This is a genomic window from Streptomyces sp. NPDC004539, assembly GCF_040610055.1.
Lineage (GTDB): Bacteria > Actinomycetota > Actinomycetes > Streptomycetales > Streptomycetaceae > Streptomyces.
Genome location: NZ_JBEXLS010000001.1, coordinates 399746 through 482787 on the forward strand (window position 1 = coordinate 399746; position 83042 = coordinate 482787).

Genomic DNA, 83042 nt, shown 5'->3' on the forward strand with positions numbered 1-83042 from the left:
AGAGCTTCGCGCAGCGCTCCAGGAGGCGGGAGTGCAGGTAGAAGACGTCACCCGGGTACGCCTCGCGGCCCGGCGGGCGGCGCAGCAGGAGGGAGACGGCACGGTAGGCGTCGGCCTGCTTCGACAGGTCGTCGAAGATGATGAGGACGTGCTTGCCCTCGTACATCCACTGCTGGCCGATGGCGGAACCGGTGTACGGCGCCAGGTACTTGAAGCCGGCCGGGTCGGACGCGGGGGCGGCGACGATGGTCGTGTACTCCAGCGCGCCGGCCTCTTCGAGGGCGCCACGCACGGAGGCGATGGTCGAGCCCTTCTGGCCGATGGCGACGTAGACGCAGCGGACCTGCTTCTTCGGGTCGCCGGAGCGCCAGTTGTCGCGCTGGTTGATGATCGTGTCGACGGCCAGGGCGGTCTTGCCGGTCTGGCGGTCGCCGATGATCAGCTGACGCTGGCCACGGCCGATCGGGGTCATCGCGTCGACGGCCTTGTAGCCGGTCTCCATCGGCTCGTGGACCGACTTACGGGCCATGACGCCGGGAGCCTGGAGCTCCAGCGCGCGGCGGCCCGAGGTCTCGATCTCGCCGAGGCCGTCGATCGGGTTGCCGAGCGGGTCGACGACGCGGCCGAGGTAGCCCTCGCCGACCGCGACGGAGAGGACCTCACCGGTGCGGTGCACCGGCTGCCCCTCCTCGACACCGCTGAACTCACCGAGGACGATGGCGCCGATCTCGCGCTCTTCCAGGTTCAGCGCGAGGCCGAGGGTGCCGTCCTCGAACTTCAGCAGTTCGTTGGCCATGGCCGAGGGAAGACCCTCGACCTTCGCGATGCCGTCGCCGGCAAGGGTGACCGTACCGACCTCCTCGCGCGAGGCCGCGTCCGGCTGGTACGACTGGACGAAGGTCTCCAGCGCGTCCCGGATCTCCTCCGGCCGGATCGTGAGCTCCGCCATCTGGGTTCCCTGCTCTCCTTGTTGGGCCCGAAGTTTCACTTTGGGGGGATGTCTCTACTTCGGACTCCCCCCTGAACGAGGTGAATCCTCTGCACGGCCCAACTCGGGCCGTATTTCTACGTCTTGTGTTACTGCTCAGCCGGCCATGCGGCGGGCGGCGTCCTCGATCCGGTCCGCGACCGAGCCGTTGATGACCTCGTCACCGACCTGCACCCGGATTCCGCCGACGACCTCGGGGTCGACGTCGAGGTTGAGGTGCATCCGGCGGCCGTAGAGCTTGGCGAGGGCGGCGCCGAGGCGCTGCTTCTGGCCGTCGCTCAGCGGGACCGCCGAGGTGACCACGGCGACGATCCGGTCCCGGCGCTCGGCGGCGAGCTTGGAGAGGGCCTCCAGGCCCGCTTCCAGGCTACGGCCGCGCGGCGCGGTCACCAGGCGGGTCACCAGTCGTTCGGTGGCCGCGTCCGCACGGCGCGAGAGCAGGCTGCGCAGCAGCTCGCCCTTGGCCGAGGCGGTGGCCTTCCGATCGGTCAGCGCGGCGCGCAGCTCGGTGCTGGAGGAGACGATCCGGCCGAAGCGGAACAGTTCGTCCTCGACGTCGTCGAGCGTGCCCGCCTGCTGGGCGGCCGTGAGGTCGGCGATGTCCGCCAGCTCCTCCAGCGCGTCCACCAGGTCGCGGGACTGGGACCAGCGGGCGCGGACGAGTCCGGCCACCAGGTCGGCGGCGGGGCCGCTGATCCGGTCGCCGAGCAGACGCGCGGCGAGCTGGGCCTTGGCCTCGCCGGACTGCGCCGGGTCGGTGAGGACCCGACGCAAGCTGACCTCGCGGTCGAGCAGTGCGGTCACGGACGCCAGCTCACCGGCGAGCGCACCCGCGTCGACCGACGTGGCGTCGGTCAGCGCGTCGAGGCGCTCCCGTGCGGCGGCCAGGGCCTCGCGGCTGGCTCCGTTCATCGCGATGCCTCGGCCTTCTCCTCGAGATCATCGAGGAAGCGGTCGATGACGCGGCTCTGCCGGGCGTGGTCCTCCAGGGACTCACCGACGAGCTTGCCGGCCAGTTCGGTGGCGAGCTTGCCGACGTCCTGGCGGAGCGCGGAAGAGGCGGCCTTGCGGTCGGCCTCGATCTGCGCGTGACCGGCGGCGACGATCTCCTCGCGCTGCCGCTGGCCTTCCGCGCGCATCTCGGCGATGAGCGTGGCGCCCTGCTCCTGCGCCTCCTGGCGCAGCCGGGCGGCCTCGTGGCGGGCCTCGGCGAGCTGGGCCTTGTACTGCTCCAGGACGCTCTGGGCTTCCTGCTGCATGGCCTGCGCGTCTTCGATACCGCCCTCGATGGCCTCGCGACGCTCTTCCAGAACCTTGTTGATGTTCGGAAGGAGCTTCTTGGCGAGGAAGCCGAAGACGATGACGAAGGCGATGAGGCCGATGACGAGCTCGGGGATCGGCGGGATGAGGGGGTTTTCGCCATCCCCAGCCGCCAGAACCAGAGGGCTCATATCAGTGCCTTTCGTCGAAAGGGGCGGTCCGACGGGTCAGGTCAGGCGCTCGGGTAAACGAACGGCATGACCAGACCGATCAGCGCGAGCGCCTCACAGAAGGCGAAGCCGAGGATCTGGTTGGCGCGGATGAGGCCGGCAGCTTCGGGCTGACGGGCGAGCGCCTGGGTGCCGTTACCGAAGATGATGCCGACGCCGACGCCCGGGCCGATGGCGGCGAGGCCGTAACCGATGGAGCCGAGGTTGCCCTTGATCTCGACGCCGGCGGCAAGGGTCTGGAGAGCGGACATGTCCGGTTCTTCCTTCTCTTTCAAGGACCGGTGGGGGTTGGCCACCGGGTGCTTTGGGGGGTGGTGCGCGAAGCGGGGTGTGCTCAGTGGTGCTCGGCGAGCGCGCCCTGGATGAAGCTGCATGTCAGCAGCACGAAGACGTACGCCTGGACCGCCTGGATGAAGAGCTCGAAGGCGGTCATGACGATGACCATCACGAAGGACACGCCGGAGTAGGCGATGCCGACGCCGTTGAGCATGTACCAGCTGGCGATGGTGAACAGCAGCAGCAGGGTGTGGCCGGCGAACATGTTCGCGAAGAGCCGGACCGCGTGCGTGAAGGGGCGCACGATCAGGTTCGAGAGCAGTTCGAGGGTCATGACCATCGGCAGGACCGCGCCGAGGGACTTGTCGTAGCCGCTGAAGTTCTTGAAGGCACCGACGAATCCGTGCCGCTTGAAGGTCAGGGAGACCCACAGGATGTACACCAGACCGGCGAGGCCGGCCGGGTACGCGATGATCGAGGTGACCGGGAACTGGGCGAGCGGAATGATCGACCAGAGGTTCATCACCCAGACGAAGAAGAAGAGGGAGACGACGAACGGTACGTACTTCTCGCCCTCCTTCTTGCCGATGGTCTCGTAGACCACGCCGCGCCGGATGAAGTCGTAGCCGGCTTCGGCGACCATCTGGAGCTTGCCCGGGACGACCTTCGGCCTGGCGAAGGCGGCCCAGAAGAAGCCGACGATGATGATCGAGCCGAGGAGCGCCAGCAGCATCGTCTTGTTGAAGTACAGGTTGCTGTCCGCGTCGCCGAAGAGCGGCTTGAACAGGAACGAGTGCAGGCCCGGAGCGACCGTGTCGAAGCCACACCCGTCGAACAGGTGACAACTCGTGTCGAAAGCGAGCGTCTGCGTCGGGTCAGCACTCACCGCGGGCTCCTTCGTCGTGGCGCATAGGTACGGCAACCTCGTTGTGTCGGCGCGGCACGGGGCCGCCGTTCGGCACGGGACTGGTGTTACGGATGTGGGGGCGGCTCAGGGGCATCTCGCCTCGCGATGGGACAGGCGTCAGCTCGAATGCCCGCGCCCGCGATGCCGCAGTTGGCACCGGACGATAGCAGGATCTCTCGTACGTCTTTATCCCACCCCTACCTCTCACGACGAGTGCCCCGATTTTTCGGGTTCGACGTAGAGGATCTTGGCTTTCATGTGGGCACGCGTCTGAGCCGCGATCCACGCGAGGGTGGCGACGACGAGCGTGATCGCGAAAGCCCGGGGGTTGAACAGGGTGGTGTTCTTGAACACGGCCATGAAGACGAAGAGCAGCAGGATCTGTGCCGCGTAGAGCATCAGGCCCATGGACTGGAACAGATGCGGAAGCGTTTTGGCCGTGCGCTGGAGCACGTAGAACCCGATCCCCATGAAGAGCGTGACCACGACTGTCGCGACGACCGCCCCGATGGCCCCCTTGCCGCCCGCGACGACACCGCTCACCACGGCGGCGATCGCACCGGCGGCGGCTGTGGGCACAGCGGCCTGGGCCAGAATCCGGACGTCGTTGGACGGCATGGCGGAACTCCGCTTTTCAAAAGGGGGGCAGGGTTGTCGTCATGGACGAGCGTAGACCCGGTTCGAGGGGGCGAGACCTCAGACCATCAGACCTGCGCACTGCGGTCCTTCGGCTCTGTCCGGGGTTCTCGTGAACCGTATCACAAACTATTTGATGAGCTCTTTACCTCGAAGGTGTGCTCACTGTCACACATGAGAGTGAACCTGCGCGTCTGAGCGAAATCCGGGGGAGTTTGTCTGGTATTGCCCCGTTCATACCCTCTAGCTTCCCCCACGACTTGGCAATGCTCTAGTCAGATTCTTACCTTGAAGCTCCGGGCCCCCGGAACGTTCTCACCTTCGGGGGACGCGCGTACGGTCCCCCAGAGCGGTGGCCCCGTTGACGCCGCCCGCCACTCCCGCCCCCACCGGAGTGCGCTCCTGCGTCTCCTCCGCGGGCGCCGAGGCCGCCGCCACCATGGCCTTGCGGCGCCGGTAGCGGGGCGGCAGGAAGGACTGGGCCCACAGCGGGGCGCGCGGGGTGAACCGGGGCAGCAGCAACAGGACGAGGCCGACCGCGCTGAGCGCCGCGACGCCGAGGACGATCCACATCGACGCCGAGTTGACGGAGTACGCCAGCGCCCCGAAGCCGATCAGCGCCGACCAGAAGTACATGATCAGGACGGCCCGGCTGTGCGAGTGCCCGACCTCCAGGAGCCGGTGGTGCAGATGCCCCCGGTCCGCGGCGAACGGCGACTGTCCCTTCCAGGTCCGGCGCACGATCGCGAGGATCAGGTCGGCGGCCGGGATCGCGATGATGGTCAGCGGCATCAGCAGCGGGATGTAGACCGGCACCATCTGGTGGACCGCGTTGCGCTCGGAACCGACGTACAGCTTCATCGCGTCCGGGTCGACCTGGCCCGTGATCGAGATCGCGCCGGCCGCCAGGATCAGGCCGATCAGCATCGACCCCGAGTCGCCCATGAAGATCCGCGCCGGGTGCATGTTGTGCGGCAGGAAGCCGAGGCACATCCCCATCAGGATCGCCGAGAACAGCGTCGCCGGGGCGGCGGCCTCGATGCCGTACGAGTACCAGATCCGGTAGGCGTACATGAAGAACGCGGCGGCGGCGATGCAGACCATGCCCGCCGCGAGCCCGTCGAGGCCGTCCACGAAGTTCACGGCGTTGATCGTGATGACGACCAGCGCGACCGTCAGCAGGGTCCCCTGCCACTGCGTCAACGCGACGGTTCCCACGAACGGGATCGGCAGCCAGAGGATCGTCAGCCCCTGGACGACCATCACACCGGCGGCGATCATCTGCGCGCCGAGCTTGATCAGCGCGTCGATCTCGAACTTGTCGTCCAGCACACCGATCAGCCAGATCAGCGCGGCCCCCGAGAGCAGGGCCCGAGGCTCGTTCGACTTCTCGAACACCTCGTTGAGGTTGGTCAGATGATCCGCGACGAGCAACCCGGCGCACAGCCCGAAGAACATCGCGATCCCACCGAGCCGCGGAGTCGGTTCCCGGTGCACGTCACGCGCCCGGATCTCCGGCATCGCCCCGGCCACGATCGCGAACTTCCGCACCGGCCCGGTCAGCAGATACGTCACCGCGGCCGTGATGCAGAGCGTCAGCAGGTATTCACGCACGGGCTTCCCCACAGGTCTCGCTGGCCATCTCAGCCCCACACCCTAGCGACGGGCGCATACGTGTGGAGACATCCGGGTAGCCACGATGGTTGCACGTCCGGCTGTGCGTCCTTCTGTACGAGTCTCCCCCGCGCCACGTTCAGTCGGGATACGGCGGACAATCCCGCACCAGCTCCATGACTTCCTCACGCCCTCTCCTCCCTGTCACCTCACCCCTCACCACCCCCGCGAGCAGCACGGCGATCCGCGCCATGGCCTCCTCCCGCATCCCCTGCGTGGTCACCGCGGCCGTCCCGAGCCGCAGCCCGCGCCCACCCGCCCCCGGCAGCGCGCAGCAGTCGAGAACCACCCCAACAGCCGCCAGCCGCCCTCGCGCGACGCGCCCTTCGACCCCCAGCGGCGACGGATCGACCACCACCAGATGCGTGTCCGTCCCCCCGGTCACCACCCGCATCCCCTCCGCCGCGAGCCCGGCCGCCAGTACCCGAGCATTGGCCACCACCTGCCGCGCGTACACAGCGAACCCGGGCGCAGCCGCCTCCCCGAACGCAACCGCCTTCGCGGCAACGGTGTGCATCTGAGCCCCACCCTGCGTGAACGGAAAAACAGCCCGGTCGACCCGTTCCGCCAGCTCCTCCCCGCACAGCACCATCCCGCCCCGCGGCCCCCGCAGCACCTTGTGCGTGGTGGCGCACACCACATCCGCGTAAGGCACCGGACTGGGCGCGACACCCCCGGCGACAAGGCCGATCGGATGAGCGGCATCGGCGATCAGATAAGCCCCGACCTCATCGGCGACCTCCCGGAAGAACCCATAGTCCAGATGCCGCGGATAGGCGATCGACCCGCACACGATCGCCTTGGGCCGACACTCCCGGGCCAGCTCCCGCACAGCCCCGTGATCGATCAGCCCACTCTCGGCATCCACCCCATAGGACACGAAAGAGAACCACCGCCCCGAGAAGTTGACGGGCGACCCATGCGTCAGATGCCCCCCGTCCCGCAACCCGAGCGCGAGCACCACATCCCCCGGCCGCAGCAGAGCCGCGTACGCGGCCAGCACCGCCGAGGACCCCGAATGCGGCTGCACATTCGCATGCCCGGCCCCGAACAGCGCCTTGGCCCGCTCCACGGCAACCCGCTCGGCGACGTCGACGATCTCGCACCCACCGTGATGCCGGGCCCCCGGATACCCCTCGGCGTACTTGTTGGCGAGCACAGACCCGAGCGCAGCCAGCACGGCCGGCGAGCAGAAATTCTCGGCAGCAACCAACTGCAACCCGGAAGCCTGCCGCCGCCTCTCCCCCAGCAGCACCTCAGCCATCTCAGGGTCCTGCCGCAACAGCACATCGGCCTCAAGCACAGGCAAGGAGACAGTCATAACGGGCTCCGGACGTCAAAGCGGACGTACCCCCAATGTAGGCCGCACCGAGGGAAACCCGCGAACGACGGGAACGGGGACCCCTGGCCCCCGCCCCACCCCCACCCCCTACATCCGCGCGGGCACCCCGGTCAAAGCGGTGACGACGGGATCGAGCGCCTGATGTATCTCATCCCCGATGGACCGGAAGAACGGCAACGGAGCCCCGTACGGATCATGCACCTCGTCCGCCTCGACGGTCGGCGCGAGAAGCCACCCACGCAGCGCGGCGGCGGCCCGCACCAGCGCCCGGGCCCGCATGACGACCCCTTCGTCCAGCGGCGGCAGGGTAGCCGGATCGATCGCTTTGACGAGCCGGGTGAACTCCTTCAACGTGAAGGTCCGAAGCCCGGCGGAGTGCCCCATCGAGATCACCTGAGCCCGATGATCCCGGGTGGCGGTCAGCACGAGATCGGCCCGGATGACATGCTCGTCAAGCAGCTCCCGCCCGGTGAACCCGGACGCGTCCGCCCCGAACTCCCCCAGCACAGCCTCCGCGTTGGCCTCCATGGGCGCCCCTTCGTGCCCCCACGTCCCCGCGCTCTCGACGATCAGCCCGCCCCCGAGCACCCCGAGCCGCTCGGCCACGAAATGCCGGGTCAACCGCTCGGTGATCGGCGACCGGCACACGTTCCCGGTACTGACATGCAGAATCCGAAAGCTGTCCCGGGGAAACCCGAACGTCGTCGTGATCTCGGCGGCCGTCTCCCCACCGCCTATGCCCGGCATGGGGTGACCCCCCGCCCGGCGACGACCGCCCGCACGGTCCCCGTCAATTCGCCACCTCAAGATCGGGTACGACCTTCCGCAACTCCTCCGCGGAGATCGCCCCCGCCCGCAGCAGCACCGGCACCTCACGCGTGACGTCGACGATGGACGAGGGCACGTTCCCGGGCGTCGGCCCCCCGTCGAGGTAGACGGAGACGGAGTCCCCGAGCATCCCCTGCGCCTCGTCACAGTTCTCCGGCGCCGGATGCCCGGTCAGGTTCGCCGACGACACCGCCATCGGCCCGACCTCGGTGAGCAGCTCGATCGCGACGGGGTGCAGCGGCATCCGGATCGCGACGGTCCCCCGCGTGTCCCCGAGGTCCCACTGGAGGGACGGCTGATGCCGGGCGACGATCGTGAGGGCCCCCGGCCAGAACGCGTCGACCAGCTCCCAGGCCAGCTCGGAGAAGTCCGTGACGAGCCCGTGCAGGGTGTTGGGCGAGCCGATGAGGACGGGCGTGGGCATGTTCCGGCCCCGCCCCTTCGCGTCGAGGAGTTCCGACACCGCCTCCGAGGAGAACGCGTCGGCGCCGATGCCGTACACCGTGTCCGTGGGCAGCACGACCAGCTCGCCCCGGCGCACGGCGGACGCGGCCTCACGCAGACCGGTCGTACGGTCGGTCGCGTCGTTGGTGTCGTATCGCCGTGCCATCAGCCGGCCTCCTGCTCGAATGCGTCGGAAATAGTCGTCACGTTCGTCACGGCATCGCCCTGCGGGCTGTCGCGAACCTCGGGCGGTTGTTGAGGTCGGGGTGGTCGGCGGCGTCCGCCCAGCCGAGTTCCTCGGTGAAGATCCACGGCACCTGCCCGCCCTGCGTGTCCGCGTGCTCGACGACGACGACACCGCCGGGCCGCAGCAGCCGGTGCGCGGTGCGCTCCAGGCCGCGGATCAGCGTGAGGCCGTCCTCCCCGGAGAACAGGGCCAGCTCGGGGTCGTAGTCGCGGGCCTCGGGGGCGACGTACTCCCACTCGGTGAGCGGGATGTACGGCGGATTGGTGATGACGAGGTCGACGTGGCCGTCGAGGTCGGGGAACGCGTCGAGGGCGTTGCCCTGGCGCAGGTCGACCCGGGAGCCGGCCATGTTCTTACGGGTCCACACGAGCGCGTCCTCGGACAGCTCGACGGCGTGCACCTTGGAGCGCGGCACCTCCTGCGCGAGGGCGAGGGCGATCGCGCCGGAGCCGGTGCACAGGTCGACGATGGTCGGCTCGACGACGTCCATCGCGCGCACGGCGTCTATGGCCCACCCGACGACCGACTCGGTCTCCGGGCGGGGCACGAACACCCCGGGCCCGACCTGGAGCTCCAGGTACCGGAAGTAGGCGCGCCCGGTAATGTGCTGGAGCGGCTCGCGCTGCTCGCGGCGGGCGATGGCCTCCCAGTAGCGGGCGTCGAAGTCGGAGTCCCGCACGGAGTGGAGTTCGCCGCGCTTCACCCCGTGCACGAACGCGGCGAGCTCCTCCGCGTCGGTGCGCGGCGAGGGCACACCGGCGTCGGCCAGCCGCTGGGTGGCCTGGGCCACCTCGGCGAGGAGCAGGTTCACGCGGGTCCTCCGGTTCTCGTACTGGGGGCGCTGGAGCTTACGCGGCGGCGAGCTTGGCCGCCGAGTCCGCGTCGACACACGCCTGGATCACCGCGTCGAGGTCGCCGTCCAGGACCTGGTCCAGGTTGTACGACTTGAATCCGACGCGGTGGTCGGAGATGCGGTTCTCCGGGAAGTTGTACGTACGGATCTTCTCGGAGCGGTCGACGGTGCGGACCTGGCTGCGCCGGGCGTCCGCGGCCTCCCGCTCCGCCTCCTCCTGCGCGGCGGCGAGCAGCCTGGAGCGCAGGATACGCATCGCCTGCTCCTTGTTCTGCAACTGGCTCTTCTCGTTCTGGCAGGAGGCCACGACGCCGGTCGGGAGGTGGGTGATGCGGACGGCGGAGTCGGTGGTGTTGACGGACTGGCCGCCGGGGCCGGACGACCGGTAGACGTCGATGCGCAGGTCGTTCGGGTTGATCTCGACGTCGACCTCCTCGGCCTCGGGCGTGACGAGCACACCGGCGGCGGAGGTGTGGATACGGCCCTGCGACTCGGTGGCCGGCACGCGCTGCACGCGGTGCACGCCGCCCTCGTACTTCAGCCGCGCCCAGACGCCCTGGCCGGGCTCGGTGGCGCCGTTGCCGCCCTTGGTCTTCACGGCGACCTGGACGTCCTTGTAGCCGCCCAGCTCGGACTCGGTGGCGTCGATGATCTCGGTCTTCCAGCCGACGCGCTCCGCGTACCGCAGGTACATGCGCAGCAGGTCGCCGGCGAACAGCGCGGACTCGTCGCCGCCCGCCCCCGCCTTGATCTCCAGGATGACGTCCTTGTCGTCGGACGGGTCCCTCGGCACGAGCAGCAGGCGGAGCTTCTCCGTCAGCTCCTCGCGCTGCTTCTCCAGCTCCTTGACCTCCGCCGCGAAGTCCGGGTCGTCGGCGGCGAACTCCTTCGCCGTGCCGATGTCGTCACCGGTCTGCTTCCAGGAGCGGTAGGTGCCGACGATGGGGGTCAGCTCGGCGTAGCGCTTGTTCAACCTGCGCGCGTTCGCCTGGTCGGCGAAGACCGCCGGATCGGCGAGCGTCTTCTCCAGGTCGGCGTGTTCCGTGACCAGTTCCTCGACGGCCTCGAACATCTCGGTGCTCCTGATTTTTACGACGGTGAAGTGGGCGGCGACCAAAAACGCCGGTCCCGGAGCGCCCCGGGCGGGGGCGCTGCCGTGGACCGGCGAAGTGGGGCTCGCTACTTCTTGGAGCCTGCGGCGGCCTTGCCGAAGCGGGCCTCGAAGCGGGCCACGCGGCCACCGGTGTCGAGGATCTTCTGCTTGCCCGTGTAGAACGGGTGGCACTCGGAGCAGACGTCGGCACGGATGGCGCCGGACTCGATCGTGCTGCGAGTCGTGAACGACGCGCCGCAGGTGCAGCTGACCTGCGTCTCGACGTACGCGGGGTGGATGTCGCGCTTCAAGGTGTCTCCTAGATCAACGGGAGGGCACCGGGTCGCTTCCGCGGACTGCGGGGCGTGAACCGGGGCCGACTAACCAGTCTGCCAGGACTGGTGCCATACGCCCAAACCGGGGGGTGGGGGGAACTATTCCCGGTGGACAGGTACGGGCCCGCCGTGGCCGTTCGCGCCCACGCGGCGGAGGCACGATCAGCCACAGCGAATCCGCAGCCGCAGTCTTTTAGGGGCGCGGGGAACTGCGCGAACGGCCACAGACGACCCGCACCCGGCAGCTACGAGGAAGCCACCACCCCATTGGCCTCCCCCGTCGCCGTCCCCACCGTCGCACTCTTCGGGATGACCTGGTCGTTCTTCAGCGCCGTCCAGACCTGCTGGGCCTTGGTCTCGGCGACAACCACCCTGTTCGGGTTCGCCGGGTCGTACTGGACGGGCATCGTGACCATCGTCATGTTCGACGAGCTGATGCCCTTCAAGCCGTTCGCGAAGGACATCAGGGAGTTGACCGAGCCGAGGTCGGAGTCGGTGGTGACCGCCTTCGTGGCCGTGTCCGCGAGGTCGTACAGCTTCGTGGGGCTCGTGAAGAGACCGACGGACTTGACCTGGTTGACGAGGGCCTTGATGAACGCCTGCTGGAGCTGGATGCGCCCGAGATCGGACCCGTCACCGACACCGTGCCGCGTACGGACGAGACCGAGCGCCTGCGAGCCGTCGAGCGTGTGCGTACCCGCCGCGAGATCGAGGTGACTGTCCTTGTCCTTGATCGCCTTGGTGGTCGTGACCCGCACACCCCCCAGCTCGTCGACCAGCTTCTCGAAGCCGGAGAAGTCGACCTCCAGGTAGTGGTCCATGCGAAGGTCCGTGAGCGACTCGACGGTCTTCACCGCACACGCGGCCCCACCGGTGGTGTACGCGGAGTTGAACATCACCCCGCTCGCCGCGTCGTGCGTCACCCCGGACGCGTCCGTGCAGGCGGGCCGGTCGACCAGCGTGTCCCGGGGTATGGAGACGACGCTCGCCTTCTTGTGCCCCTCGTAGACGTGCACGATCATCGCCGTGTCCGAGCGGGCGCTCCCGTCGTCGGTCCCCCCGCCGAGGCTCTTGTTGGCCCCGGACCGCGAGTCCGACCCGAGCACCAGGATGTTCTGGGAGCCGTTGTCCACCTTGGTGGGCCGGTCCGTACCGAGCGCCTGGTCGATGTCGACGCTCTTGATGTTGCCGTTCAGCTTGAAGTACAGATACCCCGCCCCGGTCCCGCCGAGGACCAGAACCCCTCCGGCGATCCAGGCCCCCACCACCAGCCCCCGCCGCCTCCTCGGCTTGCGGTGGGCGGGCCCGGGGCCCGGTATGTCAGGCGTGCTCTCGGCGGACATGTCTCCTCGACTCTCTGCTGCCTCGTCTCATCATCACTCCGCCAGATCAGACGGGGAAACTCCGGACAGGGTTGCACAAGTCGACACAGCCGACCAAAAACACAGGAAAAACAAAGAAAGCGGTCACTCCCCGTACATGGGGAATGACCGCTTCCTGGAACCCGAGGCTCCGTCGACGTCAGTCGTTGTTACCGGCCGCCGGCGTCGTCTTCTGGATCTGCATGAGGAACTCGGCGTTCGACTTCGTCTGCTTCATCTTGTCGAGGAGCAGCTCGATCGCCTGCTGCTGGTCGAGCGCGTGCAGCACCCGGCGCAGCTTCCACACGATGCCCAGCTCGTCGGAGCCGAGGAGGATCTCCTCCTTGCGGGTACCGGACGCGTCGACGTCGACGGCCGGGAAGATCCGCTTGTCGGCGAGCTTCCGGTCGAGCTTGAGCTCCATGTTGCCGGTGCCCTTGAACTCCTCGAAGATCACCTCGTCCATGCGGGACCCGGTGTCGACGAGCGCGGTCGCGAGGATGGTCAGCGAGCCGCCGTCCTCGATGTTGCGCGCGGCACCGAAGAAGCGCTTCGGCGGGTAGAGGGCCGTCGAGTCGACACCACCGGACAGGATGCGGCCGGAGGCCGGGGCGGCGAGGTTGTACGCACGGCCCAGACGGGTGATCGAGTCGAGCAGGACGACGACGTCGTGGCCCAGCTCCACCAGCCGCTTGGCGCGCTCGATGGCGAGCTCGGCGACCGTGGTGTGGTCCTCGGCGGGACGGTCGAAGGTCGAGGAGATGACCTCGCCCTTCACCGACCGCTGCATGTCGGTGACCTCTTCCGGACGCTCGTCGACCAGGACGACCATCAGGTGGCACTCGGGGTTGTTGTGCGTGATCGCGTTGGCGATGGCCTGCATGATCATGGTCTTGCCGGTCTTCGGCGGGGCCACGATCAGACCGCGCTGGCCCTTGCCGATCGGCGACACGAGGTCGATGATCCGCGTGGTCAGCACGCCCGGGTCGGTCTCCAGGCGGAGCCGGTCCTGCGGGTACAGCGGCGTCAGCTTGGTGAACTCCGGACGGCCGCGGCCCGAGTCGGGCGCCATGCCGTTGGTGGAGTCGAGCCGGACCAGCGCGTTGAACTTCTCGCGCCGCTCGCCGTCCTTCGGCTGCCGGACCGCACCGGTGACGTGGTCACCCTTGCGCAGGCCGTTCTTGCGGACCTGGGCGAGCGAGACGTACACGTCGTTCGGACCGGGGAGGTAGCCCGAGGTCCGGATGAAGGCGTAGTTGTCGAGGATGTCGAGGATGCCCGCGACCGGGATCAGGACGTCGTCGTCGGCCAACTGGGGCTCGGGGGCGCCCAGTTCGTCGCGTCCACGACGGCCGCGGCGGTCGCGGTAACGGCCCCGGCGGCCACGGCGGTCACCGAACTCGTCGTCCTCGTCGATACGGGGGCCGTTGTCGCGCTGGCGGTCCTGACGGCCGCCGCCCTGCTGCTCCTGGCGGTCCTGGCGCGGCTGGCGCTCCGGCCGGCCCTGGCCCTGCTGGTCCTCGCCCCGGCCACGGCGCTCACCGCGCTCACCGCGGTCACTGCGCTCACCGCGGTCGCGGTCCCGGCCGCGCTCACGGCGGCCCTGGCGGCGGCCCTCGCCCTCGGCGGCGTCGGCCTGCGGCTGCGCGGCGGAGGCGGCGGGCGTCTCGGCCTTGGGCTCGGTCCGCGCCTCGGCGGCGACCGTCTCGACGACGGCGGCGGGGGCGCCGGCCTCGGCGGTGGCGCGGCGGCGGCCACGGCGCTCGACGGGGGCGTCCTGACCGGCCGGCTGGCCGGGGATCTCGATCTGCTGCTGGGCCGTGGCCTGCTCGGCGGCGGGCGCCTCGGCCTTGGCGGCGGCCGGGGCCTCCTCGGCCGTCCGGACGCGGGAGGTGGCGCGGCGCTTCGGCTTGGTCTCGGCGGGGGCCTCGGCCTGCGGGGCGGCGGCGCCTCCCCCGGCCTGCGCCTCCTTGATGACCTCGATCAGCTGGCTCTTGCGCATCCGCGCGGTGCCCTTGATACCGAGGCCGGATGCGACCTGCTGAAGCTCTGCCAGCACCATGCCGTCGAGGCCGGTACCGCGGCGCCGCCGGGAGCCGGCACCGGCGGCAGGCGCGGAGGCGTCCGTGGCGGGCGCGGCAGCGGTCTCCTCGACACGCGCGCCCATCAGATCGGTGGTGTCGCTCACGAAGGGTCCTTCCCTGGAGCGGACGTCGGCCTGTCTGGCTCGGCGACCGGTTGTGCTGTCCGGTTCCTGTCCCTTTGGTGTGGACGGAGCCGGGGCGGTAATCCGCCGGAGCGGCGGAAGAGATTTCTGGTGATGGCGCTACCTCGACAGATCAGTCGATCCGTGGCACCCGGTGTCAGTGTCACGCGGCGAGGTCTCACCGGTTCCGGAGCGTGCCCTCTGGGCCACTCAGCGTCGATGCACAGCGCACTGCCCAGGTGCGTCGTACGGAACGCGGTGCGGCTTGGGGAGCTCCCGGAAGAATGTCTGTCCCGGACGGGGACGTGAAGCACCTCGCCATGGTGGGGTCGGGTGCAGACTTGAGGTTAACACTACCGCGTCCAACAAACATTCCCCCTCTCGAAATCCGGCGCCGATTCACGCGATGCCTATGCGTGGAGGTCGCCGGCGGGTGCGAGCGGCAGGACGCTCGCCCCCTGAAGGTCCAGGTCCAGCCGGTTGGCGGCCCAGTCCGCGCCCGCCAACGCCTCGACCTTGTCGGCCGATTCGGCGTCGGCCAGCGCCATCACGGTGGGTCCCGCGCCGGAGATCACCGCGGGGATGCCGACCGCGCGCAGCCGCTCGACCAGCGCCGCGCTCTCCGGCATCGCGGGGGCGCGGTACTCCTGGTGGAGACGGTCCTCGGTGGCGGGCAGCAGCAGCTCGGGGCGCCGGGTGAGGGCCTCGACGAGCAGGGCGGCACGGCCCGCGTTGGCGGCGGCGTCGACGTGCGGGACGGAGCGCGGGAGCAGTCCGCGCGCGGTCTCGGTGAGGACCGGCTTCCCGGGGACGAAAACCACCGGAACGATGGAATAGGCGGGCTCCATCCTGATCGCGCGGGCGGCGCCGCCGTCCATCCAGGAGAGCGTGAATCCGCCGAGCAGGCAGGCCGCGACGTTGTCGGGGTGGCCCTCGATCTCGGTGGCGAGTTCGAGGAGGGCCGCGCCGTCGAGCCGCGATTCGCCGCCTATGGTCACGGCGCGCGCGGCGACGATGCCGGCGCAGATCGCGGCGGACGAGGAGCCGAGGCCGCGGCCGTGCGGGATGCGGTTGGCGCAGACGATCTCCAGGCCGCGCGGCTGTCCGCCGAGGGCGTCGAAGGCGGTGCGCATCGCCCGTACCAGGAGGTGGCTCTCGTCGCGCGGGAGGGTTTCGCTGCCCTCGCCGGCGATGTCGACGTGCAGCCCGGAGTCGGCCACCCGGACGACGACGTCGTCGTAGAGCCCCAGCGAGAGGCCGAAGGCGTCGAAGCCCGGCCCGAGGTTGGCGCTGGTTGCGGGGACGCGCACCCGGACGGCGGCGGCGCGGAAGGCTGGACCGGCCATCGCTCGATGAACTCCTTGAGCTGCGGAACTGTCGAATGACATTCGATGACTGACGTGCGGTGAGACCCTCCGGGGCTGCGGCTACGGCGCGGCAGCCCGGGCATACGCGGTGCATATGCAGGAGGCGGGTTCGCCACAGCTTATCGAAGGAAGGTTCTGTGGCGACATAGGGCGCACAGGAGGCGCACGATGCGTGTCGTAAGCCCCCTGTGCACCCCTGATGGGGTTGCCCCTATGCGAGACCCAGCCGCTGGGCCGCCGTCACCGCGTCGACCGGGACGGTGACCGGCTGCGGTGCGCCGGCGATCGCCCAGTCGGGGTCCTTGAGGCCGTTGCCGGTGACCGTGCAGACGATGCGCTGGCCCGGGTCGACCTTGCCCTGTTCGGCGGCCTTCAGCAGACCGGCGACCGAGGCGGCCGACGCGGGCTCGACGAAGACGCCCTCCTGAGCGGCCAACAGCCGGTAGGCGCGCAGGATCTCACGGTCCGTCACCTCGTCGATGAACCCGCCCGACTCGTCGCGAGCGGCGATCGCGTAGTCCCAGGAGGCCGGGTTGCCGATGCGGATCGCGGTCGCGATGGTGGAGGGGTCCTTGACGACCTCGCCGCGCACGATCGGCGCCGAGCCGGACGCCTGGAAGCCCCACATGCGGGGCGTCTTCGCGGCGATGCCGTCGGCGGCGTACTCCTTGTAGCCCTTCCAGTAGGCCGTGATGTTGCCCGCGTTGCCGACCGGGAGGACGTGGATGTCGGGGGCGTCGCCGAGCATGTCGACGATCTCGAAGGCCGCCGTCTTCTGGCCCTCGATGCGCACCGGGTTCACCGAATTGACCAGCGCGACGGGGTAGTTGTCGCTGAGGTCGCGGGCGAGGGTGAGGCAGTCGTCGAAGTTGCCGTCGACCTGGAGGATCTTCGCGCCGTGCACGAGGGCCTGGCCCATCTTGCCGAGCGCGATCTTGCCGCGCGGCACGAGGACCGCGGAGACCATGCCCGCGCGGACGCCGTACGCGGCGGCGGAGGCCGACGTGTTGCCGGTGGAGGCGCAGATGACGGCCTGCGCGCCCTCCTCCTTGGCCTTCGAGATGGCCATGGTCATGCCGCGGTCCTTGAAGGACCCCGTCGGGTTCGCGCCCTCGACCTTGAGGTGGACCTCGCAGCCGGTGCGCTCGGAGAGCACCTGCGCGGGCACGAGCGGCGTGCCGCCCTCGCGGAGCGTCACGACCGGCGTGCTGTCGGAGACGGGCAGCCGGTCCCGGTACTCCTCGATGATTCCGCGCCACTGGTGGGTCATTGCTGGTTACTCTCCTTCAACCCGCATGATGCTGGCGACACCGCGGACAGTGTCGAGCTTGCGCAGCGCCTCGACGGTCCCGCTGAGTGCGGCGTCGGACGCGCGATGGGTGACGACGACGAGGCTGGCCTCGCCGTCCTTTCCCTGCTGACGGACGGTGTCGATCGACACCCCGTGCTCGGCGAACACCGTGGCGACCTGGGCGAGCACACCCGGCTTGTCGGCGACGTCGAGGCTGATGTGGTACCGCGTCACGACATCGCCCATGGGCGACACCGGCAGGGCCGCGTACGCCGACTCGCCTGGCCCCGTCGCCCCGCTGAGCCGGTTGCGGCAGACGGCGACGAGGTCGCCGAGCACGGCCGAGGCGGTGGGCGCGCCGCCCGCGCCGGGGCCGTAGAACATGAGCTGGCCGGCCGCGTCGGACTCGACGAAGACGGCGTTGTACGCGCCGCGCACGGAGGCGAGCGGGTGCGTGAGCGGGATCATCGCGGGGTGGACGCGCGCGGTGACGGAACCGCCGTCGGCGGCGCGCTCGCAGATCGCCAGCAGCTTGATGGTGCAGTTCATGTTCTTCGCCGAGGCGAAGTCCGCGGCCGTCACCTCGGACATGCCCTCGCGGTAGACGTCGTCGAGGCGCACCCGGGTGTGGAAGGCGATCCCGGCGAGGATCGCGGCCTTGGCGGCGGCGTCGAAGCCCTCGACGTCGGCGGTCGGGTCGGCCTCGGCGTACCCGAGGGCGGTCGCCTCGTCGAGCGCCTCCTGGTAGCCGGCGCCCGTCGAGTCCATCTTGTCGAGGATGAAGTTCGTCGTGCCGTTGACGATGCCGAGGACGCGGTTGACCTTGTCGCCGGCGAGCGACTCGCGCAGCGGGCGGATCAGCGGGATCGCCCCGGCGACGGCCGCCTCGTAGTAGAGGTCCTTGCCGTGCTCCTGAGCCGCCGCGTGCAGCGCCGCGCCGTCCTGCGCGAGCAGCGCCTTGTTCGCCGAGACGACCGAGGCGCCGTGCTCGAAGGCGGTCGTGATGAGCGTGCGGGCCGGTTCGATGCCGCCGATGACCTCGACGACGACGTCGATGTCCCCACGTTTGACCAGCGCGGTCGCGTCCGTCGTGACGAGGGCGGGGTCGATGCCGTCGCGGACCTTGCTCGGGCGGCGGACCGCGACCCCGGCCAGCTCCACGGGGGCGCCGATCCTCGCGGCGAGGTCGTCGGCGTGCGTCGTCATGATGCGCGCCACCTCTGAGCCGACTACCCCACAGCCCAGCAGCGCCACCTTCAGCGGACGCGTACGCATCATGCGACCTCGTTTCCTCATACGGTCTACGGTCTGACCAGTCTCACCCACCGGACCGCGGTTTCTGCCCCGGGTCCGGATCGTGAGACGTCTATTTCATTTTTCTGAACCTGCGGACAGGAGATTCTCCCGTGGCCGCTCCCGGATGTCACCCCACGTCGAGCCGGAGCAGGTCCTCCTCGGTCTCCCGGCGCACGATCACCTTCGCCTGCCCGTCCTTCACCGCGACCACCGGGGGCCTCGGGACGTGGTTGTAGTTGCTCGCCATCGAGCGGCAGTACGCGCCCGTCGCGGGGACCGCGAGGAGGTCACCCGGTGCCAGGTCGGCGGGGAGGAACGCGTCCTTCACGACGATGTCCCCGCTCTCGCAGTGCTTGCCGACGACGCGGGAGAGCATGGGCTCGGCGCCGGAGGTGCGCGAGACGAGGGAGACGCTGTACTCGGCGTCGTACAGCGCGGTGCGGATGTTGTCCGACATGCCGCCGTCGACGGAGACGTACGTGCGCAGGCCGTCGAGGGGCTTGAGCGTGCCGACCTCGTACAGCGTGAAGGCGGTCGGGCCGACGATCGCGCGGCCCGGCTCGACGGAGATGCGGGGCGTGCGCAGGGCCGCGGCCTCGCACTCGCGGGTGACGATCTCGTTGAGGGCCTTCGCGATCTCGTGGGGCTCGCGGGGGTCGTCGTCGCTGGTGTAGGCGATGCCGAGGCCGCCGCCGAGGTCGATCTCGGGGAGTTCGACGCCGTGCTCGTCGCGGACGGCCTTCAGGAGGCCGACGACCCGGCGGGCGGCCACCTCGAAGCCGGACATGTCGAAGATCTGCGAGCCGATGTGGGAGTGGACGCCGATCAGTTCCAGGCTGTCGAGCTGGAGCGCGCGGCGGACCGCCTCCGCGGCCTGGCCGCCGGCCAGCGGGATGCCGAACTTCTGGTCCTCGTGGGCCGTGGCGATGAACTCGTGCGTGTGGGCCTCGACGCCGACGGTGATCCTGATCTGCACCTTCTGGCGCCTGCCGAGGTCGCGTGCGATGTGGGCGACGCGGACGATCTCCTGGAAGGAGTCGAGGACGATGCGCCCCACGCCCGCCTCGATGGCCCGGCGGATCTCCGCGACGGACTTGTTGTTGCCGTGCAGCGCGATGCGTTCCGCGGGCATGCCGGCGGAGAGGGCGGTGGCGAGTTCCCCGCCCGAGCAGACGTCGAGGTTGAGGCCCTCCTCGTGCAGCCAGCGCACGACCGCGCGCGACAGGAACGCCTTGCCCGCGTAGAAGACGTCCGCGTCCTGGCCGAAGGCGGTGCGCCAGGCGCGGGCGCGGGCGCGGAAGTCGGTCTCGTCGAGGACGTAGACGGGGGTGCCGAACTCCTCGGCGAGGCGGGTCGCGGTGATGCCGCCGACGGTGAGTTCGCCGTACTCGTCCCGGGTGACGGTCTCCGACCAGACCTTCTTGTCGAGGGTGTTCAGGTCGGCGGGCGGGGCGCTGTAGTGGCCCTCCGGGAGGACGTCGGCGTGGCGGGGCCCGGCGGGGTGTGCGGAACGGCTCATCTTCGGTGTGGGCTTTCTAGAGGTGTTCGGGTGCGTCGATGCCGAGCAGGGACAGGCCGCCGGCCAGCACCGTCCCGGCGGCTTCGGCGAGCGCGAGCCGGGTGCGGTGGGCGGCCTCGGGTTTCTCCTCGCCGGTGGGGAGGGCGTACGGGAGGAGGGGGAGGAGCGCGTCCGCGATCGCCACGAGGTGGTGGGTGAGGCGGTGGGGGGTGTGGTGGGTGGCGGTGGTGGTGAGGATGCGGGGGTGGTCGGCGAGGAGGAGGTGCAGGGGGTGGGCGGGGGCCGGCTCCGGGGGGGTCTGGTGGGCCGGGGGGTTCCGGGGGCCCGGGGTGTCTCGGGGGTCCGGGGTCGTCGATGGGGTCGTCGGTCGGGTCGACGTGAAGCCCAGGGACGCGGCGTTGCGGGTGAGGGCTCGGGTGCGGGCGTGGGCGTAGCGGACGCGGAAGAGGGGGTTGCTCTCGCGTTGGACCAGGTGGTCGGGGGTGAGGTGGGCGTGGTCGTGCGGGGCGGGGTGGAGGAGGGCCCAGCGGGTGGCGTCCCTGCCGAGCGCGGGGAGGGGAAGGCGGGCCGGGAGCGGGCGGATGTGCACCGCGGGGTGCTCGGGGGTGCCGTACGTGTCGATCTCGACGCCCAGGGACGTCGTCCACTGCGAGGGCGGGCGGGAGTCGCAGGAGGTGCGGACGGGGGTGCCTTGGGTACGGAGCACCCGGGCGACGGTGTCCATGACGACGACGGCGCGCGGTTCGTCGGGGGCGTGGAGCCGCGTCAGCTCTGCGGTGGGGGCGTCGACGTGTCCGTACCGCGGGCCCGCCCGCAGGATCTCCTCGACGATCGAGGTGTCCTGGAGGGTGATGTTCAGGAAGCCGGGGCCTGTGACGACGACGTCCTTGACGCCGGGCGCGCTGCCCAGGTGGGGGCGGAGGATCTCGGCCACCCTCAGGGGGGGCTCGCCCGCCGGGCGGGCCAGCTTCAGGGCGATGCCGGTCGCGTAGTCCCCGCAGCCGCCCGGGCCGGGGGGTGTCACCGACACCCTCTCCGGCACATCCACCCGCAACTCCCCCGCGTCCACCGCACGCCGGACGGCGCACAGGACGGTACGGGAGAGCTCGACGGGGGTCACGGGGCAAGCGTAGGCGAGGAGGGGGGTGGGGAGGCGAGTCGACGGGGTGGGGGTCCCGGGATGTGGACAGGGGGTGTTGGTGCGACGGGCCGGGGTGTGGGGGTCGGCGTGGATGCGGGCGTGGGCATGGATGCAGGTGCCCTCGCCCCGGACCTCGGCCGGTCGGCTTGTCCGGCCTGGCCTACCGCGACCGACAGACGTCAGCTCCCGCTCTGCGCGGTCCGCTTCTCGTCGTCGAGCCCTCCCAGCTCACCGGGCCCTCCCAGTTCACCGGGTCCTCCCAGTTCACCGGGTCCTCCCAGCTCACCGGGCCCGTCCGGATCGCGGGGCCCGTGAGGTGCGGGGGTCGCGGCGGAGCCGTCGTCGCCCTGGCCCTGTCCCTGACGTACGAGTCGGCGTACGACGTCGATCAGCTCGGCCGGCTCGAACGGTTTCGGCAGGAACGCGTCGACCCCGGCGTCGATCCCCACCTCCACCTCGTACGGAGTGCAGGCGCTCACGATGGCCACCGGCAGATCCCGCGTACGCGGGTCCGCACGGAGCTGCGCCGCGGTCCGCAGCCCGTCGAGACGGGGCATGACGACGTCGAGGGTGACGGCGTCCGGCCGTACCTCGTGCACGACTTCCAGACACTCGGCACCGTCGCACGCGGTCACGACCTCGAAACCCTCCAGTTCGAGATTGACCCTGATCAGCTGCCGGATGACCTTGTTGTCGTCCACAACAAGCACCCGCCCCGACGCGCCTGGCACCCCTTGAGAGTAGGTCCGCACCGGCCACCGCGTCCGGCTTTTCCCCACTTCCACCCCCTACGTGCGACCCCCACCCCAAACCCGTTCGGGATCACCCCACCCGAGCTGGTAGTGTTCTGTCCGTCGCCGCGAGCAACACTTCGCCGACAAAGCCCCCGTAGCTCAGGGGATAGAGCAACGGCCTCCGGAGCCGTGTGCGCAGGTTCGAATCCTGCCGGGGGCACTCGCCGGTCAGAGACCTTAAACAAGGGTCTGACCAGGCAGAGTGCCGGTAGATGAGGGCGGGAGTCAGTCTCACTGACTCCCGCCCTTTCTCACTGTCTATTGCTGGTTGTGCGTGAGGAGTGCGTGAGCCACGCACAGCTCACGCGGCGCCCTCAGACCCCCATCCCATGCCCTTCTCGATCTTCTTGTTGTCCTCCTCCTCACTGTTGTCGATGAGGCCCGCATAGTGGCGGTCGATGACCTCTGGGGAGGTGCCCGCGCGGCGCGCTACTTCGGCGATCGGGACGCCCGCCTTGAGCCACTGCGTGATGGCGAACGCGCGGCCGGAGTACGGCTTCCGCGCCAGCGGGCTGTTCACCTTGTGCTCGGGGAACGCGTAGTGCCGCGCCTCCACCCACACCCGAAAGTAGGAAGTGGACCCCACCAACCCGCCCCGCTCGTTGTGGAAGACGCGACCGTCCTTGGCGGCGCCGAACTCCTTGAGGTGGTCCCGGAGCATCGCGACCAGCACCGGCGGGATAGGCACCGGACGATCCGCTTCGGGATCACGCATCTTCAACCCCCGCCTGTCGTGCCGCTCCCCCGTGTCGGTCCACTTCTTGCCCGCGACAGGGCGTGTCTTCCGGAGGGTGAGCAATCCCCAACCCGTGTCCGGCAATTCACAGTCCGACTTCCTCAGCGCGACGACTTCCGCCGGGCGCATCGCGGCGTACAGGATGCAGCCGAAGAACGCGACCAAACGCCTCCCCCGATTCCGGTGGACCGATCCCACGTACGACACAGCGGCGAGGAACTCCCGCGCCTGTACCGGGTTCATCAGAATGCGCGGGTCGATCGTCCCTTGCTGGGCAGTCGCGTGCCTCACCAACTCCCCAACCGGGTTTTCGTCGATGTAACCGCGCTTGATCGCGTATTCCATCGCCGCGTTGAAATTACGCCGACGCCGCTTGTAGGTGTCCTTTGCCGCCAACTTGCCGTCAAGCTTGTAGGCGAGCCGATAGTGGACGTCCTCAGCGACCGTGTGGTCCTTCAACGCCGACAAGGGGAGGGAGTTCTCCGTCAACCACGTACAGACCTCTTCCAGGTCCGACGGGGGTTCCTCCTTCTCGTGAGCCGGGACAACAACCCACCTCACGGCCCTACGAACCAAGCGGAGTTCCGGGGCGTCAGGCTTGTCCGCCATCATCCCCAAGGCCGCAGCAGCGAGGCTGTCAGCGAACCCCTCCCGCGTCTTTGCCGCCGCCGTACGCCAACGACGTTTCATGAACTCCCGCGAGAAATCCCACCACTTGGGATCGTTCTTCTTCTCGGCCTCAGCAGCCGCCGCCGCTTCCGCCTTCCGAATCTCCGACTCAGGGAGTCCGGATTCCACGTCGAACGCTTCACCTTTGCGCATCGCTTGACGCAGTTCAGAGCGCCGGTTCTCGGCAAGCGGGTAGGTGGCAAACGACGCATAGCACTTGTTCCCCGCGACCAGCCACCGGAGTTGATGCGGCGCGCTTTTACTCCTCACCTTGGATATTCCCCACAGGCGAACGTCGTTGGAGAATGCGCGTTCCTTGCCGCCCTCGGGGCACTCATTCCCGTGAGCGCCCCGAGGTGTACCAGTCGTGCCGTCGGTCACGCAGCGTCCTCCCGCTCCGTAAGCCAACGCTCGTATTCCGACCGGCGAATCCGAACGTCGCCGTTAGGGAGCTTGATGGAGCGGGGGCCCTTTCCGAGTTGACGCCACCGGTAGAAGGTCGACGGAGGAACCCTCAGATCCGCGATGACTTCTTTGATGGTCAGTTTCTCGTCCACCACGCGGGCACTCATGCCGCGTCCTCTCTTCTGTTGTGATGCGAAGCAGGTGGGGAGGGTTCGCTGCCCCCTCCCTCTGAGGTCCGCTACATCCGCTACTGGTGCTACCTCGCAGGTCAGGGGCCTGTTGGAGGTAGCGGGAAGGGGTATCGGTAGCGGACGGGTAGCGGGGCGGTAGCGGCCCCGGATACGGGTCGCCGCTACCGCGTTGCTGCTGGTCAGGCCGTGTTTTCGGTGCCGGGTAGCGGCGGTAGCGGACTTTCCCGGGGAGGGGGGCAGTAGCGCTGCCATGCGTCCCAGAGGTCGGTGGCGTAGTAGCCCTTGAGGACGCTTCCGGCGGTCTTGATGTTGCGGGACGCGATCGGCTCGTTGTCGCCGGTCATGTACTCCGCGAGCATCTTCGACAGGCGCCGACTGTCCAGCGGCTTGCCTTGCAGGTCCGCCCACGGCGCGTCATCAAGGGAGTTGAGGCGGTCCAGGACGGCGACGGTGGGGAGGCGGTCGATGCCGGTCAGGACGTGATCCCTCAGGTCGGTCAGGAGACGGACCCCGAGACTGCCCTTGTCGTTGGCCTTGGAGGCGGTCACGAGCGTCACGCACGCTTCCCGTGCGCGCTCGGGCCAGTCCCCGCCGGCGACGTCTGCGATAGCGAGGAGGGATTCCCACACGTCCGCCGGCCGGTCGGTGACCCCGTCGGGCATCTCCGGCCAGGCGCCCATCACGAACCCGCGCACGGCTTCCGCCCACTGGGCGAGGCGGTCACGGAGCGCGTGTCCCTCGGCTTCGTGGATGCGGGCCCGGAAGGCTTCGACGCTTTCGTTGCGCGCCCGCCGCCGCATCCGGATCACGATCGAGCGGGTCATGATCGTGTCCGGGAGGTTGCCGAGCCCCGCGACCGCAACGCCGCAGTACGAGGGGAACGCCTGAACACTCTGGTTGCCGCCGTCTCCGATACACCGGTAGGTGACGCCGGTGCGGCGGTGACCGGCGTTGAGGAACCCGCGCAACTCTTCGTTGTCGCCGGCCTTGGGGCCGAAGACGGTGTCGATCTCGTCGAAGAGGATCGTGGGGCGCCCGTTGGGGTTGGCGACGGAGCGGAACAGGGCGGCGGCCGACGCGTTGACCGCCGTCATCGGCGCGGGGACCAGGGTCTCGACGACTTCCAGGGCGCGGGACTTGCCCGAGCCGGGTTCCGGGGAGAGGAACGCGAGGCGCGGGGTGGAGTCGAAGCAGTCGAGAAGGTGCGCGTGCGCGTCCCACAGGGTGACGGCGACGTAGGCGGCTTCGGTGGGGAAGACGTTGAAGCGGCGGTGGAACGCTTCGACCTCGGTGAGCAGTGCGGCGCCGTCGATGGGCGTCGGAGTCATGCGGCGGCCCTCCTGTCGGGTTGTGCGGTGGGGGTGCCGGTGCAGGCGGTCTTGTGGGCGTCGTATGCCGTGACCAGGGCGGTGACGGCGCGCAGGCCGGTGGCGGTGGCGGAGTGTCCGCAGGCGCAGGCGTATGCGGCGGTGGGGGTGTCCCCGAGTCGTTTCGACCAGCGGGCGCCGTCTTTGGGGCGGCGGTAGACCGGCGGGGCGTAGATGCGGATGCCGGGCCGATCCGGCGTCGGGTCCGTGATGCCGTCGCCCGGGTGGTGGCCCGGGTGCGGGTCGGGGAGAAGAGCTGAAGGGACGCCCTCACGGGCGGCGACCTCCGGCCCGCCGACGGCCGCCGGGGGCACGGCCGGTGTGGCGTCCTGCGGACTGTCGGGGGTGGGGGTGAGGCTCTTCAGGGAGGGGCGGGGAGGGGTGTTCATGCCGTCTCCGGGCGCCGCTGGTTGTGGGTGATGGACCAGGTGAGGGCGGATCGGAGGGTGGAGCGGCACTCGGGCGCCGGCAGTCCGGCCGCCTCCCCCGCTTCCTGAAGAGCCTGTTCGACCACGTGCCGGGGGAGGTCGCCCCACGCGACGAAGCGTCCCAGGGCGCGCGCGGCCCGGAACAACGCTGTCTCCCGCCCGCCCGGTCGCGCGGCGGCGACGTTCGCGGTTTCACTGGCGAGCGCTACATCCGCATACCTGCCGGATTGCCCCTTCACGGCCACCGAGGGGGCCTGTGAGGGCTTGGGGGCGGGTCGCAGGATGCTCAGCAGCCATCCGGGCACCGGGGCCGCCTGAGGGCCGCTCAGCGCTTCGTACGCTCCGGCGGGGGTGCCCGATCCGGCGGCGACGACGTACCCGCCCCACGCACGGGTGTCGACCAACTCCCCCACCGTTCCCGCCGTGTTGGCGAGGCGGACCCTGGCGGGGGCGGTGAAGTACAGGTGCCGTCCGCCGGTCGCGGTCCGCACCCGGTAGGTGTCGGGGACGGGCTGACCGGCGCGCTCGCAGAGCGCCCCGAAGGTCGCCGCGCCGCAAGGCGCGTCCGAACTGCCCTTGTCTTCCTGACTCTTGGGCATGTCGAGGTCGACGACCAGCAGCCCGGAGGGGCCGCACGCGATCCCGACGTTGTACGGGGCGCGTGCCCATGCGGTGCGGATGCGAGCGGGGTCGGTGGTGGCGCGCTGCTCCCACTTCAGATGGCCCGTGGTGCAGGGGCCGGTGCGGGGACACGATGTCTCCCCGTGCAGGGCGGGGCGCTTCGTGCCGGGACGCAGGGGGAAGACGTGCCAGCCCCGGCCGGCGGCGTCCAGCGCCGCGTGCAGCAGGTGCGCGCTCATGCCGCCGTACCGCCGTCCGTCCACAGGTTGAGGACGCGGGCGCTGTAACCGTCCACCGCGGCACTGAAGGCGTCGTCGTCGCCAGTGACCAGCGCGTCAAGCAGTGCGGCGGCCTCCGAGTTGGGGCCGGGGGGCTCGATGCCGTCAAGGTCGCGGGTGAGGGTGTGGAGCAGGGCGCGGGTCAGGTACCGGTCGAGGAACATGCGGTGCTCGATCAGGACGAACGGGGACCCGGGGGTGAGCAGGACCAGGACGGTGCTGCCGTCGGGGCGGGGCTCGGTGCGGACCACGGTCACCTGTTCGGTGCCCTCGGGCACTCGCGGAACACAGGTCGGATCGGTCATGCTGGATGTCTCCAGATCTCTGCGAAGGGACTGGGTGGACAAGAGCGGCCCCGGTTCTTTGGAGAGATGCGGGGGCCGCTCTTGGCGTATCTACTGGCCGGTGCCGGGGGCCGGGTGGGTGTCCGGTCGGCCGGGGGCGAGGTGGCGGACGATGAGACCGGTGTTGGTCGGGATGCCGCCGTCGCGCTGCTCGGACAGTTCGAACCAGACGTCGTAGTCGCCGGGCGGGGTGGTGACGGTGCCCCACGGGACCCATTCCAGGCGGCCGACCTCGTCCTTCTGGGGCCGCAGCCACGCTTCGGCGGCGGCTTTCGCGGCGCACTCGTCGTTGGTGTAGCCGACGAGGTAGTCGGAGACGTTGCCGGGCTCGTACACCGCTTCCCAGGCGGGCAGGCTGGCGGCGGCGGACGCGGTGCGGCGGAGCAGGCTCGCGACGGCCGCGATGGTGGGGTAGTCCCACCCGGCGAGCCACTCCACGATCCGGTGGTCGTAGATGCCCAGTTCGACGCCGGCGTTGCCGAGTTCGGCGTACAGGGCCTCGCGCTGCGAGGACTCCGTCGCGTGGCCGAACGGGGCACGGTCGAGCGGGCCGTCCGATACGGGGTCGTTGGCGCGGTGTTGCATGAGTCCGTCAACTCCTTTGCTCAGAAAGGGGGTTCGTTGCTGTAGCCGCCGGGCGGGGTGCGGCGCAGGCGGCGGGGCAAGGGGAGGAGGATGCGGCGGTAGAGGTCGTTCCAACACGTGCAGGGCTCGAAGTCGCTGCCCTCGTACTCGCCGGTCTCGGGGTTGCCGTAGTCCCAGGTGTGCCCGCCGGTGCCGTGGCACAGCGGGCAGCCGGGGCGGGGGGTGTCGACGACGGCGACGGCATAACGGGGCCAGTCGACGACGCGCAGGCGCAGGCGGCGCACGACGCTCCTCAGCTCGGGCCGGAACCCGGTCCCCTTGGCCGGGGGACCGGGTACCGACGGGATGGTCAGCGGGAGATGACAACGGCGGTGGCGTCGTCGCGGTATCCGGTGTCGTCGGGGCGGGCGGCGGCGACCAGGGCGGCGGCGAGGGCTTGCGGGTCGTCGGCGTGTTCGCGGACCAGCGCGGTCAGTTCCGCCTCGGGTATCTGGTCGTGCACACCGTCCGAGGTGAGGATGACCAGCGGGTCTTTGATCCCGGCGGTGTAGACGGTGCCGATGCTGGCGCGCGCCAGGGAGGTACGGAGCCAGTTGTCGTGCGCGCGGGCGATGTTCAGGGCGACGCCGTTGGCACGGAGTTGCTTCCCGACGGTGTGGTCGTCGGTGTACAGCTCCAGCCGCTCGCCGTTCCAGCCGTACGCACGGCTGTCCCCGGTCCAGTTGACGACCATCACGTCGTCGTCGGGGAAGGCGCGCAGCGCGACGGCGACGGCGTCGGCTTCCGCGCCGTCGGCGCCGGCGTCCGCGATCAACTCGGAGGCGGTGAGGAGTCCGGCGATCGGGCCGCGCCGCGCGCTGATGCGGGCGGCGACTTCGGCGAGCAGCGGCACGGTGGCGGAGGTGTGGGGGCCGTGGCCGATACCGTCGACGACTGCGGCGCCGACCGTGCCGTTGGCGAGGCGGTAGACACGGGCGGCGTCGGCGTTGTCGAGAGCGGTGCCCTCGCGGGTGGCGAGTCCGGTACGGATCACAAGTGTTCCTTTGCTGGTCAGTGCTGGTTGTCGGTCTTGGCCCACACGCCGGCGGTCCGGCTGTGGATGGTGCGCTGGTCCTGGTGGACGGGCCCCTGGTAGTGGTGGTGGTGTGTGTCCGGGGTGGCCTCGGCGGCGCGGATGAAGAGGCGGGCGAGGGCGAGGACGGGTACGGCGACGGCGGCGGGGGCGGCGCAGATCATGCCGATGACGGTGGGGTCGGCCTGCCGGGAGGCGATCAGGATGCCGATCGCGATCAGGCCGGGCGGGACGGTGGCGAGGCCGGTGGTGAGGATGAGCCGGGACGCGTCCACCGCCCGCTGCGACATGGGCGGGATGCCGGGCTGGGGGACGGGCGGGGTGTCGCCGTGGGCGGGCAGGGGGCTGGTGTCGCGGTAGGCGGTCGGCACCGTGGGGGCGGGGCGGTAGGCGTCGGCGATGATCCGCGCGGCCTCGGCCTCAGCGGCGTCCTCGCTCATCCGAACGCCCGAGAGGGGCACCGCGGGCGTGGTCTCGTTCACTTGACCCCTCCAGCGAGGTAGGCACGGCCGGCAGCGGTCACCTTCACGGGGTCGGTGTATCCATCGCCGATGTCGATGAAGTCGTGGGCCGCGAGGGGGTGAAAAGTGCGGTCGTTGACGGTGAACGTGGTGCCGTCCATCTGCCAGCGACCACAAGGCGCCGAGACGAACGGAACCCCGTCGCCGGCGTCGTTGTCGGCGATGGTTCGAAGCAGCTTGAGCACGGAGCGGGAGAGCATGCGGAATCCCTTCCGAGGGTTCACGGACAGGCAGGGGCTTTGGGCGGGGTTGATCAGGGGGTGGGGATGGCGTGGACGACGGCGGTCGTGAGGTCGTTGATGGGTCCGGCGGCGCCGGTGGCGGCGAGGAAGAACCCGAACATCACGGCGACGAACGCGGCGCCGGGGGTGAGGCTGTGGCCGCGCAGGAGGAAGAACAGGACGAGTCCGAAGAGGACGACGAGGGAGAGGGTCACGGCCATGTGGGGAACTCCGGGTCGGTGTCGCGGGGGCGGGGACGGTGGGGGCGGGTGCCGTCGTGGTGGACGGCGCGGGAGGTGTTGAGGAGCCGGCGGCCGGTGCGCAGGCGGTAGCGGCGGCCGTGGCAGCGGCGGCACAGTTTGACCGTGCGGCGGGCCTGCCGGACGCCGGTACCGGAGCACTTCCGGCACGGGGCGAACGGCTGCACGAAACACAACGCTGCGTAACCGGCGGCGGTCAGGAAGACGGCGAGGCTAGCGAGAGCCACCATGGCTCAGATCCCCTCTCAGGGCAGTTTCGGGGTGTTTCCGCAGGTGGGCCGCTAGACGCTAGTGAGCTGATCAGCGGCCCTAAGGGGCGCTAGTAGGGCCGCTAGACCTAGCAGCGACGGCCGCTAGGTCTAGCAGCCTTGCTCGGGCTAGGCGGCGGCCCGGTCGGCGTTACGCCGTGTGATCGCGGTGGTGATGTCGGCGCGCTTGACGCCGCGCCGGTTGGCGCCCTCGCCGTCGTCGGTGGTGCCCCACACCTGTCCGGGTTTGATCCCCCAGGGCTTGAGGGCGGCGGTGACGTTCTCGCCCTGCCACCCGGCATAGGTGCCGGGGTCGGCGGCGGTGAGGCGGGCGGCGATGCGCTCGCACCACACGGCTTTCTCGTCGTCGGCGATGACGTCGAGGACGTCGGCGAGGATGTCGGAACCGGTGGTGGTGTTCTCGGGGCCCTTGCCGACGGCGTGGCCGGTGACGTTGCCGTACGCCTCGCGGGCGGTGCGGGCGCGGGCGACGATGCGTTCGGCGGCGACCGCGTCGACGAACGCGGACGCGACGATGCGGGGGTCGTCGCCCTCGCCGGCCATCCAGCAGATGCCCCGGTCGGAGCGGGAGAACATCGTCGCCCGGTACCCGGACTTGTACATCGACGTGCCGAGCACCATGTCGTTGGCGGGCTGGCCCATGACTTTCAGGCAGAACCTGAGGACGGCGTTCGCGCTGATGCCGGTGGGCAGGGACTTCGCGTCGGGGCGCTGGGTGCCGAACATGGCCACGATGCCCAGGGCGGGGCCGCGCTTGGTCAGGTCGGTGCAGATGGCTTCGATCTCTTTGCCGTGCTCCTCGTGCTCGAACGGCACCTGGCACTCGTCGAAGCCGACCACGATCGGGTGCAGTCCCAGGCTCTTGTCACCGGCGAGTTCCGGGGTGACCTTGGACTCCGGGCAGCGGGTGCGGGGCAGGGACTTGATGACCTTCGCGCGCCGCCGCAGCTCTTCCTTCAGCTCCCGCAGCGAATCGAGGACATAGGCGATGTCGTCGTCCTCCTCGCCGGCGCGGTAGCGGTGGCAGACGGGTTCCAGGGCGCCGAAGTCGCCGGTGCCCTTGAAGTCGAACGCGTAGATGTCGGCGCGCGGGTCGAGAGCGGCGATCAGCAGGAGCAGCCGCATCAGGAACGTCTTGCCCATGCGGGGGATCGAGCCGACGACGACGGACGCGAACATGAGGGTGACCGACACGTCGCGCATGCGCTGGTCGTTGCCGAACACCACCGGCCGAAACAGGTCGACCGTGCCCGACCTGGCCAGCGGCCAGGCGGGTTTGCTGGTCTCGTTCATCGGCTTGTCCCCCACCCACAGCACGAGCCGTCCTTCGTGCTGCTCGGGGTCGGGGGCGGGCCACACGCAGCCGGTCTTGCGCCGCAGACCGGACGCGAGCGGTTTGCGGGCCTCCATGATGTCCTCGGGCGTGACGCCGTAGGGGAGATCGAGGTCGGCGCGGTAGCCGGGCCCGTCACGGACGATCTCCGAGACGAACCGCAGCCCGTTCATGTCACCGCCCTTCTTGATCGCGGCGGTGACCTTCGGGTTCCCGATCGAGTCCAGACCGCGCAGGACGATCGAGCCGGTGAGCTTCTGAATCTCGGTCTTCAGGACCGCCGGGCCGACCACGGGGGCGTCGGGCTGCTGTCCGCCCATCCCGAGCAGCAGCACCCCGCCGGCCGCGAACGCGTACAGGAACTCGGGGGCCAGGACATACAGGTACAGGGCGAAACCGGCGCCGAACACGGCCGCGACCAGCACGACCAGACTCCGCAGCCGGATACGTCCGGACCGCAGCCGGGCCAGCCGCATGTACTCCTCAACGTCCTCGGTGCGCACCGCGAAGTCCCGCAAGGGCGCGGCCTCGCGGTCCCACACCCACCGGTTGGTGGACGCGACGAACCGGCACGCGCCCCGCGGTGACATCAGGGCGAGCCGTCCGGCATACACCGGGACCCGTACCCCGTGGTAGAGGGCGGAGTACCCGGCGTTCGCGCCCGCGTGGCGGGCGGTGGCGAGGAAGTCACGTCGGCTGGTGAGCCATCCGGCCAGCACCGGCTTGCGCTTCTCGCTACGCACGCCCGGTTCGGGCAACGCGGGGTTGTCCACCGGCACCGGCGGCGTGGGGGTGTCGTCGTCGGGGCGGGGGTCGGGCACGGGAACCAGGTGCGATCCCGTGGTGGTGTCCGTCATGCTGGGGGCTCCCTGCTGCTCACAAATCGGGGTGGCGGGATGGCCCGGGGGCGGTCTTGTTTCCTTGGCCGGGACGACCGCCCCCGGGGCGCTGCTACTTCTTGCCGTCGCGGCGGCGCGCGGCGGTCTTCTCGATGCGCTCCACGCGGCGCTTGAGGTCGGAGAGGTCGACGCCGTCACCGGCCAGGCCCCGCTTCGCCATCCGGGCCATGAGGCCGGCGAGGCGAACCTTCTCGCCGCGCGTGAAGTCGGAGAAGTTGAGGTCGTCGTTCATGGTCAGCAGTCCTCACAGTCGTCGTGCTCGGGAAGGCGGGAGTCCGGGGCGTGAGCGGCATCGGGGAAAGCGCAGGTCACGCAGGTTCCGAGGGTGGGCGGGATGACGTACCCGGCGTCACGCAGGCATCCGGGGCAGGTGCGGCGGGCCCGCATCATCGCGGCGTGCGCCCGCCACCTGCCCTCCGTCATCGGCCGCACCGGGCGGGCGAGGTCGACCCGGTACAGGTAGGCGACCAGTGGCGGGCGTCGGCGGCGCGGCCGTTCGAGCTGGGCGGCGACGTCCTGTCCGCCGGGCCGCAGACCGCGTGCGCGGAGCTGGCGGCGGGTGGCGAGCCCGTCGGGGGCCAGGCGCCAGCAGTAGACCGAAACCAGCGGGTTCGCAGATTCTGAAGGTCGACTGGAGGCGAACCCGCTGGAACGGCGGGTCTTTGAAAGGGCTGGGCACTCAGGTTCAGCGCTGCTTGAATGCCCCGGTGATTGAACTGGTAGTTGTTCTGGCTGCGGGAGGGCTGACGGCTTGGTTGCTTCGCCGCAGAGTGAAGCAACGGGCAGACAGTGCCGCTCAGGGAAATGTGATCAAGGTTCCCTGCCTGCTTCGACATCCTTCACTTGAAGACCGATGGCTTAGGGGGCGGCTGGTGATCGGCCCCGCCATAGTGGGCTGGGAGCCACGGACCAAGGCCGGTGCGTCAGTGTCACTCCCGGAGGGGTTGCGGCAGGTCGGCGTGCGTTCGCCGTCATTGCGCGAGGCGGTGAAGATCAATGGTGGGTCCAGAATTGTTGAGTGCACCTCTGCCGCGGGGGTTGTTCTTGTTGCGGTGATGCCGAATGAGTTGGATCACGTGCTCACGGCGTTGAACAGCGGCAGAGCAGAGTAGGCAGCGCCCCCGTCACGCGGCCAGCGCGTTCGTACGGCGCTGCTCCACGGCCCGGATGCGCTTGCGGCCCCATCCTTCGGTGAAGCCGAACTCACGGCCCAGTGCGGCGGGACCGATCGGCTGTCCGGCGGACACCGAGTCGGCGTACGCCTCTTCGGCCCGCTGCCGCGTACGCTCCAGTTCCGCTTCCTCGAACACGGCCGCGTCCGTACGCGGCACGGCCGTACGGGGGGACCGTACAGCCCGTGTGCGCTCCCCTGTACGGGGTGCGGCCGTACGGGGTGTGGCCTGCGCGTACGCGTCCTTCTCAGGGGGTGCCGTACGCACGGGTGTACGCGGTCGCGTGTTCCTGTCCGTGCGCTTCGCGTCGGGCGTACGGGCCTTGGCCAGCCGTACGGCCGAACGCTGCGCACGGCGTTCGAGATCGGGTGTCATGCCCGGTACGCACGGGCCGTGGACGACCTCCCACGCACGCGCCCACGCGTCCTCCGCGTGCAGCGCCCCGTACGGTGCGGCCGACACCAGACGGCCGGCGAGCCGGTGCACGGCACGGTGGTGCCGGCGCCGCCTTGCGGCATGCCGTCCCATGTCGCGGGCGGCGGGGTCCAGTCCGGCGAGGGTGGACACCCACTGACGGATCTCGAAGACCACCGGCCCCAGCAGGGTCACGGCCGCAAGGCCCCATCCGGCCGCGCGGGCATCCGCCGGGGACAGTCCTTCGAGGTGAAGGCCGTAGCCGTAGTTCACCCACGCTGCGAACCCCGCGCACAGCGCGACCAGGACCCGCAGCAGCCACCGCACCCACACCGGCGCCCGGCGGGCGTCCGCGTAGGCGACACCGGCCGCCATCACCCACGCCGCGCCTTCCAGGGCGAACGGCAGCGGCAGCAGCGCCACAGAGATCCCCGCGAAGTGCGCGACCTGCGCGGGCAGCGACGCCAGACCGGACGCCACGACCAGGGCGAGGGTGCCCCGCCGGTAGACGTGTTCCGGGGTCAGCGACCTCGCCCGCTCCGACCGGCGCGCACGGCGTTCCTCCCGCACCGCCGCCCGCTCGGCACGCGCCTGCCCGCGCAGCCGCTCCCGGCGCTCGTCGGCCTCACGCTGGCGCGCCGCCCGCCGTTCCTCGGCAGCCGCCGCGTCCCTGCGCCGCTCCTCCGCCGCCGTCTCCCGGTCCAGACGGAGTTCCTCACGGTAGGTCATCGGACCCCCTCCCTGCCGGTGGTGCCGGGCCGGCCGAACCGGCGGCCGTGGACCGTCGGCAGCACCGGCACCGTGGCGCCGTCGGGGACGATGCGCACGCCCCCGCCCTCGCGCTTGATCATGTACATGTGCTCGTCGGCCGCCCGCAGCAGCGCGGACAACTCCCCGCCACGCCCCGGGTGTTGGGCGACGCCGATCGACACGGACACGTCGACGGAACGGCCCTGGGACAGGACCGGCCGCTCGATGCCGCCGAACAGCTCCAGGACATGACCGCCCAGTCCCTCGCCCGCGTCGACGACGGCGGCGAACTCGTCCCCGCCCAGCCGTCCCGCGACCCCGCCGTGCCCGGCGGCCCACGCCCCGAGCCGCATGCCGGTCGCGCGGATCACCGCGTCACCGGCCGCATGCCCGTAGGTGTCGTTGATCTCCTTGAAGCCGTCCAGGTCCAGAAGGAGAACGGCCTTCTCCCCGCGCTTGGCCAGCAGCGAGGTGGCGCGGTCCTCGAACGCGTCGCGCGTCCATAGCCCGGTCAGCGGGTCACGCCGTGCCGCCTCGATCCGGCGGCCCAGCAACAGGGCGTGCACCGACCAGCCGGCCGCCAGCGGCAGACCGGCCGCAGCGGCGAACAGAACCTCACTCATGCCGCACCTCCGTCGACCGTGGGGGTGTCGGTGTGGTCGTTCCAGGGGGTGTAGGTGACCGGGCGCCGGGCCGTCCAGGCACGCAGCGTCCCGGTGGCGTTGGCCACCTCGTGACCCTCGTCGAGGACGAACGCGAGGATGATCCGCGCGTCCGCCGCACGCTGCCGCATCAGCGACGCGTGCGCGCGTTCGTCCGCGTCGGTCACCTCCGGGAGCGGGATGTCCAGCGCGTCATGGACCGCCCGCAGTAGCGCGCCCACCGGTTCGGGGAGCGAGGCGAGCCGTACGTCCGGGGTGTTCACAGCGCGCCCCCGATCCCGGCGAGGACGCCCGCCACGATCAGCAGCGCGCACCCGGTGAGGGTGACGTCGACCGCGCGGCGCAGGCACGTGAACTTCACGACCGCCAGCCGCGACAACCCGGCGACGTCCGCCGCCATGTCCCGCGTCGCGAGCGCGGACGTGATCTCCTCGCCGGTGAGGGTCGCCCACAGCGGGAACCCGTGACGGCCCTTGATGTTCGGGCGCGTCGACCGCAGCAGCAGACCCCCCGCCGCAACCAGCGCCGTGACGCCGAACCCGCCGACGATCCAGGCGGGGAGGGTGAGAGGGACGTCCTTGGCGACCGTCCACACACCCGCCAGCACCGCGCCCACGAACGCCAGCAACAGGCCCGTCTTCGTGTCCGTGCGCGTGATCTCCGCCTTGACCTCGGCGTGCGCGGCCTCAACCGCCTTCAGCGTCTCGCTCATGCCGCACCGCCCGGAACCGTCGTACCGACGGCGTTGTTGGCCAGTGCGACCCGCGCGGCGAGCGCCCGGTTGCGCGCCCGGCGGATACGCCGGACGTCCAGCTCGGACGGCGTGCGGTCCAGGGTCACGATGTACGCGTCCAACAGGTCGACGTCCGCGAGGATGACGGGCATCTCCCGCTCGATGGCGTCGAGTTCGGCGGCGGTCGGTTCGATCCAGTCCGCGAACGCCGTGACGGCGTCCGCAACGGTCACAATAGTGTTCATCGGGTCGTGTTCCTCACTGGGTTGAACGGCTCGAACAGCACCCCCGGAGGGCCAACTCCGGGGGTGCGCGCCGTTGGGGGAAGAGCCGCGAGAGATGCGCGGCTGGCCGGGCCGCTGAGCGGCGGCCGGAGTGCCCCGGGCGGGATTCGGTCCCGCGCCCTCGCGGCTGGATGCCGGGGCGGTGGATCAGCAGACGGTCAGGTCAGGTGCGGGTGCGGTCGCGGGGGACGGACGGGCAGCGGCGGCTTGGTCTTCTCGTGTTCGGAGTCGGCCATCACCGGCCGCCCCGGGCGCGGGCGTCGTCCTCGCTGCGCTTGTTCACTTCGGCGTTCCTGCGCGCCAGTTCGGCACGCTCTTCGTCTGTCAGACTGAGAACCACAGGTGGCCTCCAAGCAGGCGCCTGTACGCGGTCCCCCGGGTTGCGCCCCGTGGGGACCGCTCCTGTATTCGGAGTCAGGGATTCCGGCTCCTCTCAACCCCGTCCGTACGGGACCGCTCCGCAGAGCTCCGGACGGACAGGGCGAGCAACCGGCGCGGCGCTAGCCGCCGCGATTCGGTGGAAGGTGACCGGTCGTCCGCAGCGCATCAAGGCGCTCACGGACCAGGGATGGGACGGCGCCGCCATGTCGGTCGGTCACGGCCGCGCCTGTCGCTTTCGTCGGTTCACTGCCGCTCCTTCGAGGTCCCTGAACAGGGGATACACACTGCAAGGGGGACCTTGTCCCCACTCTCCGGCCGTTGCTCGCGGTCGCCGGGCCACCTCGCCAGTACGGGCCGAAACCCTGTTCTGCCTGGCCTTTAGCGGGATTGCAGCGTCCCCGCCCTCTGCTTCGGAACAGCCCAAAGAAGGGCCCTCCCTGCGCACCACCAGCGGGATGCGATCCCGCTTTCTGGTGCGCACCAGAAGGTTGACATCTGGTGCGCACCAGAGTCAAGGCGGTCTGCCGAATCAATCGGCGACCGTCCGTCTTGGCGCACCTTCAGGAAACAGCCAGAGATGGGTGTTTCGGCAGGTCACAGGGCTTAACCCTGGCCTTGTTAACCCCTGTTGACCTCCGTCGCCGTGAGGCACCATGGGAGGAGCGACGGCCGAACCAACACCGGGTGGTGAGTTGTGAGTTCAGGACTCAAGAGCGCGCGCACGGCGCGTGGCTGGTCTCAGGAGCGGTTGATCCGCGAGATCGAGCAGTGGGCCCGACATCACCTTGTCGACGTCGCGTCGACGGCGAGCCTGCGGGTGTACGTCTCCGAGTGGGAGAACGGCAAGCGCGCGCTCTCCGAGCGGTACGCGGAGATCCTGCGGAACGTCCTCGGGGCCACCGACGCCGAACTGAGAGGCGTCACGGTGGCCACGGCGATCCCGGCGGCAGACGGTTACGACGACTTGCTCAACAGGATCGATGCGGCAGGCAGCGTGGGTGAATCCATGGTCAGCGCCCTTGAGGCACAGACAGAGATCCTGCGCACGATGGATCGCCAGATGGGCGCGGCTGGTCTCATCGACCAGATGACCGGGCATCTCTCTGCCCTTGAGGACGCCCTGAACTTCGCGGTGCTACCGAATGCGCGCCGGCCGGTGGCGCTCGCGCTCGCAGGGGCGTCAACTCTCGCCGCATGGCAAGCAATCGACTGCGGAGCGGTTGAGCGAGCCTGGCGTCACTACGAACTCGCGAAGCGGGCCGCACGGGATGCCGAAGCCCCGATGTATCTCGCGCACGCCATGGGAGAACAGGCATTCGTCCTCTGTGAAGCCGGACGACCGGCCCTCGGGGTGGAATTGGTCCGCGAAGCACAGCGCACCCTTGGGCGCGACGGATCACCCCGGCTTTGGGCTTGGCTCTACGCCACGGAAGCAGAGTTGTGCGCGCAAGCCGAAATGACTGACGACAGTAGACGCGCGCTGGAAGCAGCGACGGAACGAATTCCCGAGGGGACCGACGCTCGCGACCCGGACATGCTGAGCATCTTCCTCAACGGATCGCACCTCACCCGATGGCGCGGCAACATCCTTGCTTTCCTCGGAGACATCGACGCATTGTCCAGTCTCTACGAAGCAGCAAAGGAAATGGACCCCACCTTTGTGAGAGCGCGAGCGGGAGTGCACACGGACTTGGCCCAAGCCCATGTGGCGCGCGCCGAGTACGACGTCGCGCGGAAGCATCTACAGCAGGCCCGAATGCTGGCGAGCCGCACCGGTTCGGTACGGCAGCGCCGTCGCGTCGACATGCTCAGTGAGCGGCTGTAATTCCTGGCCTGCCACGGCTCGCGAGGAGATGCAGCAATCCCACAAGGGTTCCGGAACCGAGCAGTTCCCCGCGCGCCATGAGTCCCGGAATGTCAGCGAGGGGAACCCACTCGATGTGTCCGGCCTCTTCAAGGTCCGTCGGGGCACCTACCTTTTCGGCACCGTGCGCAACAAAGATTTCATGGAGCGAATCCACCATGCCGACCATGGGCTGATAAACGGCGATGCGCTCAACGGAATTCGGGCGCCATCCCGTCTCTTCGACGACTTCTCGAAGCGCAGTCTCGGCGGCCTCTTCTCCGGCGTCGACAATTCCCCCGGGGAGTTCCCAACCGAATTGCTGCGGAACGAAGCGGTACCGCCAAAGCATGAGTACGCGGTCCTGGTCGTCGACAACCGCCGTAATCGCCACGTGGTTGAGCTTCACCACGTGATGCTCGAACCGCTCCATGCCGGGCGGTTCGACGTCCCAAAGCTGAAGCTTGACCCACTGGTTGTCATAGAGGTCACGCTCGCCGTGGATGCGCCACGGCTCAAGGCCCTCGGGCGTCTTCACACTGACCTCACCCGGGACACGGTACGAACTACGCCCGCGCACCTCCAACGCCCCCTCGGAGACCAGGCGCGCGAGCACCTGCCGAAGCGCCGTCCGGCCGATGCCGAGTTCCTCGCTCAGGGTCCTTTCCGATGGGAACTTCTCGCCGGCTTCGTACTGGCCTGAGGCGAGCCGCTCGCGAAGCGTCTCGTAGACCTTAGTCGTCTTCGGTCCCATGCCCGGAGCACTCCCCGTTCTGCCGTGGTGCGTACCAGGGTAGCGGGATCGGCTCAAGCTTCCTCCAGTCGATGCGGTGCCGCCGCGAGGGCGTCCGCTGCTCCCCCGAAGCGCGTTCCGGGGCCCCTGTGCGTGAGCAGTGCGTGAGCCACCGGTGTGCGTGATCAAGAAACGGTCGGGATGCAGGTCAGAGCCACAATGGGGCACGTAGGGTTCGCGGCCTCCGGAGCCGTGTGCGCAGGTTCGAATCCTGCCGGGGGCACTCGCTGGTTGCAGCGGATGCCGATGTGAAGAGGGTGGGAGTCAGGTTTCTGACTCCCACCCTCTTTTTGTTGTTCACCGGGTCCGGCCTTGTGTCCGGCGGGAGTTGAGGGGATCGGTCAGAGTGCGGTCCAGGTGAAGGCGACTGCGTCGCCCGGGTTCAGGGCGAACTGGCAGCCGCCTACGGGGGTGGGGGTGTTGTTGACCGAGATGTTCCAGTAGGCGGAGGGGCCTGCGGGGGTGGATTTGATCGAGTCGACGAGGAAGTCGTCGAAGGAGGGGTACCAGGTGCCGTCCCAGGTGAAGCCGTGGGTGCGGGCCGCGTCGTCGAGTGCCGCTGTAGGGGTCGGGACCGGGGAGGGGTGGGCGCCGGCGTTCGTGCCGTCGCAGGGGTGGGTGCCGCCTGTGGGGGTGGTCACGGGGTGGCCTTTCGTCCGGACCTTGCCCTTGAAGAGGGTGCCGTCCGGGCCTTGTACGGTCAGGGTGACCTTGATCGGCGTGTTCGACGGCGGGTGGCTCTCGGTGCGGGCCTGCGCTGTCGCCGGGGCGGCGAGGAGGGTGAGGGCGAGGACGGTCGTGCTGATCGCGGTGCGGCGCATCTCGGTGCCTTCCTTGACGGAGTACGGATCGACGGGGTGCGGATCAACGGCCGTAAGGAGTCTAGGTGTTGGGCGGGCCCTACCGCTTCTGTGACGCGAGGAGGAGCTCCGTCGCCCTCGCCTTCAGCGCGGCGTCCGCGCGGGTCGCGTCGCCCGCGTCGAACGGGGGCTGCGGGTCGTACTCGATGCCCAACTGGATGGCCTGCGCGGTGTGTTCGTCGGTGAGGCGGGCGGCGAGGTGGAGGGCCATGTCGATGCCGGCCGAGACGCCGGCGGCGGTGATGATCCGGCCCGACTCGACATACCTCCGGGGTAGGTAGGTGACGTCGTAGTTCGCCTCCAGGTACGCCGCGGAGCCCCAGTGCGTCGTCGCCTCGCGGCCGTCGAGGAGTCCGGTCGCCGCGAGGATCAGGCTGCCGGTGCAGACGGACGTCGTCCAGCGGGTACGGCGGTGGATCGCGCGAATCCAGTTCTGGAGGGCGGGGTCGGTCATCGCGCCGACCGTGCCGCGTTCGTCGCCGCCGGGGACGAGGAGGACGTCGAGGTGGTCGATCTCGGTGAACGCGCGGTCCGCGTGGACGGCCGTGGCGAGGGTGTCCGTGCGGACCGGGCCGCGGCGGGTGCCGATCATCGTGACCTCGGCGCCGGGGAGGCGGGAGAGGACCTCGGTGGGGCCGGTGGGGTCGAGGAGGCTGAAGCCGTCGTAGAGGTAGACGCCGATGCTGAGGGTGGGGGGAGAAGTGGGGGCGGAGGTGGGGGTATTAGGGGTATTACGGGTCGTGGGGGTCGGGGTTCGGGGGGTCGCTTCGGCTCGGGCCGTGCCGGTGGTGAGGGTGGTGGCGGCGAGGGCGGCTGCGGTGGTCGCGCCCAGGAGGGTGCGGCGGGTGAGAGGGTAAGTGGCGTCGGTTTGGGGGGTGTTGTCGCGGGGCGTGCCGGTGTGGTGGGTGTTCGTCATGGGACCGGAGTCTGGTCCGGTGGGGGCGGGAGTGGGGGCGGCGTGTCCGGCATCCTGCGAAAGGTGTCCCCCGTGACCCCGTAGTGGTCGAGGAACGCCTGTCTCAGGGTCTCCGCCGTCCGGAACCCGCAGCGCAGGGCGATCGCCGCGAGCGGTAGGGAGCTGGTGCGGGCGAGGTGCGCGGCGGCCTCCGTACGGGCCCGGCGGACCGCCCGCGCGGGTGTCGTACCGAGGTGGGCCGTGAAGAGGCGGGTCAGATGGCGGGTGCTGACGCCGGCCCTGGCCGCCAGCGCGGCGGGGGTGAGGTCGGCCGCGAGGTGCGCGTTGATGTGCGCGGCCAGGTCGCGGACGAGGCGGTCGCCCGGGGGCGGGGCCGCGAGGAACGTCGATATCTGGGCCTGGTCCGCCGGGCGGTGCAGGTGGGTGACCAGTTCGCGGGCGACCTCGCGGGCCAGGGTCGGGCCGTGGTCGTCCTCGATCAGGGAGAGCGTCAGGTCGAGCGCGCTGGTGACGCCGGCCGACGTGTACACGTTGCCGTCCCGGATGTAGAGGGGCCGCGAGTCGACGGCGATCTCGGGGTGCCGGCGCGCGAGCCGCTCGCCCCAGGCCCAGTGGGTCGTCGCCCGCCGCCCGTCCAGCAGCCCGGCCGCCGCGAGGACGTACGCCCCGGTGCAGACCGACGCGAGCCGCCGGGTGTGGGGCGCGAGCCGCCGTAACTGCGCGAGCAGCCGCTTGTCCGCCGCGGCCTCCTCGCACCCCGCGCCCCCTACGACCATCAGGGTGTCCACCGGCCCCGTCACCGTCGTGAGGTTGTGCGCGGCGGTGAGCAGGATGCCGGCCGAGGTACGGGTCAGGGGCGGGCCGGTGGTGGCGAGTTCGATGCGGTACGGGGGTTGCGCGCCGAAGCGGTTGGCGAGGTCGAGGGCGCTGCCGGGGCAGGCGATGTCGAGGATCTGGGCGTCGTCGTAGGCGATGAGGAGGACTCGGCGGGGGGAGGGGGTCATGGGTGGGGTGGGGTGGGGTCGGGGATGGGGTGGGTCGGGGGTGAGGCTGTGGCTCTCAGGTACTACGGGGCGTACGGGTACTACGGGTCGTACGGGTCACAGCTCGCCGGGCATCGCGGACGACCGCCCCGTCATCCCCCGTACGGTGCCGTACTCGCCCGGACGATCAGGTCGACCGGGATGACGGACGGGCGTGCCTCGGGGTCGGGGCCCGTTTCGATGCGGTGGAGGAGGGCGTGGAGGGAGCGCGTGCCGATCTCCTGGAAGTCCGTACGGATCGTCGTGAGCGGCGGGAGGTAGTGCGCGGCCTCGGGGACGTCGTCGTACCCCACGATGCTGACGTCCTCCGGTACCCGGCGGCCCGCCTCGTGCAGGGCGCGCAGGATGCCGAGGGCCATCTGGTCGTTGGACGCGAAGACGGCCGTGACCTCGGGGTTCTTGGCGAGTTGGCGGCCGAGTTCGTAGCCGGAGTCCGCGCTCCAGTCGCCGACGAGCGGTTCGGGGACGGGTGCCCCGGCCGCCTGGAGGGCCGCCGCCCAGCTCTCCGCGCGGCGGCTCGCGGAGGTCCAGCCGGTGGGGCCGGCGACGTGGTGGACGGTGGGGTGGCCGAGGGCGAGGAGGTACTCGGTGGCCTTGCGGGCGCCGGTGTGCGCGTCGGCGGTGATCATGGGGGTGCCGTCGCCGAGGTCGTTGTCCATCATGACGAGCGGCAGGTCGAGGTGGGCCTCGGCGAGGGCGGCGGCCATCCACAGCTGGGGGGCGATGGCGATGATGCCGTCCGCGCCCTCGGCCGAGAGCCGCTCGACGGCCTCGACGACGGTGTCGGGGTCGGCCGTGTCCAGCGCGATCGAGCTGACAAGGTAACCGGCTTCCTGCGCGGCCGTGTTGACGGCGGTGAGGGTGGAGGCGGGGCCGTAGCGGGCGGCGTCGAAGGAGATCACGCCGAGCATCCGGGTCCGTCCGCTGGCGAGGGAACGGGCGCTGCGGCTGGGGCGGTAGCCGAGCGTGCGCATCGCCGCGCGCACGGCCTCGCGGGTCTCCTCACGGACGGCCGGGTTCTCGTTCAGCACGCGTGACACCGTCTGCTTGCTGACTCCCGCCAGCCGTGCCACGTCCTCCATCACCGGCCGGTTCCCCGCGAAGTTCCGCCGGCTGCGACCGCCCCCCTTCGTCCCCGGGTTCCCGGCAGCGCCTCTCGTCATGGTGGGTGCTTCTTCCCTCGGCCGTCCCCCGGCCCACCCGATCCCGGGGCCTTGGGCCGCCGGCGCTGGGGTGGCCGACGGATTCACAGGATAGGACGGGGGTGGGGGGAGGGCGGGGGCGAGGTGAGGGGATGGTGGGGGTGGCTCTGGAGTACTACGGGGTGTACGGGTGGGGTGGGAGGGCCGGGAGGTGTGGCTCCGGAGTACTACGGGGTGTAGGGGTGGGGCAGGGTCGGCCCGGAGTACTACGGGTCCTACGAGCGACGTACACCTCAGTACCCCTCAGGTACCTCGCACCCTGCCCTGCCCCGTCCCTCAGCCCACCCTCCACACCCGGGCCGTCACCACCTCCGCGTCCCGTACCTCCGCCGCTCCCTCCCTCTCCACCGGCAGATACACCTGGGCCGTCGGGTCGGCGGGCAGTACCCGTACCGTCAGGGGTTCGCCCTCGGGGAGGAGGTCGAGTCCGATGTCCCAGGGGCGGCCGGAGTAGAACTGGTCGGCGACGAGCCGGCCCCCCGCGTAGGCGCGGGCGACGTCGCCGCGCCAGTGGAGCCGGAGGACACCGGCGTGGTCGTGCGGCGGGACCCGCACCTCGTGGACGGCGGCCGAGCGCTCGTACCACTCGTCCGCCGGCGCGCTCGCCCGCTGGAGGACGCCGGTCGTGGCCGGGGGCGGGTCCCCGGCGGGGCGGAGGAGTTCGACGGCCGGTACGGGTGCCGGGTCCGCCGAGCCGGACAGGGTGTACCGCGTGAACACGCCGTCCCGCGCCTCGGTCGTCCCCTCCCCCTTCGGCATCCGCTCCGGCGCGGGGAGGACGGCGAAGGAGACGCTCTCCCGGCTGCCCGGGGTACGCCCATGCAGCCGCACCTCGTCGCGGTGGGTGTCGAAGACGACGCCCTCGGTCGAGAGGACCAGCCGCTCCGTACCCCAGGCGTACCCCTTGTAGGCGGTGCGGGCGGTGGCGGCGTCGAGGACGAGGAGGTCGGTCCCCATACCGGTCCCGATGCGGGCGGCGGTGCCGGGACGGATGCCGGTGACGAGTACGCCGCTCCCGTCCTCGAACGCCGGTCCGGTCTCGGCGCCTTCCGGTACGGCGTTCACCTCGACGCCGGCGCCGAGCGCGACCTCGACCGGCACCCCCTCGGTCGCGGCCAGCACGAGGACCGTACGGTCGCCGTCCTGGACCGTGCAGACGGGCTGAGCCGTGGCCCACTCGACGCGCAGCCCGCCGAACTCCATCCTGAACGGCCAGCAGAAATAGGCGCCTTGGGGAACCGTGAACGGCTCACTGGGGAAGCTGAGCCCGCCGACGACGAACGTCGTGCCGGGATGCTCGGCCAACTCCCCGTGCGGCTGGTGGTTGTTGACGAACAGGAACCCGGACTCCCCGTCGGTCCGCACGGCCCACCGCAGCGTCTCCCCGTCGTGCTGCCCTGTCGGCAACTCCAGGGGAAGCACCGACTCCATCGGCGCGATGCGCTCCCCGAACTCCGCCAACAGCAGGTGTTGGAGCCGGAGTTCGTCGTAGGAGTCGCGGTACTGGCCGTACTCCCCCAGGGGTGCCTGGAAGTCGTAGGTGAGGACGGGGAGGTCGTTGGGGTAGCCGGTGGCGTGGGACTCCTGGAGTCCGGGGGCCGGGTTGGTGCCGCCGTGGAACATGTAGTAGCCCTGCCAGACCGAGCCGCAGCCGATCTTCGTGAGGCCGAGGGACCCGATGTCGGCGGCGGTGACGCGCGGGCGGCGGTGGTAGGCGACGGCCATCCCGCCACCCAACTCGCAGGTGGCCCAAGGGAATCGCTCGGCGTACACGGCCGAGTCGACGCCCCGTACGGTCGTCGGCCTGAGGTCGGCGCCGATGCCCTCGTCGTCGCGCTGGTGCGTGAAGAAGAAGTGCTTGCGGCAGGTGTCGGGCCAGCCGCCGTCGGCCTCGGTCCAGAAGGTCTCGGGGTAGCCGCCGTACAGCGGCATCAGCTCGTCGCCGGGGAGCTGGACCCCGCCCCAGGCGGTGGACGTCCACAACGGCGCGTCCATGCCCGCCTGTTGGGCCATGCGCTTGAGGGTGAGCAGGTGGCCCGGCTGGTCGTAGAGCTCGTTCTCGATCTGAATGGCGATGATCGGGCCGCCCGACGCCCGGTCCAGACCGGCGAGTTGGGCGGCGATCGCCTCGAACCAGGGCTGGACGAGGGCGAGATAGGCGGGGTCGTCGGTGCGGGCGGCGTCGACGCGGGCGAATACCCAGTCGGGGAGCCCGCCGTTGCGTACCTCCGCGTGGGACCAGGGGCCGATACGGGGGATGAAGTCGAGGCCGTGACGGGCGCAGAGTTCGGCGAACCGGCGCAGGTCGAGGTCTCCGTCGAACCGGGGGGCGTCGGGGGTCTCCTGGTGGTGAATCCAGATGACGTAGGAGGCGACGGCGGTCACCCCGGCGGCCTTCATCTTGAGCAGTTCCTCCTCCCAACCGCCCTTCGGGTAGCGGGAGTAGTGGAACTCACCGGAGACCGGGAACCAGGGCTTGCCGCCCCGGGTGAGCCAGCGGCTGGTGATCTCGACGGGGTCGGGGGCGCCGGGGGCGTCGGAGAAGGGGAGGTGGCCGGTGCGGGGCGGGGCGGCGGGGGCGGGGATGCGCAGGTGGTGCGTCACGGGGGTCACTGGCCTTACTGAACTCGCCGGTTTCACTGGACTCACGGGCTTCACTGCCCCTTCGGGCCGAGGTCGGGCGTGTCGACGAGGCGGGCGCGGTTCGTCGTGGACGCCTGGAGTTCCAGGACGATCAGGGTGTTGGCGCCGGGCCGCAGGACGGGGGCGGGGACGTAGAGGGTGTGCTGCGGGCCTCGGTTCCAGTAGCGGCCGAGCGAGAAGCCGTTGATCCACGCCTGCCCCTTCGTCCATCCCGGCAGGGAGAGGAAGGTGTCGGCGGGGTCGGTGACCTCGAACGTCCCCCGGTGGAAGGCGGGTTCGGCGCAGCCGTCGGTCTCCGCCTGGGCGTAGAGGGCGGCCGAGAGGGGCGCGTCCATCGGGAGCGGGCGGCACTCCCAGCCGTTGATCGGCATGCCGTCGAAGGTGACCGGTCCGAGCAGGCCCTTCGGGGTTCCGATGCGCGGCCCGTAGTTGACGCGGCCCATGTTCTCGACGAGCACCTCCAACACGGCGCCCCTGCGGTGGACTTGGACCGGGAGGCTGACTTCCTGCCGTTCGTTCTCCAGGACGCCGACCGGTGCGCCGTCGACGTACACCTGGGCCCTGTCCCCCACGCCGCCCGCGAAGTGCAGTACGCCGAGGCCGTTCTTCGGCAGGGTGCTGCGGTACAGGACGTATCCCGCCCGCATGCCCAACTCGTCGGCGGTGATGGGGGTTTCGGTGCGGACGGTGCGTCCCGACAGTTCGGAGAGGTACGGCAGCAGGGGTGCCCGTTCGGTCAACTCGACCTCGGTGACCGGGAGTTTGGCCGAGGGGGTGGGCAACTCCTCCGGGACGGGCGCGTACTTGGCGATGACCTCGCGGAAGGCGTGGTACTTCGGTCCCGGGTCGCCGTTCTCGGTGAGGGGGGCGTCGTAGTCGTACGAGGTGACGGTGGGGGCGTACGTGTGGTGGTGGTTGGCGCCGTTGGTGAGGCCGAAGTTGGTGCCGCCGTGGAACATGTAGATGTTCACGGAGGCGCCGGCCGCGAGGAGCTTGTCGAGGTCGGCGGCGACGTCGGCGGTGTCGCGGGTGTGGTGCGGGCCGCCCCAGTGGTCGAACCAGCCGATCCAGAACTCGGCGCACATCAGGGGGCCTTCGGGCTGGTGCTCGCGCAGGGTGGCGAGCGCGGTGTCGATCTTTCCGCCGAAGGTGCCGGTGGCGAGGACGCCGGGGATGCCGCCGGCCTCCTGGTGTTCGGGGTTCACCTGGTCGCAGGTGAACAGGAGTTCGTCGATCCCCCGTGAACGGAACGCCTCCACGAGGTGCTTGAGGTAGGCGGTGTCGTTGCCGTACGCGCCGTACTCGTTCTCCACCTGGACCGCGATGACCGGGCCGCCGGACGCGGCCATGTGCGGGAGGAGCGGGGGCAGGAGCAGGTCGAGGTAGCGGCCGATGATCGCCGTGAACTTCGGGTCGCTGCTGCGGAGTTGGACGTCCGAGTCCGTCATGAGCCAGTGCGGGAGGCCGCCGCCGTCCCACTCCGCGCAGATGTAGGGGCCGGGGCGCAGCAGCACCTTCAGCCCTTCCGCCTGCGCGAGCCGCAGGAACCGGGGCAGGTCGAGGAGGCCGTCGAGGACCAGCGTGCCGGGTTCGGGCTGGTGGAGGTTCCAGGGAACGTACGTCTCCACCGTGTTCAGCCCCATGAGCCGCGCCTTGCGCAGCCGGTCCGCCCACTGGTCCGGGTGCACCCGGAAGTAGTGCAGCGCGCCGGAGATGATCCGGAAGGGCTCGCCGTTGAGCTCGAAAGATGTAGGGGTGGTGGTCAGGGCGGACATGGGGGTCCTTCCGGAGAGGGGGGTACGGGACGGAGAGCAGGCAGACCCCTGAGGGCACGGATCGGGCACGCGGCCTCCCGGGGACGGCCCACATCATCGTGAGCGGCTCTCAAAACCTCCGACGGGCGTCGATGTTACCGGTAACATCGACGTCGTCAACAGGGTTTGTACGAGGGTTTGAGAAAGGGCTGGACAGAGAAGGGGCGCGGGATGCCGGGCGAGGGCGCCTACTCCTCCGGGAAGAAGTTCCCGATGCGCCGCCGCTCGTACGACGCCTCGGCCCGGAGCATCAAGGGGAACTCTCCTTGAGCGGCTCGGCCAGCCGGAACGGGTCGTCCGACCCGAGTCGGCGACACGCCACCTGGGTCGTGCGGGCCGCACCATCGAACTTCACAAGCCGTGGCTTCCTTGGCGAGGTGCTGCTGCCATCAGCCGCGCGGCGGGGTGCCGTACATGCCGAGGCCGGTCGTGGGCAGGTCGCCGCCGAGGTCGGCGGGCAAGGGGACTTCCTCGCCGTACTTGCCATGATCCACGCTGTTGTACTGCTCCTCCCCCGGCCTGCCGAACAGCGTCCACGTGCCCGTTCGGGGGTCGACCTGCAACAGCAGGGGGACGCCGGCCGCCGCGTACCAGGCGGTCTTCTCGTTGATCCCCTTCAGGCGTTCGTTCGGGGAGATGACCTCTACGGCCAGTTCGACCGCGTCGGCGTCCAGGAGCCAGCCGTCGTCGTCGCGGAACGCACGGGGGCCGATGGTGAGGTCGGGGGTCGCGTAGTCGTCGGGGTCGCCGGGCATGGGGATGGAGATGTTCTCGAACGCCTCACACCTGGGCGGGAGTTGTGGGCGGATGGCGTCGCGCAGGTCGATGATGATTCCGGCGTGTTTGCCGGTCGGGGGTGGGGGCATCCGGAGTACGCCGCCGATGATCTCGACGCTCATGCCGGTGGCCTGCTCGATGCTCGTCGCGGTTTCGCGCAAACGTCCGCGGCGCACGGGGATGGGGCGGTGAACCGGGGTACTCACGGTGCGCCTCCCGTTTCCTGTTGAACTCGGCTAGCGGCTCAGGCTAGTTGGCCTCTCGGTCGTCAGCGAGCCGCTTCCAGTCGACAGCCTCGAACGAGTGGAGTCTGCGGACCATTTGGGAGGCGAGGTACCAGCGGAGGCAAGGGTGGCCGTACGGGAGGGAGCCGATGTCGGTGGGGGCGGGGCGGATTCGGGGGCCGGTGGGTTCGTAGAGGGCGCCGACCACGCCGTGGAGGCGGGGGGCTGGGACGAGGAGGGCGGTCGGGGTGTCGCGGAGGTAGGGGCAGAGGGTGGCGGCGGTGCGGGCGTGTCTGCGGCAGACCGGGGGCTGGGTGGTCAGGAGGGTGGTTTCGTTCGGGCGGAGTTCGCCGGGGGCGACCAGGAAGATGAATCCCCTCGCTGTACGTGCCGGTTGGGCGCAGACCTGGCACAACAGGCGCTGCATGCACTCGCGTTGGCGGGCCGGGTGGACGTCCCGCCACTGGGGGTCGCCGGTGGGGAGGCCGTCCGGTCCGCGTCGCTGGGGGCAGCGGGCCCAGAGGACGTCCTGTAAGTCGCGGTCGCCGGGGAGTTCGGTTCGGTAGCCGAGGCGGGGACGACCGTCCGGTCCCCAACTTCCGCACAGTGCCTTGTTCTTGACGGGCTCCTCGCCCTCGCGGCACGTGATGTACGGGACGATCACACTCACGACTCCGGGCCCCTTCCGGCGTCCAGGAGACTCAGCCCGCAGCACACGTCCTTCCCCGTCGCCGTCAACTCCGCCCGCCACCAGTCCGTCAACGCGGCGACGAGCAGCATGCCCCTGCCCGACTGCGCCTCCCAGTCCGGCTCCCTCACCACCGGGAGCGCGCGGGAGCGGTCGCTCACGGTGATCCGCAACTCGTGCGCGCAGGCCCGCAGTACGAGGAGGGCGAGGCCGCCGGCGTACCGGTGGACGTTGGTCAGCAACTCGGTGACGACCTCCAGCGCGTCGTCCATCACGGCGTCAAGTCCCCACGCCCGAACGTGAGTTCCGACGATCCGGCGGACCCAGCGGAGTTCCTCCGGTTCGACGAGGAGGGGCAATCGGAACTCCCGGTGCACTTGTTGCGCGTTTTGCGGCATGGCGCCTCCAGTTGGGCATCGGGCAGCCAAGGTCACGCCAGGTCAGGGCAGTTGAGGCTGCCGAGCACGGCTGGGCTGCTGCGGCACCAGAGTGGGGCAGGCCGAAGTCGTCACGCAACATACTTCGCGGAATAAGTCCCAACGAGTGAAGTCCCATGAGACTCTGTCATATGCCACGGCGCGCGAAAGCCTCCCCGCTGCGCACGCCGTACGACAGACTTGGTCCCGATCAAGGAGGGGATGTGGCAAGTCGGCAAGGTCCAACGCTCAGGCAGCGCAAACTCGGAGCCGATCTCAAGCGGCTGCGCGAGGCAGCGGGCATCGGCCAGAAGGAGGCCGCCGCCGAACTCGACGCCCAGCAGAGCAAGATGTCCAAGATCGAGACCGGCAGGCTTCGCCTTCGCCGGCTGGAGCTTCAGGCGCTGCTCGACCTGTACGGCGTGAAGGACGAACGAGTTCGCACGGATCTGATCACGCTGCTGCGGGAGAGCGGACAACGGCAGTACTTCCCTGAGTACAACCTCGGCGTGAACCTGCGCGAGATCGTGGAGCTGGAAGCCGAGTGCACCCGCATCGAGGCGTTCTCGGCCATGCACCTGACGGGGCTGCTCCAGATACCGGAGTACGCACACGCGATGATCTACGGGTTCGATCCTTGGCGTACGCAGGAGGATGTGCAGCACTACGTCGACCTCCGGATGGCCCGGCAGAAGATCTTCAAGCAGGAGAGGCCGCCGCAGGTGGTGTGTGTCCTCGACGAAGGCGCCATTCGCAGGCCGGTGGGCGGCCCCGCGGTCATGAGGAAGCAACTCAGCCATCTGCTTGAGCTGACCAACGAGTCCTATCTGACCATCCAGGTCGTCCCGTTCGAGCAGGCGGTCTACGCCGGGCTCCACGGAGCCTTCCGGACGATCATCAATGATGACGCCACCACCCTCGACGTCGTCGAGGTCAGCACCAGAGCCAAGGCTCTGTACATGCAAGACGCCGACGATGTGGAGGTCTACCGGAAGCTCTTTGACGAGATTCGAGCGTCCGCCCTATCGTCACGACAGACCGCCGACTTGATCAGGCGCGTGATGAAGGACTTCGAGGGAGCTGACGGAAGCCGATGATTCGCAAGGACCTCCCGGCAGGTGGCTGGACGAAGAGCAGCTACAGCGACGGAGCCGACGCCGACTGCGTCGAGTACCTCCCCCTCCCCGCCGGCGAGGTCGCGGTCCGCGACTCGAAGGCCCCCTCCCACGGGGCCTTCGTCTTTCCCATCCCTTCCTGGCTGACCTTCGTGAACGCCACCAAGTCGGAGCACGTCCAGTAGGGCTGACCGACAGCGTCTTCTCCAGGCCGACGAACCCTGATGTCGGCGGGCAAAGGCGCCCGTATGCTGGCCGTATTACCGCCTGTCGGGGTCACACCCAAAACCCCTGGTCGGACGAGAAGGTGAACAGGGATGAGCATTGCCATCGACCACACCGGTCCATGGACCGTCGCCGATGTCCTGGCTCTGCCCGAAGACCGCACCGTCCGTTACGAGCTGCTGGGGGAGTCCCTAGTCGTGTCCCCCGCCCCCGGTATCCGTCACCAGAGGGCCTCGCTCCGGCTGGCCATGATCCTTCACGCGGCGGCCCAGGCCGCCAAGGCGCCGGTCGAGGTACTGGAAGCCATCAACGTCATCCTGCCGTCGGGCCTGGTAGTACCCGACCTGGTCGTGGCCGACGCCGGTGCGACCGTCGAGGACTCCGTCAGTGTCAACGCCGAGGGCGTACAGCTGGTGATCGAACTGGTCTCCCCCGGCAATCGCATGGTGGACCGCAAATTCAAACCGATGCTCTACGCCGAGGCGGCCATCCCGCACTTCTGGCGACTCGAATTCGATCCGGCCCCCATGCTTGTCGTCCACGAGCTGGAAGGCGGCCGGTACGTAGAGCGGACGACGGCCCTCGCAGGCGCGACAACCTGCCTCGACACTCCGTTCCCCATCGAGATCGACCCGGCCACGCTCTCCCGGCAGTAGAGCTGGAGTCGACCAAGGTCGGGGCCGCCGTAGCCCCCGAGGCGGTCAAGCGACACCAAGCTGGATGCCAGCCCGTTCGCCCGTTTAATCCACCTCTCGGCACTTAATTCCATCCGGCTTAGCAATGTGGCGGAAGATTCCCGACAGTGCCAGCCGCACGCGTTGGCAATGAACACGGCAAATCGCGCCAGCGAACAATGAAGTAATAATCACCCCCTTATGGGCCACCAGCTACCACAGTCGTCGTCAACCGACGACCCCTACCTTCAGAAAATGGGATGAACTCGCTCTCCAGCCACTCCGGAAACAAGGCTCACAAGAGCAGCATCACCGCGACCGAGCGAGAAAAGTGAGCGATCGAAACGACGAGATAGCTCCATGAATCTACCCTCCCCTTCACCACGCCGACCGGACGGCCTCTCAATCCGGCCAACCTCACCCGCCGCTTCCGCAGCTTCCTCCACCGGGCCGGACTCGGCCGCATTCGCTTCCACGACCTCCGACACTCGACCGCCACACTCCTCCTGGAACAAGGTGTCGACCTCGTCGTGATCAAGGAACTTCTCGGGCACGCTCACATCGGCGTCACCGCCGGCGTCTACGCCCATGTTCGACTCCGGCTCCAACGCCAAGCCATCAACGCCCTGGGGGATGCACTACAGGGGAAGCGCCTCGCCCATCCGCCCCACACAGCAACAGACGACTGATCCACTCTACGAACGTCGGTGCCCCCCACGAGACCTCGTGGGGGGCACCGACGTTCGGGCCTGTTGCCGTCAGCGTTGCAGTCACACGCCGATCCAGGTCCTTTCTAAGCGTCTCCGCCCGCATCAGAAATCGGCAGGTTGAAGAACTGATATACGGCCACTCGCTGGGCTTCCACAGAAGTCACCTGTGACGGCTCAGCCGCAGCGAAGATGTCGACAGTCTCTTCCTCTTCGGCGGACCGGGAGAGGACTGCGGCAAAGCGGCCATTATCCATCTGCTGTTGCATTCCGGAGGGAAAGACGTCCGGTCGCGCCCCTTGGCAGCAAAGCAGGAGATCTTCCTTCTCCAAGTCGGTTCGAGCACTCAGGAGACACTTGAACAGATTCGACTCAGTGAAGGACTGCCAGTCTCGACCTGAGAACTTCATTCTCAAGCCCGCCCCTTCGCTATCAAGGATCTCGAATGAGACTGGAACGACTGAGGATCCTCGCCCTACGGCCAGTAGTTCAAGCGATTCCATGCCTCACTCCCGATAGTTCGGATTTGGGATCCATTCTCCTGTCGTTTCATGCCAACACCCGCGTATGTGACATGAATCAATGGCGCGCGGAACAGCTATCTCTGCCTCGTTTGCGTGAACATTCCCAGGGATCCTCTTGTTCACGTCAATCCCTCCAGATGCACCTCTGGAGTCGATCACATAAGTGTGGCCATTCCGACTCAACGCGTGAGACTTCGAGGTGGTCGTCGAAACGAATCCAGAGTCGGGGGTGTAGACCCCGGAGACACCCGCTACGTGCTCTTCTAGATTCATATTGTCTCCCTTGGGCTCGAATCCTCCTTCGAAGATTTCGCTGGGATCTCGGGTATCGCTTCGATACACGTCCCCACAGTTGTGAACCAGGACCGGCGCGGCGCCTGCGAGCACGTAGTACGTGTGGACGTCGCTGACCGTCAGGTTATGCACAGTGGACGTCTGTTCTGTCCACCGCTGGATCGCGGCAATCTGGACGAACGTTCCCGCGCTGGTCCGCAGCCAATCTCCGGTCCGCAGATCGGTCGCGTCGACCCACTCTCGGAGTGCAGGAACCCAGAAGGGATGCCCGTCGGTCGCGGTGATCGAGGCGGTCTCGGTGCCCTTCTTCCCGTCGACGTCGATCGTGACCTTGACGAGGTGCTTGAGGCCCCTGCCCTTGATCTCGGCGGTGACCGTCTGAGCGCGGGTCTCGCCGGACTGTTCGTCGGTGGCGACGACCTTGTCGCCGGCCTTGACCTTCTCGATCGGTTTCGTGGAACCGTCGGCCATCAGGACCCGAGTGCCAGGGACGAAGCTGTTGCAGGTGGGCCCGCTCTCGGCGGCCTTGCCCGAGCCGCCGCTCCCGCTGGAACCGCCGCTTCCTCGTGACGATCCTCCGGAGTTGCCGCCCGGCTTGGAGCCGCCGCTCTTGGCGGAGCCTCCGCCGCCCCCGGACGACTTGGCCGTGGAGACCTTGGGAGCCGCCTTCGCCTGGGCCTGCTTCTGGGTGGCGTTGCCTGTCTTTCTCGCGCGGGCCGCCGCCGCGTCGGCTGTGCGTTTCGCCTGTTCCGCAGCCTTCTTCTTGGCCCGTTGCGCGGCTTCCCGTTTCGCCTTCTCGATCGCCGCCTTCTTGGCCCGCAACGCGGCCGATTCCGCCGCCTTCGCCGCCTTCAGGACCAGTTCCGCGGCCTTCTTCGCCGCGCGGAAGGACTCGATCGCCTTGATCGTGCGGTTGACGGCCTTGAGGACCGAGGGGATCTTGCCGAGCTTGGTCCAGGGGATGGCGCCGATGATGAGGCTGCCGCAGGACCACATGTCGCCGCCGAAGCAGGCCATGGCGTCGTTGATGCCGATGAAGTCCTTCAGGGTCTCCCAGGCGACCGCCAGGATGACCGACGTCAGAGACTTGCCCATCATCGACTGGGCCTGCGCGACCTGCGCCGCCGACAACCCCGCTCCCGCCAGCGCGGCGGCCCGTTCCGATGCCGTGAGGCTGATCGCCAGACCCGTCGGGTCGGACATCGTCACCGGGTTGTTGTGGGCGTAGGAGTAGCCGTTGGACTGGAGGACGTCGTTGAGGTCCAGGACCGGGTCCGCCGAGATGAAGCGGCCCACCACCGGGTCGTAGAGGCGTGCGCCGAGAGGTTGGTAGCCCGATGCGTCGTCCCGGGTCGCGCCCAGGAACCCGGTGTGGGTCTGGACGTTGACGCCGACCGTGCTCGCGGCGCGCTGGTTGCCGAAGGGGTCCTGCTTGCGCATCCGGACCGTGTTCGTGCTGTTCAGGGCGACTTCGAGGTAGGTGCTGCCCTGGTGGTCGCCGGCGAGGGCGACGAGGTTCTCGGTGCCGAGGCCGTAGGCGTAGCGCATGACGGCGCCGCCCGGGGCGGAGTACGTGCGCTGGGAGTTGATCAGCGCGCCGCCCGCCATGACGGTGACCTCGGTGTCACCGAGGTACAGGGTCGCCTGCTTGCCCTTGATCGACAGCAGGCGGTTGCCGTCGGGCCCGTACACGTACCGCGTGTCGTTCTGGGCCGCCCACTTCTGTTCGGCCTTGGACGCGTCGCAGGTCGCGAGGACGACCGGGGTGGAGTTCGCCGAGTTGGCGTCCTTCACCGCCGCGCACAGCGTGCCGTAGAGAAGCTGGCCCGCGGTGTTGCGCTTGAACTCCTGGGCCGCGGTGCCGTCGCACTTGCGGATGCCGAACGCCGAACCGGCCGTGCCGGCGGCGGGCTGGAGGCACCAGTCGTCGTAGACGCTGAGCGTGCCCTTGTCGGGGTCCGTGCCGGGGACCTGCGCGAAGCGCCAGCTCTGGCCGGGGGTGCCGTTGCAGGAGTAGAGGTGGACCGGCTGGTCGGTGACGGTGAGGCCACCCTTCAGGTCCAGGCACTTGTCCGCGAGCCCGACGTACGGCGTCTTGCCGCCCGTCCCCGCGCCGGTGATCCGCTCGACCTTGCCGTCGTACGTCCAGGACAGCTGCTGCTTGTCGCCGTTCTGGAGGGACGTGACGGTCTTGGTCTCGCCGGTCAGCTCGTAGACGCGCTCCGCCTCGGCCGTGATCTCCGGTCCGGTCGCGGTGGCCCGGTACTTCTTCGAGACCTTGGTGAGGGTGTGCGGCTGGCTGCCGTCCGCCTTGCCGTAGGAGTAGGAGGTGACGGCGTCCCTGGCCGTGTCGCCGGCGAGGTTCTTCTCGGTGAGCTTCTTGCGGTTGCCGACGAGGTCGTACTCGTACTCCTGCCAGTAGCCGGAGTTGTCCGAGCCGGCCGTCACGTTCAGCGTGCCGTCGGACTTCTTCGGGCCGACGCAGGACGTCTGGTCCGACGCGGTCCACGCGGACTTCAGCTGGCCGAGCGGGTCGTACGTGAAGCACTGGCGCTCGGTGGCCCTGCCGACGGCGTTCTCGTTGATGGAGGTGACGTTGCCGGAGGGGTCGTAGGCGTAGGTGCGGCGGGAGACGAGGTTGTCGGACACGACGCCCTTGTCGCCGGTCTGCTCGCGGTAGACGCGCTGTTCGGTCAGTTCGCCGCTGGACTCGTCGTACGCCGCCTGCGTCCACACCCGGTACGGCTGCGCGCCGAGCGTGGAGCGCAGGACCTGGCCGTAGGAGTCGTACTCGGTCTCGGCGCCGTACCAGTCCTTGCCGCTGACGGAGAGCGGCTTGCCGTCCTCGTTGTAGCGGACGACCAGGGTCTCCTTGTCGAAGCGGCCCGCCTTGGGGAGGGTCGCCTCCTGGAGCATGCCCGTGTCGGTGTAGGCGAAGTCGGAGCGGTACTCCAGGTCCAGGCCCCAGGCGTCCTTGACGGACTGCGGGAGGGTCAGGGTCGTCGAGGTCGGCTGGTAGTCCTTGGTGTAGCCGTCGACCTTCTGGACGTACTTCTCGCCGTCGGTGTAGCGGGTCGCCGCGTACGGCATGCCCTTGCCGCCGGTCGCCTTGTCGTACTCGAAGGACGCGAGGAGGGTGCCCTTGTCGTCGCCCAGGCGCTGTTCGGTCGGGCGGGACAGCAGGTCGTAGCCGTTCCAGACCGTGCCGCGCGCGGTGGTGGTGGTCAGGACCCGGCCCCGGGCGTCGTACTTGGTGCTGGTGGTGCCGGTGTCGGGGTCGGTCGCGGTGAGCTGGCGGCCCCGGTGGTCGTAGGTCCACGACCACGGGTGCGCGGTGTCCGCGGAACTGGTCGCCTTGTCCGTCTGGCCGTCGCGGTTGTACGTGTACCGCATCGACGTGAAGCCGTTCGGCGCCTCCGGGTTGAAGGTGTCGACGCGGGAGGTGCGGCCGAGGGCGTCGGTGAAGACGCGGTAGGACGAGGTGCCGGCCGGGTTGATCACCTTCGACCAGTCCTGGCCGTACTCGTAGCGGACGGCCTTCTCGGCGACCGCCTCGGAGGAGGACTCGCCGGTCAGCGGGTCGGTGACCTGCAGGACCGGGGTCTCGGTGAGGACGCGGCCGAGACCGTCGTACGTGTAGCGGGTGATGTTGCGGACCGCGAGGTCGCTCTCCGGCTGGAAGAGTTCGCCGGGCTTCGCCTCACGGGTGAGGTAGGCGTTGTTCGTCTGCCAGATCTCGCCGGAGGTGTTGTAGAGGGTGTCGGTGATCAGGTGGCCGCCGCCGTCGGCCTCCTCCTGCGTCTGCCGTTCGCGGCCGAGGCCGTCGTAGAGGGTGACGGAGGTCTCGGTCTTGTTGTCGTGGCCGCGCGCGTAGGTGGTGATGTACGGCGGCTTGCGGTCCGGGTTGTTCTCGTCGTACGGCGGGATCGTGTAGACGGCCCTGAAGTCCGGGACGGCGGAGGCGGACGGGGTGCGGCCCGCGGCCCATGCCTCGGTCATCCGGCCCAGCGGGTCGTACTTCGCCTCGCTGACCAGGTTGTTCGCGTCCGTGGTCTTCAGCGAGGTGCCCCGGCCAGGCTCCAGGGTCTGGATCTGGGTGTGGCCGGCCGCGTTGGTCTCGGTGACCGTGAAGACCTGGCCGGTCGGCGGGTCGAAGGTGATCGAGGAGGGGTTGTTGTCCGGGTCGATGCGCTTGACGACGCGGCCGTAGTCGTCGAACTCGGTGCGGCCGTCGGTCGTGAAGTCCGTGCCGTCGCCGTTCAGCGACCAGGTCTGCCACGCCTCGCCCTGCGTGCCGGCGAGCAGCGCGGCGCCGTACGCCTGGCCGTCGTAGGCGGTGCGGACGCCGCCGCTGAGGGTGGAGAGCTTGGTGAAGTCGGCGGCGGCGCAGGTCGTCGGGGAGACCAGGACCTGCTTGGAGAGGCCGATCAGGTTCTTGCCGGTCTGGTGGACGTACTCCAGCTTCGTGCAGGACTCGTCGCCGGTCTTGCCGGTGTCGCCCTGGGACTCGACCTGGGTGGGGAGGCCGTAGGTGGGCTCGTAGGTGGTCGAGGTCTTGACGGTGCGCAGGGGGCGGGTGTCGTCGCCGGTGCCGGAGGAACGCGTGTACGCGATCTCCTCGGGCTCGGTGACGCGCCAGGCGCGCAGCGGGGTGAGGCCGTCGTCTCGGGTACGGGTCGCGAGGACCGTGGCCTCGGGGACGGTGACGGAGCGGGAGAGCCAGTCCGAGTCGGCGTCACCGGCGTTGGTGTAGGTGAGTTCCTCGGCGATCCGGCCCGCGAAGGGCTCGCGGTCCTTGGCGATCTCGGTGCCGGTGATGTCCTTGACGGGGACGTCGTCGCCCATGCCGCGGAAGAAGCGGGTGACGGACTTGGAGCGCTTGCTGCCGATCTTGTCGTCGTCGGCGCCGGTGAGGACGGAGGTCTGCTCGAACCCCGCGAACTGGGAGTACGTCCGGGTGGACTTCTTGGTGAACTCGGCCTCGGCGAGCTTCCAGCCGGCGTTCTTGTAGTCGTACTGGGTGCGGGTGGCGAGGGCGCCGTCGACGTTGGGGAGTTCCTCGATGACGTCGACGACGTACTTGTGGAACCAGTCGATGTCCTCGACCTCGGGGTCGGGGTTCCAGAACGCCGGGTAGCAGAGCCGGGTGTTGGCCTTCAGCGCCGCCTTGTCGGCCTTGCCGGGCAGGCCGGTGCCGGTCTTGCAGTCGCCCTCGGGCGTCTTGTAGCTGACGACGGTCTCGCCGCCGTACTCGTTGATGACACGGCCGACACGCAGCCGGGAGAAGCCGGGGCGGGCGTCGTCCTTGACGCGGTTCGGCATGTCCTCGGTGTTGGACTCGAAGCGGACCGCGTTCAGCGCGGTGCTCGCGCCGCCGGGGGCGTAGCCGGTGCGCTGGACGGACTCCAGCCACAGGGCCGTGTTCGGGCCGGTCTTGAGGACCGGGAAGTTCTGGGTGAGGGCGTAGCTGTCGACCGGCTGACGGGCGGTGGAGCCGGAGACGCGCTGGGTCTCGGTGGTGATGGTGGTGAGGCGCTTGCGGGTCCAGAAGGACGGGCCGGCGTTCCAGCACATCTTCTTCGACTGGCAGCGCAGGTCGGCCGGGGTGTCGTACCAGATGCGGTACTTGCCGGGGTCCTTGTCGGTGAAGTTGGCCTCGGTGCACTTCAGGGACGGCGTGTCGATGCAGCGTTCCTTGACGCCGAACAGGACGCGCGAGGTCGCGGGGGTGCGGAAGATGCTGTTGTCGACGTTGCGCTGGCCGTACTCGATGCGGTCGAGCCAGCCGCCGCGGTCGTACTTGACCGGGTCCTTGAAGTTGAAGTTCCGGGCGTAGTGGTTCTCTTCCTTCTGCCACCACAGGGACATCGCGTTGCCGTGGACGTCCTCGACGTAGTCGAGGTTCCAGCGCCAGCCCTGTGTGCAGACGGAGTTCTTCCACTCGGACTGGTAGCAGTCCTCACCGCTGTGGTTCCCGTAGACCGGGACGGTCAGGACGGAGTCGGTGACCGTGTCGCTCGGGGCGCCCGGCAGCTTGTGCTTGCCGAAGTGGTACTTGGTGCCGTCCCGGGTGGTGACGATCCAGTACTCGCCCTTGTAGGCGCCGTTCCCGGTGGACTCGTCGCGGATCTGCTGGACGACGGCGCCGTCGCCGTTGGCCGTCGTCCACTTGCCGCCCGCCCACACCAGCTCGGTCGTGGTGCCGCCGAGGGAGAGGGTCGCGTTGTCGGAGCCCCAGCAGAGGTCCGAGGTGCGGTGGGTCTTGTTGTTGGACCCGTCCTTCTTGGAGTCCTCGCGGCAGGTGGCGTAGGTGCGGGTGATCGAGCCGGGGGCGTAGTCCCAGCCGTCGCCGATCCAGGACGCCTGGTTGTTGGAGGCGGAGGTGCGGCCGTCGACCGTCTGCGAGCTGTAGCTCAGGGCGACCTTGGGGGTGAGGCCGCCGGCCGACTCGGGGACCTGGATCTGGTAGCCGTAGGTGAAGGCGCCCGAGGAGGAACCCGCCGACCAGGAGCCGGAGGAGAGGAGGGGGGAGGCGGTGAAGTCGCCGGAGGCGGAGGAGCCGGTGTCGAGGGCGCCGACCACCTGGGGGCCGGAGGCGTCTACGGCTTGGAGGGCGGTGGAGTCCTGGGCGGAGGCGTCGGCCTTCTGGGCGGAGGAGTCCTTCCGGGCGGAGGGCCCGGACTTGAGGGAGGCCGTCCTCGCCGACACGCCCGACGTCGTGGGCGCCGCGCTGTCGCCCGGCAGGAGTTCCGCGACCGGGATCGAGCCCGAGAGGATCTTGCGGGTCGTCGCCTGCTTCGCCGCCGTCGTGCGGGTGGGCGCCTTCGACGCCGGGACCGTCTCGACCGTGCTGGATAGGCGCTCGGCCTTGTCCTCCGCCTTGCCGGACATGGTCGCGGTGCCCTCGGGGGCGCAGTCGCCGGTGCCGGGGGCGTCCAGGACGCAGTCCGGGAGCAGCATCAGGCCGAACCGGTCGGCGGCCTGGGGGCCGTAGAGGTCGGCGAAGGCGGTGGTGTCGACGGCGAGCGAGACCTGCGCGGCCGGGTCGGCGGTGGCCGGCGGGGTGACCCGCATGACCAGGCCGGAGACGCCCGCGTCCTGCGAGGTGGCCGGCGGGGCCAGGTCGACCTTCCAGGTGCCGGCGAGCGTCGCGGGGTCGCCGCCCTCGGGGACGCCGACCGCGATCGGCAGGTCCTCGACGGGGAGGGTGGTGCCGGGGGCCGTGTCCGCCTTGATGGTCGCGGTACCGCTGTCTTCGAGCCACGGGGTGACGGCGGTCGGCGTGTACGGGTCGACCGGGATCTCGGGGGCGGTCGTGATCGTCTTGACGGCCTCCTCGTCACCGTCCAGCGCGGTGCTCTCGGGGAGGTCCGGCAGGTCGACGCTGCGGGTCGCGTCCGGCGCCGGCGGCACCGCCCACGCCTGGGCGGACAGGCTCGTCACCGTCAGCGTCGAGGACAACACGAGGACGGTCGCCAGGCGGCCGAGCCGCCGACGCCGTCGTAGACCATGAGCACGCATACGCGTCGACTCCACCCAGGCTGCAAACAACAGATGTGCTCGGCACCTTCTGACATGGACCGCACAGGGATCAAGGCGGTTGAAGTGGACGGATGGGGTCCAATTGAGATGTGCACCACAGGAGATTTCCGGCCAGATCGACGCACGGCTGGCGCGTAAGGCTCCGGTAAAGGCCATTTCAAGCGCTCATCACAGATTTATAAAATCTTCATATATGGACGATCGGTGGGAACCGTGTGATCGTGTGCGCGCCCATGTCCGTCTGGACCACACGGGAGTAGACCGCCGTGTCCGCGCCGCCTCGCTTTCTCCGTCCCTTCGTGCGCACGCGCACCCGGCTGACCCTCACGCTCGGCCTGGTGCTGGCCGCGCTGACCGCTGCCCTGCTGCCCTGGTGGCAGGCCGACGAACCGTCAACTCCCCAGGCCCGTAAGCCCGTCGACGTCCGGCCGGTGAAGACCGGGCCACGCGACGAGAACGCCGCGGCGGCCGAGGCCAGGCTGACCGGCGAGGAGGTCGTCGTCGACACGGCGACCACCGCGACCGAGATGACCTGGGCACTGCCGGGTGGGGGGCTGCGCACCCGGATCAACGCGTTGCCCGTGCGGGCGCGGGACGCGGAGGGGAAGTGGGCGGCGGTCGACAATCGGCTGCGGGTGGTGAAGGACGGGGTGCGGGCGGTCAATCCGGTGGTGCCGGTGCGGTTCTCGGCGGGGTCTTCGGCTGCGGGGGGTTCCGCTGGGGAGGCTTCCGCTGGGGGTACTACGGGTACTACGGGTGAGCGCTCGAACCGTTCGTACGCCCGTCAGCCCCTCGCCGCCGCCGAGAACTTCCTCGCCGAGACCGTTCTCGGCGGGCACACCGTGACGTACACCTGGCCCGGGCCGCTGCCCGCGCCGGTGCTGGACGGGTCGCGTGCGCTGTACTCCGAAGTGCTGCCCGGGGTCGACCTGTTGCTGGTCGCCCGGGAGGAGGGCGGCGTCGCGCAGTTGCTGATCGTGAAGGACCGGGCGGCGGCGGCCTCGGTCGCGACGGTGTCGTACGGCCTGAAGTCGCCCACCGCCTCGTTCCGTTACGACGCCGGGGCGGGCCGGGTGCTCGTGCTGGACGGCGCTCGGCGTGAAGTCGGCTCCATCCCCACGCCGTTCGCGTGGGACTCGGGCGGGCGGGACCCGGAGCTGCCGGCCGGTGAGGCCGCGCGGACGTCCGTGGCGACGCCGGCCGATGTCCTGAGACTGTCAGGGCTGAGCGGGATCGAGCCGGGTGCCCGGCAGGCGCCGACGCCGGTCGGGCTGGCCGGGGACGGGACGGGGGCGGCGCGGCTCGAACTGCGCGTCTCCGAGACGGGGTTGCTCGACGACCCCGCCGTCCGCTTCCCGCTCTTCGTCGACCCGCCGCTGAACTCCGGCTGGCTCGCGTGGACGGTGGCGTACAAGCCGTACCCCAACTCCAGTTTCTGGAACGGCACCAACTTCAGCTCCGGCACCTCGGACGCGCGGGTGGGCCGGGAGAACGACACGAACGGCACGGCGCGTTCGTTCTGGCGGATGAACTACAGCACCTCGCTGAAGGGCGCGTCGATCACCAAGGCGACCTTCACAATCCTCAACAACCACTCCTGGTCGTGCACCAAGCGGGAGTTCCAGTTCTGGCTGACGGGGTCGATCTCGTCGGGCACGACGTGGAACAAGCAGCCGAGCTGGTCCGACGAGATCCAGCGGAAGTCGTTCGCGCACGGCTGGTCGTCGGCCGACTGCCCCGACGACTACGAGGAGTTCAACGTCAAGTCGGCCGCGCAGACGGGTGCCGACAAGGGCTGGGCCAACATCACCTTCGGGATGCGGGCGACCAGCGAGAGCGACACGCAGACGTGGCGGAAGTTCAAGGCGACGTCCGCGGAGATGAACGTCACCTACAACCGTGACCCGGCCGTCCCTTCGAGCGTGTCCAGCGCGCCCGGCGGCACGTGCAGCACGGCCGCGGCGGGCCGGACGGTCGGCAAGACGAACGTCGTCCTGTCCGCGAAGTCCACCGACCCGGACGGCAACCTGTCGGCGCTGCGGTTCCGGTTCTGGAAGAAGGACGCGGCGGTGCCGGCGGGGACGCTGGTGACCACGGCGTCGACCGGCAAGGCTTCCCTGACCATCCCGTCGAGCTCACTCGTCGACAAGGGCGTCTACTACTGGAACGTGCGCGCCGAGGACTCCGGGGACGGGCGCTCCGCCTACTACCCGGCGAGCGGCAACTGCACGCTGACCGTGGACGGTTCGGCTCCGCCGCCGCCGGACGTGGACAGCGACGTGTTCCTCGCGGCCACCGACGACGGGGCGACCTGGGCGACGGTGAAGTTCGGCAAGTCGGGGCCGGTGACGTTCACGTCGTCCGGCGCGGTGAAGTTCCGGTACGCGGTGGACGGGCTGAACTGGAAGGACGCGCCGACCCCGACGGGGGGTGTGGTGACGGTCCCCGACCTGCTGCCGAAGCACGCGGGCCCCAACACGCTCAACGTGATCGCGTACGACGCGGCGGGCAACCCCAGCAAGACCTCCAACCACACCTTCTATCTGCCGCCCCGCGACATCGGCGACGGGCCCGGCGACACAACCGGTGACGGGCTGCCGGACATCCTCGCGATCGACGCGAGCGGCAAGCTGGTCAACTGCGTCGGCGACGAGCTGGGCGAGCTGAACGAGTGCCTCGACGCGTCGTACACCTCGGCCGGCACGCTGAACCCGGCCGGCCACTGGTACGACGCCGGCACCGGCAAGGCCGCGCTGATCACCCACTACGCGGACGCCTACCCCGGCGACGGCGTCACGGACCTCTTCGCGGTGACTCCCGACGGGACGTTCTGGCTCTACCCCGGCGACGGCTACGGCAGTTTCGACATCGGCAGACGCATGAAGGTCTTCCTCCCCTCGAACGCCCCCGCGCCCTCCACCTGGACCCAGATCAAGGCCGTCGGCGACATCACCGGTGACAAGCTCCCCGACATCGCCCTGCGTTCGGGTCTCACCTACTGGGTCCTCTCCGGCTACACCGGCGGCAAGTTCCACACGGCCACCCTCATGAACGCGGACGCCTGGGCCCGGCGCGACATCGTCAACATCGCCGACATCAACGACGACGACGTCCCCGATCTGCTCTGGCGCAACCTCGACAACGGGAACATGTACGTCCGCCATGGCAAGCCGGGTGCGGTGGCCGGCAGCGTCGACCTCAACTCCCTGAAAACAGCGGCGGCTTCCCTGAACGGCGACGTCGCCTACGGCACGAACTGGACCGAGACCAACGTCTCCACCGCCCTCGGCATCCCCGACATCAACAAGGACGGCGTCCCCGACATCTGGGCCCGCTTCGGGGCGGACGGGCAGATGCGGGTCTACAACCCGTCCCGCACGAACACGAACGCACCCGTGAAGATCGTGCTGACTGAGGACTGGCGAACGGTGAGGTCCTTGGGCTGACGCGAGTCGCACAAAGACGGGCCCCGGCCGCCTCTTGGAGGGAGAGGCGGCCGGGGTTCAATCCTTGGAGTGACCCTCGGTGCTTGAGCGTCGGCCACCGATCGCCGTGTACACCGCGAGCCAGCCCGTGGCCAGACGATCACCCCAGGTGAAGACGGCGACGCCGGTGCTTTCGCCGCTCAAGGTGGTGGAGTGAGGGACGAGGATCTCCGCCGTCCTGCCGTCGGACACCTGGAACGCGGTGGCGGCTCCGTTCCACACCCGGATCGCGGAGCGGGGCGGAGCGAGGACGTGCGCAACGCCGCCGTCAAGGCTCAACTCACTGCCCGTGGCACGCTCCTGGAGCAGTGCCCGATAGCGATTGAGGGGGAGGGCGCAGTCCGCCGGGGGAACGGTACCGGTCCAGTCGGGGGCATCGATGCCCCGCTCCCGTGCGGCACGCCACATCCTCGGAACGAGCCGGGGTGCGAGTGGTGCGGTGGCCATGCGCTCGCACATCCACAGCAGCCGGCCCGAACCCCGGCCGGGTCCCAACGTCCGCCAGCGAATGCGCTGGGCCAGGTCGGAGGCGACGACAGCCACCCACGGATGGACCGTTCCCAGAGGTCCCTGTGCACCGAGCCACGCCAGGTAGCGCTGGGCTTCCTCCAGGATGCCGGTCATGGAGTCCACCGGGATACCGAGGACATAGCCGGGTCGGCCGCGGAAGAGTCGGGTGTGCTCGGCCGCCAACCACAGGACCGCTCGGGCCAGGTCTCCAGCGACGGGTTCGCCCTCGTCGTCGTCCTCTGTGCCGTCCGCCTCCTTCAGGACCCGGCGCAGCGCTGTCTTGGCGCGGTCGGTGAAGGGTGCCTGTTCCAGAGTGGGGAGGAGGGTACTCAGAACTGCGGCGAGCGTCTGTTCCGCGACGAGGGGGGCATCGGGGATCTGGATGGTCCGCAGTGCGTCGGCCAGTTCGTGGGCGAGGGTGACGTCGACCATGAAGCGGCTGGTCAACTGCCCCAGCGGGGTGGGTTCCAGCCGTGCCTCGTCGGCCGCCTCGCTCCGCAGGCAGCCGTTCTCGACGAGAGACCGCGCCGATTCATGAAGCGGTTCGACGCTGTCGTGTCCCTGATGGGCGGCGAAAGTGCTCTCCCACCACTGCTCCGCGTCGTCCAGAGTGGACAGTCGTCCTTGGACCACTTCGGCCAGCAGATGATCGGACAGGCACTCGTCCAACCGGGACGTCACGGTGTAGCCGGCGGCCAGCCGGGCCTGCCAGTGTGCTCGTTCCGCGGGGTCGGCGAGGAGGAACGCCCAGCCCTCGCGCTCTCCCGCGCCGATCCGGCCCGCCCTACCGAACATCTGCTGGACCATCGACACCTCGATGCGGTCCATGCCAACGGTGGTGTCGCTGACGACGACGGCCCGTGCGGGAAGGTTGACCCCGGCGGCCACGGTCGAGGTGGCGACCAGTACGTCCGCCTCACGGGCACGGAACGCCTGCTCGGCCTCCCGTTTGTAGGGCCAGTCCCGGTAGTGCAGCCGCACCCCGGCCTTGGTGCACAGCCGCTCCACGACCTCGGGGTCGTCCACGTCCGCACCGGCGATGGACACACCCCGGTCCCCGGCCAAGGCAAGAGCGGTCGACCGCACCCGACGCTTGCTCCCGCAGAAGACCAGAACACTCCCTCCGTCCGAGGTCACCTCTCGGGCCGTCCGTACCGCGGCTTCGGTGCGTACGGCAGCCCGCGCCGCCCAGTCCGCCTCGTCGACCGGCGGCAGCACTGGTACCTGCCAGCTCAGCCGGGTGGGCCGCCACGCCGTACGGACCAGGTGGGCCCCCAGCCACTCGGCGACCTCGTCGGCGTTGGCGACCGTGGCGGAGAGCCCCACGATCCGTGTCCCCTCGCTGTCGTCCCGGACCCGGGTGAGCAGCGCCTCCAGCACCGCTCCTCGAGTGGGATCGCCCAGCAGGTGGATCTCGTCGACCACCAGGCAGCCGACCTCCCCCAGTGCCTCCCGCTGCGACCCGGCACGGCAGATCGCCTCGAACTTCTCGGTGGTGGCCACCCAGACGTGGGCCTCCCTGATCAGTTCGGCGTCCACCGCGGCCTCCCCGGTCAACCGGACCACGCGCAATCCCTGCCGCCGCCACGCCTCCAGTTCCCGGTCGAGTTCGTCGGTGAGGGATCGTTGCGGCACCAGCCAGGCCGCCTTGTGCCCCCGGCTGTGGGCATCCAGCGCCGCGACCATCCCGATCGGGGTCTTGCCGGCGCCGGTGGGCGCCACCACCACGAGGTGCCCGCTTCCCTCCCGGACGACGGGGACGGCTGCCGCCTGTGCTGGGTTGAACGTCGGGTACGGCAGGAGGGCCGCCCACTCGGCGGGGACCAGTTCCGTGACCGGGACATGGCCGACCGCGCCGTCCTCGGGGAGCTCCTCCAGCGAGTCCCACTGAGCGGCGAAGGCGTCCCGCGCTGCGGCGGCCCAGGGTCCCGCCACGGGAACGGCACCGTTCGGGCCCACGGCGACCAGATCCGTACGACCACCCAAGTCGTTGACCGTGCCGACCTGTTCGGTCTCTCCCCAGTACCGGCTGACGCGGTGCGGCACCTTCCGCTCTGTCAGCCACGTCCGCAGTGCCCGGTGTTCTTCGCCGTACGGAACGATCACCCGCGCGTCGTCAGCTGCCGTGAGGGCCGCTTCGGCGGGACGCCATGCCGGGTCGGTGACCTTGTGCCAGAACAGCGCACTCGGCTCGGTCTGTTCAGGTGCGGGAAGGTCCTGTGGCCATACGGGCCCACGTACGTCCTTCGCCGGTGGCTGCGGCTGTCGAGGTACGTGAATCCGGGTCACCGGGGTCGGCGCCGACGCAGCTCCGTCCAGTTGGTCGTAGCGCTTCACTCCGAGGTCGGCGAGGGCGAACGCGGCAGGACAGGCCGCGCAGACGAGCGCGACGTACTTGTACGTCCGCCCCTGAGACTCGTACGGCTTGCGCAGCGCGTGCAGTTCGCCCTGGCAGGCCGGGCAGCAGTGGGTGAGTTCCTGGGCGTAGCTCCAGCCCGGCTCCGAGAACCGGGCTGGAAAGGGGCCGTCCAGCACGACGCCCCAGCGCTGCCACATCACGTCGGGTACGGACGTGTCCGTACCGGTCTCGCTGCTCTGCGTCATTCCGTCCGTACCGCTCATATCGTGACTGTGGCAGGTCTTGATCACCGGGCGCAGGGCGTTCGCGAAGAAGGGCCCGATCTCGCGGTGCTCAGCGTTTGGGCCGGAGCCAGTGCTGGATGTCCTCCCGGGGGACACTGCCGTCCTTGATGTACCAGAGCTTGTTGTCCCCGTCCCAATCGGCGTTCACCTCCTGCTTGGCCTCGTTCCTGCGCTCGTAAGGGACATTCAGATAGAGGCGGCCCCAGACGACGGCTCCCACTCGCGCGCCTTCTTCCTTGGCCGGGTTCTTCCTGCCACCACCACGGCCGGCCCCTCCCTGCGTCCCCCGGTACACCGGCCTCTCCATGCGGGCCTGGTCCATCACCTTCTGTGCCTGAGCACATGACTCGGCATCCTCCAGCCGCATCATGAGGTCGGTCGGGCCCATGCCCGCCAGCAGGTTGAGGGAGCCGTGCCACAGGACGGTGCCGTCCACGATGAAGACCTTCTCGTGCATGCGTTCCCGGAAGACGACCGTGCAGCCGAGAGACCTGAGGTGCTCGACGAGCGCCCGCTGCCGTTCTTCCGCCTTGCCTTCCTGCTGCTCCTCCGGTGAGCGCGTGTGGATCACGACCTCGACCCCGGCCGCGACCCGCTCCGCGAAGAGCGACTCCCACCGGCGTACCCGGGCCTGTGTCAGCAGGAAGGTGTAGATGTCGATACGGGTCCGGGCCCGTTCGATGTCCCAGCGCACGGCGTGATCGACCTGGTCGGCCGGGAAGAAGGCCGGGCGGGTCAGTTCCTCCGCCGGGAGCCTCGCGAGGTCGGCCGCGCTACGGATGGGGATCAGCTGGTCGACGGAGAGGGTCTGGGCGTGTGCCTCGACATGGTCGAGCATCACCCGGGCCTCGCTGTGCGGGGAGAGTTTCCGGCGCAGGAACTCCACGTCGGCGATCACGACCAGGTGGTCCTGGGCCCGGCTCAGGGCGACGTTCAGGAGCCGGCACGTCTGCGAGTCGAGGCCCGTGCCTTCGTAGAACCGGCCGAGGAGATCACTGGCGCCGGCCACGGTGTCCAGGACGACGAGCGGACGCTGGCTTCCCTGAAAGCGGTGGACGGTGGCGACGAGACCCTCGTGGTCGGTGCCGAATCGCTCGGTCAGGGTCTGTCTGAGGGCCGTCACCTGATCGCGGTACGGGGTGATCACCGCGAGGCGGTCCGTCGCCCGTTCACCCTGCGGGACGTCCTGCCATTTCCGGCCGGGCAGGACACCGTCGTACTGGAGACCTCGCACGAGTTCGCGGATGGCCGCCGCGTGGACGGGGTTGCTCTTGTGGCTGGCGCCACGAACACGGTGCTGTGACGTGTCGATCAGCAGGACGTGCGCGTCGACCAGGGTGTTGAAGGGGATACGGCTGACGTCGTCCCGGCCGGTCCGCAGCGGTGCGTCGGGGTAGGCCACCGCGTTCACCAGGTCGCAGATCGGCGCTCGCATTCGGTACTGGGTGTCGAGCGCGACGAGCCGGGGGTCCTGGAGGACGGTGCCGGCACCGTCGACCAGCCCAGCGGCCCGGAAGGGGTCGGTGGCGGCCCAGCGTCGGGCGTGGGCACGGTCGTCCTGGACCGTGGCTCGGTCGTCGACCGCCTTGGTGATGGCGGGCAGTTGGCGGAAGTCTCCGGCCGCGACCACACGTTTCCCGGCGAGGCCGGACACGTACCAGGCGGACGGCAGATCGACCATGGCCGCTTCGTCGATCACCACGACGTCGACGCGTTTGAGCAGTGAACGGGACTGGACGGCTTTGGCGACGGTGGTGCCGAGGACCCGGCAGTTCGCGCGCACCGCGTCGGTGACACGGCGCAGTTCCGCCTCGGCCTCTTCGATGTCCTTCCGCAGGGCCTCAGCCTGTTTCACCAGGTCCGCGCGGGACGGGAGGCCGACGAGGCCCGTGGCCCGGCGAGTGATCTCCGAGGTGATCCGGGCGATCGTGGCCTGCGCCTCCGCCCGGGTGGCTGTCGCGGCCTTCTGAACGGTCTCCGCGTCGGACGCTCTCCGCTCAGCCGCTCTGAACTCCGCGAGAGCGTTGTCGAGTTTGATCTGCTTCTGCTCGGCACGCCAGCCGGTAGGCGGGTTCATGGACTGGAGTCGGAGGGCCAGTTGTCCGGCGGCGCTCTGCGCCTCACCGTGCTCCTGGGTCGCCTTTCGTACGGCCTTGCCGGCCTTCTCGTAATCGCCACGTGCCGTGGCGAGGTCCTCCTCCAGACCCCTCAGCCGGTCGTACAGCGCGATGCCCGCCCGGGCGGTGGCGAGTACGGCGTTCTTCTCCGTGAGCAGATTCTGAAGTTGCGCGGAGAGGCGGGCGGCGATGCGCTCGGGGTCCACGTAGTCGCCGTAGCGGTCGCGCAACGACTCGACGTCGATGGTTCCGGCCCGCTGGACCAGACCGGCATCGAAGCCGCTGTCCCTGGCCAGCAGGTCGCAGATCCGTTCCAGCGCCTGGTCGACGGCGACCTTCGTCGGAGCGAGGAAGAGGACGGTGAGTCCCTGCCTGCAGCAGCCCTCGACGATGTGGGCGACCACGTCCGTCTTACCGGTCCCCGGCGGCCCCCACAGGAACATGACCTCACTGGCAAGGGCCTGCTCCACGGCCTGGCGCTGACGCGGATTGAGCTTCAGCGACGCCCAGTCGGCCACCCAGCGGCCGGGGTTCGTGTCGCGCGCGACTTTCGGAGCGCCGCGGCCGATCATCCACCCGGCGCTCTCCAGGCGTACCGGGTGGTTCTCCTCGCCGACCGTGGCCAGGCGTTCCGCGAGGACCCTCCAGGTGGCTGCCTGGTCCTCTCTGAGCTGCGCCTGGATGTTGTGCGATCCCAGGTCGGCCTCGGTGGTGACGCGGAGCGTGTTCTCCGTGAGCCGTGTGACGTCCGCCTGCGTCCAGCCTCCTCGCGAACGCGAAGCGCGGATCAGCAAGGGCTTTCCGGTCAGGACTTCGGGCCAGCGTTTGCACTGGAACGTGTACTCGTGACCCTCCCCCGTCCCCGGCGTCCTGCGGCCCTCGCGCAGGGACGCCTTCGGGTTGTTTCCACCGTCGCCGCGCAGTTCTGCCGCGACCTCCAACTGAGCTGCCCGGAGCAACTCGCCCGCAGGGTAGTGCTGCTCGGTCTCCGCCATAGGTGTCCCCCCGGATCCTTTACATGCGTAATGCATGTTAATCCGACCGCACCCGCCGACGTGCCAGAACTACGTACTGCCCACTCAGGGATCAGTCCGAATCCGCACCGTCGTAGTTGAGGCCGCACAGACCCCGGTGATACTCCAGAAACTCCTCGTCTATCGCGTGCTCGGCTTCACGGAACAGCTTGTCCTCGCTCTTCAGCTCTCCGTCCCTGCTGTACCTCACGTGCCACTCCTCGTCGATGTAGATGGCGAGTCCGTCGAACTCGACGTGGCAGTTGGGGCAGAAACACAGCAGGTTGGACAACTTGTCCGGGCCTTCATGGGGTCGTCCCAGGCCCTGGATGTGCGCGGCCTCGCTGTAGAAGTAGAACTGCCGCTCCACCCGGGTCCGGCACACCTGGCATCTGTTCTCGTAGATCTCCTTGACCCTTTTGGCCAGGCGTGGATCCCGGTCCGGGCGGGAGGTGTTCACCTGTCGGCGGCCCGTCCTTCCCAGGGATTCGTCATCGCCGGGCCGGTCTTCGGGTTCGTCACCCTCGACTCCGCTGGCGCTCGCGTACCCAGCGAGACCGACCAGGCTCAGGAGCGCGTCCTGATCGACACCCCGGAAGTGGACGCGCCGCAGCAGCCCGATCGCGTCGGCACGGACTCGTGGTTTCCGCAGCAATGCCTCGGCGTCCTTCCGCAGCCCCGCTCCGTTTCCCGACCCCTCGACGCCCTCGTCCGCGCCTTCGACGTCCCACACCCGGTTGTCGCGCAGCCTGCGGAATGCGTACTCCAGCGCCATCCGCTCACCCACGGGTGCCGGGCTTTCTTCAGGCGTCCCGTACGCGGCCAGGAGAGGACCCGCCTCCGCCGCGATCACATCGCGTGACGCGATCCGGTCCAGCCCTCGCGTCTGACGGCCGATGGCCCACAGCATCATGAGGGGCGCGTAGCGGGTCCGGGCGTCCGGAGTGCCACGGTCGAGGTCGGCCAGTGCGCCGAGGAGTTTGTCGCGGCTCAGCCTCGCCGTGGTGCGGGTCGTCCGACCGCTCTCCGGCGGGAGGGTGCCCTTCGATGCCCGCCACTCCTCGATCATGTTCTCGAGCAGCGGCAGGTGACGGCGTCGCTCCGCAGCGCGCACCAGCGTGAGGCTGCGCAGGGGTGGTGTCATCGCCAACGCTGTGAGAATGGGGGCGGCCTCCACCTTGAACGGTTCCACATCGCCGAGCGCCATGATGTGTTCCCAGGTCCTCTGGTCCTCGTCGACGCCCCAGACCGACTCTGCCAGCGCGGGGTTACGGAACAGACCCAGGATGCGAGCCCGGGCGACGAACATCTTGTCCGCGTAGAAGAGGACCTCGTCGCCGACCTTCTGTTCGCGCAGTGCGACGGCCTTGACGTGGCCCGTCGCCTGAGTGGGTGTGGCTCCCCAGAGTTTGGCCACGCCTCCGGGGAAGATCTTCTTCAGGGCCGCCTCATCCTGTCCGAGTACTTCTCGGTGTCCTTTGAGGGAGATCCCTTCTTCCACCGAGCGCTCGAAGTGTTCGAGACCACGCACCCTCGCACCGCCACGCGGCTGCAGCACCCACTGAACGGATTCGTCAGAACTCTGCTTGTCGTTCTCATTCCCCATGGTGTCCAGATTTTCATATCGTCAACGGCTGCGATTACCCGCTCCCGGGAATTAGCATAAATCCCAATGGCATCGCACGAACAAACCCCAACCCTGACATATCCGGCCCGCTCGCCTCACCGCTCCTCTTCGTCCCCATCCCCCACCCCGCTACGATCGGAGGGCTGCCTTTTACTGCCTGAGCAGTACCGATCACCACAGAGCGACACGAAGCGGGGACAGAAACATGCGGGACGGCCGGTGGATCACGGTCACCGAATCCGAGTTCCAGCATGAGCACCGGGGTCTGGAGGCGATCCGGGAGAAGCTCGCGGACAACGACCCCTGGCGGGCCTGGTCGAACTTCACCTTCACCGCGCACACCGGCCATGTCCGGGAGGTCGACCTGCTGGTGATCGCGCCGGGCGGGGTTCACCTGATCGAGCTGAAGGACTGGCACGGCTCGGTCGAGTCCCGTAACGGCACCTGGCTGCAGACGCAGCCCGGCGGCCGGCAGGTGCCGCACGGCAACCCTCTGCACCTAGCCAACAAGAAGGGCAAGGAGCTGGCCTCGCTGCTGCAGCAGAACGGCGAGCGGGTATGGGTCTCGGAGGCCGTCTGCTTCACCGACTCCTCGCTGCGCAACCGGCTTCCCGCCCATGACCGCAACGGCGTGTTCACGGTTCCCCAGCTCGTCGAGATGCTCAAGCAGCCTCCGAAGGACGACCACCGCCGGATCGACGCCCCGCGCTCGCGCCGGATCAAGGCGGCCCTGGAGCGCATCGGCATCGCTCGCAGCGACGCCGAGTACAAGGTCGGCCCGTTTCTGCTGAACCGGAAGGCGTTCGACTCGGGACCGACCTGGGCGGACTACCTGGCCCGGCACAGTGAGATGCCGGAGGCCGCGCGGGTCCGAATCTATCTGCGTGAGCGCGGCTCCGACGCCGAACTGCGAGCCTCCGTGGAGCGCGCGGCGCGGCGTGAGGCGGCGGTGCTGCGCTACTTCCGGCACCCCGGCGTCGTCCAGTTGAAGCAGTACGACCCGTCCGGGCACTCCGCGGGTCCCGCGCTGCTCTTCGACTTCGATCCGCGGACTCTGCGCCTGGACGAGTACCTCGTCCAGTACGGCGAGAAACTGGACATTCTCAGCCGGATGGCACTGGTACGGCAGCTCGCCGAGACCGTGCGGTCGGCGCACGGCCGGCGGATCTTCCACCGCACGCTGGCGGCCCACGCGGTCCATGTCATTCCGCGCGGCCGTACCCGCCAGGGCGACGGCGAGAGCGAGACCGACGCTTGGACCAATCCTCACCTGCAGATCTCGGACTGGCAGGTCGCCGTCCAGCGCAGCTCCGAACACGGTGAGCGGTTCGCGCCCACCACCTTCTCGCGGGCGGGCGCCCACCTGGCCGAGGGAGCGGATCCCTATCTGGCCCCGGAGCTGACCGCGCTCCGGCCCGACCCGGTGGCTCTGGACGTGTACGGACTCGGTGTCCTTACCTACCTCCTGACCACCGGCAGGCCGCCGGCCGCGAGTCAGGCCGAGCTGGTCGCCCAGTACGAAGCGGGCGAGGGGCTGCGTCCCAGCTCCGTCGTGGACGGCCTCTCCCCCTACATCGACGAACTGGTGCAGGCCGCCACCGCCTACGACGTCTCCGCCCGGCTGTCGTCGGTGGAGGACTTCCTGGAGATGCTCGAGGTCGTCGAGGACGAACTGACGGAACCCGCGTCGGCCGAGGCTCCCCGCCCGGCGGAGCCCGAGAAGGACCCCTTGGACGCGGTCGCGGGTGATGTCCTGGCCGGTCGCTGGGAGGTCAGGCGCCGTCTCGGTACGGGTTCCACGAGCCGCGCCTTCCTGGTCCGGGATCTGGCCGCGGACCCCGACGTACGTTTCTCGAAGTCCCTGGCGGTGCTGAAGGTCGCGACCTCGGAGAGCCGCGAACGGGTGCTGCGCCGTGAGGCGGAGGTGCTGGGGCAGCTGCGCCCCGACTCCCGGGTGATCCGCCTCGTGCAGCCGGAACCCCTGACGATCGGGTCACGCACGGTCCTGGTCATGGAGTACGTCGGCGACGAGCGCGAGGAGAGCACCGACCCGTCGGCGACGGGGACGAAGCGCCGCCGTAGGGAGGAGACGGTCGCCCGGCAGTTGCGTGAGTTCGGCCGCCTCTCCGTGGACCAGCTCGAGGCGTACGGCGACTACCTGTTCGGCGCGGTGGACTTCCTCGAGGGCGAGGGGGTGTGGCACCGCGACATCAAGCCGGACAACATCGCGATCCGCATCCGCCCGAACCGCACCCGCGAGCTGGTCCTGATCGACTTCTCACTCGCGGCCTACCCGGTGAACGAGACGGCGGCCGGTACGGACGGCTATCTCGACCCGTTCATCGGCACGCTCACCGACCGCTCGGTCTACGACGCGCACGCCGAGCGGTACGCCCTGGCCGCGACCCTGCACGAGATGGCCTCCCGTGAACTCCCGGTGTGGGGTGGCGGCAAAGTGTCGCCGCGCCAGACCTCCCCGGAGCAGGAGCCCTACCCCAGGATCGCCGCCGACGCCTTCGATCCGGCGGTGCGCGACGGTCTGGTCGCCTTCTTCCAGAAGGCGCTGCACCGGGACGCCGCACAACGGTTCGCCGACCTGAAGCCGATGCGGGACGCCTGGAAGAAGATCTTCCTGGAGATGGACGCGGCGAAGCCCTCGTCCCGACGCCCAGTGGCATCCGCGGAGGCCGACGCCGAGATCCCCGAGGCGGAGCAGGACAGCGCCGAGAAGCAGCGCGAGCGCCTGGCGGCTCAGGCCGACCGCGACACGCTCATCTCCTCGTCCGGCCTGAGTCCGGCCGCCGAGTCCTTTGTCTACGGCCTCGGGGTCAACACGGTCGGCCAGCTCCTCGACCACAGCCAGCGCCAGCTCGTCAACGCACCCGGCCTCGGCGCCAAGACCCGCAAGGAAGTCCTGACCCGCATCAAGCAGTGGCGGCTCAAGCTCGCCGAGCAGCCCGCCGCACCGCTCACTCCTGAGGGCCGCAAGGCGGCGAAGGAGGAACTGTCGGCGGCGGAGGCCGCGGTGGCGGACGCGGTGACGGTGAACGGCGGCACGCCGCCGGAGCGTGCCCTGCGTAGCGTCAGCCTCGACACGCTCGCCACGGTGTTCGTCCCGCCGCTGCGCAAGGACCGCTCGAACCACAACGAGTGCGAGATGGTACGGCTGCTGCTGCGCCTGCCCAACGAGCAGAACGTGGTGCCGTCCGAGGTCGGTGTCTGGCCGAAGCAGAAGGACGTCGCGACGGCGTTGGACCTGTCCGTCGGCCGTATCCCCCAGATGCTGAAGACCCAGCGCACCCGCTGGAAGAAGCACGCGGCGGTACGAGCCCTGCGCGCCGAGATCCTGGAGCTCCTGCGCGGTCTGGGCCGGGTCGCGTCAGCCGCCGAGATCGCGGACGCGCTGACCGTGCGGCGCGGCACCCTGCTCCAGGAGCGCGAGCAGCGCCGGGCGCTGGCGCTGGCCGCTGTACGGGCGGTGGTGGAGGTCGAGCAACTCGTCCCGGACGAGGCCGAGTTCCGCCACGCGCCCAACCGGGACGCGGACGACGAGAGCATGGGGGCGGGGCTGCTGGCGCTGGAGGTGGCCGCCGACGACTCTCCCGAGACGCCCTCCGCACCAGGTCTGCTGCACTACGCCCAGAGACTGGGCCGTATCGCGGACAGGCTGGCGGACCTCGACACGCTGCCGACGACGGCGACCGTGGTCTCCGAGCTGGGCGCCGTCCCACCCCCGAGCACGACCGTGCAGTGGGACGACCGGCGGATGGTGGACATAGCGGTAGCGGCTTCTCTCCGCGCGGCGGCGACCCCTCGCCTGGAGATCTACCCGCGCAAACTCTCCCTGGTCCGCGCGCTGCGTCTCACCCAAGCCGGTCTGGTGCCGTACATCCCGGGCGTGCCGGAGAACGAACAGCCGGGGCTGACGGAGGCCGACGTCCACGATCGGGTACGAGCCCGCTTCCCCGAACTGCTGAACGAGCGCGGCGACCGGACCCTGCCGAAGGAGGGCGCCCTGACGAAGGCTCTGCGGGACGCCGGCTTCGACCTGGCGCTGTCGACCCGCAAAAGCACAGGCACTCGGCGCTATCTGCCGCGGAGCCAGGGCGGCGTGTCCGCCTACCTCTCATCCGACGGCCGACGCCAGCCGACCGGCACCGTCTCCGCACACCGCTTCTCCGACGACCCCGACCTCGCGGCGGCGGGCACGGCCGAGGACCGTCTGAGGGCGTCCGCGCGCCGGGACGGCTTCCGCGTCCTGACCGTCCCGACCGAATGGACCCGGGACGCGATCGACGAACTCGGACGCGACGACTTCGCGGGCGGGGTTGTCGTGGTGTCGGTGGCCGAGCTGTTCGTCCAAGCCCTGCACGAACTCGTCGACCCGCGTCCCAGGCCCAGTTGGGAAACGGTGCTGCGGGCGGACGTGGCGATCCCCGGTTCGCCGGGGGCGATGAAGTTCGCCGAGTACTCGGGGACGGCATGGGGTCTCGTCGAACCCCGGATCAGCGGCCTGCTGGCTCCGGGAGAGTCCGGGTCTCCGCTGCTCCTGACCGACGCCGGGTTCCTCGCCCGGTACGACGCGATGGGTGTCCTGGACCGGCTGGCCGAGCGGTCCCGGTCCGGCGGACGTCCGCTGTGGCTGCTGTGCCCGCAGAGCGATCCCGCCCGGCCGCCGCGCCTGGGTACGGTGGCAGTGCCGTACCAGGCAGGGTTGGGCGAGTGGATCGTGCTCAACGAGTTCTGGGTACGCAACGCCCACCGCTCAGAAGCTTCGGGTCCGTCGCGGCTTTCCGCAGCGGACGACAGTGTGGCCGCCGGCCCACGGGGATGACGCGCCGAGCGCGCGTGTGGTTGTGGATGACGACAGGAGACGTGACCAGGTGATCGACCGCAAGGCCAAAGCGCTGCTGACCGACCTGATCAAGCGGGTGAAGGCACTCGAGGTCGACCTCGGCCAGCAGGTACGTGACGGCGAGACCGTCCTCAAACCCCTGCGCACGGAGTACGGCAAGCTACCGAAGGCCGCGCCCGGAGACGCCGTCAAGTGGGACGCCTGGCTGGAGGAACGCCTGGCCGAACTGCCGGACGAGCGTGCCGAACGTATCCGAGCCGCCGAATCAGTCGCCGGCCGACTGCGCGCCGAGTACGACCAGGCGTTCAAGCTCGGCCGTACGGGGGCGACGTGGAGCGCCTGGCTCGACGAACGCGTCACCCAAGTCGCCGTCGCCTGGGTGCTGGGCACCGTCTTCGTCCGCTTCTGCGAGGACAACCTCCTCATCCCCGAGCCCTACCTCACCGGCCCCGACACCGAGCGCCGGGAGCTGGCGGAGGCTCGGTACCAGCAGTACGTCGCCGAGGACCCGGACCCGACGTACCGCGGCTGGCTGGAGCGGGCCTTCACGGAACTGGGCTCCGGCCAGGCCGGCAAGCTGCTGTTCGACCCTCGCCGTAATCCGCTGTACCAAATCCCCGTCTCACACGACGGGGCTCGGGCGCTGGTCGAGTTCTGGCGGGAGCGGCGCGAGGACGGGGAGCTTGTCCACAACTTCGCCGATCCGCTGAACGCGGACGGGACCGAGGGGTGGGACACGCGGTTCCTCGGCGACCTGTACCAGGACCTGTCGGAGGCCGCCCGGAAGACGTACGCGCTGCTCCAGACTCCCGAGTTCGTCGAGGAGTTCATCCTCGACCGCACCATGAATCCTGTCGTGCGCGAGATGGGCGGGGAGTTCGGCAAGCTGAAGATGATCGACCCCACGTGCGGGTCGGGCCACTTCGTGCTGGGCGCGTTTCGGCGGATGGTGAAGCTTTGGGCTGATCGGGAGCCTGGGCGGGATGTGCATGAGCGGGTTCGGGATGCGTTGAACTCCGTCCATGGGGTGGATATCAATCCGTTCGCTGTGGCTATCGCTCGGTTCCGGTTGCTGGTGGCGGCTATGGCTGCGGCGGGGGTTCGGACGTTGGGGGAGGCTGGGCGGTGGGAGTGGCCTATTCATTTGGCTGTGGGGGATTCGTTGATTAAGGAGCGGCAGCTTGAGTTGACGTTGGGGGGTGAGGAGGTGGGGGATCCGCTGGCGGAGTTTTCTTATGCTACGGAGGACTTGAATAATTTTCCGGGAATTTTGGAGCAGGGGCAGTATGACGTAGTCGTGGGGAATCCTCCTTACATTACAGTCAAGGATAAGAGCCTCAACAAACTATACCGAGAGCTATACAAGTCCTGCACAGGCACGTACGCCTTGACCATCCCATTCGCGGAGCGCTTCTTCCAGCTCGCAAAAGTTGGGAAAAATAACGGCCGGGCATACGGAATGGTAGGTCAAATTACTGCAAACTCTTTCATGCAGCGCGAATTCGGAAAGCAGCTGATTGAAGATTACTTCGCACACAAGGTCGAACTGACGGAAGTAATTGACTCGTCCGGTGCCTACATTCCCGGACATAGCACCCCTACTGTCATCTTGATCGGTCGCAGGAGATCAGGAAACCAAAGATCAGCGACAGTCAGGACTGTACGCAGCATCGAGGGAGAATCTGCTACACCTCCAGCAGGAAAGCTCGGTCCCGTCTGGAATTCAATTGCCTCTCAAGTAGACAATCCAGGCGCCCCAAACAAATGGATCTCTGTCAGTGACCTAGAACGCAATCGGTACTTCAACCGCCACCCGTGGGTTCTCTCTGCCGGCGGGGTCGAGATGCTCGAGCAGCTCACCAAGGCACTCCATCACCGAGTCGGCCAAGTAGTCGAACCGCCAATTGGGCGGGCAATCAGAGCCGGGGCAGATGAGGCGTACATGCGCCCACTGCGAGGAAATTACCGCACAATCGCTGATCGCCGAGCACTTCGCCCCCTCATGACCGGAGAGATTGTACGAGATTGGGGAGCAAATCCAAAGGAAGCGATTTGGTTCCCTTATGCAGAAGAAATCAATGAGCCCGACTTCGAAATGGAGCTGTGGCCCCTCAAGAGAGTTTTGGAGTCGCGACGGACATTCCAAGGAAACATGGCCGACGCGGGCCTCAAGTGGTGGGATTATATGCAGTATACCGCATCCGCCTACACTACCCCGCTCTCAATTTCCTTTGCCTTCATCTCGACGCATAACCACTTCACCTTGGACAGGGGCGGGAAAGTATTTAATCGTCACGCTCCAGTTGTAAAACTCCCAAAAGACTCCAGCGAGGAAGAACACTTTAAGCTGCTCGGAATCTTCAATAGCTCAACTGCGTGCGCGTGGCTCAAGCTGGTCAGCTTCTGCAAGGGGAATGCCACTGCGGCAAGCGGGATGCCTGATCAGGCATGGTCTTGGAATTACGAGTTTACGGGATCCAACCTGATGGAACTCCCCTTGCCTAAGGGATCGGTTGCACATCTAGCCGCCAGAATTGACACCCTTTCCCAAGAGATCGCGGAAATCAGTATCACCTCCCGAGGGACACCAACCACAGACAGCCTGCGCGAGGATAAGAGAAAATGGGAACATGCACGCGCACAAATGGTAGCCCTACAAGAGGAACTGGACTGGAATACATACAGCCTCTATGACCTCAACTCCGAAAAAGCTCTCGCTAATAATCTCGAGATCCCCTACCTCGCCCCAGGAGAGCGAGCATTCGAGATCCACCTTGCACGTCAGGTAAAGAAGGGTGAGTTGACAACAAAATGGTTCTCCCATCACGGTCACAAGGTCACTACCCAAATCCCTGACGACTGGCCAGATTCCTATAAGAATACCGTTCGAAAAAGAATCGAGATCATCGAAAAGAATAAAGCAATCGGAATGATTGAGCGTCCCGAATACAAACGTCGCTGGGCGAGTGAAGGCTGGGATTCCCTCCAGGAGAAGGCACTGCGCGCATGGCTACTCGACCAAGTTGAAGCCCATGAGCTCTGGTATCAGGAAGATAAGCCAACCATACTCACTCGTGCTCAGCTCACGTCCGCACTCGAACTCAATGAAGATTTCACCTCTGTCGCCAAGCTGTACGAGCCTCACAAGGAAGTTGCGACCGTCATCGCAGACCTTCTTACCGATGAGCACGTACCCTTCCTGGCTTCATTGCGCTACAAGCCCATCGGCCTGAAGAAACGCGCCGATTGGGAACGCGTCTGGAACCTTCAGCGCCAGGAAGACGCTGCCCCAGACGAGCCCTCCAAGCGGAGAATCCGGGACTCCATCCCCGTGCCGCCGAAGTATGCCTTGACCGACTTCCTCAAGCCCTCTTACTGGCGCGCCCGTGGAAAGCTCGACGTGCCGAAAGAGAGGTTCATCTCCTACTCCACCGGCCCAATCTCCGGCACTCCGGACCTGTTCGGCTGGGCAGGCTGGGACCACCGTGAGCAGGCTCAGGCGCTCAGCACGTACTTCACGAACCATGACGAGCTGTCCACCGAACAGATGACCCCGCTGCTCGCCGGCCTCCTCGAGCTTCAGCCCTGGCTCACCCAGTGGCACAACGAGTTCGACGCCCTGTACGGCGGCTCCCCCGCAGCATTCTTCGCAGGGTATCGAGCAACCAAGCAAGGTGAACTCGGCCTGACCGACGACGACTTGCGGGCCTGGCGGCCTGGGAAAAAGTAAGCCAAGGGCTGGATCGATCCGGTGTGTCCTCCGTGACTCGGAGATGTCGTCGAGTCACGGAGGACACACCAGTGTCAGCCACTCGGTTGTGTCCCGTACAAGTTGAGGCCGACCGTGGACAGATCGCCACCAAGTTCAGCAGGCAGCGGCACTTCCTCCCCGTACTTTCCGTGGACCACACTCCGATACTGATCTTCGCCAGGGCGGCCGAACAACGACCACGTCCCCGTCCTGGGGTCGATCTGCAGCAGAAGAGAAACGCCCGCCGCCGCGTACCAGGCGGTCTTCTCGTTGATCCCCTTCAGTCGCTCGTTCGGCGAGATAACCTCTACGGCCAGTTCGACCGCGTCGGCATCCAGAAGCCAGCCGTCGTCGTCCCGGAACGCACGGGGTCCAATGGTCAGGTCGGGAGTTGCGTAGTCATCCGAATCACCCGGCATCGGCACGGACACGTTCTCGAACGCTTCGTACGAGGCCGCGAGGCCGGGACGAATCGCGTCACGCAGGTCGATGATGATCCCGGCGTGCTTGCCGCTCGGGCTCGGGGACATCAAGAGTGTTCCTCCGATGATCTCAACACTCATGCCCGTGGCGTGCTCGATGCTCTCTGCGGCTTCGCGCAGGTGTCCTCGGCGCACGGGAATGGGGGGATGAGCTGGGGTACTCACAGTGCACCTCTCGTTGCCTGGCTGAACTCCACGGAGAACATCACAACGCTCACGCGACGTAGTTTTCACTGTACGGGAGAGGCCGAGACGGAGACTTCCAGAGATCGACTGGATGACTCCGGGAACGGCCCCCATCCACCTGCGCTCATCAACACTCCGGCGGTCTGTCGTCCTTCCCCTCCCGAGCGGAAGGCACACCACCATCCCGGACCATGAACGGCTCGCCCGCCCGCACACGTAGCGCCGGGCCGTCGTCCAACCCCAGCACTACGGCGAGTCCGCCGGTGGCAAACGGCTCCATGCGCACTGCACGAACGGCATGCCACTGTCCCCACACCCGCACGTACTGACCGGTCCGCACCGCGATCGCCGCAACCTCCCGCCCCTCGGGCTCGGCCACGATGTCCGACGCCTTCAACTCAGCCCAGACCGTCTTCCCGATACCGCCCTCCCGCTCCGCGACTCCCCAGCGGTGGGCCAACGCCTCCACGAGCAACAGTCCACGCCCACCGACCTCTTCGTTGCCGGGCTTCTGGACCTCGGGCGTGCCCGAACCCGCGTCGCTGACCTCCAACCGCAGCAACCCGTCCGCCAGGAAGCGCGCGATCCGGACACCGACCTGCCGGTCCCTCGGCACCCGGACCCTCAGGGCGTTGGTGACCAGCTCCGAAAGCACCAACTCCGCCGTCTCCAGGACGTCTTGGCTGACTCCCCACTCTCCGAGCACGGCGTGCAGGGCGGCTCGGGATCTCGGCACGGTGCGGCTGGCGCGGGACATGCGGAAGGTGACTTCGTTCGGGTCCGAGGTTTCTGCCATGACGCCCCCTGAGGGTCGATAGCTGATGATCAAGTCGCCATGCTGCGGGGCCAGTTACCGGTGAGGCCCCCACAGCATGACGCAGCATATAAACTGGCGCAACATTGCATGGAGCCTTTCGGGTTCGTTTCACTCTTTCGAGCAAACGTCACCCCCAACAGCCCTCACCTCTGGTAGGAGTCGCACATGCCCACTGTGAAACCGTCCACCGTGCTCGGGCGTCAGCTCGGCGACGAACTCCGCAAGTGCCGCGAGGCCGCAGGCGTATCCATGGCGGGAGCTGCGGAGTTGCTCGACTGCACCAAGGGGAAGATCAGCCGGATGGAGAACGGACACGTCCCCGTCCGCACGCCTGACCTGACCGCCCTCATGCACGCGTACCGAATCGAGGACCCTGAAGTTCGCGACCGCCTCACCGCCATGGCCCAGCGAGCCAACAGGCGCCGACGTGAGGGCTGGTGGCACCAGTACAGCTCCGTCCTGGGTGACTCGTACCGCGATCAGATCGAGCTGGAGGCCATCTGCGACAGCATCCGGTCATACGAGGCGCAACTAATCCCCGGCCTCCTCCAGACCGCTGAGTACGGCCGAGCG

The 83042-nt window shown here is 69.0% G+C and carries 67 protein-coding genes, 2 tRNA genes and 1 pseudogene (1 of these 70 cut by a window edge); 11 read left to right on the forward strand and 59 right to left on the reverse strand.

The annotated features are described in order from the left end of the window. The 21 genes from atpA to ABZX85_RS01825 form a co-directional block, all read right to left on the reverse strand. Positions 1 to 949, reverse strand: the 5' portion of a protein-coding gene (gene atpA / locus ABZX85_RS01725; protein WP_355861555.1) for a F0F1 ATP synthase subunit alpha. The gene continues 635 nt to the left of window position 1, outside the view; 949 of the gene's 1584 nt are visible here — the first part of the coding sequence; its start codon is at positions 947 to 949; its stop codon lies beyond the left edge, outside the window. A 135-nt stretch (positions 950 to 1084) separates the two neighbouring features. Next, entirely contained in the window at positions 1085 to 1900 is an 816-nt protein-coding gene (locus ABZX85_RS01730; protein WP_355861557.1) for a F0F1 ATP synthase subunit delta, read from the reverse strand. Then, complete coding sequence (locus ABZX85_RS01735) at positions 1897 to 2439, reverse strand: F0F1 ATP synthase subunit B (RefSeq protein ID WP_355861559.1); 543 nt, start codon at positions 2437 to 2439, stop codon at positions 1897 to 1899. Before ABZX85_RS01735 ends, ABZX85_RS01730 begins: the two co-directional genes overlap by 4 nt. A gap of 41 nt (positions 2440 to 2480) precedes the next feature. Next, the gene (locus ABZX85_RS01740) at positions 2481 to 2729 is read right to left on the reverse strand and encodes an ATP synthase subunit C (protein ID WP_010357477.1); all 249 of its coding nucleotides are present in this window, start codon (positions 2727 to 2729) and stop codon (positions 2481 to 2483) included. Positions 2730 to 2812: 83 nt separating this feature from the next. Next, positions 2813 to 3640, reverse strand: a complete 828-nt coding sequence (atpB, locus tag ABZX85_RS01745) for a F0F1 ATP synthase subunit A (protein WP_355861561.1) — start codon at positions 3638 to 3640, stop codon at positions 2813 to 2815. Between the two features lie 225 nt (positions 3641 to 3865). Beyond that, entirely contained in the window at positions 3866 to 4279 is a 414-nt protein-coding gene (locus ABZX85_RS01750; protein ID WP_355861563.1) for a hypothetical protein, read from the reverse strand. A gap of 333 nt (positions 4280 to 4612) precedes the next feature. After that, positions 4613 to 5911: an MraY family glycosyltransferase gene (locus tag ABZX85_RS01755; protein WP_355861565.1), complete on the reverse strand. Its 1299-nt coding sequence runs from the start codon at positions 5909 to 5911 to the stop codon at positions 4613 to 4615. Between the two features lie 139 nt (positions 5912 to 6050). Further along, a complete protein-coding gene (gene glyA, locus ABZX85_RS01760) occupies positions 6051 to 7292 on the reverse strand; it encodes a serine hydroxymethyltransferase (protein ID WP_355861567.1) in 1242 nt (413 codons plus the stop codon). Positions 7293 to 7400: 108 nt separating this feature from the next. Continuing rightward, positions 7401 to 8060: a protein-tyrosine-phosphatase gene (locus ABZX85_RS01765; RefSeq protein ID WP_355861569.1), complete on the reverse strand. Its 660-nt coding sequence runs from the start codon at positions 8058 to 8060 to the stop codon at positions 7401 to 7403. A gap of 43 nt (positions 8061 to 8103) precedes the next feature. After that, positions 8104 to 8751, reverse strand: a complete 648-nt coding sequence (locus ABZX85_RS01770) for an L-threonylcarbamoyladenylate synthase (protein ID WP_355861571.1) — start codon at positions 8749 to 8751, stop codon at positions 8104 to 8106. A gap of 46 nt (positions 8752 to 8797) precedes the next feature. Next, positions 8798 to 9643: a peptide chain release factor N(5)-glutamine methyltransferase gene (prmC, locus tag ABZX85_RS01775; protein WP_355861573.1), complete on the reverse strand. Its 846-nt coding sequence runs from the start codon at positions 9641 to 9643 to the stop codon at positions 8798 to 8800. A gap of 37 nt (positions 9644 to 9680) precedes the next feature. Then, the gene (gene prfA, locus ABZX85_RS01780) at positions 9681 to 10757 is read right to left on the reverse strand and encodes a peptide chain release factor 1 (RefSeq protein ID WP_355861575.1); all 1077 of its coding nucleotides are present in this window, start codon (positions 10755 to 10757) and stop codon (positions 9681 to 9683) included. Positions 10758 to 10864: 107 nt separating this feature from the next. After that, positions 10865 to 11089, reverse strand: a complete 225-nt coding sequence (rpmE, locus tag ABZX85_RS01785; protein ID WP_075732744.1) for a 50S ribosomal protein L31 — start codon at positions 11087 to 11089, stop codon at positions 10865 to 10867. A gap of 269 nt (positions 11090 to 11358) precedes the next feature. After that, complete coding sequence (locus tag ABZX85_RS01790) at positions 11359 to 12456, reverse strand: LCP family protein (RefSeq protein WP_355861577.1); 1098 nt, start codon at positions 12454 to 12456, stop codon at positions 11359 to 11361. A gap of 178 nt (positions 12457 to 12634) precedes the next feature. After that, on the reverse strand, positions 12635 to 14662 hold the full coding sequence (rho, locus tag ABZX85_RS01795) for a transcription termination factor Rho (RefSeq protein ID WP_355861579.1): 2028 nt from the start codon (positions 14660 to 14662) through the stop codon (positions 12635 to 12637). Between the two features lie 428 nt (positions 14663 to 15090). Continuing rightward, entirely contained in the window at positions 15091 to 16026 is a 936-nt protein-coding gene (thrB, locus tag ABZX85_RS01800; protein ID WP_355861581.1) for a homoserine kinase, read from the reverse strand. 232 nt (positions 16027 to 16258) lie between these two features. Further along, positions 16259 to 17317, reverse strand: a complete 1059-nt coding sequence (gene thrC / locus ABZX85_RS01805) for a threonine synthase (RefSeq protein ID WP_355861583.1) — start codon at positions 17315 to 17317, stop codon at positions 16259 to 16261. A 6-nt stretch (positions 17318 to 17323) separates the two neighbouring features. Then, positions 17324 to 18616, reverse strand: a complete 1293-nt coding sequence (locus ABZX85_RS01810; protein WP_355861585.1) for a homoserine dehydrogenase — start codon at positions 18614 to 18616, stop codon at positions 17324 to 17326. Positions 18617 to 18761: 145 nt separating this feature from the next. Further along, entirely contained in the window at positions 18762 to 20153 is a 1392-nt protein-coding gene (gene lysA, locus ABZX85_RS01815; RefSeq protein WP_355861587.1) for a diaminopimelate decarboxylase, read from the reverse strand. Between the two features lie 16 nt (positions 20154 to 20169). Then, positions 20170 to 21273: an ArgS-related anticodon-binding protein NrtL gene (nrtL, locus tag ABZX85_RS01820; protein ID WP_355861589.1), complete on the reverse strand. Its 1104-nt coding sequence runs from the start codon at positions 21271 to 21273 to the stop codon at positions 20170 to 20172. Between the two features lie 200 nt (positions 21274 to 21473). Next, the gene (locus ABZX85_RS01825) at positions 21474 to 22025 is read right to left on the reverse strand and encodes a response regulator (RefSeq protein ID WP_355861590.1); all 552 of its coding nucleotides are present in this window, start codon (positions 22023 to 22025) and stop codon (positions 21474 to 21476) included. A 151-nt stretch (positions 22026 to 22176) separates the two neighbouring features. Between ABZX85_RS01825 and ABZX85_RS01830 the strand changes: the two genes are divergently transcribed. Next, a tRNA-Arg gene (locus ABZX85_RS01830) sits at positions 22177 to 22248 on the forward strand. Positions 22249 to 22389: 141 nt separating this feature from the next. Here ABZX85_RS01830 and ABZX85_RS01835 read toward each other — a convergent pair. The 21 genes from ABZX85_RS01835 to ABZX85_RS01935 form a co-directional block, all read right to left on the reverse strand. Beyond that, positions 22390 to 23874, reverse strand: a complete 1485-nt coding sequence (locus tag ABZX85_RS01835; RefSeq protein ID WP_355861592.1) for a site-specific integrase — start codon at positions 23872 to 23874, stop codon at positions 22390 to 22392. Continuing rightward, the gene (locus ABZX85_RS01840; RefSeq protein WP_355861594.1) at positions 23871 to 24065 is read right to left on the reverse strand and encodes a helix-turn-helix domain-containing protein; all 195 of its coding nucleotides are present in this window, start codon (positions 24063 to 24065) and stop codon (positions 23871 to 23873) included. Before ABZX85_RS01840 ends, ABZX85_RS01835 begins: the two co-directional genes overlap by 4 nt. 203 nt (positions 24066 to 24268) lie before the next feature. After that, positions 24269 to 25417 carry a DUF3631 domain-containing protein gene (locus tag ABZX85_RS01845; protein ID WP_355861596.1) on the reverse strand — a complete coding sequence of 383 codons (1149 nt, stop codon included), beginning with the start codon at positions 25415 to 25417 and terminating at the stop codon, positions 24269 to 24271. Continuing rightward, entirely contained in the window at positions 25414 to 25845 is a 432-nt protein-coding gene (locus ABZX85_RS01850) for a hypothetical protein (RefSeq protein ID WP_355861598.1), read from the reverse strand. Before ABZX85_RS01850 ends, ABZX85_RS01845 begins: the two co-directional genes overlap by 4 nt. Next, positions 25842 to 26744, reverse strand: a complete 903-nt coding sequence (locus ABZX85_RS01855) for a bifunctional DNA primase/polymerase (protein ID WP_355861600.1) — start codon at positions 26742 to 26744, stop codon at positions 25842 to 25844. The genes ABZX85_RS01850 and ABZX85_RS01855 overlap by 4 nt, the downstream gene beginning before the upstream one ends. After that, a complete protein-coding gene (locus ABZX85_RS01860) occupies positions 26741 to 27088 on the reverse strand; it encodes a hypothetical protein (protein WP_355861602.1) in 348 nt (115 codons plus the stop codon). The genes ABZX85_RS01855 and ABZX85_RS01860 overlap by 4 nt, the downstream gene beginning before the upstream one ends. 90 nt (positions 27089 to 27178) lie before the next feature. After that, a complete protein-coding gene (locus ABZX85_RS01865) occupies positions 27179 to 27712 on the reverse strand; it encodes a hypothetical protein (RefSeq protein WP_355861604.1) in 534 nt (177 codons plus the stop codon). Positions 27713 to 27732: 20 nt separating this feature from the next. Further along, positions 27733 to 27996, reverse strand: coding sequence for a hypothetical protein (locus ABZX85_RS01870; RefSeq protein WP_355861606.1), 264 nt, complete (start codon positions 27994 to 27996; stop codon positions 27733 to 27735). 65 nt (positions 27997 to 28061) lie between these two features. Then, positions 28062 to 28745, reverse strand: coding sequence for a hypothetical protein (locus tag ABZX85_RS01875; protein WP_355861607.1), 684 nt, complete (start codon positions 28743 to 28745; stop codon positions 28062 to 28064). Between the two features lie 17 nt (positions 28746 to 28762). Beyond that, a complete protein-coding gene (locus ABZX85_RS01880) occupies positions 28763 to 29266 on the reverse strand; it encodes a hypothetical protein (protein WP_355861609.1) in 504 nt (167 codons plus the stop codon). After that, positions 29263 to 29505 carry a hypothetical protein gene (locus ABZX85_RS01885; protein ID WP_355861611.1) on the reverse strand — a complete coding sequence of 81 codons (243 nt, stop codon included), beginning with the start codon at positions 29503 to 29505 and terminating at the stop codon, positions 29263 to 29265. The genes ABZX85_RS01880 and ABZX85_RS01885 overlap by 4 nt, the downstream gene beginning before the upstream one ends. Positions 29506 to 29558: 53 nt before the next feature. Beyond that, positions 29559 to 29747 (reverse strand): hypothetical protein, encoded by a 189-nt coding sequence (locus ABZX85_RS01890; protein WP_355861613.1) that lies wholly within the window; start codon positions 29745 to 29747, stop codon positions 29559 to 29561. Next, on the reverse strand, positions 29738 to 30016 hold the full coding sequence (locus ABZX85_RS01895) for a hypothetical protein (RefSeq protein ID WP_355861615.1): 279 nt from the start codon (positions 30014 to 30016) through the stop codon (positions 29738 to 29740). The genes ABZX85_RS01890 and ABZX85_RS01895 overlap by 10 nt, the downstream gene beginning before the upstream one ends. A 147-nt stretch (positions 30017 to 30163) precedes the next feature. Continuing rightward, positions 30164 to 32245: a cell division protein FtsK gene (locus ABZX85_RS01900; RefSeq protein ID WP_355861617.1), complete on the reverse strand. Its 2082-nt coding sequence runs from the start codon at positions 32243 to 32245 to the stop codon at positions 30164 to 30166. Positions 32246 to 32339: 94 nt separating this feature from the next. Continuing rightward, positions 32340 to 32519, reverse strand: coding sequence for a DUF6257 family protein (locus tag ABZX85_RS01905; protein WP_355861619.1), 180 nt, complete (start codon positions 32517 to 32519; stop codon positions 32340 to 32342). 2 nt (positions 32520 to 32521) lie between these two features. After that, the gene (locus ABZX85_RS01910; protein WP_355862300.1) at positions 32522 to 32893 is read right to left on the reverse strand and encodes an RRQRL motif-containing zinc-binding protein; all 372 of its coding nucleotides are present in this window, start codon (positions 32891 to 32893) and stop codon (positions 32522 to 32524) included. Between the two features lie 518 nt (positions 32894 to 33411). Beyond that, positions 33412 to 34602 (reverse strand): hypothetical protein, encoded by a 1191-nt coding sequence (locus ABZX85_RS01915; protein ID WP_355861621.1) that lies wholly within the window; start codon positions 34600 to 34602, stop codon positions 33412 to 33414. Beyond that, positions 34599 to 35246, reverse strand: a complete 648-nt coding sequence (locus tag ABZX85_RS01920) for a GGDEF domain-containing protein (RefSeq protein WP_355861623.1) — start codon at positions 35244 to 35246, stop codon at positions 34599 to 34601. The genes ABZX85_RS01915 and ABZX85_RS01920 overlap by 4 nt, the downstream gene beginning before the upstream one ends. After that, positions 35243 to 35548 carry a hypothetical protein gene (locus ABZX85_RS01925; RefSeq protein ID WP_355861625.1) on the reverse strand — a complete coding sequence of 102 codons (306 nt, stop codon included), beginning with the start codon at positions 35546 to 35548 and terminating at the stop codon, positions 35243 to 35245. Before ABZX85_RS01925 ends, ABZX85_RS01920 begins: the two co-directional genes overlap by 4 nt. After that, the gene (locus ABZX85_RS01930; protein ID WP_355861627.1) at positions 35545 to 35997 is read right to left on the reverse strand and encodes a Pycsar system effector family protein; all 453 of its coding nucleotides are present in this window, start codon (positions 35995 to 35997) and stop codon (positions 35545 to 35547) included. The genes ABZX85_RS01925 and ABZX85_RS01930 overlap by 4 nt, the downstream gene beginning before the upstream one ends. Continuing rightward, a complete protein-coding gene (locus tag ABZX85_RS01935) occupies positions 35994 to 36263 on the reverse strand; it encodes a DUF6284 family protein (protein ID WP_355861629.1) in 270 nt (89 codons plus the stop codon). The genes ABZX85_RS01930 and ABZX85_RS01935 overlap by 4 nt, the downstream gene beginning before the upstream one ends. Positions 36264 to 37500: 1237 nt before the next feature. Here ABZX85_RS01935 and ABZX85_RS01940 point away from each other — a divergent pair. Then, the gene (locus tag ABZX85_RS01940) at positions 37501 to 38508 is read left to right on the forward strand and encodes an XRE family transcriptional regulator (RefSeq protein WP_355862302.1); all 1008 of its coding nucleotides are present in this window, start codon (positions 37501 to 37503) and stop codon (positions 38506 to 38508) included. Here ABZX85_RS01940 and ABZX85_RS01945 read toward each other — a convergent pair. Beyond that, positions 38492 to 39280 (reverse strand): NUDIX domain-containing protein, encoded by a 789-nt coding sequence (locus ABZX85_RS01945; RefSeq protein ID WP_355861631.1) that lies wholly within the window; start codon positions 39278 to 39280, stop codon positions 38492 to 38494. The genes ABZX85_RS01940 and ABZX85_RS01945 overlap by 17 nt on opposite strands. 192 nt (positions 39281 to 39472) lie before the next feature. Between ABZX85_RS01945 and ABZX85_RS01950 the strand changes: the two genes are divergently transcribed. Further along, positions 39473 to 39542 (forward strand) — tRNA-Arg (locus ABZX85_RS01950). A gap of 118 nt (positions 39543 to 39660) precedes the next feature. Here ABZX85_RS01950 and ABZX85_RS01955 read toward each other — a convergent pair. The 9 genes from ABZX85_RS01955 to ABZX85_RS01995 form a co-directional block, all read right to left on the reverse strand. Beyond that, a complete protein-coding gene (locus ABZX85_RS01955; protein WP_355861633.1) occupies positions 39661 to 40140 on the reverse strand; it encodes a DUF4430 domain-containing protein in 480 nt (159 codons plus the stop codon). A 79-nt stretch (positions 40141 to 40219) separates the two neighbouring features. After that, positions 40220 to 41095: a DJ-1/PfpI family protein gene (locus ABZX85_RS01960; protein ID WP_355861635.1), complete on the reverse strand. Its 876-nt coding sequence runs from the start codon at positions 41093 to 41095 to the stop codon at positions 40220 to 40222. Further along, complete coding sequence (locus tag ABZX85_RS01965) at positions 41092 to 42099, reverse strand: DJ-1/PfpI family protein (RefSeq protein WP_355861637.1); 1008 nt, start codon at positions 42097 to 42099, stop codon at positions 41092 to 41094. Before ABZX85_RS01965 ends, ABZX85_RS01960 begins: the two co-directional genes overlap by 4 nt. Before the next feature lie 131 nt (positions 42100 to 42230). Continuing rightward, a complete protein-coding gene (locus tag ABZX85_RS01970; RefSeq protein ID WP_355862304.1) occupies positions 42231 to 43220 on the reverse strand; it encodes a LacI family DNA-binding transcriptional regulator in 990 nt (329 codons plus the stop codon). 396 nt (positions 43221 to 43616) lie between these two features. Continuing rightward, positions 43617 to 45953, reverse strand: coding sequence for a beta-galactosidase (locus ABZX85_RS01975; protein ID WP_355861639.1), 2337 nt, complete (start codon positions 45951 to 45953; stop codon positions 43617 to 43619). 41 nt (positions 45954 to 45994) lie between these two features. Beyond that, on the reverse strand, positions 45995 to 47758 hold the full coding sequence (locus ABZX85_RS01980; protein WP_355861641.1) for a glycoside hydrolase family 35 protein: 1764 nt from the start codon (positions 47756 to 47758) through the stop codon (positions 45995 to 45997). 428 nt (positions 47759 to 48186) lie between these two features. Next, complete coding sequence (locus ABZX85_RS01985; protein ID WP_355861643.1) at positions 48187 to 48780, reverse strand: Uma2 family endonuclease; 594 nt, start codon at positions 48778 to 48780, stop codon at positions 48187 to 48189. Positions 48781 to 48823: 43 nt separating this feature from the next. Continuing rightward, positions 48824 to 49468, reverse strand: coding sequence for a hypothetical protein (locus ABZX85_RS01990; RefSeq protein ID WP_355861645.1), 645 nt, complete (start codon positions 49466 to 49468; stop codon positions 48824 to 48826). Next, entirely contained in the window at positions 49465 to 49884 is a 420-nt protein-coding gene (locus ABZX85_RS01995; RefSeq protein ID WP_355861647.1) for an ATP-binding protein, read from the reverse strand. The genes ABZX85_RS01990 and ABZX85_RS01995 overlap by 4 nt, the downstream gene beginning before the upstream one ends. Before the next feature lie 242 nt (positions 49885 to 50126). Between ABZX85_RS01995 and ABZX85_RS02000 the strand changes: the two genes are divergently transcribed. The 4 genes and pseudogenes from ABZX85_RS02000 to ABZX85_RS02015 form a co-directional block, all read left to right on the forward strand. Then, complete coding sequence (locus ABZX85_RS02000; RefSeq protein ID WP_355861648.1) at positions 50127 to 50999, forward strand: helix-turn-helix transcriptional regulator; 873 nt, start codon at positions 50127 to 50129, stop codon at positions 50997 to 50999. Next, the gene (locus ABZX85_RS02005) at positions 50996 to 51202 is read left to right on the forward strand and encodes a DUF397 domain-containing protein (RefSeq protein WP_355861650.1); all 207 of its coding nucleotides are present in this window, start codon (positions 50996 to 50998) and stop codon (positions 51200 to 51202) included. The genes ABZX85_RS02000 and ABZX85_RS02005 overlap by 4 nt, the downstream gene beginning before the upstream one ends. 132 nt (positions 51203 to 51334) lie before the next feature. Beyond that, complete coding sequence (locus ABZX85_RS02010; protein WP_355861652.1) at positions 51335 to 51898, forward strand: Uma2 family endonuclease; 564 nt, start codon at positions 51335 to 51337, stop codon at positions 51896 to 51898. Between the two features lie 380 nt (positions 51899 to 52278). Further along, positions 52279 to 52605 (forward strand): annotated as a pseudogene (locus ABZX85_RS02015) (tyrosine-type recombinase/integrase); the annotation flags it as partial. A 104-nt stretch (positions 52606 to 52709) separates the two neighbouring features. Here the strand turns inward: ABZX85_RS02015 and ABZX85_RS02020 are convergent. Together ABZX85_RS02020 and ABZX85_RS02025 are read right to left on the reverse strand one after the other, a co-directional pair. After that, the gene (locus ABZX85_RS02020; protein WP_355861654.1) at positions 52710 to 53126 is read right to left on the reverse strand and encodes a hypothetical protein; all 417 of its coding nucleotides are present in this window, start codon (positions 53124 to 53126) and stop codon (positions 52710 to 52712) included. 3 nt (positions 53127 to 53129) lie between these two features. After that, positions 53130 to 60962 carry a polymorphic toxin-type HINT domain-containing protein gene (locus ABZX85_RS02025; protein ID WP_355861656.1) on the reverse strand — a complete coding sequence of 2611 codons (7833 nt, stop codon included), beginning with the start codon at positions 60960 to 60962 and terminating at the stop codon, positions 53130 to 53132. Between the two features lie 287 nt (positions 60963 to 61249). Between ABZX85_RS02025 and ABZX85_RS02030 the strand changes: the two genes are divergently transcribed. Then, positions 61250 to 64429, forward strand: a complete 3180-nt coding sequence (locus ABZX85_RS02030) for a DNRLRE domain-containing protein (protein ID WP_355861658.1) — start codon at positions 61250 to 61252, stop codon at positions 64427 to 64429. 57 nt (positions 64430 to 64486) lie between these two features. On the opposite strand, the gene ABZX85_RS02035 is transcribed toward ABZX85_RS02030, so the two are convergent. The 3 genes from ABZX85_RS02035 to ABZX85_RS02045 all read right to left on the reverse strand — a co-directional run bounded on the left by ABZX85_RS02035 (position 64487) and on the right by ABZX85_RS02045 (position 72357). Continuing rightward, the gene (locus ABZX85_RS02035; protein ID WP_355861660.1) at positions 64487 to 67600 is read right to left on the reverse strand and encodes a DEAD/DEAH box helicase; all 3114 of its coding nucleotides are present in this window, start codon (positions 67598 to 67600) and stop codon (positions 64487 to 64489) included. Between the two features lie 70 nt (positions 67601 to 67670). Further along, a complete protein-coding gene (locus ABZX85_RS02040; RefSeq protein WP_355861662.1) occupies positions 67671 to 70733 on the reverse strand; it encodes an AAA domain-containing protein in 3063 nt (1020 codons plus the stop codon). Positions 70734 to 70824: 91 nt separating this feature from the next. Further along, a complete protein-coding gene (locus ABZX85_RS02045) occupies positions 70825 to 72357 on the reverse strand; it encodes an HNH endonuclease (protein ID WP_355861664.1) in 1533 nt (510 codons plus the stop codon). 226 nt (positions 72358 to 72583) lie between these two features. Here ABZX85_RS02045 and pglW point away from each other — a divergent pair, with 226 nt between their 5' ends. Beyond that, on the forward strand, positions 72584 to 77212 hold the full coding sequence (gene pglW / locus ABZX85_RS02050) for a BREX system serine/threonine kinase PglW (protein ID WP_355861666.1): 4629 nt from the start codon (positions 72584 to 72586) through the stop codon (positions 77210 to 77212). Between the two features lie 49 nt (positions 77213 to 77261). Next, positions 77262 to 80963, forward strand: a complete 3702-nt coding sequence (gene pglX / locus ABZX85_RS02055) for a BREX-2 system adenine-specific DNA-methyltransferase PglX (RefSeq protein ID WP_355861668.1) — start codon at positions 77262 to 77264, stop codon at positions 80961 to 80963. Positions 80964 to 81037: 74 nt separating this feature from the next. On the opposite strand, the gene ABZX85_RS02060 is transcribed toward pglX, so the two are convergent. Both ABZX85_RS02060 and ABZX85_RS02065 read right to left on the reverse strand, forming a co-directional pair. After that, positions 81038 to 81547: a Uma2 family endonuclease gene (locus ABZX85_RS02060; RefSeq protein WP_355861670.1), complete on the reverse strand. Its 510-nt coding sequence runs from the start codon at positions 81545 to 81547 to the stop codon at positions 81038 to 81040. A 232-nt stretch (positions 81548 to 81779) separates the two neighbouring features. Next, positions 81780 to 82448: an ATP-binding protein gene (locus ABZX85_RS02065; protein ID WP_355861672.1), complete on the reverse strand. Its 669-nt coding sequence runs from the start codon at positions 82446 to 82448 to the stop codon at positions 81780 to 81782. Between the two features lie 186 nt (positions 82449 to 82634). On the opposite strand from ABZX85_RS02065, the gene ABZX85_RS02070 reads away from it, so the two are divergent. Next, positions 82635 to 83042: Scr1 family TA system antitoxin-like transcriptional regulator (locus ABZX85_RS02070; RefSeq protein ID WP_355861673.1), on the forward strand; the 408-nt coding region annotated here is incomplete at its 3' end.

Excerpts from the sequence above, each read along its gene's own strand:
- thrB (WP_355861581.1), bottom strand. The coding sequence starts at position 16,026 with ATGGCCGGTCCAGCCTTCCGCGCCGCCGCCGTCCGGGTGCGCGTCCCC.
- ABZX85_RS02045 (WP_355861664.1), bottom strand. The coding sequence starts at position 72,357 with ATGGGGAATGAGAACGACAAGCAGAGTTCTGACGAATCCGTTCAGTGG.
- ABZX85_RS01970 (WP_355862304.1), bottom strand. The coding sequence starts at position 43,220 with ATGGAGGACGTGGCACGGCTGGCGGGAGTCAGCAAGCAGACGGTGTCA.
- ABZX85_RS01850 (WP_355861598.1), bottom strand. The coding sequence starts at position 25,845 with ATGAACACCCCTCCCCGCCCCTCCCTGAAGAGCCTCACCCCCACCCCC.
- glyA (WP_355861567.1), bottom strand. The coding sequence starts at position 7,292 with ATGACTGTCTCCTTGCCTGTGCTTGAGGCCGATGTGCTGTTGCGGCAG.
- ABZX85_RS01730 (WP_355861557.1), bottom strand. The coding sequence starts at position 1,900 with ATGAACGGAGCCAGCCGCGAGGCCCTGGCCGCCGCACGGGAGCGCCTC.
- pglW (WP_355861666.1), top strand. The coding sequence starts at position 72,584 with ATGCGGGACGGCCGGTGGATCACGGTCACCGAATCCGAGTTCCAGCAT.
- ABZX85_RS01750 (WP_355861563.1), bottom strand. The coding sequence starts at position 4,279 with ATGCCGTCCAACGACGTCCGGATTCTGGCCCAGGCCGCTGTGCCCACA.
- thrC (WP_355861583.1), bottom strand. The coding sequence starts at position 17,317 with ATGACCCACCAGTGGCGCGGAATCATCGAGGAGTACCGGGACCGGCTG.
- ABZX85_RS01845 (WP_355861596.1), bottom strand. The coding sequence starts at position 25,417 with ATGACTCCGACGCCCATCGACGGCGCCGCACTGCTCACCGAGGTCGAA.
- lysA (WP_355861587.1), bottom strand. The coding sequence starts at position 20,153 with ATGAGCCGTTCCGCACACCCCGCCGGGCCCCGCCACGCCGACGTCCTC.
- ABZX85_RS01790 (WP_355861577.1), bottom strand. The coding sequence starts at position 12,456 with ATGTCCGCCGAGAGCACGCCTGACATACCGGGCCCCGGGCCCGCCCAC.
- ABZX85_RS01740 (WP_010357477.1), bottom strand. The coding sequence starts at position 2,729 with ATGTCCGCTCTCCAGACCCTTGCCGCCGGCGTCGAGATCAAGGGCAAC.
- prfA (WP_355861575.1), bottom strand. The coding sequence starts at position 10,757 with ATGTTCGAGGCCGTCGAGGAACTGGTCACGGAACACGCCGACCTGGAG.
- ABZX85_RS01915 (WP_355861621.1), bottom strand. The coding sequence starts at position 34,602 with ATGACCTACCGTGAGGAACTCCGTCTGGACCGGGAGACGGCGGCGGAG.
- ABZX85_RS01765 (WP_355861569.1), bottom strand. The coding sequence starts at position 8,060 with ATGCCGGGCATAGGCGGTGGGGAGACGGCCGCCGAGATCACGACGACG.
- ABZX85_RS02010 (WP_355861652.1), top strand. The coding sequence starts at position 51,335 with ATGAGCATTGCCATCGACCACACCGGTCCATGGACCGTCGCCGATGTC.
- ABZX85_RS01890 (WP_355861613.1), bottom strand. The coding sequence starts at position 29,747 with ATGGCCGTGACCCTCTCCCTCGTCGTCCTCTTCGGACTCGTCCTGTTC.
- ABZX85_RS01865 (WP_355861604.1), bottom strand. The coding sequence starts at position 27,712 with ATGCAACACCGCGCCAACGACCCCGTATCGGACGGCCCGCTCGACCGT.
- ABZX85_RS01840 (WP_355861594.1), bottom strand. The coding sequence starts at position 24,065 with ATGAGTGCCCGCGTGGTGGACGAGAAACTGACCATCAAAGAAGTCATC.
- ABZX85_RS01860 (WP_355861602.1), bottom strand. The coding sequence starts at position 27,088 with ATGACCGATCCGACCTGTGTTCCGCGAGTGCCCGAGGGCACCGAACAG.
- ABZX85_RS01945 (WP_355861631.1), bottom strand. The coding sequence starts at position 39,280 with ATGGGACCGAAGACGACTAAGGTCTACGAGACGCTTCGCGAGCGGCTC.
- ABZX85_RS01980 (WP_355861641.1), bottom strand. The coding sequence starts at position 47,758 with ATGTCCGCCCTGACCACCACCCCTACATCTTTCGAGCTCAACGGCGAG.
- ABZX85_RS02035 (WP_355861660.1), bottom strand. The coding sequence starts at position 67,600 with ATGAGCGGTACGGACGGAATGACGCAGAGCAGCGAGACCGGTACGGAC.
- ABZX85_RS01960 (WP_355861635.1), bottom strand. The coding sequence starts at position 41,095 with ATGACGAACACCCACCACACCGGCACGCCCCGCGACAACACCCCCCAA.
- ABZX85_RS01895 (WP_355861615.1), bottom strand. The coding sequence starts at position 30,016 with ATGGTGGCTCTCGCTAGCCTCGCCGTCTTCCTGACCGCCGCCGGTTAC.
- ABZX85_RS01920 (WP_355861623.1), bottom strand. The coding sequence starts at position 35,246 with ATGAGTGAGGTTCTGTTCGCCGCTGCGGCCGGTCTGCCGCTGGCGGCC.
- ABZX85_RS02005 (WP_355861650.1), top strand. The coding sequence starts at position 50,996 with ATGATTCGCAAGGACCTCCCGGCAGGTGGCTGGACGAAGAGCAGCTAC.
- ABZX85_RS01810 (WP_355861585.1), bottom strand. The coding sequence starts at position 18,616 with ATGATGCGTACGCGTCCGCTGAAGGTGGCGCTGCTGGGCTGTGGGGTA.
- ABZX85_RS01770 (WP_355861571.1), bottom strand. The coding sequence starts at position 8,751 with ATGGCACGGCGATACGACACCAACGACGCGACCGACCGTACGACCGGT.
- ABZX85_RS01935 (WP_355861629.1), bottom strand. The coding sequence starts at position 36,263 with ATGAACACTATTGTGACCGTTGCGGACGCCGTCACGGCGTTCGCGGAC.
- ABZX85_RS01905 (WP_355861619.1), bottom strand. The coding sequence starts at position 32,519 with ATGAACGACGACCTCAACTTCTCCGACTTCACGCGCGGCGAGAAGGTT.
- ABZX85_RS01995 (WP_355861647.1), bottom strand. The coding sequence starts at position 49,884 with ATGCCGCAAAACGCGCAACAAGTGCACCGGGAGTTCCGATTGCCCCTC.
- ABZX85_RS02040 (WP_355861662.1), bottom strand. The coding sequence starts at position 70,733 with ATGGCGGAGACCGAGCAGCACTACCCTGCGGGCGAGTTGCTCCGGGCA.
- ABZX85_RS01965 (WP_355861637.1), bottom strand. The coding sequence starts at position 42,099 with ATGACCCCCTCCCCCCGCCGAGTCCTCCTCATCGCCTACGACGACGCC.
- ABZX85_RS02020 (WP_355861654.1), bottom strand. The coding sequence starts at position 53,126 with ATGGAATCGCTTGAACTACTGGCCGTAGGGCGAGGATCCTCAGTCGTT.
- ABZX85_RS01855 (WP_355861600.1), bottom strand. The coding sequence starts at position 26,744 with ATGAGCGCGCACCTGCTGCACGCGGCGCTGGACGCCGCCGGCCGGGGC.
- ABZX85_RS01930 (WP_355861627.1), bottom strand. The coding sequence starts at position 35,997 with ATGAGCGAGACGCTGAAGGCGGTTGAGGCCGCGCACGCCGAGGTCAAG.
- ABZX85_RS01955 (WP_355861633.1), bottom strand. The coding sequence starts at position 40,140 with ATGCGCCGCACCGCGATCAGCACGACCGTCCTCGCCCTCACCCTCCTC.
- ABZX85_RS02025 (WP_355861656.1), bottom strand. The coding sequence starts at position 60,962 with ATGCGTGCTCATGGTCTACGACGGCGTCGGCGGCTCGGCCGCCTGGCG.
- ABZX85_RS02060 (WP_355861670.1), bottom strand. The coding sequence starts at position 81,547 with ATGAGTGTTGAGATCATCGGAGGAACACTCTTGATGTCCCCGAGCCCG.
- ABZX85_RS01735 (WP_355861559.1), bottom strand. The coding sequence starts at position 2,439 with ATGAGCCCTCTGGTTCTGGCGGCTGGGGATGGCGAAAACCCCCTCATC.
- ABZX85_RS01900 (WP_355861617.1), bottom strand. The coding sequence starts at position 32,245 with ATGACGGACACCACCACGGGATCGCACCTGGTTCCCGTGCCCGACCCC.
- ABZX85_RS02065 (WP_355861672.1), bottom strand. The coding sequence starts at position 82,448 with ATGGCAGAAACCTCGGACCCGAACGAAGTCACCTTCCGCATGTCCCGC.
- ABZX85_RS01885 (WP_355861611.1), bottom strand. The coding sequence starts at position 29,505 with ATGCTCTCCCGCTCCGTGCTCAAGCTGCTTCGAACCATCGCCGACAAC.